Origin of the sequence: Mesorhizobium sp. Root102 (genome assembly GCF_001425625.1) — a bacterium.
In the GTDB taxonomy this organism is placed as follows: domain Bacteria; phylum Pseudomonadota; class Alphaproteobacteria; order Rhizobiales; family Rhizobiaceae; genus Mesorhizobium.
The window spans coordinates 1-98,629 of record NZ_LMCP01000013.1; the positions used below are offsets into that span (position 1 = coordinate 1).

The 98,629-nt window shown below is 62.0% G+C and carries 99 protein-coding genes, 2 tRNA genes and 5 pseudogenes; 61 read left to right on the plus strand and 45 right to left on the minus strand.

Going from position 1 to position 98,629, the window contains the following annotated elements; all coding sequences use genetic code 11:
* Window positions 1-172 precede the first annotated feature (172 nt).
* The 13 genes from ASD12_RS14355 to rpsF form a co-directional block, all read right to left on the minus strand.
* Entirely contained in the window at window positions 173-394 is a 222-nt protein-coding gene (locus tag ASD12_RS14355) for a hypothetical protein (RefSeq protein WP_056586916.1), read from the minus strand.
* 164 nt (window positions 395-558) lie between these two features.
* Window positions 559-1,188, minus strand: coding sequence for a hypothetical protein (locus ASD12_RS14360; RefSeq protein ID WP_056586919.1), 630 nt, complete (start codon window positions 1,186-1,188; stop codon window positions 559-561).
* 83 nt (window positions 1,189-1,271) lie between these two features.
* A complete protein-coding gene (locus ASD12_RS14365; protein ID WP_056586921.1) occupies window positions 1,272-2,012 on the minus strand; it encodes an SDR family NAD(P)-dependent oxidoreductase in 741 nt (246 codons plus the stop codon).
* Between the two features lie 47 nt (window positions 2,013-2,059).
* A complete protein-coding gene (purF, locus tag ASD12_RS14370; protein ID WP_056586923.1) occupies window positions 2,060-3,529 on the minus strand; it encodes an amidophosphoribosyltransferase in 1,470 nt (489 codons plus the stop codon).
* 104 nt (window positions 3,530-3,633) lie between these two features.
* On the minus strand, window positions 3,634-4,302 hold the full coding sequence (locus ASD12_RS14375; RefSeq protein WP_056586926.1) for a CvpA family protein: 669 nt from the start codon (window positions 4,300-4,302) through the stop codon (window positions 3,634-3,636).
* An 85-nt stretch (window positions 4,303-4,387) separates the two neighbouring features.
* Window positions 4,388-5,791 (minus strand): DNA repair protein RadA, encoded by a 1,404-nt coding sequence (gene radA / locus ASD12_RS14380; protein WP_056586929.1) that lies wholly within the window; start codon window positions 5,789-5,791, stop codon window positions 4,388-4,390.
* A gap of 56 nt (window positions 5,792-5,847) precedes the next feature.
* Window positions 5,848-7,338: a replicative DNA helicase gene (locus tag ASD12_RS14385; RefSeq protein ID WP_027037983.1), complete on the minus strand. Its 1,491-nt coding sequence runs from the start codon at window positions 7,336-7,338 to the stop codon at window positions 5,848-5,850.
* Window positions 7,339-7,556: 218 nt separating this feature from the next.
* Window positions 7,557-8,534, minus strand: coding sequence for a small ribosomal subunit Rsm22 family protein (locus ASD12_RS14390; protein ID WP_056586932.1), 978 nt, complete (start codon window positions 8,532-8,534; stop codon window positions 7,557-7,559).
* 2 nt (window positions 8,535-8,536) lie between these two features.
* A complete protein-coding gene (locus ASD12_RS14395) occupies window positions 8,537-8,860 on the minus strand; it encodes a YnfA family protein (RefSeq protein ID WP_056586936.1) in 324 nt (107 codons plus the stop codon).
* Window positions 8,861-8,928: 68 nt separating this feature from the next.
* Entirely contained in the window at window positions 8,929-10,233 is a 1,305-nt protein-coding gene (locus tag ASD12_RS14400; protein WP_056586939.1) for a cyclopropane-fatty-acyl-phospholipid synthase family protein, read from the minus strand.
* A 296-nt stretch (window positions 10,234-10,529) separates the two neighbouring features.
* Window positions 10,530-11,114: a 50S ribosomal protein L9 gene (rplI, locus tag ASD12_RS14405; protein ID WP_056586941.1), complete on the minus strand. Its 585-nt coding sequence runs from the start codon at window positions 11,112-11,114 to the stop codon at window positions 10,530-10,532.
* Between the two features lie 218 nt (window positions 11,115-11,332).
* A complete protein-coding gene (rpsR, locus tag ASD12_RS14410) occupies window positions 11,333-11,581 on the minus strand; it encodes a 30S ribosomal protein S18 (RefSeq protein ID WP_006203718.1) in 249 nt (82 codons plus the stop codon).
* Complete coding sequence (gene rpsF / locus ASD12_RS14415; RefSeq protein ID WP_013532520.1) at window positions 11,581-12,081, minus strand: 30S ribosomal protein S6; 501 nt, start codon at window positions 12,079-12,081, stop codon at window positions 11,581-11,583. Before rpsF ends, rpsR begins: the two co-directional genes overlap by 1 nt.
* 350 nt (window positions 12,082-12,431) lie before the next feature.
* Between rpsF and ASD12_RS14420 the strand changes: the two genes are divergently transcribed.
* The gene (locus tag ASD12_RS14420; RefSeq protein WP_156398594.1) at window positions 12,432-12,866 is read left to right on the plus strand and encodes a hypothetical protein; all 435 of its coding nucleotides are present in this window, start codon (window positions 12,432-12,434) and stop codon (window positions 12,864-12,866) included.
* Between the two features lie 245 nt (window positions 12,867-13,111).
* Here the strand turns inward: ASD12_RS14420 and ASD12_RS14425 are convergent, their stop codons facing one another.
* Window positions 13,112-15,040 (minus strand): LTA synthase family protein, encoded by a 1,929-nt coding sequence (locus tag ASD12_RS14425; RefSeq protein WP_056586947.1) that lies wholly within the window; start codon window positions 15,038-15,040, stop codon window positions 13,112-13,114.
* Between the two features lie 277 nt (window positions 15,041-15,317).
* Here ASD12_RS14425 and fabD point away from each other — a divergent pair, with 277 nt between their 5' ends.
* The 7 genes from fabD to gmk all read left to right on the plus strand — a co-directional run bounded on the left by fabD (window position 15,318) and on the right by gmk (window position 21,986).
* Window positions 15,318-16,259, plus strand: coding sequence for an ACP S-malonyltransferase (gene fabD / locus ASD12_RS14430; protein WP_056586950.1), 942 nt, complete (start codon window positions 15,318-15,320; stop codon window positions 16,257-16,259).
* Window positions 16,260-16,317: 58 nt separating this feature from the next.
* Window positions 16,318-17,055: a 3-oxoacyl-[acyl-carrier-protein] reductase gene (gene fabG / locus ASD12_RS14435; RefSeq protein ID WP_056586952.1), complete on the plus strand. Its 738-nt coding sequence runs from the start codon at window positions 16,318-16,320 to the stop codon at window positions 17,053-17,055.
* A 334-nt stretch (window positions 17,056-17,389) separates the two neighbouring features.
* Window positions 17,390-17,626: an acyl carrier protein gene (locus ASD12_RS14440; protein ID WP_006203723.1), complete on the plus strand. Its 237-nt coding sequence runs from the start codon at window positions 17,390-17,392 to the stop codon at window positions 17,624-17,626.
* Window positions 17,627-17,660: 34 nt separating this feature from the next.
* A complete protein-coding gene (fabF, locus tag ASD12_RS14445; protein WP_013532515.1) occupies window positions 17,661-18,923 on the plus strand; it encodes a beta-ketoacyl-ACP synthase II in 1,263 nt (420 codons plus the stop codon).
* 102 nt (window positions 18,924-19,025) lie between these two features.
* Complete coding sequence (gene mltG, locus ASD12_RS14450) at window positions 19,026-20,276, plus strand: endolytic transglycosylase MltG (RefSeq protein ID WP_056586955.1); 1,251 nt, start codon at window positions 19,026-19,028, stop codon at window positions 20,274-20,276.
* Window positions 20,277-20,435: 159 nt separating this feature from the next.
* A complete protein-coding gene (locus ASD12_RS14455; protein WP_056587161.1) occupies window positions 20,436-21,326 on the plus strand; it encodes a YicC/YloC family endoribonuclease in 891 nt (296 codons plus the stop codon).
* Between the two features lie 3 nt (window positions 21,327-21,329).
* Window positions 21,330-21,986: a guanylate kinase gene (gene gmk, locus ASD12_RS14460; RefSeq protein WP_013532512.1), complete on the plus strand. Its 657-nt coding sequence runs from the start codon at window positions 21,330-21,332 to the stop codon at window positions 21,984-21,986.
* A gap of 51 nt (window positions 21,987-22,037) precedes the next feature.
* On the opposite strand, the gene rsmA is transcribed toward gmk, so the two are convergent.
* The 6 genes from rsmA to lptF form a co-directional block, all read right to left on the minus strand.
* On the minus strand, window positions 22,038-22,877 hold the full coding sequence (rsmA, locus tag ASD12_RS14465) for a 16S rRNA (adenine(1518)-N(6)/adenine(1519)-N(6))-dimethyltransferase RsmA (protein ID WP_056586958.1): 840 nt from the start codon (window positions 22,875-22,877) through the stop codon (window positions 22,038-22,040).
* Between the two features lie 10 nt (window positions 22,878-22,887).
* Complete coding sequence (gene pdxA, locus ASD12_RS14470) at window positions 22,888-23,916, minus strand: 4-hydroxythreonine-4-phosphate dehydrogenase PdxA (protein ID WP_056586961.1); 1,029 nt, start codon at window positions 23,914-23,916, stop codon at window positions 22,888-22,890.
* A 1-nt stretch (window position 23,917) separates the two neighbouring features.
* Window positions 23,918-24,853, minus strand: a complete 936-nt coding sequence (locus ASD12_RS14475; RefSeq protein ID WP_056586964.1) for a peptidylprolyl isomerase — start codon at window positions 24,851-24,853, stop codon at window positions 23,918-23,920.
* A gap of 91 nt (window positions 24,854-24,944) precedes the next feature.
* Complete coding sequence (locus tag ASD12_RS14480; protein ID WP_056586968.1) at window positions 24,945-27,347, minus strand: LPS-assembly protein LptD; 2,403 nt, start codon at window positions 27,345-27,347, stop codon at window positions 24,945-24,947.
* Window positions 27,347-28,432 (minus strand): LPS export ABC transporter permease LptG, encoded by a 1,086-nt coding sequence (gene lptG / locus ASD12_RS14485; protein WP_200950980.1) that lies wholly within the window; start codon window positions 28,430-28,432, stop codon window positions 27,347-27,349. Before lptG ends, ASD12_RS14480 begins: the two co-directional genes overlap by 1 nt.
* On the minus strand, window positions 28,429-29,631 hold the full coding sequence (gene lptF / locus ASD12_RS14490; protein ID WP_056586974.1) for an LPS export ABC transporter permease LptF: 1,203 nt from the start codon (window positions 29,629-29,631) through the stop codon (window positions 28,429-28,431). The genes lptG and lptF overlap by 4 nt, the downstream gene beginning before the upstream one ends.
* A gap of 353 nt (window positions 29,632-29,984) precedes the next feature.
* Here lptF and ASD12_RS14495 point away from each other — a divergent pair, with 353 nt between their 5' ends.
* A complete protein-coding gene (locus tag ASD12_RS14495) occupies window positions 29,985-31,496 on the plus strand; it encodes a leucyl aminopeptidase (protein WP_056587163.1) in 1,512 nt (503 codons plus the stop codon).
* A 28-nt stretch (window positions 31,497-31,524) separates the two neighbouring features.
* Window positions 31,525-31,974, plus strand: coding sequence for a DNA polymerase III subunit chi (locus ASD12_RS14500; protein ID WP_056586978.1), 450 nt, complete (start codon window positions 31,525-31,527; stop codon window positions 31,972-31,974).
* Between the two features lie 147 nt (window positions 31,975-32,121).
* Here ASD12_RS14500 and ASD12_RS14505 read toward each other — a convergent pair.
* Together ASD12_RS14505 and ASD12_RS14510 are read right to left on the minus strand one after the other, a co-directional pair.
* Window positions 32,122-32,712, minus strand: a pseudogene (locus ASD12_RS14505) (DUF995 domain-containing protein).
* A gap of 62 nt (window positions 32,713-32,774) precedes the next feature.
* On the minus strand, window positions 32,775-33,695 hold the full coding sequence (locus tag ASD12_RS14510; RefSeq protein ID WP_056586981.1) for a glycoside hydrolase family 26 protein: 921 nt from the start codon (window positions 33,693-33,695) through the stop codon (window positions 32,775-32,777).
* A 608-nt stretch (window positions 33,696-34,303) separates the two neighbouring features.
* On the opposite strand from ASD12_RS14510, the gene ASD12_RS14515 reads away from it, so the two are divergent.
* Entirely contained in the window at window positions 34,304-36,184 is a 1,881-nt protein-coding gene (locus ASD12_RS14515; RefSeq protein WP_056586984.1) for a cellulose synthase catalytic subunit, read from the plus strand.
* Window positions 36,185-36,592: 408 nt separating this feature from the next.
* Complete coding sequence (locus ASD12_RS14520; protein WP_244482847.1) at window positions 36,593-36,901, plus strand: hypothetical protein; 309 nt, start codon at window positions 36,593-36,595, stop codon at window positions 36,899-36,901.
* A gap of 279 nt (window positions 36,902-37,180) precedes the next feature.
* Here the strand turns inward: ASD12_RS14520 and ASD12_RS14525 are convergent, their stop codons facing one another.
* The 3 genes from ASD12_RS14525 to ASD12_RS14535 all read right to left on the minus strand — a co-directional run bounded on the left by ASD12_RS14525 (window position 37,181) and on the right by ASD12_RS14535 (window position 40,973).
* A complete protein-coding gene (locus ASD12_RS14525; RefSeq protein ID WP_244482850.1) occupies window positions 37,181-38,182 on the minus strand; it encodes a glycosyltransferase family 2 protein in 1,002 nt (333 codons plus the stop codon).
* Window positions 38,183-38,226: 44 nt separating this feature from the next.
* On the minus strand, window positions 38,227-39,153 hold the full coding sequence (locus ASD12_RS14530) for a lysylphosphatidylglycerol synthase transmembrane domain-containing protein (RefSeq protein WP_056586991.1): 927 nt from the start codon (window positions 39,151-39,153) through the stop codon (window positions 38,227-38,229).
* Between the two features lie 191 nt (window positions 39,154-39,344).
* A complete protein-coding gene (locus ASD12_RS14535) occupies window positions 39,345-40,973 on the minus strand; it encodes a glycosyltransferase family 39 protein (protein WP_056586993.1) in 1,629 nt (542 codons plus the stop codon).
* Between the two features lie 321 nt (window positions 40,974-41,294).
* Between ASD12_RS14535 and ASD12_RS14540 the strand changes: the two genes are divergently transcribed.
* Together ASD12_RS14540 and ASD12_RS14545 are read left to right on the plus strand one after the other, a co-directional pair.
* Window positions 41,295-41,798: a DUF995 domain-containing protein gene (locus tag ASD12_RS14540; RefSeq protein ID WP_082525437.1), complete on the plus strand. Its 504-nt coding sequence runs from the start codon at window positions 41,295-41,297 to the stop codon at window positions 41,796-41,798.
* Between the two features lie 387 nt (window positions 41,799-42,185).
* Window positions 42,186-42,599, plus strand: coding sequence for a hypothetical protein (locus ASD12_RS14545; RefSeq protein ID WP_348271718.1), 414 nt, complete (start codon window positions 42,186-42,188; stop codon window positions 42,597-42,599).
* On the opposite strand, the gene galE is transcribed toward ASD12_RS14545, so the two are convergent.
* Together galE and ASD12_RS14555 are read right to left on the minus strand one after the other, a co-directional pair.
* Entirely contained in the window at window positions 42,553-43,632 is a 1,080-nt protein-coding gene (gene galE / locus ASD12_RS14550) for a UDP-glucose 4-epimerase GalE (protein WP_056587005.1), read from the minus strand. The two genes, ASD12_RS14545 and galE, sit on opposite strands and share 47 nt — an antisense overlap.
* On the minus strand, window positions 43,629-44,666 hold the full coding sequence (locus tag ASD12_RS14555) for a UDP-glucuronic acid decarboxylase family protein (RefSeq protein ID WP_056587008.1): 1,038 nt from the start codon (window positions 44,664-44,666) through the stop codon (window positions 43,629-43,631). Before ASD12_RS14555 ends, galE begins: the two co-directional genes overlap by 4 nt.
* A gap of 735 nt (window positions 44,667-45,401) precedes the next feature.
* On the opposite strand from ASD12_RS14555, the gene ASD12_RS14565 reads away from it, so the two are divergent.
* From ASD12_RS14565 to ASD12_RS14590, 6 genes and pseudogenes are all read left to right on the plus strand, one after another.
* The gene (locus ASD12_RS14565) at window positions 45,402-46,013 is read left to right on the plus strand and encodes a hypothetical protein (protein ID WP_056587013.1); all 612 of its coding nucleotides are present in this window, start codon (window positions 45,402-45,404) and stop codon (window positions 46,011-46,013) included.
* Window positions 46,010-46,864 (plus strand): 23S rRNA (adenine(2030)-N(6))-methyltransferase RlmJ, encoded by an 855-nt coding sequence (locus ASD12_RS14570; protein ID WP_056587016.1) that lies wholly within the window; start codon window positions 46,010-46,012, stop codon window positions 46,862-46,864. The genes ASD12_RS14565 and ASD12_RS14570 overlap by 4 nt, the downstream gene beginning before the upstream one ends.
* Before the next feature lie 261 nt (window positions 46,865-47,125).
* Entirely contained in the window at window positions 47,126-47,578 is a 453-nt protein-coding gene (locus ASD12_RS14575; protein WP_056587020.1) for a hypothetical protein, read from the plus strand.
* Between the two features lie 95 nt (window positions 47,579-47,673).
* Window positions 47,674-48,253 (plus strand): annotated as a pseudogene (locus ASD12_RS14580) (TetR/AcrR family transcriptional regulator).
* Window positions 48,250-49,064: pseudogene (locus ASD12_RS14585) on the plus strand (DMT family transporter). Before ASD12_RS14580 ends, ASD12_RS14585 begins: the two co-directional pseudogenes overlap by 4 nt.
* Window positions 49,065-49,167: 103 nt before the next feature.
* Window positions 49,168-49,782: a LysE family translocator gene (locus tag ASD12_RS14590; RefSeq protein WP_056587022.1), complete on the plus strand. Its 615-nt coding sequence runs from the start codon at window positions 49,168-49,170 to the stop codon at window positions 49,780-49,782.
* A 95-nt stretch (window positions 49,783-49,877) separates the two neighbouring features.
* Here ASD12_RS14590 and ASD12_RS14595 read toward each other — a convergent pair whose 3' ends face one another.
* Complete coding sequence (locus tag ASD12_RS14595; RefSeq protein WP_056587025.1) at window positions 49,878-50,189, minus strand: transcriptional regulator; 312 nt, start codon at window positions 50,187-50,189, stop codon at window positions 49,878-49,880.
* A gap of 440 nt (window positions 50,190-50,629) precedes the next feature.
* Window positions 50,630-51,196, minus strand: coding sequence for a hypothetical protein (locus ASD12_RS34860; protein WP_200950977.1), 567 nt, complete (start codon window positions 51,194-51,196; stop codon window positions 50,630-50,632).
* A 169-nt stretch (window positions 51,197-51,365) separates the two neighbouring features.
* Here ASD12_RS34860 and ASD12_RS35305 point away from each other — a divergent pair, with 169 nt between their 5' ends.
* Together ASD12_RS35305 and ASD12_RS14610 are read left to right on the plus strand one after the other, a co-directional pair.
* Window positions 51,366-51,785: a GNAT family N-acetyltransferase gene (locus ASD12_RS35305; protein ID WP_244482848.1), complete on the plus strand. Its 420-nt coding sequence runs from the start codon at window positions 51,366-51,368 to the stop codon at window positions 51,783-51,785.
* A gap of 287 nt (window positions 51,786-52,072) precedes the next feature.
* Window positions 52,073-52,669: a glutathione S-transferase family protein gene (locus ASD12_RS14610; RefSeq protein WP_056587027.1), complete on the plus strand. Its 597-nt coding sequence runs from the start codon at window positions 52,073-52,075 to the stop codon at window positions 52,667-52,669.
* Between the two features lie 105 nt (window positions 52,670-52,774).
* Here the strand turns inward: ASD12_RS14610 and ASD12_RS14615 are convergent, their stop codons facing one another.
* A complete protein-coding gene (locus tag ASD12_RS14615; protein WP_056587030.1) occupies window positions 52,775-53,437 on the minus strand; it encodes an outer membrane protein in 663 nt (220 codons plus the stop codon).
* Between the two features lie 412 nt (window positions 53,438-53,849).
* Between ASD12_RS14615 and ASD12_RS14620 the strand changes: the two genes are divergently transcribed.
* The 6 genes from ASD12_RS14620 to ASD12_RS14645 all read left to right on the plus strand — a co-directional run bounded on the left by ASD12_RS14620 (window position 53,850) and on the right by ASD12_RS14645 (window position 59,084).
* Window positions 53,850-54,614, plus strand: coding sequence for an SDR family oxidoreductase (locus ASD12_RS14620; RefSeq protein WP_056587032.1), 765 nt, complete (start codon window positions 53,850-53,852; stop codon window positions 54,612-54,614).
* The gene (gene uvrC / locus ASD12_RS14625) at window positions 54,611-56,680 is read left to right on the plus strand and encodes an excinuclease ABC subunit UvrC (protein WP_056587035.1); all 2,070 of its coding nucleotides are present in this window, start codon (window positions 54,611-54,613) and stop codon (window positions 56,678-56,680) included. Before ASD12_RS14620 ends, uvrC begins: the two co-directional genes overlap by 4 nt.
* Before the next feature lie 160 nt (window positions 56,681-56,840).
* Window positions 56,841-57,437 carry a CDP-diacylglycerol--glycerol-3-phosphate 3-phosphatidyltransferase gene (gene pgsA, locus ASD12_RS14630; protein WP_023673449.1) on the plus strand — a complete coding sequence of 199 codons (597 nt, stop codon included), beginning with the start codon at window positions 56,841-56,843 and terminating at the stop codon, window positions 57,435-57,437.
* Between the two features lies 1 nt (window position 57,438).
* Window positions 57,439-57,696 (plus strand): molybdopterin converting factor subunit 1, encoded by a 258-nt coding sequence (gene moaD / locus ASD12_RS14635; protein ID WP_056587038.1) that lies wholly within the window; start codon window positions 57,439-57,441, stop codon window positions 57,694-57,696.
* 1 nt (window position 57,697) lies between these two features.
* The gene (locus tag ASD12_RS14640; protein WP_056587040.1) at window positions 57,698-58,174 is read left to right on the plus strand and encodes a molybdenum cofactor biosynthesis protein MoaE; all 477 of its coding nucleotides are present in this window, start codon (window positions 57,698-57,700) and stop codon (window positions 58,172-58,174) included.
* Window positions 58,175-58,319: 145 nt separating this feature from the next.
* A complete protein-coding gene (locus ASD12_RS14645) occupies window positions 58,320-59,084 on the plus strand; it encodes a YbaY family lipoprotein (protein ID WP_056587169.1) in 765 nt (254 codons plus the stop codon).
* Between the two features lie 66 nt (window positions 59,085-59,150).
* Here ASD12_RS14645 and ndk read toward each other — a convergent pair whose 3' ends face one another.
* Window positions 59,151-59,573, minus strand: coding sequence for a nucleoside-diphosphate kinase (gene ndk, locus ASD12_RS14650; RefSeq protein WP_013532476.1), 423 nt, complete (start codon window positions 59,571-59,573; stop codon window positions 59,151-59,153).
* A 292-nt stretch (window positions 59,574-59,865) separates the two neighbouring features.
* Between ndk and ASD12_RS14655 the strand changes: the two genes are divergently transcribed.
* Entirely contained in the window at window positions 59,866-60,114 is a 249-nt protein-coding gene (locus ASD12_RS14655; RefSeq protein WP_056587043.1) for a DUF2934 domain-containing protein, read from the plus strand.
* Between the two features lie 87 nt (window positions 60,115-60,201).
* Here ASD12_RS14655 and ASD12_RS14660 read toward each other — a convergent pair whose 3' ends face one another.
* Complete coding sequence (locus tag ASD12_RS14660; RefSeq protein ID WP_056587046.1) at window positions 60,202-60,894, minus strand: glutathione S-transferase family protein; 693 nt, start codon at window positions 60,892-60,894, stop codon at window positions 60,202-60,204.
* Between the two features lie 60 nt (window positions 60,895-60,954).
* On the opposite strand from ASD12_RS14660, the gene ASD12_RS14665 reads away from it, so the two are divergent.
* Entirely contained in the window at window positions 60,955-61,467 is a 513-nt protein-coding gene (locus tag ASD12_RS14665) for a DinB family protein (protein ID WP_056587049.1), read from the plus strand.
* 52 nt (window positions 61,468-61,519) lie between these two features.
* Here ASD12_RS14665 and ASD12_RS14670 read toward each other — a convergent pair whose 3' ends face one another.
* Both ASD12_RS14670 and ASD12_RS14675 read right to left on the minus strand, forming a co-directional pair.
* Entirely contained in the window at window positions 61,520-62,083 is a 564-nt protein-coding gene (locus ASD12_RS14670; RefSeq protein ID WP_244482849.1) for a GNAT family protein, read from the minus strand.
* A 98-nt stretch (window positions 62,084-62,181) separates the two neighbouring features.
* Window positions 62,182-63,141, minus strand: a complete 960-nt coding sequence (locus ASD12_RS14675; RefSeq protein WP_056587053.1) for a LysR substrate-binding domain-containing protein — start codon at window positions 63,139-63,141, stop codon at window positions 62,182-62,184.
* Between the two features lie 109 nt (window positions 63,142-63,250).
* On the opposite strand from ASD12_RS14675, the gene ASD12_RS34605 reads away from it, so the two are divergent.
* The 6 genes from ASD12_RS34605 to ASD12_RS14705 all read left to right on the plus strand — a co-directional run bounded on the left by ASD12_RS34605 (window position 63,251) and on the right by ASD12_RS14705 (window position 70,091).
* Window positions 63,251-64,084 (plus strand): hypothetical protein, encoded by an 834-nt coding sequence (locus ASD12_RS34605; RefSeq protein ID WP_056587056.1) that lies wholly within the window; start codon window positions 63,251-63,253, stop codon window positions 64,082-64,084.
* Between the two features lie 45 nt (window positions 64,085-64,129).
* Window positions 64,130-65,056, plus strand: a complete 927-nt coding sequence (locus tag ASD12_RS14685; RefSeq protein ID WP_056587061.1) for a DMT family transporter — start codon at window positions 64,130-64,132, stop codon at window positions 65,054-65,056.
* Entirely contained in the window at window positions 65,049-65,252 is a 204-nt protein-coding gene (locus ASD12_RS14690; protein ID WP_056587064.1) for a hypothetical protein, read from the plus strand. The genes ASD12_RS14685 and ASD12_RS14690 overlap by 8 nt, the downstream gene beginning before the upstream one ends.
* A gap of 162 nt (window positions 65,253-65,414) precedes the next feature.
* The gene (locus tag ASD12_RS14695) at window positions 65,415-65,864 is read left to right on the plus strand and encodes a MucR family transcriptional regulator (RefSeq protein WP_082525441.1); all 450 of its coding nucleotides are present in this window, start codon (window positions 65,415-65,417) and stop codon (window positions 65,862-65,864) included.
* A gap of 138 nt (window positions 65,865-66,002) precedes the next feature.
* A complete protein-coding gene (locus tag ASD12_RS14700) occupies window positions 66,003-67,880 on the plus strand; it encodes an ABC-F family ATP-binding cassette domain-containing protein (RefSeq protein ID WP_056587069.1) in 1,878 nt (625 codons plus the stop codon).
* A gap of 90 nt (window positions 67,881-67,970) precedes the next feature.
* Entirely contained in the window at window positions 67,971-70,091 is a 2,121-nt protein-coding gene (locus tag ASD12_RS14705; RefSeq protein ID WP_056587072.1) for a molybdopterin oxidoreductase family protein, read from the plus strand.
* 102 nt (window positions 70,092-70,193) lie between these two features.
* Here the strand turns inward: ASD12_RS14705 and ASD12_RS34125 are convergent, their stop codons facing one another.
* The 3 genes from ASD12_RS34125 to ASD12_RS14715 form a co-directional block, all read right to left on the minus strand.
* The gene (locus ASD12_RS34125; protein WP_156388956.1) at window positions 70,194-70,697 is read right to left on the minus strand and encodes a hypothetical protein; all 504 of its coding nucleotides are present in this window, start codon (window positions 70,695-70,697) and stop codon (window positions 70,194-70,196) included.
* 187 nt (window positions 70,698-70,884) lie between these two features.
* Window positions 70,885-72,027, minus strand: coding sequence for an NAD(P)/FAD-dependent oxidoreductase (locus ASD12_RS14710; protein WP_056587175.1), 1,143 nt, complete (start codon window positions 72,025-72,027; stop codon window positions 70,885-70,887).
* Window positions 72,028-72,103: 76 nt separating this feature from the next.
* Window positions 72,104-72,583: an Lrp/AsnC family transcriptional regulator gene (locus tag ASD12_RS14715; RefSeq protein ID WP_056587075.1), complete on the minus strand. Its 480-nt coding sequence runs from the start codon at window positions 72,581-72,583 to the stop codon at window positions 72,104-72,106.
* Window positions 72,584-72,804: 221 nt separating this feature from the next.
* Here ASD12_RS14715 and ASD12_RS14720 point away from each other — a divergent pair, with 221 nt between their 5' ends.
* From ASD12_RS14720 to ASD12_RS14765, 10 genes and pseudogenes are all read left to right on the plus strand, one after another.
* On the plus strand, window positions 72,805-74,013 hold the full coding sequence (locus ASD12_RS14720) for a diaminopropionate ammonia-lyase (protein ID WP_056587078.1): 1,209 nt from the start codon (window positions 72,805-72,807) through the stop codon (window positions 74,011-74,013).
* Window positions 74,010-75,236, plus strand: a complete 1,227-nt coding sequence (locus ASD12_RS14725) for a Zn-dependent hydrolase (protein ID WP_056587081.1) — start codon at window positions 74,010-74,012, stop codon at window positions 75,234-75,236. Before ASD12_RS14720 ends, ASD12_RS14725 begins: the two co-directional genes overlap by 4 nt.
* Before the next feature lie 17 nt (window positions 75,237-75,253).
* Window positions 75,254-75,726, plus strand: a pseudogene (locus ASD12_RS35310) (M20/M25/M40 family metallo-hydrolase).
* Window positions 75,699-76,088, plus strand: a complete 390-nt coding sequence (locus ASD12_RS33160) for an arginase family protein (RefSeq protein ID WP_056587087.1) — start codon at window positions 75,699-75,701, stop codon at window positions 76,086-76,088. The pseudogene ASD12_RS35310 and the gene ASD12_RS33160 overlap by 28 nt, the downstream one beginning before the upstream one ends.
* Window positions 76,089-76,669: 581 nt before the next feature.
* Window positions 76,670-76,843, plus strand: coding sequence for a hypothetical protein (locus tag ASD12_RS34865; protein ID WP_082525442.1), 174 nt, complete (start codon window positions 76,670-76,672; stop codon window positions 76,841-76,843).
* 82 nt (window positions 76,844-76,925) lie between these two features.
* Entirely contained in the window at window positions 76,926-79,019 is a 2,094-nt protein-coding gene (locus tag ASD12_RS14745; RefSeq protein ID WP_056587090.1) for an ATP-dependent helicase, read from the plus strand.
* A 21-nt stretch (window positions 79,020-79,040) separates the two neighbouring features.
* Window positions 79,041-79,448: pseudogene (gene dapB / locus ASD12_RS14750) on the plus strand (4-hydroxy-tetrahydrodipicolinate reductase); the annotation flags it as partial.
* Window positions 79,449-79,651: 203 nt separating this feature from the next.
* The gene (locus ASD12_RS14755) at window positions 79,652-80,665 is read left to right on the plus strand and encodes an ABC transporter substrate-binding protein (RefSeq protein WP_056587091.1); all 1,014 of its coding nucleotides are present in this window, start codon (window positions 79,652-79,654) and stop codon (window positions 80,663-80,665) included.
* Between the two features lie 106 nt (window positions 80,666-80,771).
* Window positions 80,772-81,581 (plus strand): ABC transporter ATP-binding protein, encoded by an 810-nt coding sequence (locus ASD12_RS14760; protein ID WP_056587094.1) that lies wholly within the window; start codon window positions 80,772-80,774, stop codon window positions 81,579-81,581.
* A gap of 11 nt (window positions 81,582-81,592) precedes the next feature.
* Window positions 81,593-82,471 carry an ABC transporter permease gene (locus ASD12_RS14765; RefSeq protein WP_056587097.1) on the plus strand — a complete coding sequence of 293 codons (879 nt, stop codon included), beginning with the start codon at window positions 81,593-81,595 and terminating at the stop codon, window positions 82,469-82,471.
* A gap of 14 nt (window positions 82,472-82,485) precedes the next feature.
* Here ASD12_RS14765 and ASD12_RS14770 read toward each other — a convergent pair whose 3' ends face one another.
* Together ASD12_RS14770 and ASD12_RS14775 are read right to left on the minus strand one after the other, a co-directional pair.
* Window positions 82,486-83,844 carry a sensor histidine kinase gene (locus ASD12_RS14770; protein ID WP_056587100.1) on the minus strand — a complete coding sequence of 453 codons (1,359 nt, stop codon included), beginning with the start codon at window positions 83,842-83,844 and terminating at the stop codon, window positions 82,486-82,488.
* On the minus strand, window positions 83,834-84,502 hold the full coding sequence (locus tag ASD12_RS14775; protein ID WP_056587103.1) for a response regulator: 669 nt from the start codon (window positions 84,500-84,502) through the stop codon (window positions 83,834-83,836). The genes ASD12_RS14770 and ASD12_RS14775 overlap by 11 nt, the downstream gene beginning before the upstream one ends.
* Before the next feature lie 468 nt (window positions 84,503-84,970).
* Between ASD12_RS14775 and ASD12_RS14780 the strand changes: the two genes are divergently transcribed.
* The 3 genes from ASD12_RS14780 (at window position 84,971) to ASD12_RS14790 (ending at window position 85,946) form a co-directional block, all read left to right on the plus strand.
* Window positions 84,971-85,177 (plus strand): DUF680 domain-containing protein, encoded by a 207-nt coding sequence (locus ASD12_RS14780; protein WP_056587105.1) that lies wholly within the window; start codon window positions 84,971-84,973, stop codon window positions 85,175-85,177.
* Between the two features lie 56 nt (window positions 85,178-85,233).
* Window positions 85,234-85,476 carry a DUF680 domain-containing protein gene (locus ASD12_RS14785; RefSeq protein ID WP_056587109.1) on the plus strand — a complete coding sequence of 81 codons (243 nt, stop codon included), beginning with the start codon at window positions 85,234-85,236 and terminating at the stop codon, window positions 85,474-85,476.
* Window positions 85,477-85,706: 230 nt separating this feature from the next.
* Entirely contained in the window at window positions 85,707-85,946 is a 240-nt protein-coding gene (locus ASD12_RS14790; protein WP_056587112.1) for a DUF680 domain-containing protein, read from the plus strand.
* A 45-nt stretch (window positions 85,947-85,991) separates the two neighbouring features.
* Here ASD12_RS14790 and ASD12_RS14795 read toward each other — a convergent pair whose 3' ends face one another.
* The 3 genes from ASD12_RS14795 to purM are packed head-to-tail and all read right to left on the minus strand — an operon-like array spanning window position 85,992 to window position 88,289.
* The gene (locus ASD12_RS14795) at window positions 85,992-86,501 is read right to left on the minus strand and encodes a histidine phosphatase family protein (RefSeq protein WP_056587116.1); all 510 of its coding nucleotides are present in this window, start codon (window positions 86,499-86,501) and stop codon (window positions 85,992-85,994) included.
* 13 nt (window positions 86,502-86,514) lie between these two features.
* The gene (gene purN, locus ASD12_RS14800) at window positions 86,515-87,228 is read right to left on the minus strand and encodes a phosphoribosylglycinamide formyltransferase (protein ID WP_056587118.1); all 714 of its coding nucleotides are present in this window, start codon (window positions 87,226-87,228) and stop codon (window positions 86,515-86,517) included.
* A complete protein-coding gene (gene purM / locus ASD12_RS14805) occupies window positions 87,225-88,289 on the minus strand; it encodes a phosphoribosylformylglycinamidine cyclo-ligase (protein WP_056587121.1) in 1,065 nt (354 codons plus the stop codon). Before purM ends, purN begins: the two co-directional genes overlap by 4 nt.
* Before the next feature lie 285 nt (window positions 88,290-88,574).
* Between purM and ASD12_RS14810 the strand changes: the two genes are divergently transcribed.
* The 5 genes from ASD12_RS14810 to ASD12_RS34130 all read left to right on the plus strand — a co-directional run bounded on the left by ASD12_RS14810 (window position 88,575) and on the right by ASD12_RS34130 (window position 92,759).
* Window positions 88,575-89,564 carry a methyltransferase gene (locus tag ASD12_RS14810; RefSeq protein ID WP_056587124.1) on the plus strand — a complete coding sequence of 330 codons (990 nt, stop codon included), beginning with the start codon at window positions 88,575-88,577 and terminating at the stop codon, window positions 89,562-89,564.
* 86 nt (window positions 89,565-89,650) lie between these two features.
* Window positions 89,651-90,208, plus strand: a complete 558-nt coding sequence (locus tag ASD12_RS14815; RefSeq protein WP_056587126.1) for a CDP-alcohol phosphatidyltransferase family protein — start codon at window positions 89,651-89,653, stop codon at window positions 90,206-90,208.
* Window positions 90,180-91,364, plus strand: coding sequence for an AI-2E family transporter (locus tag ASD12_RS14820; RefSeq protein WP_056587129.1), 1,185 nt, complete (start codon window positions 90,180-90,182; stop codon window positions 91,362-91,364). The genes ASD12_RS14815 and ASD12_RS14820 overlap by 29 nt, the downstream gene beginning before the upstream one ends.
* A gap of 46 nt (window positions 91,365-91,410) precedes the next feature.
* Window positions 91,411-92,115, plus strand: coding sequence for a DnaA regulatory inactivator HdaA (gene hdaA / locus ASD12_RS14825; protein WP_056587130.1), 705 nt, complete (start codon window positions 91,411-91,413; stop codon window positions 92,113-92,115).
* A 317-nt stretch (window positions 92,116-92,432) separates the two neighbouring features.
* Window positions 92,433-92,759 (plus strand): hypothetical protein, encoded by a 327-nt coding sequence (locus tag ASD12_RS34130; protein ID WP_056587133.1) that lies wholly within the window; start codon window positions 92,433-92,435, stop codon window positions 92,757-92,759.
* A gap of 155 nt (window positions 92,760-92,914) precedes the next feature.
* On the opposite strand, the gene ASD12_RS14835 is transcribed toward ASD12_RS34130, so the two are convergent.
* A tRNA-Pro gene (locus ASD12_RS14835) sits at window positions 92,915-92,991 on the minus strand.
* A gap of 124 nt (window positions 92,992-93,115) precedes the next feature.
* Between ASD12_RS14835 and ASD12_RS14840 the strand changes: the two genes are divergently transcribed.
* From ASD12_RS14840 to ASD12_RS14850, 3 genes are all read left to right on the plus strand, one after another.
* A complete protein-coding gene (locus ASD12_RS14840) occupies window positions 93,116-93,421 on the plus strand; it encodes an ETC complex I subunit (protein ID WP_056587179.1) in 306 nt (101 codons plus the stop codon).
* 46 nt (window positions 93,422-93,467) lie between these two features.
* A tRNA-Arg gene (locus ASD12_RS14845) sits at window positions 93,468-93,544 on the plus strand.
* 99 nt (window positions 93,545-93,643) lie between these two features.
* Window positions 93,644-94,114, plus strand: a complete 471-nt coding sequence (locus tag ASD12_RS14850) for a hypothetical protein (protein ID WP_156388955.1) — start codon at window positions 93,644-93,646, stop codon at window positions 94,112-94,114.
* A 52-nt stretch (window positions 94,115-94,166) separates the two neighbouring features.
* Here ASD12_RS14850 and ASD12_RS14855 read toward each other — a convergent pair whose 3' ends face one another.
* Window positions 94,167-94,418 (minus strand): hypothetical protein, encoded by a 252-nt coding sequence (locus ASD12_RS14855; protein WP_056587139.1) that lies wholly within the window; start codon window positions 94,416-94,418, stop codon window positions 94,167-94,169.
* On the minus strand, window positions 94,415-94,993 hold the full coding sequence (locus tag ASD12_RS14860; protein ID WP_056587141.1) for a hypothetical protein: 579 nt from the start codon (window positions 94,991-94,993) through the stop codon (window positions 94,415-94,417). Before ASD12_RS14860 ends, ASD12_RS14855 begins: the two co-directional genes overlap by 4 nt.
* A 104-nt stretch (window positions 94,994-95,097) precedes the next feature.
* On the opposite strand from ASD12_RS14860, the gene ASD12_RS14865 reads away from it, so the two are divergent.
* The 4 genes from ASD12_RS14865 (at window position 95,098) to ASD12_RS14880 (ending at window position 98,201) form a co-directional block, all read left to right on the plus strand.
* On the plus strand, window positions 95,098-95,331 hold the full coding sequence (locus tag ASD12_RS14865) for a helix-turn-helix transcriptional regulator (RefSeq protein WP_056587145.1): 234 nt from the start codon (window positions 95,098-95,100) through the stop codon (window positions 95,329-95,331).
* Complete coding sequence (locus ASD12_RS14870) at window positions 95,328-96,083, plus strand: DUF4145 domain-containing protein (protein ID WP_056587149.1); 756 nt, start codon at window positions 95,328-95,330, stop codon at window positions 96,081-96,083. Before ASD12_RS14865 ends, ASD12_RS14870 begins: the two co-directional genes overlap by 4 nt.
* 234 nt (window positions 96,084-96,317) lie before the next feature.
* Window positions 96,318-97,028 carry a pentapeptide repeat-containing protein gene (locus tag ASD12_RS14875; RefSeq protein ID WP_056587152.1) on the plus strand — a complete coding sequence of 237 codons (711 nt, stop codon included), beginning with the start codon at window positions 96,318-96,320 and terminating at the stop codon, window positions 97,026-97,028.
* 93 nt (window positions 97,029-97,121) lie between these two features.
* Complete coding sequence (locus tag ASD12_RS14880; RefSeq protein WP_082525443.1) at window positions 97,122-98,201, plus strand: acyltransferase; 1,080 nt, start codon at window positions 97,122-97,124, stop codon at window positions 98,199-98,201.
* The last annotated feature ends 428 nt before the right edge of the window (window positions 98,202-98,629 follow it).

The following is a 98,629-nucleotide window of genomic DNA, read 5'->3' on the forward strand; positions in this document are numbered from 1 at the left end:
CGTCTCGCGGGCACTCCCCGCAATCAACTCTTCACCGCCGAGGAGCTCAATCGTCTCGGCCCAGCCGTCATCTACAAGCGATTCGTGAGTCATCGCAGTGTAGAATCACAACCGATTCCCCACTGCAACACCTATCTTAGCGCATATGCCCTCGAGGGGGAGATTACGCTCATTACTGTGCTGCCGGCTCTTCGGCGTCGCCTTCGTCGGTGAAGGGCGAGGCGCTGGGCACGCATTGTACCGACCAGCCGGCCGGTGTCGGCTGCTTCTGATATTCGGTGATGGCGGCGGTGCACTGTTCGCGTTTGTCGAAGGTGCTGGGCAGCACGACCATGCCGCCCTGCGGGCCGGCGATTACCAGATACCAGACCAACGCTGCTGCGGTCGTAGCCATGGGGATTTCCTCTGCCAGTTGGGCGCCTGTTGTGGGAGTCGCTGCAATCCTACCAACTCCACGGAAATGACGAAAGCATGACCGCGACGCAGCCTTCCACCGCCGCATCACAGGCGCGTGATGTGGCGGTGGGTTTCAGCCCCAATTTTTGAAGGCCGATTGGCTCAGTTGGTTGCGAAACAATAGAAAAGGCCGTCGCCGCCGGTGCCCTTCAGCGCCTCTTGGCTGCAGCCGCCGCGCGAGGCATGCGAGGAATTCCAGGATTTGGCGGCAGCCGATTCGTCGAGGCCGGTGCGGTCATGATGGCCCATCATCGCGGCTCCCTCAGCCCCGCTCATCGTCCAGTCGCCGCAGGTCTGGTCGGCGATCTTGGTGCCATCGGGCTTGGAGCCGGTCAGCATGTCGTGGCGGTTCGGTTTGTCGCCGCGTCCGTTGACCATTTCGCCCTTCTCGTTCAGCGCAGTTTGTTTGGTGATGCCGTTGGCGTCACTGTGCAGAGAGGCGACGTCGTCTGCGATCTTGACGCCCTTGGCGTTCACCCACGGCCCCTTGCCGATACGGTCGCGCGCATCGGTGTCGCTGGTCGAAAGATAGGCAGCCCAGGTCTTGCCGGTGACGCCGGCGGCTTCCGCCAGCGAGGCGCAATGCGCGTCGGCACCCTTGAGGCCGCCGAGATCGGCGCCCTTGCCCGAACCGGCACTGGTGACGAAGAAACTCATCGTTGCGTCTTGCGAATAGGCGGCGCCCGCAGCTGCGATCAGGGTGGCGGCGGTGGCGAGAAGCAGTTTGCGCATTATGGTCCTCCGGTTGGTCTTCGAATGAGTACATTCGAAGAAACGTTGCCGGAGGCCTATTTAATCCGCCTCGCAGTCAAGTTTTATTCCGGCTGCCGGTAGGCGACGAAGCGATTGTGCTTGGCCTGGAAGATCAATCCGGTCTCTTTCAGCTCCGGACTGGCCAGCGGCACGATGCGCTTGGCGATCTCGGAGGGGTGCGGCAGCGTCTCGGGATCTTCGCCCGGCACAGCCTGCGCCCGCATGGCGGTGCGGGTGGCGCCGGGGTCGGCGGCATTGACGCGCAGCGGCAGGCTTTGTGTCTCATGCGCCCAGGAGCGCATCATCGTCTCGACCGCCGCCTTGGATGCCGCGTAGGGCGCCCAGAAGGCGCGTGCCGAGTGCGCTGCGTTGGAAGTCAGGATGATCGCGCGGCCAGCGTCCGAGAGCCGCAGCAGCGGGTCGACCGAGCGGATCAGCCGCCAGGTCGAGGTGACGTTGATGGTCATCACCTTCTCGAAGGTCTTTGCTTCGACATGGCCGATCGGAGAGATCACGCCGAGCACGCCGGCATTGGCGACGAGAATGTCGAGCTTGCCCCAGCGTTCGTGGATGGCGCCGCCCAGCCGGTCGATGCCGGCCATGTCGGCGAGGTCGAGCGGCACCAGTGTCGCCTGGCCGCCGGCCGCCTTGATCTGATCGTCGAGCTCTTCCAGGCCGCCGACAGTGCGCGCGACCGCGATGACATGCGCGCCGGCGGCAGCCAATTCCTTGGCGATGAAATAGCCGATGCCGCGCGAAGCGCCGGTGACGACCGCAACGCGGCCGGTAAGGTCGAGGGTCATGCGATGGATTCCGGAAATCTGGCTAAAAAAGTAACGATCCGGCAACCCTACGTCCCGCTCGTCGCCAGCAGCGACAGCGTGCGCACATTGTCGTGGCCTTCGAAGTCGAGCAGGCGGGTCGGATACTGGCCGGTGAAGCAGGCGTCGCAGAATTGCGGCTGGTCGTTGTCGCGGCTGGTCTCACCGACGGCGCGGTAGAGCCCGTCGATGGAGAGGAAGCCGAGCGAATCGACGCGGATGAACTCGGCCATCTCCTCCACCGACATGCGCGATGCCAAAAGCTTCGACTTCTCCGGCGTGTCGACGCCGTAGAAGCAGGAGGCGCGTGTCGGCGGCGAGGCGATGCGCATATGGACTTCCTTGGCACCGGCGTCGCGCACCATCTGCACGATCTTCTGGCTGGTGGTGCCGCGCACGATGCTGTCGTCGACCAGCACCACGCGCTTGCCCTCGATCATGCGGCGGTTGGCGTTGTGCTTCAGCTTGACGCCCATGTGGCGGATCGAATCGCCGGGCTGGATGAAGGTGCGGCCGACATAGTGGTTGCGGATGATGCCGAGTTCGAAGGGGATGCCGGCGGCCTGGCTGAAGCCGATCGCCGCCGGCGTGCCCGAATCCGGCACCGGCACGACGATGTCGGCCTCGACCGGGCTTTCAACCGCAAGCTCGGCGCCAATCCGCTTGCGCACCTCATAGACGTTGCGGCCTTCGACCGAGGAATCCGGCCGCGCGAAATAGACATATTCGAAGATGCAGAAGCGGGTCTTCTGCGGCTCGAAGGGGAACAGGCTTTCAATGCCCTTGGACGTGACGACGACCATTTCGCCGGGCTTCAGGTCGCGCACGAAACGCGCTCCGATGATGTCGAGCGCGCAGGTTTCGGAGGCCAGGATCCAGGCGCCGTCGAGATCGCCCAGCACCAGCGGCCGGATGCCGAGCGGGTCGCGGCAGCCGATCATCTTCTTGGCCGTCATCGCCACCAGCGAGAAGGCGCCCTCGACTTGCCGCACCGCATCGATGAAACGCGAGTTCAAATCGCGCTCCTTGCTGGTGGCGACGAGGTGCAAAAGCGTCTCGGTATCGGAGGTGGAGGAGAAGATCGCGCCTTGTTTCTGCAGCGCGCGCTGCACGGTCATGGCATTGGTCAGATTGCCGTTGTGGGCGACGGCAAAGCCGCCATCGGCCAACTCGGCGAAGAAGGGCTGGATGTTGCGCATACCGGCGCCGCCCGTGGTAGCATAGCGTGTGTGGCCGATGGCGCGGTTGCCTTGCAAGCTGTCGATGACGCGCTGCTTGGTGAAGGTGTCGCCGATCAGGCCGACATGGTGTTCGACATGGAACTGGCTGCCGTCATAGGAAACGATGCCGGCCGCTTCCTGGCCGCGATGCTGGAGCGCATGCAGGCCCAACGTGACGATGGCCGCGGCATCCTGCCGGCCGAAAATGCCGAACACGCCGCATTCGTCGTGGAAATGGTCGTCGGCCTCGGCGGAAAGCACGTCGTCTGCGTCTGCCATCTTAAGCTCCGCTAAAATCGCCATATAGTGCGGGTTCGCGTCGAAAGCAACGCGCGCCGTGCAGCCGTTCACACCATCGTCAGGTCCTGACGCCGTTTTTGGCGTCAGTTTGCCGGTGCAGCCGGGGCCGGATTGGCCGGTGCGTTGTCCGTCGGCGGTGTTGCGGGTTCATCGTCAGGCGCCGGCGTGTTGACATCGTCGCCACCCGCGGGAGCATCCGCCGCCGGGGCGTCCGGAGCCGCGGGCGTCTCCGCGGCCGGCTGATTCGGGTTGAGCTTCTTGAGGATGGCGTTTTCCGGATCCTCGGGCAGCAGGCTTTCGAGCTTGGCGCCTATCTGCTCGAGCAGCGGCCGCGACTTGGCATCCGTGACCCAGGCGGGAGCCTTGGCGCCGGCCAGCCAGTTGAAGAACAGCAGGGCCACGGCAACGACCAGTATGCCGCGCGCGGCGCCGTAGAGGAAGCCCAACGTGCGGTCGAGCGCGCCGATTCGGGAATCGATGATCCAGTCGGCGAGCTTCATGGTGATGACCGAGACGACGATCAGCGCGACGATGAAGACGACGCCGGCGGAGGCCGCCATGGCGATCTTTTCATTCTCGATGTAGGGCTTCAGGTAAGGCAGGACCGGCTTGTAGAAGAAGAAAGCCGCCGCCGCCGCTGCTGCCCAGGAGACAACGGACAGGACTTCGCGCGAGAAGCCGCGAACCATGGCGAGCATCGCCGAGACCAGAGTGAAGCCGACGAGAATTCCGTCAAGCAGCGTAATCGGCATGTCTTTCGCCCCACTCCATGAGCCGCATTATAGCGCGGAGCATCGGGTTTTCCCAAAACCGGTTTCCGCTTTCGGGTCCGATGCTCTAATCTTGTTCGTCCACGCGGCTTCGGCGTGAGCCGGCTATGCGTGCCACGAGGTCGGCAAGCTCGGTCGGCTGGAAAGAACCAGCCCCGATCCCCCCGGCCAATTCCCCGCTGCCCGAGGGCAGAACCGCGCTTCCAAAACCCAGCTTTTCGGCTTCCTTGAGGCGCTGTTGCGCATGCGCAACCGGCCTCACGGCGCCCGAAAGGCTGATTTCGCCGAAATAGACGCAATCGGCGGGAAGGGCAAGACCGGTGAGCGAGGAAACCAGGGCCGCCGCCACCGCGAGATCGGCCGCGGGCTCCGAGATGCGGTAGCCGCCGGCGACGTTGAGATAGACATCGTGGCTGCCGAAGCGCACGCCACAATGGGCTTCGAGAACCGCCAGGATCATCGACAGCCGGGCGCCATCCCAGCCGACGACGGCGCGGCGCGGCGTGCCGAGAGAGGAGGGCGCGACCAGCGCCTGGATCTCGACCAGCACCGGCCTCGTCCCCTCCATGCCGGCGAAAACCGCCGCACCCGGCGATTTGGCATGGCGTTCGCCAAGGAAAAGCTCGGACGGGTTGGCGACCTCGCGCAGGCCCTTGTCCGACATTTCGAAGACACCGATCTCGTCGGTCGGTCCAAAACGGTTCTTCACCGTGCGCAGGATGCGGTAATGATGGCCGCCTTCGCCTTCGAAGTAGAGCACGGCGTCGACCATGTGCTCGACGACACGCGGCCCGGCGATCTGGCCTTCCTTGGTGACATGGCCGACCAACACGATCGCCGCCCCTGTGGATTTCGCATAACGGATCATCGCCTGGGCGGCGGCGCGCACCTGGGTGACGGTCCCCGGCGCCGAATCGGCAAGGTCGGTCCACAGCGTCTGGATCGAATCCAGGATGACCAGGTCAGGCCGCTTGCCGTCGGCTATTGTCGCCAGGATGTCCTCGACATTGGTCTCGGCGGCAAGTTCCACCGGAGAGAAGGCGACGCCAAGCCGCTGCGCCCGCAGCCTGATCTGCGCGACCGCCTCTTCGCCCGAGACATAGACGATGCGGTGGCCCTTTGACGCCAGTGCGGCGGCCGCCTGGGTGAGCAGCGTCGATTTGCCGATGCCGGGATCGCCGCCGACCAGCAGCGCCGAGCCACGCACGAAACCACCACCGGTGGCGCGATCGAGTTCGCCGATGCCCGAGATGATGCGCGGCGCGTCCTCGATGTCGCCGGACAGCGTGGTCAGCACCACCGCGCGGCCTTTGCGGGCGTTGCGCGTGTTGGCTGGCCCTGAGCCGATGCCGCCGGACGTGCCTTCCTCGACCAGCGTGTTCCACTCGCCGCAGGCATCGCATTTGCCGGCCCAGCGCTGATGCACCGATCCGCAATTTTGGCAGATGAATTGCACGCGCGATTTAGCCATCAGATGGCTGCTGCTTGAAAATGGCTTGGGCGTGGTGGCGACGGTAGGTCAAAAAGCTACTCGAACCTTTCCGGCAGGTGGTGCTCCTCGGCAAGGTCGGAGAAGCGGGTGAACTCGCCCTGGAAGGCAAGGCTGACCGTGCCGGTCGGTCCGTGGCGCTGCTTGGCGATGATCACTTCGGCCTTGCCCTGGACCTCGATCATCTTCGTTTCCCAGGCGAGGTGCTCCGGCGTGCCTTTCTCCGGCTCCTTGTTCTTGATGTAATATTCCTCGCGATACACGAAGAGCACGACGTCGGCGTCCTGCTCGATCGAGCCCGACTCGCGCAGGTCGGACAGCTGCGGATGCTTGTCGTCGCGGCTTTCGACCTGACGCGAGAGCTGTGAGAGGGCGATGATCGGCACGCCAAGCTCCTTGCCGAGTGCCTTCAGTCCGGTGGTGATCTCGGTGATTTCCTGGACGCGGTTCTGCGACGCCTTGGCCGACGAACCCTGCATCAGCTGGATATAGTCGATGACCATCAGATCCAGCCCGCGCTGGCGCTTGAGGCGGCGGGCGCGCGCCGCAAGCTGGGCGATCGAAATACCGCCCGTCTGGTCGATGTAGAGCGGCCGCTTGTGGTTCTCCTGCGTATACGCGACCAGCTTGCCGAAATCGGCTTCGGTCAGGTCGCCGCGCCTGATTTTCGATGACGGGATCTCGGTCTGCTCGGAGATGATGCGGGTGGCCAGCTGCTCCGACGACATTTCGAGCGAGAAGAAGCCGACGACGCCGCCATTGGCCGCCTTTACGGAGCCGTCGGCCTGCTGGGCGGGCTCATAAGCGGCCGCGATGTTGTAGGCGATGTTGGTGGCCAGCGACGTCTTGCCCATGCCCGGGCGGCCGGCGATGATGATCAAATCCGATGGCTGCAGGCCGCCCATGCGGTGGTCGAGATCGCGCAGGCCGGTGGCAATGCCGGACAGGTGACCATCGCGCATATAGGCCGCGCTTGCCATGTCGACGGCGTTCTTCAACGCATCGGAAAAACTCTCGAAACCACCGTCGTAGCGGCCGTTTTCAGCCAGTTCGAACAGCCGCCGCTCGGCATCCTCGATCTGCTCGGTGGGCGCCATGTCGACCGGCGCGTCATAGGCGATGTTGACCATGTCCTCGCCGACGGTGATCAGCGCGCGGCGTGTCGCAAGATCGTAGATGGCGCGGCCATAGTCGGTGGCGTTGACGACTGTCACGGCCTCCACCGCCAGCCGCACGACATATTGCGCCATCGTCATGTCGCCAACCTTCTCGTCGGCCGGCAGGAAAGTCTTCAGCGTGATCGGCGTCGCCACCTTGCCCATGCGGATGAACTCGGACGCCACCTCAAAGATCTTGCGGTGCAGCGGCTCGTAGAAATGGCTGGCCTTGAGGAAGTCCGAGACGCGGTAGAAGGCGTCGTTGTTGACGAGGATGGCGCCGAGCAGCGCCTGCTCGGCCTCGATGTTGTTTGGTGCTTCACGATAAAGCGGTGTTTCCGCCACGCCGAATTTTCGCGCTGCCTCTGCCATGATATCCCCGATTTCGATCCCGACCTTCGATATCAGAACGTGACGAGTCGATGCTGACCTTTCTGCATCACTACGCGACCAACGAACCTTGATGCCCGTTGTTCACAGGAACGACCAATCGTCCACAGGAGAGTATTCCCGTGCCCCGATTCCGGTTGACTCGACAGGGCATTGATTCCTACCTGACTCGTCGGAACGAAGCAAGAACATTGCGCTGTTCATTTTGCGGTGTTGTCCAGCCTGTCGCCCCAGTCCACCCGCCGGGCCAGCTTGAAGTCGGCGCCGTCGCGCTTGGTGAACAGGCGCTCGGTGGCAGTGCCGTCGTCCTGGCAAAGCTTGAGCAGAACCTTGCCGGAGCCGGATTTCGGCGGTGCAAGAACCCGTGCCTGGTGTGAAGTTGGTCCGTCGCGGGACGCTGCGACATAGATGAACTTCTCGTCCTCCCACGGCACGTCGGCGTCCTTTGCCAGCCGGTGCAGGCGTGAGCGGGCGACGCGGCGGGAAAAATGGCACCAGTCGGGCGGGGCGAGCGGGCAGGGCGCCTGATGCGGGCAAGGCGCAAGCACATGCGCGCCCGCCTCGATCAGCTGCCGGCGCCCGGCAAGGATGCGCTGCCAGCCGGCCGGGGTGCCGGGCTCGACGATCAACAGCGTGTCGGCGGTGAGCTGCCAGAGCCGGCCGATGAGCTTTGGCAGCGATGCTGGGGCGATTTCGTCCAGCACATAGGCGCATGTGACCAGATCGGCCGGCTCGAGGTCGGCAAGGTCGATGGTGGCATCACCCGCCAACCATCTGGTCTGGGCGGCAATTGCGTCGCCGGCAAGCGCCTCGCCCACCTTGCGTACCGCCGCGCTCGCTTCCAGCAGCACAGCCTGTTCGAGATCGGGCCACCGATCGGTCGTGGCCCAGAGCACCGTACCAGGGCCGGCGCCGACATCGAGCAGGCTCTTGGGTTGAAGGCCGGGCTTGGCGTCGCTCAGCGCGTCGAGGCTGGCGCGGATCGCGGCATAGGTCGCCGGCAGCCGCGTCGCCAGATAGGCCTTCACCGCCAGATCCTCGGCCATGTGCAGACGGCCGTCGCGCAACTCGGCACGGTAACGGTCGGACAGCGTTTTTGCCGCTTGTTTGAGTGCCGTCAGAGGAACGTTTTCGAGCAGGCGCTCCACGCCTTGGCGAAGGGATGCCGGCAACTCCATCTTCATGCGCCCCGCGGGACGAGAAGGATCACCGAAGCGCCGGCAATACAAAGTGCGGCACCGGCAAAATCCCAGCGGTCGGGGCGCACGCCCTCCACCAGCCACAGCCAGCCAAGCGACGCCGCAATGTAGATGCCGCCGTAGGCGGCGTAGGCTCGACCGGCGGCTGACGTGTCGACCAGTGCCAGCAGGAAGCCGAACAGGGCGAGCGAGGCGAGACCGGGGAGCAGCCACAGCGGCGACTTCCCCAGCCGCCACCAGGCCCAGAACGAGAAGCAGCCGGCGATCTCGGCCAGGGCGGCAGCGGCATAGAGCACGTAGGTCATGAAAAAGGTCCCGTGACGATCACGGGACCTTTTTCAGTGCAGGGGCCGGCAATGGCAAGCGGCAATGCTTATTCCTGGTCCGCAACCTTGCGGCGGCGAGCCGGCTTGGCGACAGGGCTTTTTTTGACCGGTGCCGTTTCACGATGCCCCATGTCGCGCATCTCAAGCGCCTTCTCGCACTTGGCCATGTAGTCGCGCGACACCGGCAGCGTGTCGTTCTTCTTGGTGATCTGGATCTGGAAGATCACCAAGTCCTGCCAGCGGAAGGCGGCTTCCGAGGCAGCCAGGTAGAACTCCCACATGCGGCAGAAGCGCTCGTCATAGATCGCCTTGGCCTTGTCGCGGTTGGCGGCGAAGCGCTGGCCCCAATGCTTCAGCGTATCGGCATAGTGGAGCCTGAGAATTTCGACATCGGTGACGACCAGGCCCGATTTCTCGATCGCCGGCATGACTTCCGAGAGCGCGGGGATATAGCCGCCCGGGAAGATGTATTTGCGGATGAAGGCGCTGGTTGCCCACGGCACGCCGGAACGGCCGATCGTGTGCAGCAGCATGACGCCGTCCGGCTTGAGCAGCGTCGCGCTCTTGTCGAAGAATGTGCGGTAATGGTTGACGCCGACATGCTCGAACATGCCGACCGAGACAATACGGTCGAAACGCTCGTTGAGCTCGCGGTAGTCCTTGAGCTCGAAATGCACGCGGCTTTCCAAACCTTGCGCATGCGCCCGGTCGGTGGCGACGCCATGCTGCTCTGTCGACAGCGTTACGCCCTGCACGTCGACGTCGAACGCCTTGGCGAGATAGAGGCCGAGCCCGCCCCAGCCGGAGCCGATGTCGAGTACGGTCTGGCCGGCCTTCAGCCGGAGCTTGGCGGCGATGTGGCGCTTCTTGGCGGCCTGCGCTTCGTCGAGCGTCATATCCGGCTGCTCGAAATAGGCGCAGGAATACTGCATGTCCTCGTCGAGGAAGAGCCGGTAGAGATCACCCGACAAATCGTAGTGACGCTGCACGTTGCGGCGCGAGCGCGAGGCGGTGTTGATCTGCTGCAGGCGGCGGAAGGCGTGGCGCAGGCCTTCGATGGCCTTCGACCATGTGGCGTCGATGCCGCCGCTCCCCATGTTCTGGAAGGCGATGCGCATCACGCCCAGCACGCCACCTTCGAGAATGTCGAGTTCGCCGTCCATGTAGGCTTCAGGCACGGCCAGCATCGGGTCGAAGGTGATGGCGCGTTCGGCATGCGCAGTCTTGATATGCATGTGCACCGGTTCGCCGCTGCCGTCGCCGAAAACCACTGTCGTGCCCTTGGGGCCGGTGACCTTGAGATTGCCGGTGCGCACCAGGCGGTCGAGAACGCGCTTCAACAGAATATTCATGACCAAATGTCCCCTCTCGGCCAGACAGGCTGTCTTGGCGCGCGACCCGAAAATCGGACTAGATTTTCATCGGGGATCTTGCGCCCAAAGCTCCACGGCGTCATTTGCGCGGCCAAAGGACGCGCGACGCTGTAGTCTGCAACAATATATAGGGGTTCGAAAAGTTCCATTTGGCATAAAAAAGCCCGGGCGCGAGGCCCGGGCGTTGGTCCAGTGTGGCTGGATGCCGGCAAAGTGATCAGAGCACAGCTCTAATCCTGATCGAAGCGTAGCTCCGATCGCCTTGCGACGTATGATCAGGCGTTGTCTTCGCCGCCCTCGAACTCGGTGTTCGGGTCGAAGAAGTTTTCCGGCCGGGCGTTGTCGTTGATGTCGTCGCCATAGATGGCTTCGGCGGTGGTCAGCGTCTCGCCCTTGGCCTGGCGTTCGGCCTCGTCGGCCGTGCGGGCGATGTTGAGCGTGATTGTGACTTCGACTTCCGGATGCAGCGCGATCGCCACATTGGTGAGGCCGATGGTCTTGATCGGCTGGTTGAGCAGGATCTGGTTGCGGTTGACCGAGAAACCTTCCACCGTCAGCAGATCGGCGATGTCGCGGGTCGAAACGGAACCGTAAAGCTGTCCGGTTTCACCGGCTGAGCGCACGGCGATGAAGCTCTTGCCGTCGAGCTTTTCGGCGACCTGACTGGCTTCCGACTTGCGCTCGAGGTTGCGGGCTTCGAGCTGGGCGCGCTGGCCTTCGAACTTCTTCTTGTTGGCTTCGTTGGCGCGCAGCGCCTTGCCCTGCGGCAGCAGGAAGTTACGGGCAAAGCCGTCCTTGACCTTGACGGTATCGCCCATCTGGCCGAGGCGGGAAACGCGTTCGAGAAGAATGACTTCCATGGTTTTGTTCCTTCGGTTGGCGCCAATCGATCGAGGAGATCGACGCCGAATGTCTCTGGAACAGGTCAGGAAGCTTGGGCGCCTGGGGCGCTGGTGTCGCTGTCCTGCCTGTCGCGGCAGTTAGAGGTTTTGACCTCAACCCGGGATTTGATGTTCAACCCTGCGGCGCCCGTCGCCGTGGGAGAAGAGCGGGCGGCGAACCGCCCGCGTCAGAGAAATTAGCGAACCACGTAGGGCAGCAGGCCGAGGAAGCGGGCGCGCTTGATCGCCTTGGCGAGTTCGCGCTGCTTCTTCTGGCTGACGGCGGTGATGCGCGACGGCACGATCTTGCCGCGCTCTGAAATATAGCGCTGCAGCAGACGCACGTCCTTGTAGTCGATCTTGGGCGCGTTGGCGCCGGAGAATGGGCAGGTCTTGCGGCGGCGATGGAACGGGCGCCGGGTCGGGATCTGATTGATGTCGACCATTATTCTGCACCCCCTTCAAAGCCTTCGCGCGGACGGCGCGGACCACGATCGGCACCGGCGTCGCCGAACGAGCGCGGCGGACGATCGCCACGGTCGCCGCGATCACGATCGCCGAACGAGCGCGGACCACGATCGCCACGGTCGCGGTCGCCGAAGCCGCCGCGTTCCGAGCGCTCTTCGCGCTTCTGCATCATGGCCGACGGGCCTTCCTCATGCGCCTCGACCTTGATGGTCAGGAAACGCAGCACGTCTTCGGACAGGCCCATCTGGCGCTCCATCTCGTTGAGCGCGGCCGCGGGGCAATTCAGGTCCATCAGCGTGTAATAAGCCTTCCGGTTCTTGTTGACCCGGTAGGTGAGGGACTTCAGTCCCCAGTTCTCGACCCGGCCGACGGACCCGCCATTTGCGGAGATGACGCCCTTGTACTGTTCGACAAGCGCATCGACCTGCTGCTGCGAGAGGTCCTGCCGGGCAAGAAACACATGTTCGTATAGAGCCATTATGTCTTATGCCTTTCTTCGTTTCTCTCCCGGTTCCCGGCGGCAAAAGCCTCTGCAACTTCTCTGACCCACAAACCCTCGAAGGGCGCGGGGAAGAAAGGAGCATGACGAGACGGTCGAGAGCGGAGACACGGGAGGCGGGAGCACTTCTGGCTTCACACGAAGGCTTTCGAAAAAACCTCCGGCCCTCCGTTCAGCCCCCAGCAAGGACCGGCAGATTGCGGGCGTCTATACAGCAATCCGGCTGGAAGGCAAGGGCGGGCGGCGTCCTGTGTCGTAAGAAGATGAGTTGTCCGGATTAGGTAGCACGTGAGTTGTCCGGTTTGATTTCCAGCGAACGGAGGCTGGGGATGAAACTGACGGCATGGCTACAGGACCGGAGAACGCAGAAGTTTCGGGACGTTTTGAGCCGCTGGAATGGCGGCGATCTATCGATGATGGAGGCAGGCGAACTGCTGGGCATGTCGGAGCGGCATTCCGGCGCCACCGCGACCGTTACGAAGAGGCCGGGGAAGGTGGTGGACCATCGCTTGGGCAAGATTTCGACGCGTCGGGTGCCGGCGGAGGCGATTGAGGAGATGCTGGAGCTTTATCGTCATCGCTATCTTGGCTGGAACGTGAAGCATTTCCACGAGCACCTGCTGCGCGATCACGATTTCAGCTGGGGCTACACCTTCATCTCGACACAGCTTCATGCGGCTGGGCTGGTGGAACGGGCCAAGCGGCGCGGTGCTCACCGGCGCAAACGGGAAAGGAAGCCTTGTGAGGGGATGATGCTGCATTAGGATGGCAGCCGTCACCAATGGCTGGCGGTTGGGCCGATGCTGGATCTGATCGTGACGACGATGCGACGAGCACGATCTATTCGGCCTTCCTGATCGAGGAGGAAGGCACGGCGTCTATTATGCCGTCAGCGACCCGACTAAACTGCCGAACGTGTTCCTGCAGATCGCCAACAAGTTCACGAAGCTGCAATTGACGAACTGAAAGCTCGACCCCGAGAGACGGGCCGGCTCCTGACGGGGTCTGCTCAACTCGTATGGGCGACAACCTTGTCGACCGTTTCGGGGAAGAAGTCGGGCGCCGCGTGGCGTTTGCCGAACATCATATCGTACTGCAACAGGCGGAAATCGCGGATCGCCGGGTCGATCTCCTTCTGCCGCGCCCAATCGGGCGTGGCGTCGCCAGCCGGCGTCAGCAACAGGTTGCGGTCGACGACGCGGTAGCGTTCGCTCATCTGGCCCAGGAAGCCGGTGTAGTAGGGATGGCTGATGCCGGCCTTCTTCAGGATATGATAGGGCAGGAAGGCAGGACTGACGGCGCCCATGTCTTCAGCCGGCCCGGTGCGGTTCGACCAGATGACCAGCGGCGTCTCGTGGTGTTCAAGGGCGGCCTCGGGCGACGCTTCCTTGCGCGGCGCGACATTGTCCTTCAGGAAACCGGTTTCGACGTAGACCGGCCCCAGCGGTGGCAGATGGTCGCCAAAGAAGGCGATCACCGTGGGGCGGGAGCGCTTCTTTGCCCATTCGACTAGGCGTTCAAGGCCGCGATCGGCATCGGCTGAGCCCTCCGCATAGCTGAGCAACGATTCGCGCGCCCACTGGCTGATCGGCGACTGCACCGTATGAGTGGGATTGTAATAGCGGTTCGGCTCGTAGGGACCGTGGTTTTGCAGGCTGACCGCAAAGAAGAACGCCGGTTCGTCGCTGGCGTCGGCCTCGCTGATGATCTCGTCGGTCATCGCCGCATCCGATGCCAGCGGCCCGCGCTTTTGCATCGGCGGCAGCGTTTCTTCCGACTTGAAATCGTTGAAGCCGAAATCAGCATAGACCGCGCCACGGTTCCAGAACCAGTTGGTGCCGGGATGGATAGCGCGTGCCCGGTAACCCTGGCTCTTGAGGAAGGTCGCCAGTGAAGGCGTCGGCGTGCGCACATATTGCTGGTAGGGGATGCTGCCGGCAGGCAGGAATGCGTTGGAAAAGCCGGTCAGCGCCTCGAACTCGATGTTGGCTGTCATGCCGCCGAATTCCGGCGAGAACATCGAGCCCGAGCGCAGAGCCCGCACATTGGGGATCGGATCGGGCGTGATGGTGACGCCGGGCAGCTTGGTCGGATCCCAGAAGGATTCGCTCATGACGATGATGATGTCAGGTTTCTCGGCTGGCACTGAGGCGGTCACATCGGACCTGCCGATCGCCGCGATTGCCTTGTCGGAATAGCCTGGCGGCGCCGAGACATGCGCCATCGGCACGTTGAGGGCAAAGGCCAGTGCAAAGCCGTTGGAGGCATAGTTTTCCTTCTGGTCCCACATGATCGGGATGATCTGCAGCCGGTCCCTGGTCCAGGAGAAGGTGGCGTAGTCCATGATCGAAACGAAGAAGGCAAGCAGCGGCACCGCCAGCGTCAGCCGGGCAAGGCGGCCCTTGCGGCTGAGTGCGGGAACCTTGCGGCGCCACAGCCGCCAGCCATAGACGAGCAGCGACAGGCCGGCGACGATGCCGACGACCATGGCAAGCGCGGTCATCGGCCGGTCGCGCACCAAAAGCGGCAGCAGCGCGAAGATCTGGCGGGCATAGAGGAAATCGGTCGGATAGAGCGGATCGCCGAGATAGTGCGACTTCTGGTGACCGACGAAGGCAAGCGACAAGGTCAGCGGCGCGACGATCATCAGGCTCTGGTGGCTGCGGCCAAGCACCGCATCGAGCCCGATCAGGATCAGCGCAAACACGACAATGGTGGTCCAGCCAGGCTTGAGCGGCTGGAGGAAGAAGGAGACGGTGCCGGCAAAGTCGCCGCGCACGATCAACTCGATGGCAAACACCAGGACGGCAGCGATTGCCAGGCTGATCAGCCCATAGCGCACCACCGGCCATCTCCTCCCCGGCAGATAGCCGGTGGAGGGGTCGTCTTCCAGAAACTGTGGCGCGGCCTTGCCGGCGCGTTTGTAACTCTTTGCCACCTTAACTTCCCCACCCAGCGACAAACACGTCACTCGATTGTCATAGAATTGTCACGCAAAGCTAGCGCCTGTAGCGAAAATAAGAAGAGCCAGCAAACGAATCGTGAGCGGTTTTCATCAGGAGTGATCGCCAAAAAGCCTTTCGGAACAGGCACTCGGCGGACGAAGCTGCCGCCGGGCAGGGTCGAACCGGGCTTGACTTGGCGGCCTGCCTTGCGTCACAGGCAAGAAAAACCCGTCTATCAGGCAAGCAAAACCAGCCCTTGGGAGTCCTCGCATGGCCGTTGCATTAACCTTTCCCGGACAAGGCAGCCAGGCAGTCGGCATGGGCAAGGATCTAGCCGACGCCTTTCCCGAGGCGCGCAGGATATTCCAGGAAGTCGACGAGGCGCTCGGCGAAAGCCTGTCGAAGCTGATCTGGGAAGGGCCGGAAGAGACGTTGACGCTGACCGCCAACGCTCAGCCGGCGCTGATGGCAGTGTCGCTGGCCGCGATCCGGGCGCTGGAATCGCGCGGCTTATCGCTGAAAGGCAAGGTCGCGTATGTAGCCGGCCATTCGCTGGGCGAATATTCGGCACTCGCGGCCGCAGGCTTCGTTTCGGTTGCCGATGCCGCCAGGCTGCTGCGCATCCGCGGCAATGCCATGCAGGCGGCGGTGCCGGCCGGCGAGGGGGCAATGGCGGCGATCATCGGACTGGAGCAGGCCGATGTCGAAGCTGCTTGCGCCGAGGCAGGCAAAGGCTCTGTTTGCCAGATCGCCAACGACAATGGCGGCGGCCAACTGGTCATTTCCGGCGCTAAGGCCGCGGTCGAACTGGCCGCAAAACTGTGCACGGAAAAGGGCGCCAAGCGCGCGCTGTTGCTGCAGGTGTCCGCGCCCTTCCATTCGGCGCTGATGGCGCCGGCCGCGAACGTCATGCGCGACGCGCTCGACGGCGTGACAAGGAACGCGCCGGTCGTTCCGGTCGTCTCCAACGTGTCGGTGACGCCGTCGAGCGATCCGGACGAGATCGCCCGCCGCCTGGTCGAACAGATAACCGGCCGCGTGCGCTGGCGCGAGACGGTGGAATGGTTCGGCGCGAACGGCGTCACCACGCTTTACGAAATTGGCGCCGGCAAGGTGCTTTCGGGATTGGCACGCCGTATCAACCGCGACATCGCGACCGCGTCGGTCGGCTCCGCCGCTGAGGTCGAAGCTGCATTGGCAGCGCTTGCATAAAGCATCATTTGATCCCATCCCTGTAAAGGGGTGTTCTCTTCTCAATCAGGAGACAAAAATGTTCGAATTGACTGGCCGCAAGGCGCTCGTCACCGGCGCATCGGGGGGCATCGGCGAAGCGATCGCCAGGGTGCTGCATGCGCAAGGCGCGATCGTCGGCCTGCACGGCACCCGCGTCGAGAAATTGGAGACCCTGGCCGCTGAGCTTGGCGACAGGGTCAAGCTGTTTCCGGCCAATCTCTCGAACCGCGACGAGGTCAAGGCGCTCGGCCAGAAGGCGGAGGCAGATCTCGAAGGCGTCGACATCCTGGTCAACAATGCCGGCATCACCAAGGACGGGCTGTTCGTGCGCATGTCGGATGCCGACTGGGACACCGTGCTCGAGGTCAACCTGACCGCCGTGTTCAGGCTGACACGCGAACTCACCCACCCGATGATGCGCCGCCGCCATGGCCGCATCATCAACATCACCTCGGTCGTCGGTGTCACCGGCAATCCCGGCCAGACCAACTACTGCGCCTCCAAGGCCGGCATGATCGGCTTTTCCAAGTCGCTGGCGCAGGAGATCGCCACCCGCAACATCACCGTCAACTGCGTTGCCCCGGGCTTCATCGAATCGGCGATGACCGAAAAGCTCAACGACAAGCAGAAAGAGGCGATCATGGCGGCGATACCGACGCGCCGCATGGGCACCAGCGCTGAAGTCGCGTCCGCCGTCGCCTATCTCGCCTCCAATGAAGCCGCCTACGTCACCGGCCAGACCATCCATGTGAATGGCGGCATGGCGATGATCTGACGGACCTTGTTGATAATTCTACCCTGCCAGCCATCTGCCGCGGTTGTTCGCGCTTCCGGTGCTCGCGTACTCCAAGTACGCACCGCTCCGGTTCTCGAAAACCGCACCATATCACTCGGCAGGGCGAATTCGGAACAAGGTCCGGCGGGGCTGTGAAAAGAGACCATTTCGGCTTGGACCTCAGCTATTTTTCGTGTAATGCGGCCCGCAACCCGGCGGTTCGGGCAAAAACCGGTCTGTAGCCGTTGCGTTTCCGGCAGGACCATCTTTCAGCTTGATTAGCGGCATTCTGCCCGCTAACGAAGACAGACAAACAAAAGACGAGGATGCCCAAATGAGTGACACCGCAGAGCGCGTCAAGAAGATCGTCATCGAGCACCTTGGCGTCGATGCCGACAAAGTGACGGAGCAGGCGAGCTTCATCGATGATCTGGGCGCCGACAGCCTCGATACGGTCGAACTCGTCATGGCGTTCGAAGAAGAATTCGGCGTCGAGATTCCCGACGATGCAGCCGAGACCATCCTGACCGTCGGCGATGCCGTGAAGTACATCGACAAGGCTTCGGCCTGACGCTTTCTGCAGTCATCACCGGGGAGGACCTGCGATGAGGCGTGTCGTCGTCACGGGCCTTGGGTTGCTGTCGCCGTTCGGCATGGGCTTTGAGCACAGCTGGAAGGAACTTCTGACTGGCCGCAGCGCTGCCAAGCGCATCACCGAGTTCGAGGTGGAGGATCTTGCTTGCAAGATCGCCCACGTCATTCCGCGTGGCGACGGCAGCAATGCCACCTTCAATCCCGAGGCCGTGCTCGAGCCGAAGGAATTGCGCAAGATCGGCGACTTCATCCTGTACGGGATTGCCGCCGCCGACGAGGCGCTGAAGGATTCCGGCTGGGAACCCAAGACTCATGAAGAGCAATGCGCTACCGGCGTCCTGATCGGCTCCGGTATTGGCGGCATCGAGGGGATCGCCGAGAACGCGATGATCCTCAAGGAACGCGGCCCGCGCCGCATCAGCCCTTTCTTCATCCCGGGCCAGATCATCAATCTCGTCTCCGGGCAGGTTTCGATCCGGCACGGGCTGAAAGGCCCGAACCATGCCGTGGTCACGGCCTGTTCGACTGGCGCGCACGCCATTGGCGATGCGGCCCGGTTGATCATGTGGGGCGATGCCGACGTGATGGTCGCCGGTGGCGCCGAAGCGCCCGTGACGCGGCTGTCGATCGCCGGCTTCGCAGCGTGCCGGGCGCTGTCGACAGAGCGCAATGATTCACCGCAAACGGCGTCGCGTCCCTATGATCGCGACCGTGACGGCTTCGTCATGGGCGAGGGCGCCGGCGTTGTCGTGCTCGAGGAGCTCGAGCATGCCAAGGCGCGCGGCGCCAAGATCTATGCCGAGGTGACGGGTTATGGTCTCACTGGCGACGCGCATCACATCACGGCGCCCGCCGAGGATGGCGATGGTGCCTTCCGCTGCATGACGGCGGCGCTGAACCGGGCCAAGCTGACACCCGCCGATGTTGACTACATCAACGCCCACGGCACCTCGACCATGGCCGACACGATTGAGCTCGGCGCTGTCGAGCGGCTTGTCGGCAATGCCGCGTCGAAGATTTCGATGTCGTCGACCAAGTCGTCGATCGGGCACCTGCTTGGGGCGGCCGGTGCCGCCGAAGCGATCTTTTCGATCCTTGCCATCAGAGACAATGTCGCGCCGCCGACCATCAACCTCGACAACCCGGAGCGCGAAACCGCGATCGACCTGGTGCCGAACAAGCCGCGTGCCCGACAGATCGACGTGGCGCTGTCCAATTCCTTCGGCTTTGGTGGTACCAACGCGTCGCTGGTCTTCCAGCGCTACAATGGCTGATCGCCCGGCTATCGGGCGACGCTTTGGCGTGCCGTCAATTTTGCCATATTCGCCCCTACTCTGCCGCTGGGGATTCGTTGGGCGATCAAACGGTAGGGCGAAATGAACACAAATCCGGCAGGCAACGGAGAATTCGGGCAACGGCCGGCGACATCCGGACCGATCGTGCCGAAAACGGCCAGCGAGGCGTTGCGGCCGGAGGCCGGAACGCCGCCGCCGAAGCGCTCGCGTGCTTCACGCAGCCAGGTCGTCGTGTTCATGAACTTCGTCATCTCTTCGGTGATGCTGATGGTTCTGGCCGCCGGCGTCGCGGTCTATTTCGGCAAGCAGGAATTCACCGAGCCCGGCCCCTCGGCCAATGGCGACACCTTCCTGGTCAAGCCGAACACCGGCGTCCAGGATATCGCCGACCAGCTCGAACGCCGAGGACTGATCAGCGATGCCCGGATATTCCGCCTTGGCGTGCGGGCCTTCGGCAATGATTCCGCGCTGAAGGCCGGCGAGTACGAGATCAAGCCCAGGGCTTCCATGCGCGACATCATGGAGCTTTTGAAGAGCGGCAAGTCGGTGATGTATTCGCTGACCATTCCAGAGGGGCTGACGGTCGAGCAGGCGCTGCAGCGCATCGCCGACGAGACTGCCTTGAGCGGCGATATGCCGGCGACCACGCCGCCGGAGGGCAGCCTCGCCACAGACACACTGCGTTTCACGCGCGGCGCGACGCGCCAGCAGATGGTCGACAAGCTGCTGGCGGATCAAAAGAAGCTGGTTGACGATGTCTGGCAGCGGCGCGCGCCGGACCTGCCGCTGGCAAACATCGAAGAGTTCGTTACGCTGGCTTCGATCGTCGAGAAGGAAACGGGCAAGGGTGACGAGCGCTCACGGGTGGCCGCCGTCTTCCTGAACCGGCTTGCCAAGGGCATGCGCCTGCAATCCGATCCAACGATCATCTACGGGCTGTTCGGCGGCAAGGGCAAGCCGGCGGACCGGCCGATCTATCAGTCGGACATCCAGAAGCAGACGCCCTACAACACCTATGTGATCAACGGTTTGCCACCGACGCCGATCGCCAATCCGGGCCGTGCAGCGCTGGAGGCGGTGGCCAATCCGTCGAAGACCGACGACCTCTATTTCGTTGCCGATGGCACCGGCGGGCACGTCTTTGCCGCGACGTTGGACGAGCACAACGAGAATGTCGCCCGCTATCGCGCCTTGCAGAAGAAGCAGGCGGATGAGGCCGCCAAGGCCGCCAACACCACTGGCGCCGACGACAGCAATGCCGACAAGCCGGCTGACAGCGCGCCGGCTGAGGGTGGCGACGACAGCGGCGGTGATGCGGGCGCTGCCCAGTAGAATAAAGAAGGGGCATTGCTCACCAGGCGATGCCCTGACATTTGGAAGAGCGCCGCGCGTCCGATTTCGACGCGCCTGCGGCGCAGTCATTTTCAAGCCGCACTTGCTCCTCTCCGGAAAGCCGGTTTCGGGGTGGTGCACCAGGGATGTGTGGGCGATATGAATTTGCAGAGCATGACCGGTTTTGCACGTGCCGTCGCCGAGCATGAGGGCACCTCGATCGCCTGGGAGGTCAAGTCCGTCAACGGCAAGAGCGTCGAGGTACGGTTGCGACTGCCGCAAGGCTTCGAGCGGCTGGAACCAGCCGTCCGGCAGTTGCTTCAGAAGCGTTTTGCGCGCGGCAATTTCCAGGCGACGCTGACCATCGGCCGCGCCGCCGGCGCGCAGGCGCAGCCGGTCGTCAACGAAGCCTTCCTGAAGGACCTGGCCGGGCTCGCCAAGCGGCTGCAGGAGCAATTCGGCGCTGCCCCCGCGACATCAGACGGATTGCTGTCGCTGCGCGGCGTGCTCGACATTCCCGAAACTGTCGAAACCGAAGAGGCGAGGGCCGCGCTCGATGCCGCGATCATGGCCGCGCTCGAGGTGGCCTTGAAAGGGCTCGAACAGGCACGACAAAGCGAAGGCAACGCGCTGGCTTTGCTGTTGTCGGGGCATATCGACACAATCGAGGTGCTGACGCTGCGGGCAGAAGTGGATCCGTCACGCGAGACGGTGGCGATCCGCGAGCGCATCGCCGAGCAGGTCAGGCTGCTGATGGACGCTTCCGCCAATCTGGACGCGACCCGGCTGCACATGGAGGCGGCGTTCCTGGCCACCAAAGCCGATATTCGCGAAGAGATCGACCGGCTGAAAACGCATGTCGCATCCGGTCGGGCACTGCTGGAGGGCGGCGGCGCCGTTGGCCGCAAGCTCGATTTTCTGGCACAGGAATTTAACCGCGAATCGAATACGCTGTGTTCGAAGTCGAATGCCGCCGCCGTCACCGCGATCGGGCTGGAACTGAAGGCGGTGGTCGACCAGTTTCGTGAACAGATCCAGAATCTGGAGTAGCCGATGGTTGCCAAGGATTTGGGTTCCCGCATTCGCCGCCGGGGCCTGATGCTCGTCCTGTCGTCGCCATCCGGCGCCGGCAAGTCGACGATCGCGCGCAATCTTCTGGAAAGCGATTCCAGCCTCGAACTGTCGGTCTCGGTCACCACCAGACCGCGCCGAGGCAGCGAGATCGAGGGCGTCCACTACCATTTTCGGACGATGCGCGAGTTTGAGCGGCTGCGCGATTCCGACGCGCTGCTGGAATGGGCCGAGGTGCACGGCAATTGCTATGCGACTCCGCGCGAACCGGCCGAATTGGCGCTGTCTGAAGGGCGCGACATGCTGTTCGACATCGACTGGCAAGGTGCCCAGCAGCTCAAGGAGAAGATGCGCGCCGACATTGTCTCGATCTTCATCCTGCCGCCATCGATGAAGGAATTGAAGGCGCGGCTGAAGCGCCGCGCCGAGGACCAGGAAGCTGTGATCGAGACCCGGTTGAAAAACGCCCGCAATGAGATCGAGCACTGGAAGGAATATGATTTCGTCATCGTCAATGACGACCTCGACCGAGCCTTCGCCGAAGTGCGCGGCATTGTCGTCGCCGAGCGGCTAAGACGCGACCGCCGGCCCGGCCTGTTCGATTTCGTCTCGGGATTGTTGGACGAGAAGACGGGCTGAGGCCTTTTCCCTTCTCCCACAAACAAGGGGAGAACGCAGAGACAGCGCTTCCTACACCGCATTGGTCAGTCGCACGAATTCCTCGACGCTGAGCGTCTCGGCGCGGCGTGTCGGATCGATGCCGGCGCGCTCGAGCAGGGCCTCGCCGCCGAGACTCTTCACGCTCTGTCGCAGCATCTTGCGACGTTGGCCGAAGGCGGCTTCGGTGACGCGACCGAGTTTTTTCACCTCGGCGCGCAGAGGAATCAGGCGCGGCACCAGATGCACCACCGAGGAGGTGACCTTTGGCGGCGGCGTGAATGCCTGTGGCGGCACGTCGAAGGCGATCCTCGCCTCCGTCCGCCAGCCGGCAAGAACTCCCAGCCGGCCGTAGCTGTCGCTGCCGGCGGGCGCGACGATGCGCTCGGCCACCTCGCGCTGGAACATCAAAGTCATCGAGCTGTAGAAGGGCGGCCAGTCGCTGACCGTCAACCAGCGCACCAGCAGCTCCGTGCCGATGTTGTAGGGCAGGTTGGCCACGATCTTTACCGGGCCACCGTTCCCGGTCGCCCGACTGGCAAGTGCCGCGAAATCCGTCTTCAGCGCATCGCCGGAAACAACCTCCAGCCGGCCGGGATAATGATCGGACAGTTCGGCAAGGGCAGCCAGGCAGCGTTCGTCACGCTCGATGGCAATGACGTGGCGCGCTCCGTTGGAAAGCAAGGCGCGGGTCAGCCCGCCGGGACCGGGACCGACCTCGATCACGGTTGCATCGGACAAGTCGCCGGCGGTTCGGGCGATCTTGCCGGTGAGGTTGAGGTCGAGCAGGAAATTCTGGCCGAGCGCCTTCTTCGCCTGCAGGCCATGACGCTCGATCACCTCGCGCAGCGGCGGCAGACCGTCGATGCTCATGCCTGCGGTCTCATTCGGCAACTGCCTTCGTGTTTGTGTCGGCCAGCCGCCGGGCAAGCTTCAGCGCCGCCATCAGGCTGTCGGGCCGCGCCACGCCCTTGCCGGCGATGTCGAACGCCGTGCCGTGGTCGGGTGAGGTGCGGATGAAGGGCAGGCCGAGCGTGACATTGACCGCCTCGTCGAAGGCCAGCGCCTTGGCCGGGATCAGCGCTTGGTCGTGATACATGCAGAGGGCCGCGTCGTAGCCGGCCCGTGCCCGGGCGTGGAACAGCGTGTCGGCTGGCAGCGGGCCGAAAGCGTCGATCCCTTCGGCACGCAGGATATCGACCGCCGGGCGCACGATCAGCTCGTCCTCGAGTCCCATGGCGCCGCCTTCGCCCGCATGCGGATTGAGCCCGGCAATGGCGAGCCTCGGCCGGGCGATGCCGAAGCGGCCGGTGAGGTCGGCGGCGGTGATGCGCGCGGTGGCGACGATCAGTTCGGTGGTCAGTGCCTTCGGCACCTCAGCCAGCGCGATGTGGATGGTGACGGGAACGGTGCGCAGGTCGGGGCCTGCCAGCATCATCACCGGCATCGCTTCAACGCCGCTGTGCCGGGCCGCCAGATGCGCCAGATATTCGGTGTGGCCTGGGAAGCGAAAGCCGGCATCGTAGAGCGGCTTCTTGGCGATGGGGCAGGTGACGACGGCCGAGGCTTCGCCGGCAAGGCAGTCGGCGACGGCGCGGTCGATGGCTTCGATGGTGGCGGCCGCATTGGCCAGGTCGGGCCGGCCGGGGCTGTCGATGCAGCGGGCAGTCACTGGAACGATCGGCAAGGCGCGGGCAAAGACTTGCGCCGCTTGCGCTGGTGTCGTTTCGACGATCGGCAGCGAAATGCCGAGGAGGCGCGCCCGCGAGGCGATCAGCGCCGGATCGGCGAGCAGATAGAAGGCGGGCACGGCGGCAGCCTCGCGCGCCATGAAGGCTGCGATGGCGATCTCCGGCCCGATGCCGGACGGATCGCCGGCGCTCAACGCAAGCGCAGCCACGGTGGTGCCCACGTCAGCGCTTGACGATGCGGGCTTTCGCCTTCAGCTCGTCGACATATTTCTTGCTGAGCTCGTCGGCGTTCTTGTCGCCGGAGCCTTCGTTCTGGAACACCATCTGCGCGACCTTGTCGTCGGACACTTCGCGCGATGAGCAGATGCCGATGAATTCGACGCCGCGTTCGGTTTCGCGCGTGACGGTGGCGCCGCCGACCTTGGTAGCCTTGATCTGCTCGGCCCAGTCCGGTGGCAGTTGCGGCGCCAGCACCCGGCCCAGATCGCGAACGGTGACGTCGACCAGGCCCTTGGCGAATTCGCGCGTCGTGTTGCAGCCGTTGAAGCGGGCGCGCATGGCATCGGCCTCGCGCTTGCGCTTGCCCAGCGTCGCGCTGCGTTCGGCCGCCGGAACCACGAAGATGACCTGCTGCAGCATGTACTCGGTGGCGCTCGGCTTGGATCCGCCTTTTTCGAGCATCTTCCTGACAAGATCCTGTTCGCTGACGGCACCGGTGCCGTCGCCGGAACGGTAGCGCGCGCTCAACGCCTGGTTCCAGGCCATCTGGGCGCGGATGAATTCCTTGAAGTGGCTCTTGGTGACGCCCGACTTCTCCATGACGCCGTCGAGCTGGCTGAGCTGCATCTTGTTGCTTGACGCAAAGCGCTGATACGCCGCCTCGACCTGAGCGTCGCTGATGCGGATGCCAAGCCGCTTGGCCTCGGCCATGCGCAGCGTCTGGTCGATCATTTCCTGGCCGGCATCACCCTTCTTGCGCTGCAGCTTCAGAAAGGCGGCGCGATGGGCAATGTCGCCGGTGGTGACCGGAATGTCGTTGACGACGTATTTGATCTCGCTGGCGAAAGCCGGTGGCGTCATCGCGGTGATCGACACGCACGTCGCTGCCACAAGCAACGCGAAACCTGCTGAAAAGAGGTATTTCCTCATCCTTGGCATCCCAATTCTATCCCGGTTCCGCCCAATTTCATCTTGTCCAGATGCGCGAAATCCGTGCCAGCCCTATGCGGCGAAACGATGTCGCCGATTGTTACTGGATCGAGTCGATGGCGCTGGTCGACGAGCCGAAATCGCCGAGAGTGCGGAACGACAGATTGAAGCCGATGGTCTGCGACACCTCCCTGGTGTTTATGTCGCGCGACTGCGAGTAGGTCATCAAATAGGTGAAGCAGGAATCGTTGTAGGCGAAGCCGACGCCATCCTTGACCAGCAGGCTCTCCTGCAGGTCGTAGGTTCCGGTGCCGAAGACGCGCCAGTTTTCGGCGAGATGCGTCGATGCACCGAGCGTGACTTCATGGCGGTCTTCTGTGAAGCCGTATAGTGGCTGGGCCTGGATGAAGGCGTATTTGGCGCTCAGCGACACCGGCAGGCCGGAATAGGCGGCCTTCACCTCGGCGCGGCGGATCTCAAAGCTCTGTTCGTCGAAACGGCCGCCGACCGAGGCGGCGAAGCCGTTGGGGCTGTTGATGCCAAACAGGCCGACATAGTCGGACTTGGTCGTGTCGAGGCCGGAATTGGCGCCGACATTGACCAGATCCGGCACGGCGAAGGAGTTCTCGCCGCCGATCTGATAGGATTGGCCGAAAATGGCATTGGTGCCCCAGCCATTGTTGTAGGACCCGGAATAGCGGAAGCCGACATTGGCGCGCGAACCGCCTTCGACGCGGTCATAACCGGAGAATTTGTCGCGTTCGAACAAGGTGGTTGCGTCGAACACCATGCTTTGCGCATCTTCGTTGGGAACGGCCAGACCGCCGACATATTGTTCGTTCGGGCGCATGAAGACCTGCGCCATTGGTTCGATAACGTGGCTGGACCCGCTGGCCATGGAAAACAGCACCGGCCAACGCATCTCAAGGCCTGCGGTTGCCATGTAACGAGCAAACGACGAGCGCATATCGGCCTGCTCGCCCAAATTCGTTGCCATATCGTTGATGGCGTTGAGTGAAGCCGATGATGCGTTCAGGTAGTCAACGTCACCCTGCAGCGCAAGCAACGGCGTCAGCACCAGCCCGCCATCGGTGACGAAGCTCCGCTTCCACTCGGCCTCGGCAGTGAGACGGCCCGAGTCGCCTTCGATGCCAGGGACACGCTGCGTGGGGACGAAGCGTGTCTTATCGAGATCATCACGACGGATGACTCGCGCATTCACATTGAGGGACAACTGGCCGCCGGCCACCGATACGTCGGGGATATAGGCGTAGTCGAGCGACGGCAGCACCCAGGGCTGTTGTCCGCTTCGCGCGGAGATGTTGTCGTCGGGCGTATCTTCCTGCACTTCGAAGTGCATGGCGCGCACGTCGAAATAGTTGCGGCCGTTGAGGCCCGTCAGGTAGACCGACGACTGGTGGACGGAAGCATTGTACTTGTCGATGTTGTAGGTGTTCGAGAAGTTCTTGTCGGTCTGCAGCAGCACATCCCAGCCGAAATCCCAGCGCGGATTGATGGCGAACTGGCCTTGGGTTCCCATCATGCCGCGGAATTTGTTGGGATCGCCCGCCGCACCCGAATCGACATTGCGACCGGCGGCGTCGATGAAGGCGTCGGGATCGTTCTGCCGAATCCCGGCGATCTTCAAACTGTACTGGCCATTGTTGAAGCGCTGGCGCCACTCGGCCTCACCGAGGAAGCCCTGCTTGGTGTAGCCGGTGCCGGTGACGGTCAGGTCATAGGTCGGCGACAAGGCGAAATAATAGGGAATTTTCACGCCGACGCCTAGATCGTCGTTGTAGACGATGCCGGGAATCAGGAAGCCGCTCTTACGCTTCACCGTCGGGTCCGCAATCTCGAATGCAGGCAGATAGGCGAGCGGGAAACCGAAGAACTCGAAATTCGCATTCTCGAAGCGAACCGTCTTCTTCTCGCCGTTCCAGATGATCTTCTTGGCCTTGACGCGCCAAGTCGGCGCTTTGTCGGGCTTGTCCTCGCACGGTTCGCAGGCGGTGTAGACGCCATTGTGGAACGTGGTCAGGACGCCGCCCATGCGCTCGGCGCTTTCGGCGGCGAAATAGGCCTTGTCGATGGTTTCGACGCGCAACGCGTTGACGAAGCCGTCTGCGAAATCATCGGTGATGTCGATATGTTCCGAATTGATCTTGGTGCCGTCGCTGTTGATGACTTCGACGTTGCCGCTCGCGACCATCCGCTTGGTGTTGCGGTTGTATTCGACCCGCTGGGCAACAAGGCGATTGCCACCATAATCGATCTGCACGCCACCGACGGCGGTCACCGTCTGGTTGTCGTTGTTGTAGACCAGCGTATCGGCCGCCAGCAGCATCTGCGAGCCGGACGGAACCGATGTCGCCATGTCGCCGACATCCTGCGCGAACGCCGGCATCGGGACGACGCAGGCAAGCACGCACGCCAAGGCGGTCGCCGCATAGAGGCGCGCCAAACGGGCCTGCCTGTTGCTGGGCAAAAACGCCTCCCTCACTAGCCGTCTTCCTTGTATAGCAGGAAAGTCACCCCGAAGAACATAGCCACTACGACTGGCACCCATGCGGCTACGACAGTCGGCACAAATCCCGCCACGCCGAATGCCTTCACCAGCACCGAAACGACATAAAGCAGAAAGCCGGCGACGATGCCACCCAGAATCATCGTTGCCGATTGCCCCATCCTAGCAAATTGCATTGAAACCGTTGCCGCAATCAGCGTCATGGCGACGAGAAGGAACGGCAACGCCACCAGCGAATCAAACTGCATGGCAAAGGCATTTGCCTTGAGGCCGAAGGAGCGGGCAACCTCGATCTTTCCAGGCAGGTCATAGAAAGGGATGGTTTCGGGGCGCGCCAGTCGCTCTTGCACGAATTCGGGCTTCAGATTGGTCGGCACGCGATCGCTTGCCGATGCCTGGATCGTGCCGTTCTGGAGCGTCTTGACGTTCTGCAATTCCCAATAGCCGTCGCGCAGGAGGGCGCGCGCAGCGTCCTTGCGCTCGACGATGTTGCCTTGCGGGTCGAGAATGAAAAAGACGACATCGGCCATCTCCAGGCCCTGGTTCAGGATGGCTCGCGCACCGATGATGGTGTCCCCCGAACTGGTTTTCTGCCGAATCCAGGGTGCGGCATCGGCCGAAACCGTATTCGATTTGCCGGAACGCAACTGGGTTTCGATCTGCTCGGACCAGGAGAATGCGTGCGCGGCGAGCGGATTGATGACGCCAACCGACAAGACGCCGAACAGCAAGGCTCCGATGCAGCATGGCAACAGGAACTGCCAGGCGGAAACGCCGGCGGAACGCGCGATGACCAGTTCGTAGCGCCGGTTAAGCGACACCAGCGTCGCCATCGCCGAGAACAGACCGACAAACGGCACCGTCTGCAGCATGATCATCGGCATTCGGAGCCCCGAAATGGCCACTGCCGTTCCGTAGGTGAAGCCGGGCAGGCCGGTGGTGCGGCCGGAGAGTTCGGTGAAATCGATCAGGAACACCAGTGCCAGGAGGCCGATGAAGAACCAGATGGTGATCGTCACATAGCGGAAGAAGAAATAGCGGCCCAGCGTCCAGCCCATCAGCTGACCCCTTGCCCTGAAGTGCCGCGTCTGGACAAACGCAGTTTGAGAGCGTTCCAGCTGTCACCGGTGCGCGTGGCGAAGTTTGTCATCCAGTCAGCCCAGGCCACCGGCAGTTCCATGGTCCGGTTGGAGACGATGAACCAGATCGCCACCGCGGAAGCCGCGATCGGTACGCCATACACCATATAGGCATATTGCGGGATCTCATCGGCCTTGCTGGCGGCAAAAAAGCCCAGCCAACGCACGAACAGCGATATCCCGATGGCCGTGATCAGCGGATTGACGCGCGCCTCACGATGCGAGCGCGCGTCTCCGGCGACCGCCAGCGCGATGAGCGCGAAGACCATGGAATACGTCCATTCCGAAAACCGCTGGTTGACCTCGGCCTGGTATTCGTAGGGGTTCTGCTGATAATTTTTGTCGTTGGCACTCGGGTTGAGCAGGTACTGGGTCGTCTGGTCCTTCGGCAGGAGCGTCACCGCCGAAGCCGCCGCCATGAAGGCCGACATGTCGAAGGCATAGGAGGTGAAGCGGATGACGGAGAGATCGCCGGTCAGCGTTTTGCGATGGATGACGCCGTCATTCATCATCAGCACCTTTTCGCCGCCGCGTTCGACGATGCTGCCGGTCTTGGCGTAGTAGACGAGGTTGACGCCTTCTTCGCGCGAATCGGCGACGAAAATGCCGCCCAGCCGATTGTCTGGAAGCCGCTCGCCGATCTGCAGGAACAGCCCGTCCTCGATCTTGCGGAAGGTGCCTTCCTGGATGATCAGCGACAACAGATCCGCGCGTGACGACGCCACCAGGGCCCGGTTCTTCTGCCGAGCATAGGGGTCGATGCCGTTGTCGACGGCAAAGGAAAAGACGGCGGCTACCAGCGCCAAAAGCATGATCGGCCGCACGATCGTCCAGCGCGAGGCGCCCGCGGCGTTGACGACGGCGAGTTCCGAATCCGAATTCATGGCACTGAGTGTCTGTGCGACCGCCACCACCAGCGCAAACGGCACCACGATCGGGATGATGGACGGAAGAATGAGGGCAGCGACTTCGAAGAAGGTCAGCGCCGACTGGCCGCTGTCGGTGACCAGGTCGATCTTTGCCAGCACCTGCGTCGTCCACACGATGGCCAGCGTCCAGACAAGCGCGGCCAAGAAAACCACGAAAGCGCGGCGCATGATGTAGCGTTCAACGACCTTCATGAAGGCTTTTCTCGATTTTCTCGAACGGCATCATGCCACCGCACAAGGGTAGCTGTCCGGCAGCGCCTGCACAACTGGCTCCAACAGATGGTCGATCCGGTTCCCGTTCCAAGTCACCCGCCCCGGCGGGCCGGAGTGTCGGCGGGAATGGATAAGAAAGGGAGAACATCGATGGTTAACAATAGGTTGCGGCAAAAAGCGGGGCCGTGCCGCGAAGAATCACCATCGATTCCATTGGTGATATGGGGTGTGAATTTGGCAAAGTCTTGCCAAATGCCGGAAAACGACCAAATGTCGCGCATCGTTTCGAACCGCTTCCCCAAAAGCTGCGCATTCTCTGAAAGCAGGACATGATGAATCCAAGACCGTCGATCGCCTTCGCCAAATTTTCCGCACCCCAGACCGCGGCGAACAAGAAGGGCACAGTCTTCGTGCTGTTGGCGGATGAGGGTGGCCTGAGCGACGCCGCCAAGGCTTGCGATCCCGGCAAGACGCTGGAGCGGGCCTTTCCGGTGGCCGAGTTTACGGGCAAGTTCGCCGGCACGGTGGAAGTTCTGGCGCCGCAGGGCGCGTCGCTCGACAGGCTGGTGGCGATAGGCGCAGGCAAGGTGTCGGGGCTCGACGACTATGCGTGGCTGAAGCTTGGCGGCACCATTGCCGCGTCGCTGCGCAAGGCGACCGAGGTGGTGGTGGTGCTCGATCTCGTCGGCGCGTCGCCAAGCGGCAAGGATGCGGCGAGCCTTGCAGCGGGCATTCTTTTGCGCAGCTATTCCTTCGACAAGTACAAGACCAGGAAGGACAAGGACGACGGCAAGGCAGAGCCGAAAAAGCCGGTCAAGGTGACCATCCACACGGCAGATCCGGCCGCGGCGAAAAAAGCCTTCACCGACGCCGAGGCGGTGATCGACGGCGTCCTTCTGGCGCGCGACCTGGTCAACGAACCGGCAAACGTGCTCGGGCCGGTCGAGTTCGCCGCCCGCGCCAAGGAACTCGAGGCGCTCGGCGTCAAGGTCGAGATCTTGGCCGAGAAGGAGATGAAGAAGCTCGGCATGGGCTCGCTGCTCGGTGTCGCGCAAGGCTCGCCGCGCGGCGCCCGCATGGCGATCATGCAGTGGAACGGCGGCAAGCCAAAGGACAGCCCGGTTGCCTTCGTCGGCAAGGGCGTCACCTTTGACACCGGCGGCAATTCGATGAAGCCGGCGTCCGGCATGGAGGACATGAAGGGCGACATGGGGGGTGCCGCTGCAGTGACTGGCCTGATGCATGCGCTGGCCGCGCGCAAGGCGAAGGCCAACGTCGTCGGCGTCATCGGCCTGGTCGAAAACGCCGTCGACGGCCACGCCCAGCGCCCCGGTGACATCGTCACCTCGATGTCGGGCCAGACCATCGAGGTGCTCAACACCGACGCGGAAGGCCGCCTCGTGCTGGCCGATGCGCTATGGTACTGCAACGACCGCTTCCAGCCGAAATTCATGGTCAATCTGGCGACGCTGACCGGCGCCGTCATGGTCGCGCTCGGCCAGCACTATGCCGGCCTGTTTTCCAACAATGACGAACTGTCCGAAAGGCTGACGGCGGCGGGGCAGGCAACGCAGGAGCGGCTGTGGCGCATGCCGCTCGGCGCCGAATACGACAAGCTGATCGATTCCAAGAACGCCGACATGAAGAACATCGGCGGCCGCTATGGCGGCGCCATTATCGCCGCGCAATTCCTGCAGCGCTTCGTCAAGGACACGCCTTGGGCGCATCTCGACATTGCCGGCACCGCGATGGGCTCGCCGTCGAACGAGATCAACCAATCCTGGGGTTCGGGTTTCGGCGTCAGGCTGCTCGACCGGCTGGTGCGCGACAATTATGAGCAGTGAGCGGATTCAATCACTATAGACTGAAGCGATGGCCGACGTCCTGTTCTACCACCTGACCGAATCGACGCTGGAGGATGCACTGCCAGGCCTCCTGGAGCGCAGCGTCGACCGTGGCTGGCGCGCCGTGGTGCAGACCGGCACCGAGGAACGCCGCGATTCGCTCGACCAGCATCTTTGGACCTTCCGCGACGATTCGTTCCTCGCGCACGCAACCGATCGTGAGGCTCATCCCGGCGAACAGCCGATCCTGTTGACCACCGGCGACGGCAATCCCAACCAGGCCAAGATAAGGTTCCTCGTTGACGGCGCTGTGCCGCCTGACCTTGGCGGCTACGAGCGTGCCGTGTTCCTGTTCGACGGCCACGACGCCGCCCAGGTCGAGGCGGCGCGGGGACACTGGAAAGTGATGAAGGACGCCGGCCATGCCGTAACTTACTGGCAGCAGACGCCAGACCGCCGTTGGGAGCGCAAGGCCTAAATTAAGGCATGTCCGCCCAAAAGTGATCTCGGTTTTGGGCGAACGGAATTATAAAAGCAAAAAGTCTGAAGCAGGTCGCCTGAACCGTTCAGTCGACCCGCTTTAGGCCAGTGGCTTGTCGCAGAAGACAAGTATCTACTGCTTTATCTACTGCTTTGCCTTGATCCGGTTCATTTTCCTTGTGACGTAGTCGCCATATTTCAATTTCATCGACTCGTCCGACCGGTTGCGATGCGAGCTCTTGAAAACGTACCATTCGCCATCAGGTGATTTACGCTTTTAGATAACCTTGCCCACCTGACGATGCTCGAAGCAGGTCATCGAGCCCTTCACACCCCAGGAGCCGTGCCATTGCGCGCGGTAGCAGAGCTTGCCGCCGCCGGGAATGAACCACATGCCGTTGCCATAGCCCGACCTGCCTTTGTCGTGGGTCCAGGCGTCGAACTGTCTCTGCTTGACCGCAAAGAACCCGGCGCCCTTCTTGCCCCACAGCCACGAATGGTTCTGATAGATCCGGTAGACGCCTTCGTCAGGAACCACCGTGGCCTCTTGCGCCTGCTCGGCGATTTTCGTCGCCGTCTTGGCTGTCGCAGGGACTTGGAAGGCAAGAACAAGAACGGAGCAGGCGAATGCCGCTCCGAGACAATTCCCCACTACTCGTTTCACGAAACTACTCCACAGACTGATTTGCGCCACACCTCGACCATCATCCCGCACCGCTGGTTTGGGATGGGTCACGAACAAACAAGGAGATTGGAAATCCAACCCGATCGCGTCGGGATGGATCAGCTACGATGCGTCTACGGCAGGACGTGCTGGGTCACCCTCCAGTCGGGCAGACCATAGCCACCCAGCCACGGCCATACTTCCTTCTGGTTGAAGTAGACGACCGAGGTCAGCGCCGGGAACTCCGCATAGGACTTGCGGCTATCGTCTTGCCACTTCGACACATAGTCCTGCTTTCCGACATAGCCGAGCTCCGCCACCACGATCGGCTTGTTGAAACCCGCAACGCGGTCATACCCAGGCTTCAGCATCTCGGCGAAGGTACGGTCTCGACCGGCCTCGTCATTATCCTTTTTCTGCAGACCGAATACAGACAGGCCGATGACATCGACGTAGTCGTCGCCAGGGTAGTATTTTTCCAGACCCTCTTCGCCTTTGGGTGACCACATGTACTTGGCGGCGGGGGCAGCCTTGCGGCAAATATCGACTTCGCGCTTGTAGGCGGAGATCCAGTCCTTGGGAGCCCAGTTGGCCCAGGTGAAGCGACCATTCTTGTCTTCCATTTCCTGCGCCCAGCGAATGGTCACCGGGCTCTTCATCTGGCCCACCAGACCACAGATTGCCTGCATGTTGGCGTCATATTTGCCGCTCAATATGCCGTCGCGCAATTCGGGTGGGGTGATGCGCCAGTCCTTCGACCAGGTCCACGGCTCAACCGTGATCAGCAGCGAACGGCCGCGTTGCAGCGCGTAGGCGTCGGCCAGTGGCAGCGTTGCCAGGTCGACGTCTTCCCAAGGCAGGAACAGCTCTTCGATGCTGGCACTCTTGTCGGCGCTGAAGTCCCCGTAGGGATCATAGGATCCGAACGCCGAGGCGGCACTGCTCGTCTGGACGGGGTCCGTCGGAGCCACGGAGCCAGCGCCTCCTGCAGTGGGGAAAGCGGCGCTTCCGCCCAATGCCAACGCGATTGCAACTGCTTTTGCGGAGTGTTTCATATTGATCTCCCATGGCCCCAACCTCTTGCGGAAGTTAAGGCTTCGCCCGTGCGCATCGATGATTGATCGACACGACTACCCAAAAACCGATCGGCTCTATTGGCAGAATCTGCGGGATTTCGGAGCGACCATTGGCAGATGTGCAAACCTCGGCACAGAGCCACCCAAAAGTTATCTCTCAAGGCCCTACACAGAAGGCGATCGAAAGAAATTCGCCGCGATACTCACAAATTCGCGTCAATAACCCGATATATCATCCCTAGCTAATTTAAGAGCCGGTCTCAGCCAAGAGTCAAGCACAATTAACGCTTGCTTAACCTTGTTGCTCGCAAACATGGTTAACGCTGCACTCGGGCCGGATCCCCCGAACAGCTTCAGCCCCCGTCAGCGAATTTCCAACGCCGAAGAATTTCCGCCTCACCGCCACGGGCTAGCCGGTGGAAGTTATTCGGCCCGATTCAAGGCGTTAGGTTAACCAGATCTCAACAATCATAGTTAAGCAACCATTAATTTAGTTGACTCTAAGAAAGAGCAAGCTGATTCTATCGCCGGGATTGAGAGCTTTCAGCCATCTGTCGGCGAAAGCCCAAGGTGGCGCGAGTGAGTGTATGAGTATTTCCGTGCATGCAGGCGTCGCCGGTCGTACGAACAGACGGGCGCATCGATCTGAGGCGGCTCTGGCCGTCACTGCACAGAAGGGGCCTTTTTTGGTGCCCGTGCTGTCGGCCGCTCAGCAATGGATCCTGAGACTGGCGTTGGCTTTCTGGTTCTGCACACTCGGGTTTTTCTGGATCTGGTGGCTGAAGCCGGAGCATGTCGAACATCTCGGGCCGTACACATTCGCCACACTCATTCTGGTGTGGCTCACGCTCATGCCGTTGTACTTTCTCTTGAACGTGCATGCGTCGAAAAAACCGTCCAAGCTTCACACGATCCCGAAGCGTTCGCGGGTCGCGATGGTGGTCACCAAGGCCCCGTCCGAACCGTTTGCCGTCGTTGCGCGCACGCTGGAAGCGATGCTGGCGCAGGATTATCCGCACGATACCTGGCTGGCCGACGAGGACCCATCAAACGAGACGATCGCCTGGTGCGATGCTCACAACATCATGATTTCGACGCGACGCGGCAGGGAAGATTATCATCGCAAGGTGTGGCCACGCCGGACGCGCTGCAAAGAGGGGAACCTGGCGTTTTTCTACGATCACTATGGCTATGAACGCTATGATTTCGTTGCTCAGATGGATGCCGACCATGTGCCGACGCCAACCTATCTGAGGGAGATCCTGTTACCCTTCGCCGACCCCTCGGTTGGCTATGTCTCGGCGCCGAGCATTTGCGACAACAATGCTGCCGAGAGCTGGGCGGCGCGCGGCAGGCTGTTTCCGGAAGGGATGTTTCACGGGCCCCTGCAGTCCGGCCATACGGGGGGTGGAGCTCCGCTCTGCATCGGCTCGCACTATGCCGTGCGGACCAAGGCGCTGAAGCAGGCAGGCGGTCTCGGTCCGGAACTGGCGGAGGATCATTCTACCTCTATGCTGATCAACGCGGCCGGATGGCGCGGCGTGCATGCGCTCGACGCCATCGCCCATGGCGATGGCCCGCAGACCTTCGCCGATCTCATCACCCAGGAATTCCAGTGGTCGCGCAGCCTGATGACGATCCTGCTCGAATATTCGCCGAGCTACCTTCCCAAGCTGTCGCCGCGGCTGAGATTCCAGTTCCTCTTTTGCCAGCTCTGGTATCCGCTGTTCGCCGTCTTTGCGTTGCTGATGTACATCATGCCGATCTATGCGCTGTCGACCGGGCGCAACTTCGCCAATGTCATGTATCTCGACTTTCTGTTCTATTATCTGCCGAACGCGGTCGCGCTGGTTGGCCTGGTGATGATGCTGAAGGCGTTCGGCCTTTCGCGCCCGATGACGGCCAAGACAATCAGCTGGGAAGGCACGCTGTTCCTTTTCTTCGCGCGTTGGCCCTGGGTGCTCGCCGGTACGCTGTCGTCGATCCGCGACTATCTGACCAAATCGTTCGTCGATTTCCGCGTCACGCCCAAGGGCAGTGGCCCCAAGCACCTTCTGCCGGCCCGCGCCCTCGCTCCCTATGTGGCTCTGGCGATCGGTGCTGCACTGCCAGTCCTGCTCGTTGAGCACCCCTTCGATGCCACCGGCTTCTACTGGTTCGCCGCCTTCAATGCCTTCCTCTACGGGCTTCTGGTGCTCGTCATTGTGGTAAGGCACGTCATCGAAAACAGGATTCCGTTGCGCGCCAATGCCGCGAAAGTCGCCTTTCAGGCGTCGCTTGCCGTGCTGGCGCTGATCGTGCCGGCCGCAGGCTTCTACGATCGTGGCATGGAAGGCGTCTACGGGCTGCAGCAGGGCGCCGGCGGCTTGCGCATCGTCCGCATCGCCTATGTGGTTTCCGGTGCCGGCCAGGGCAACATCGGTGCCCGCAATTTCTACTTCGATCCAGGTTGGGAAACGCGGCGCTGAGCGCCGGGAAGCGTCCGCGCACAACGAGTTCTCCTGAACCGCATCGGTCTCGATAGCGGACCTTCATAACCGGCCGGCACCCTGGGAACGGCTGCGGGCACGAGCCCAAAAAGCATCAAATTTTAGTTATATTCGATCGAGTGCCGAAAGGCCTAGTTCATCATGTCGTTTGCATGATCTTTAATAAGTCTCCCCTAATATTCAATCCATGATGTGAGTGGCGACAGGCTGCTCACGTGGCGCGGACAGCCAACAACAGCAAATAGATCTCCGCGCTCCAGCGACTTATATTCGTGGCAGGGGATGGCGATGAACAATTTTATGAAAAGAGGGGCAAGGATGGGTAAGAAATATGCCTGTGCATTTGCCGCCGTTGCATTGATCTCGATACTGTCAGGTTGCCAGAGCATGGACGCGACCAAGACCAGCTCGATCGGCAACAAGCCCGCGGTTCATACGCTCGGCAAGAGGGTGCATTACGTCAAGAGGAAGCGGCTGCATCTGATCAACCGCAAACCGCTCACACAGATGACCAGCGTGACGCGCACGAGGGAGGAGGCCTATGCGGCCTTCGTGCGACCGCAACGTATCGGCAAGCCGGCGCCGGTGAAGGTCTCCTACCGGCTGGGCAATGGCGGCCCGTTGCTGGGTCATTCACCCTGGATATGTGGCCCGAGCGGCTTCGGGCAACGCGCCAGTTGCCGTTCGCGTTACTAAATTAGAACATCAGACCAAAAGTGGCGGCGGGATTGTACTGAAGAGTCCGCCGCCTCGGTCTTCGCCGGGGGGCGAGAGCGGAGGGTGAGAGCTTGGCGCAGGCATTGCGCCTTACCTCTTGCCCTCCGAACGCCATTCCTGGCGATACGAGTCGACGAGCTTCTTCCTCAATCGGCGCCGTCGGCCTGAAACCGAAATTTCTCTCTAGCGCGCTGCCGATGAAGCCCTCTGCTCCGGTCAACCCTACGGGTGCAAAACTCCCATGACGTCCCGGTCAGGTCACGATGGCCGCCCGGGACGACGCCAACTGTCATTGTCACCGGATGCCGGCCGCGGCCGCGCGACATAGGCCGATGCTCCGTTCGCCTCGTGATAGACACGTGCCAGCATTTCCGCCAGCACGCCCGACGTCACCATCTGCACCCCGGCGATGAGCAGGAAGAAGCCGGTGAACAGCATCGGGCGTGTTCCGATGTCTTCGGCGAAAAGCAGCTTCAGGCAAAGCAGATAGGCAAGGATCAGCGAGCCCAGCGCGCCAAGCACGATGCCGATGCCGCCGAAGAAATGCCCGGGCCGTGTGCGATAGCGCATGAAGAAATACATGAACACCAGATCGAGCACGACCCTGAAGGTGCGTGAAATGCCGTATTTGGACTGGCCGTGGATGCGGGCATGATGTGTCACCACCTCCTGCGCGATGCGTCTCGGGGTCGTCACCGTGGCCAGCCATGCCGGGATGAAGCGGTGCATCTCACCATAGAGCTTGACGCTGCGGATGACGTTGCCGCGATAGACCTTGAGGCTGCAGCCATAGTCCTTGAGGCGCACGCCGGTGACGCGCGCGATCAGTGCGTTGGCGATGCGCGAGGGCAGCCTGCGCATGAAAAACCCTTCTTGGCGGTCCTTGCGCCAGCCGACCACCAGGTCGAGATCCTCGCTCAGCAGGCGGTAGACCATGCGTGGGATGTCGTAGGGATCGTTTTGCAGGTCGCCGTCGATCGTGGCGATGACGTCGCCGCGTGCCGCGTCGATGCCGGCTTGCATCGCGGCGGTCTGCTTGTAGTTGCGCACCAGCTCGACCGCTTGCACATGCGGGCCGTAATGCGCCGCCAGGCGCCTGATCTCGCTCACCGTCGCGTCGGTGCTGCCGTCATCGACCAGCACGACTTCCCACGGCTGGTCGTAGCGTTCCATCGCCTGGTGAATCCGTGCCAGCAGCGGCTCGACGTTTTCGGCCTCGTTGTACATGGGCACGACGATGGACAGCGTATGGTTCGGCATCACCGCGCCGTCAGGCAGTCCCGAAGCAGGGATGGGCAATACGTTCATTGGGATGGCTTCCTTGCAGGTCCGACAGCCGGGTTCCCCGGCAGCGTCGATTTCGAGGGAAACAACCAGGCGATCGCTCCAGTGACGACAGCCGAGCAGAAGATGAACAGGTGCAGCGCCAGCGCCGCCTGCAGGCCATTCTTCATCGTGATTCCGGACGTGAGCAGCGCCGCCGCCGCTCCCGCTTCATAGGTGCCGAAACCGGCGACGCCTTGCACTGGCAGTATGGCGGCGCCTTCGGCCCCGACGACGCCCGGAAAAGCGGTTGAAAAGGATGTTCCCAGCAGCATTGCCAACAGCCATCCCTGTACTGCGAGCTTCAGCGACCAGTTGGCGATCGTCCACCACCACCCGTAGCGCGAGCGCCCGGTCGCCTCGGTGAAGGTATCGCGCAGCAGGCCGAGCTTCGCGACGACCCTGCTGCGCTCGGCCCAGTCATGCGGCGCGCGCGCCCAGCGCGGCAGGTACCAGGCGGCGGCGATCAAGACGACCACGCCAGCGACCCTTATCGCCGGATGCAGGCCCGGCCACACCGCCAGAGCCAGCACGCCGACGACGAAGGCGTCCTGCAGCCTGAACCACAGCAGCGAGGCGCTCGCGCGCATGATCGGTATGCCGAAGACCTGGCGCAGGAGCAGGGGAAAGGCCGTCTCGCCGCCGCGGAAGGGTACGACGTTGATCATCGCGTTGTGGATCAGAATGACGCGCAGACAGGCGCCGAAGCGGCCATGCACCTCGTCGCGGAACTCATCGCAGACACGCAGTGCACGCAAGACATAGGTGACGAAAAACGCGACCGTCGCCACCGCGAATACGCCGGGCGTGATACGGGCGAAGGCGTCGCCGACCATCCGCCAGCGCGAGTCGCTGGCGAGCCAGGCTAGGAGAGCCAGCGTCACGATTATCGAGATTGCTCTTTTCAACCAATTCTCCGCCGGTTTCCACCGTCGAGTTCAAGTGGCAGCATCCGTGGTGTCCGAATATCCCTAGCGCCATCCGGGATACGGTTCGCCTGGGCCACCGCCTTGCCGGCCTTCGGCAGGCGAATGCGGGGCCGCTGAACCGTTGGGGCTGTATCCTGTCCAAAGCCCACAGCCCCAGCCCGTCGCGGTTCTCACGGACGGCTGATCCTATAGACCAGCAAATCGTCCGAATCCACAAGCTTGGTTCCGGTCTTGTCCAGATAGTCGATGACCCCGTCATGATGCTCAACGAACAGTCGGTCCTTCTTGTCGGCCGCGTTCTTGGCGACGCCAAACAGGTCCGCGCCTTGCGCGCGCAACGTCTCGAGCTGCGCGATCGCGGTGGCGTCGTCCGCGACGAAGTTCGACCATTCGACATCGCCGCCGCCAGGCGGGAACACCCAACCGCGCGCCCTGCTGTAATACACGGCGACGGGATCGCCGACCTCGGGCGCGATGGCGACAACGAGGTCGCCCGGTTGCGCCAACCGCGCCAGTTCGTCGCCAAGCAGCTTGCCGTTCATGGCGATCGGCGTCTTCATTGTCCTGACAAGGGGAAAAGTCGACCAGACGAGCGTGACGGCAGCGATGCAGATCGCGCGCAACACGACCGCCGGCGACAGAACGGCTCCCGATGCAAGCGTTGCCAGGAGAAACGCACCGCGGCCGCAGAACATCGCGAACGGTACATGGAAGATGTGATAATTCCAGGGATTGCTGGTGATCTCGCGCGCCGCCGCCAGATAGACGACCATGGCCGCAGCCAGCCAGACATAGGGGATGGCAGAAAGAGTGCGTTGCTTTGGGTCCCCGACGGGTCTGGGTGGCAGCCAGAAGCCGACCGCGATCAGCACCATGAACGGATAGCCGTAGAACCACCAGACAGAGGTGTTCCATACGGATTTGAAGTAGAAGCTGTTCCTGAAGAATGCCCAGAAACCGGAATCCCAGATATAGCCGCTGCCCGCGACATGAAACGGCGGATAGCTGCGACCGAGATAGATGGCCCAGCTGAAATAGGCACCAATGATGGCCAGGCTCAAAAGCCCAGACAGCAAGACCTTGGCCGCCTGCTTTCGCTTCTTCTCCAGCATCCAGCAGACCATCAGGTAGAAGATGACGGCGCCGGCTGCGAGGCCCGGCGGCTTCGACAGTGCGCCGAGCGAGAAGCTGGCCGTGGCGAGCGGCAAGAGCCAGCCGCCGCCGCCGGCCCAGTATTTCGCGAACAGCCAGACGCCGAGCGTCACCAGGGCCAGCATCGAGGGATCGGGAAGAAACGAGCTGTCGATCATGATCGCCGCCGGCATCAGCGCGTAGGCAAGCGCCGCGGCGTGGGCGTGGGTCTCGTCCCAGCATAGCGCCGTTAGTCTGTGCAGCGAAAACACCGTCACCAGGCCAAAGAAGGCTGCAACCATGCGGCCGAACCAGTCGTGCCAGCCGAAGATCTGGTAGAGCAGGGCGGTCAGATAGCTGACGATCTGGAACTCGCGGCCCTGATAACTCGGCCCGGGCCCGGTCCAGCTGACCTCCGGAAAGAAGATGTTCCAGCTACGCTGCTGGAAATTGTCGGCCATCATGGCCGTGCTTGTTTCGCGCCAGCTGAAGGCATCGACGAGAGGCAAGGTGATGTTGTGGAACCTGAACACGACCGCAATGAACAGGATCCCCAGCAAGATCGCCGCGTTGGGGCTCAGGTGGTCGCTAGCAGCCATATGCCGGTCGGTCGACTGCGGCTGGCTTTGCTGACCTTCGGTCTGGTTCAACTCCGGGTCGTCCGTCATTTGAAGCCGCGTCCTCCTGACGTCTGCGGATGTTGCTTTTGGGCGCGATTGTCAGAGGTGGAGGAATATACGACGCAATTCTTAATTTTGACGATTGCAGCCTGTGCCCGCATCTCGAATAGTTGTTGTTCATCCGCTTCGGAAGGTTGACATCACCGTTCTCGCGACTGTTATAGTTCGCACGGCTGTCAGAGCGCTGATAGTGCTACCTTGGGCCAAACAGGCATGCGAACGCCGATTACACCGACAAGTCGGACCAGATTGCCGCCGCTTGATGACAGCTGTCGGCAACGCCGTCGGTCAGCAAGTTGCACGCGACTTGTGTTCCTCCTGGCTCTCTGCGGCCAGACGGCGCTTGCGGGAACGGCGCACGCGGCTGCCGCCAAAGACAGTGGGCCTGCGGAAGCGGTTGCCGCCACTGTTCCAACTGCCTACGAGCTGTCGCTTCTTTACGCCGACCGCACATGGGTGTGGAAAAATGGAGCGGCCTATTTCGCACAGGGCAATCGACGCCTCGATGCCTGGACGTCCGGGCCGGACACGGCGTCTTTCGCGGCGGGCAGATGGCTGGTCACCAAGGACGGCAAGATGTGCATGGAGCTCGCCTGGCGGTCGAAGGGCTACACCGGCAAGCAAAATCGCACCTGCTACAGCCACCGGATTCAGAACGGGAACATCGAGAAACGCAAGGATCCGGATGGGGAATGGTACGGTTTCAAGGGATCTCCCAAGGATGTTTCCGACGAATACCGGAAATTCGAAGTGGGCAACACAAAAGGCGCTCAGTTCGAAGCGACCCGAAAGCTGGTCGATCCCAAGAGTTAGGCCGTATTTCAGCCGCGCGCTGGGACACGACCTGTCGAATCCCGTGGGACCCGTCTTGAACAACCACCGAAATCCGTCGTGTTTTGAGAGCAGGCGGCTCTTGCCGGGCGACTGTCAAGGAGCTGACGAATCGATTATGCTGAAGCATCAAGCGGTTCGGTTGGAACCGCCGGCGCCGATCTCCGATTGATCGCATTTAATCGCATTTTTATCTGACAGAACGACGAGACGATGAGCCTACCATACGGTTTTGATTAAAATTAATAATTAGTGATGTCTAATGTTTCTGCGTGATGTGCGAGTGGTTGCTCATGCGGCGTGCAAGCGGCGAAGACATAGTATGTCGCGCCACGCTCTTGGCTTATACTTGATAGCAAGGGACACATGATGAACAATTCCGCAATGGGCGGATTTCGCTCAAGCAAAAAAATACGATCTATTGTTGCAGCTGTAGCGATGAGCTCTGTGGTTGCAGGTTGTCAGGGTATGGATGCGACCGAAACCAATTCGGTCCTCATCAAGCCCGTGGTCCACGCGGTCGGCAGCCAGCCCGCGGTCCAGCCTGGATTCTTCGTGCGTTCGCTCAGAGCCGAGCCGACGATCCAGATGATCAGCACAGTGCGCACGACTGAAAGAGATTACGCCTTTGCATCGCCGCAGCGGATCACAGTCCGCACGCCGGCGCCGGTGAAAGTCTCTTTCAATCCGGGCGATGGCGGCCCGGTCCTGGGCGGTTCGCCCTTTATCTGCAGCCCTAGCGGATTTGGCCAGCGCGCGAGCTGCCGGCCCCGTTATCTCTGATCTGTCGGGCGGCGATGGATGCTGCCGCCTCGGTTGGCGGCAGTTTCATCGGTTTCGTCTTCAGCCCAAAAAACGGGGCAGCCGTCCTGACGATCGTGTCGATGTCGGAAAGCTCCGGCACGAAGCCAAGCTGTTCGCGTGCGCTTCCCGGATCGGCGTAGAGCTCTGCCGGATCTCCCGGGCGCCTGCTCCTGAAGACGGCTGGAACCGATCTTGACGTCATTCGGCTGACCGCCTGGACAATCTCCTTGATGGACACGCCCCGCCCGGTGCCGAGGTTGACCGCCAGGTTTTGTCCGCCGCGCTCGAGATGCATGAGGGCTTTCAGATGGGCGCGGGCCAGATCGCTGACATGGATATAGTCGCGTACGCAGGTGCCGTCCGACGTGTCGTAATCCGTGCCGAAAACCTCGATCTCGTCGATGATACCTGATGCGGCCATGAGCACTCTGGGAACCAGATGCGTCTCTGGCGAATGCCATTCCCCAAGTTCGCCGTCGGGATCGGCGCCGCAAGCGTTGAAATAGCGCAGGACCGCGAATTTCATTCCGTATGCTGACGCATAGTCGCCGATGATCTGTTCGCCCATCAGCTTGGTGCGCCCGTAAGGGCTGATCGGATTTTGCGAGGAGGTCTCGCGAACGGGCAACGCTTCCGGCACGCCGTAGGTTGCGCAACTGCTGGAGAAGATGATGTTCTCGATGGAACACGCGCGCGCCGCATCGAGCACCGCGATGGTGCCTGTTACATTGGTCGAGTAGTATTCGGCCGGCTCGTGAACGGACTCGCCGACATAGGCCAGCGCCGCAAAGTGGATCACTGCTGTCGGCCGGTACGTTTCCATCGCCCCCCGCAGTGCATCCCGATCCCGGATATCGCCGACAACAAGCGGACCCCAGGCAACGGACTTCGCGTTGCCGCGGCTCAGATTGTCGAAGACCACCGGCACATAACCGGCCGCGGCCAGCAGCTTGCAGGTGTGGCTGCCGATGAAGCCGGCCCCACCCGTCACCAGGATTGCCGCACGGGTCATGAAGCCGCTGCTCCTTTGGCCATGTGACTTCCGTAGAGCAGGGCGTCAAAATACTCGACGGTACGCGCGAGCCCCTGGCTCAAGCTGATCTTGGGCTCCCAACCGAGATTGGCCCTGGCAAAGGAGATGTCCGGCCTGCGCTGTCTGGGATCGTCGACCGGCAGCGGCCGATGCACGATCTTCGATCGGGCGTTGGTGTAATCGACGACCAGCGTCGCCAGTTCCATGATGGTGAACTCGGCAGGGTTGCCAAGGTTGACCGGGTGCGCGGGCGCGCTCGGCGCGTTCATCAGCCGGATAAAGCCCTCGATCAGGTCGTCGGCATAGCAGAAGGAGCGCGTCTGCAGGCCACTGCCATAGACGGTCAGGTCCTTGCCGCGCAACGCCTGGACGATGAAGTTCGAAACCACGCGCCCGTCATCGGGCTGCATGTGGCGGCCGTAGGTGTTGAAAATACGGGCAACGCGGATATCGAGGCCATAGGTTCTCGAATAGTCGAAGAACAGCGTTTCGGCCGAGCGCTTGCCCTCATCATAGCAGGACCGCGGTCCGTGCGTATTGACGTTGCCGAAGTAGCTCTCGGGCTGTGGGTGCACGAAGGGGTCGCCATAGACTTCGGACGTGGAGGCCTGGAATATCTTGGCCTTGTTCTGTCGCGCGAGTTCCAGGAGGTTCAGCGAACCAAGCACGCTTGTCTTGAAGGTATGGATCGGGTCTGCCTGGTAGTGCGGCGGAGAGGCTGGGCAAGCGAGATTGTAGATCTCATCGCACTGAAGGCCTGAAGGCAGTGCATCGACGATATCGTGCTCGATGCACGTGAATCTCGGATTACGCAGAAGGGCATTGAGATTGTATCTCTTGCCGGTGTGGAAATTGTCGAGTGCGACAACCTCGTATCCGTCCCGCAAGAGACGTTCGCACAGATGCGATCCCAAGAACCCCGCACCTCCGGCGACCAGGGCGCGGCTTCGGCTTTGTGTGGCGCCCCTTTGACTGCCGGATTCCAGGTTCAGAACCTTGACAAGCTTACCCATACTTACCTCGCACGCACCGCACACGCTACCGCCGGGCCGGGACAAAGCATTGCCCGGCCACGTCCTTGAGAACGTGGCAAACCTCCGCAGCCGCGGAATCGCCATCACTGATGTGCGTCAATTGTTCTTTGGGTTCACGGAACTGATGCTACGACACGACTTAAGCGTTGCCGTTCAGCATTTTCTGCGCCCCGAAACCGCGATAACACGCCTCGTGCCATCATCGTCGATTGCTCGCCCAAATTGCACATCCCAACACATCGAAAATATACCTGTGGAAATCATAGTCAACTAAATTAGCAATTCCTTAATCATATCTGTTTGCGAATGGTTAACCATGAGGTCGGCCGAGGCCGCGCGAGGCCGAGCCATGGGAGTCCAAGGGGGGATCCTCATTGTGAATCAGCGTATTGAGGCGGCCACTGAAAAATATGCAATCGGACGCGGCAAGCTGTTCGCAAGGCAGAATCAAAACTTGGCAGCGAGGAGCGCCAAGAATGAGCCGCGTGGCGCAATTCAGGGGCGCACGTTCATTTCATAGGGGAGTGCCGATCATCTTAGCAATGGCTTTTGAGCGCATAGGTAGAACCTTGTCTGCATCGTTGCGGGGCCACGCCGCCAACCGAGTTGCTCCCCTATCCCTGATCCACCTCCTGAATGGCTGCGGCAACTGGCCATCGCCTTTTGACCGTCGGGGCGCTATTGGCAAGGTCACGATATTCTGTGGTGATGTGAATGCGCTTTCTGTTTGTCCTGATCCTGCTCGCCGGCACTAGTATCGGTGTCATCTATCCTTGGGCGATGAGCAATTTCTCCGGCCACGAGATCGGCACCTGGCGGGTCTATGAGCAGGGCCGCTTCAAGCCGCTGACGGTGTCGCTCGCCGCCCGCGACGCACCGGTGCGGGTGCTGGTCGACTTGACGGCAAGAGCCGAGCGCATCGTTTCGCAGCAGCGCACCGTGCTGACGCTGACCGCCGCCAGCAACGGCCGCACGGTGCTGGCCTCGACGCTGCAGTTCAACCATTCCGACAACCCGCGCCAAGCCAGCCCGCAGCTGCCCGACAAGATCTTTCGCGACGAGGCCGGCGTGATCGCGGCCGTCAGCCCGGGCCCCTATATCTTCACCGTCGGACCGGGTGATGCCGACGACATACCGATGCGAGCGGTCGATCTCATCCTGCGCTCCGGTGTCGGCGAGATCGACAGCCGTGCGCGGCCGATCGGCTTCTCGTTGATGGCGATCGGGTTGATCGGGTTTTTGCTGACCCTGCGTTCTGGCGGCGGCCGGCCGGAAAATCCGAACTCGCAACCGCCACCGCCGCGCTGGGGCAGGGGCTCCACGTGAACTACCGCCACGCCTATCATGCGGGAAATTTCGCCGACGTCGTCAAACACGTCGTGCTGACGCGACTGCTCGAATATCTGAAGCAAAAGGACAAGGCGTTTCGCGTCATCGATACCCATGCTGGCATCGGCCGCTATGATCTGTCGTCGGTCGAAGCGCAGAAGACCGGTGAGTGGCAAGGCGGCATCGGCAGGCTGATCGATGCCCCGTTTGCCGCACCGGTGGCGGCACTGCTTGCGCCTTATCTGGAGACGGTGCGGGCGCTCAACCCCGAGGGTGGCATCCAGAAATATCCTGGCTCGCCGCTGATCGCGCGTCATCTCATCCGCAAGCAGGACCGGCTGACAGCAATCGAGCTGCACCCCAAGGATGTTGCGAAGCTGAGGACGCTCTTTGCCGGTGATTTCCAGGCCCGGATCATCGAACTCGATGGCTGGCTGGCGCTCGGCGCGCATCTGCCGCCGAAGGAAAAGCGCGGCCTGGTTCTCATCGATCCGCCGTTCGAGGAGGCGGGCGAGTTCGAGCGCCTCGTTGACGGGCTCACAAGGGCGCACAAGCGGTGGCCCGGCGGCATCTATGCGCTGTGGTATCCGATCAAGGACCGCAAGGCGATCATCGCCTTCCGCAAGGCGCTGAAGCAATCCGGCATCCCGAAGCTGCTCGACATCGAATTCGAGATCAGGCCCGCTTCATCGGAGCCCAGCCTCGACGGCAGTGGCCTGCTGGTGGTCAACCCGCCATTCACGCTGGAGGGTGAACTGCGTGCATTGCTGCCGGCTTTGCACAGACTGCTTGCGGTGGGGAGGCCGGCGCACTGGTCGTTGGAATGGCTGGCCGGCGAGCAGGCTTGACGCAAGGTGTTCGGGAGTCGCCATTTCGGTACCAGGCGCGAAAAAGCCCGCGTTCCTGAGGGGTCGGGAAGGCGGGCTCTTTAACGACCCAAGGCTCGCGCTCTCTGGATCCAGGTATCAACGTGCCGGAGCCATTCCGGTTCCACGCAAGTCCGGCTTTGGCCAAGGCAGTTTCAAACTGGGAAACCATTGTTTCCGCAACCGCTTGACCGCCGCCAAGCGAATCCGCACAGTGCGCGCAATCGACCTTGAGAGGCTGCCATGACTCGCTTCGCCAAATCCGCCCTTGCCGCCCTGATTTCGCTCTGCACTCCACTCGCCGCGCCTCTCGGCGTCACCCAGGCCGTGCAGGCCGCCGATCTTACGGTCTATTCCGATGAGGACAGCGGCGTCTGTGGTGAAGCCTGGGTGCTGAACAAGATCACCAGCCGCTTCTCTTACCAGGTGCATCACGTGCCGCATCTGCCGAACGTCCAGATCACCGATTTCCAGCGCATCCACCAGCACCGCTACCTGCCGGCCAACGACAGCTGGCCGATCGGCCGCCGCTACTGCGGCGCCACCGTCAGTCTCTCCGACGGCCGCGATCGCGCCATCTGGTACCTGATCGAGGAAGGCCAGGGTTTTGCCTCGATCGGCGACAACGTCGAATTCTGCGTCTCGGGTTTCGACCGCTGGATGGTCTACAACGGCCGTTGCCGCGTCCTGCGCTAAAACGCAGCTTTCCCGTTCCGATCCTTTTTCGCGCCTGCGGCCTGATCGGCCGCAGGCGCCTTTCCGTGTTGTGTTGACAGAAGATGCCATCCGTCGTGACATCATCGCCTGCTTCCGACAAGCGTCAGCACGTCGTCGAAACGGCCTACGCGTTGTTCAAGCGCGCAGGCTTCCATGCCACCGGAATCGACCGGATCATCGCAGAGGCCGAGGTGGCCAAGATGACAATGTTCGCCACTTTCCCAGCAAGGACGAGCTGATCGTCGAGGTGCTCGACTATCGCGCCAGGCGTTTTGAAAGCCAGCTTGACCGCCTCGCCCAACAGGGCACCACGCCAGAGCAGAAAATTGGAGAGATTTTCGACTGGCATGAACGTTGGTTCCGCAGCCCGGATTTCCGTGGCTGCCTGTTCGCGGATGCGCTGGCCGAGTTCGGTGTTCCCGGCATCCGGTTTTCAAGGCTGTGGCGAGGCAGAAGAACGGCCTCAAGCGGCATATGCGGTCGATCCTCGAAGAGGTGATGCCGCGCGGCCGCGCCGAGAGTGTGGCGGCGACACTGCTGATGCTCATCGAAGGTGCGACCTTGCTGGCACAGATGGGGCAGGCGGACATCGCCATTCGCGACGCCCGCAAGGCGGCCCTGGGCATCATCGCCGCCTCGCGCAGGCCGCAATGAGCCCGTTGGTCATCGGGCTCGCGCTGTTTGCGGCGATCCTGCACGCAACCTGGAACGCCTTCCTGCGAACGGGAGTCGACAGGCTGTGGACCGTCACAGTCATGAGCTTTTCCAGTACGGCGCTTGCCATTCCCTTCGCCATGTTTCACGCCCTTCCGGCCGCACAGGCGGCCTGCCTGCAGGTCGGCTACAGCGTGTTTCTGGTGGTCGCCTACGGATATGGCGAGCTGGGACAGGTCTATCCGATCGTTCGCGGCAGCGTGCCGGTGCTTGTCACGCTTGGCGGATTTTTCCTCGCCAACCAGCAGCTCACCATCCGCAGACCGTCGGCGTCGCGCTGGTCGCCCGCGGCATCATGGGTCTCTCGCTGGGAAGGGGAAGAGCCTCCACCACACCGATCCTCTATGCGCTGGCAACGGGAGCGATCATCGCCGCCTATGCGACCGTCGATGCGATCGGCGTTCGCGCGGCGGGAAATGCCGGCGCCTATACTGCCGGGGTTCTGCTGATCTACGGCGCCTTGCTGCCGGCGACCTTCGTCGCCTGCCGCGGCCGGCTAACTGTCGAGCCGCGGGCGCCGGAAACTTGGAAGGCGCTGGGCGGCGGCCTGTTCGCGATCTTGGCCTACGGCGTCGTGGTCGCGGCCTTCGCGCTTGGACCGGCCGGCCCGATCACCGCGATCCGCGAAACCAGCGTCGCCTTCGCGGCCTTCGTCGGGCGCCTGTTCCTGGGCGAGATGCTGACGCCGCGGCGGGTCGGCGCCTGCGCCATCGTCGCGCTCGGCGCCGTCTGCCTCGGCTATCAGCCGTGACGAAAATGCGCATCACGAAGATCCTGAATTTTCCTGATACCGCCGACAGGCAAACTGGCTAATCTGAACGCCCGAGAGTAACAAATCACTTTCGGGAGTCTTTATGGACCTTGCCACCATCCTTGCCTTCGCGGCTGCCTTCTTCGTGTTCGCTGCCAGCCCCGGACCGGACAACATGACGATTGTCGCGCGCACGATCTCCAGCGGCGCCGCCTCGGGTATCGCCCATGGCGCAGGCACGGTGGTTGGCATACTCATCTTCCTGATCCTCGCCGCCTTCGGCCTGTCGATCATCGCCGCCAAGATGGCGATCGTCATGACGGTACTTCGTTATGGCGGAGCGGCCTATCTGATCTGGATGGGCATCAGGCTGTGGACCGCCGTGCCCGTCGTGCCGGAACTGCAACCCGTCTCCGGACGGCGCGGGCTGCTGACGATTTTTGCCACCGGCATCGCGCCCAATCTCGGCAATCCGAAAATGCCGTTGTTCTACGTTGCGCTGCTGCCGAACCTGGTCGGCGCATCGCTCAACGCTGGTCATCTCGGTGTGCCGATGACGGTGATCCTGGCCGTCGAGGTTGTGGTGATTGGCGGCCATGTCATCCTCGCCGGTCGCGCCCGCGGCCTGTTGCGCACGCCGAAGATCGTGCGCCGGGTGAACCGCGCGGCGGGCGGTGTGATGATCGGTGCCGGCGTTGCCGTGGTCGCCACACGCTAGCAGTTCCAGGAAAGGTGTGAGCCGGTTTTCCCGGGAAAAGCGCATAGCGCTTTCCCCTGGAATTGCGTCAGACCAAAGAGATGGAGCCGGTTCTGCTATTTTCTGCGCGGCGCCGCGTCAGCCTGATCGAGAACTTTGCGCAGGAACGCGGCGTGGCCGCGGAACGCGCGCCGGCCGCTCGTCGTCGCCCTGACGCGCGTCTGCGGTCGGCGCCCAACGAACAGCTTCTCGATATCGACATAGCCGGCCCTAGCCAGCGTATCGAGATGCGCGCCGAGATTGCCGTCGGTGACGTCCATGATGGCCTTCAACTGGCTGAAGTCCAGCGTTTGCCGCCTTTCCAGCATGTTCAGGGCGGCCATGATCCTGAGCCGTGTGCTCTGATGGATGATTTCATCGGCACTCATCAGTCAACTCCGATGCGGCCGAGGTCGCTGCCGTGGGGGCTCGGCAATCTCGAACGGCGACAGCGCTGCTTGATCCTGTGCGATCGACATCGAAGCACTCCAGTATCCCGTGCAGAATACTCTGCGATGTAGAGTTGTCTGTCAATTCGCGCGCAAACGGGTGGTGCGATCGTGCTTGACAAGGTGATGCAGCGATCGGCCATCGGATGGCAGTATAGATCGTCTGCTTGCACGAGATGATCGCGCCGATGAAGCAGCGGGTCACGATGTCATCGGCCGAAGATCGATGCGCAAGCTGCTGACTGATCTTCAGAGCTTCACCGGAGGAACGGTCTCGCAGGGTGTAGAGAATGTCTGTGGCACACTCTAGGCAATGGTCGAAGATCAGCAGCGGATCTTTGCGACGATCAGCACGATCGTGTGCGATCCGTAACCAAAATTTAAGCTGCAGAAATCAGTCTGTTGCTTCGCTGGCTAGCAAGCCGCGAGTCAGATATGCATGAGCGCGCCGGGTCATTACGGCCATCGGCACAACGGAAGGGGCATCGCATGGCTAAGCAGTCATCCAAAGCGCCGGCGTCCAAGGCACCGGCAAAGAAAGCACCCGTAAAAGCAGCAACGGCGAAGGTCGCAGCTGCAGTGAAGAAAGCAGCACCTGCTGCCAAGCCGAAGGCGGCCGCGCCGAAGGCAAAAGCAGCACCGGCAAAGAAGCCGGCAGCAAAGGCCGCTGCAAAACCGGCAGTGAAGAAGGCGGCACCTGCCAAGGCAGCGGCAAAGCCGGCTGCGAAGGCGGCACCGGCCAAGAAGCCAGCTGCGAAGGCTGCGGCAAAACCCGCAGTGAAGAAGGCAGCACCCGCCAAGAAGCCGGCTGCGAAAGCTGCACCTGCCAAGAAACCGGCAGCGAAGGCTGCACCGGCAAAGAAGGCGGCGGCAGCGAAGTCTTCAGCACCGGTGAAGAAAGCGGCACCTGCGGCCAAGCCGAAGGCAGCACCCGCGAAGGCCGGCAAGAAGTAGTCGCGTCTTCCCTCGCTGGGGGCGTGCCGAGACAGTCAAGGGCGGGTGCCTGACAGGCGCCGCACTCGCTGTTTGGTCACTTGGAAGGCGAGAACAGAGGCGGATGGAGGATATCTTTTCGCAGCTCCCAGGACTTCGCCATAGGGCGAAGTCCGGTGGGGCTTGGTCCGCGTCAACGATGGCGGATCAAATCTCGGCGCGAAGCTTTTTCAGTCTTTGTTGTCGACCAGCGATCCGCGTGCCGCCACTGTCTGCGCGGCAAGGACTCCGGGTCGGCTGCCTGATGGTGAAGTGACTTTGGAGCTCACGATTCGCGGAGCAAACGAGGATGATGCGGAAGCCGTGAGCCGCGTGATCCTGGCAGCTCTGCGACAGACCAATGCGAAAGACTACTCGCAAGACATCATCGCTCGTGTGGAGCAGAGCTTCAGCCCATCCGCTGTCTCTGTGCTTTTGAGGAAGCGGAGGGTTTCTGTCGCGGTTGTGCGTGGCAGGATCGTTGGAACAGCCAGCCTCGATGGAAGCATTGTTCGATCCGTCTTTGTGGATACTGAACTGCGAGGCCATGGTATCGGCAAATGACTTATGGCGGAGGTTGAGGAAGCGGCGCACGCGGGGTGGTGTCACCGTGCTGACCGTGCCGTCCTCGGTGACGGCAGAGCCATTTTACGCCGGGCTTGGATACAAGCCGGTTCGCGACAGCTACCATGGTGATGAACGCGCCATCATCATGGAGCGTTCGCTAAACGGCCCCTGGTCAACGACGCTGATACATGTCGCTCGCTGGCGGCCGGGTTTTCCGCTTCTGGCCATTGCTCGATCGCGCCTGATCGGTCAACACTGCCCGCCTGCAAAACAGGAACCCTATCATGCCCAGACTGCTCTATGCGTCGTCTTCTCCCTACAGTTCCAAGGTACGAATGGCAGCAGCCTATGCCGGCATCGCCGTCGATCTGGTGCCGATCAAGACCGAGGAGAAGCCGGCCGACTTGATGATCGCCAACCCGCTCGGCAAGATCCCGGTTCTGGTGCTCGACGACGGCCGCTCGATCCACGACAGCCGCGCCATCACCCAGCACCTCAACCGGGTTTCGAAGAGCGCGCTTTTCCCGCGCAATCCCGACAAGCGGCTCGAGGCGGAAGTGCTGGAGGCGTTGGCGGACGGCATTTGCGACTGCGCGCTGTCGATGGTCTATGAACGGCGCACGCGGCCTGAGGAGATGGTCTACCAGCCCTGGCTCGATCGCCAGTGGTCAAAGATCACGGCGGCACTCGATCTGCTCAACGCCAACCCGCCAAAACTGCCGAAGAAGATCACTGCCGGCCAAATGGCGCTGCGCGCCTGCCTTGGCTATCTCTCGCTGCGCTTTGCCGGGAAATGGGAGAAGGGTCGCGCCCGACTGACACGGTGGGCAGCGCGCTTCGACGAGAAGTTTCCAGAGTTGAGGCCGTGCATTCCCGGGTGATCGATTGATCACCTGGGGTGACCGATCGGATTCCCCGCGTGATCACTCGGGCACAAAAAAAGCCGGGCGCGAGGCCCGGCTTTTTCGTGTCGTGGCTTGAACGACTTAGAACTTCATACCAACGCCGAAGGTGACGCGATTGTCGGTGGCCTTGACCTTGCCGATACCATCGAAGCTCTTGCTGCCGAAGTCGGTGTAGCGGTACTCGACACGGCCGAAGACATTGTCGGTCAGCTTGATGTCGGTGCCGAGACCAGCCGTCCAGCCGATCATCGTGGCGCGGTCTGTGCCGTATGTGGAATCTTCCACCTTCAGGCTCCTGCCGGCGAGACCGCCGGTGCCATAGAGCAGGATTTCCGGGGTCACGGCATAGCCAAGACGGGCCCGCAGCGAGCCTTCGAAGCCGGCCTTGGAATTGACGCCGGAATCGTCGCCCTTGACGCCGTTGTAGCCGAGTTCGGCTTCAGCACCGTAAACGAAGTTCTCCTGCTGCCACTGATAGCCGCCGAAGACGCTGCCAACGAAGCCCTTGGTGCCGACGTCAACGTTGTCGACACCCAGATCCTTTTCTTTGGTATGGCCGCTGAAGCCATAGCCGACGTTGAGACCGGCATAGGGGCCGGCCCACGACGCGACAGGAAGTTCAGCAATCGGCGCGGGTGCCGGGGGCTCTTCGGAAACGACGTCCGCGGCATAAGCGGTTCCGCTGAGGGCGAAGAGCCCGAGCGCGACGGCCAACGGCCGTGCGAATTTGAGATTGGCTTGCATTGTTCTTTACTCCTTAAGCCACAGGACACAGGCTTGTTTCTCACGATCGCCATCTACCCGTCCGGGGGGTGAAACGGATCTGGCGTTCGTCGGTTCCAAATGTCGTGTCAAAATGCGGCTGAAGCGAACCTGAACTTGGGTCATTACCCGGCGCGAATGAGGCGGAACCTTGACGTTGCATCTTCGCAACAGCGAAATGGCAGGAGCCGTTCCATGCTGCGCCGCACACCGCTTGGTGCAAGGAGTCCAGCGTCCTATATTCCGCTCGGTGGCTTTGAGTCAAAGACGAGTCGGGACGCCCAACCGGCCATTTCGCCACAATGCTGCCCAAGGTGCGAACGCCATTTAACGCATGCCGGGCCATATTTCGCCGGCACCGTGTTTTCGGGCCGAAATTGAGGATTGACACCATATGAGCAGAGCCACTGCCACCGCGCTGGTGACGGGCGGGGCCAAACGGGTCGGCAGGGCGATCGTCGAGGATCTCGCCGCACACGGTTTTGCCGTCGCCATCCATTGCAACCGCTCGCGTGTCGAGGCCGATGTGTTGGCTGCCGCAATCATCGCCAGCGGCGGCCGCGCTGTGGTGATCGCGGCCGACCTGACTGATATGGATGCCGTCGGCGATCTCGTCGGCCAGGCGCAAGCAGCGCTCGGACCGCTCTCGCTGCTGGTCAACAATGCGTCGCTGTTCGAGGACGATTCGGTTCTGGACTTAGACTGGCGGGCCTGGGATCGGCACTTTGCCGTTCATGTGAAGGCGCCGGCGCTCCTGGCGCAGAACTTCGCCCGGGCGTTGCCGGAAGGGCAGGAGGGCCTGATCGTCAATATGATCGATCAGCGCGTCTGGCGGCCGACACCGCGATATTTCTCCTACGCGCTTTCCAAGTCGACACTGTGGACAGCCACCCAGATGATGGCGCAGGCGCTCGGCCCTCGCATCCGCGTCAATGCCATCGGTCCGGGGCCGACCTTGAAGAACGCGCGCCAGGACGACAGCGATTTCGCCGCGCAGGTTGACGGCTTGATCCTCAAGCGCGGCCCGGAATTGCCGGAATTCGGCGCCACAATCCGCTATCTCTGGGAAGCGCGCTCGGTCACCGGCCAGATGATTGCGCTGGATGGTGGCCAGCATCTTGCGTGGCAGACGCCCGATGTGACAGGCATGGCGGAATGAGTCCTGTAGACCACAAAAACAAGCTGCGCGGTGGCACCGACGATCTGCCCCCCGATATCGACCTCGAGGACGAGGCGGTCGAGGAGATCGTCGAACCAGCCGGTCCTGGTGTCGCCTTCACCGCTATTGACTGGACGCCGCATGCTGGCGACGCCGAAGGCATGGTCGGCGCCGAGGTGATCCAGACACTCGTCAAGCGGCTGCCCAACGCGCCCGGCGTCTATCGCATGATGAACGCCGCCGGCGATGTGCTCTATGTCGGCAAGGCGCGCAGCCTGAAGAAGCGCGTCACCAACTATGCGCAAGGCCGCTTCCACACTACCCGCATCGGCCGCATGGTGCGCGAGACGTCGACGATGGAGTTCGTCGTCACCCGCACCGAGATCGAAGCGCTGCTGCTCGAAGCCAATCTTATCAAGCGCTTGCGGCCGCGATTCAATGTGCTGATGCGGGACGACAAGTCTTTTCCCTATATTCTTTTGACCGGCGACCATGTCTCGCCGGGCATCTACAAGCATCGCGGCGCGCGCTCGCGCAAAGGCGACTATTTCGGCCCTTTCGCTTCGGCTGGCGCCGTCGGCCGCACCATCAACTCGCTGCAGCGCGCCTTCCTGCTGCGCAGTTGCACCAATTCTTTTTACGAGAACCGCACGCGGCCGTGCCTATTGTACCAGATCAAGCGCTGCGCCGGCCCCTGTACCGGCGAGGTCTCGCACCAGGACTATGCCGAGCTGGTCGGCGAGGCGAAGGACTTTTTGTCCGGCCGCAGCCAGAAGGTGAAGACGGAAATCTCGGCCGCCATGCAGCAAGCGTCGGAAGCTCTCGATTTCGAGCGCGCCGCCATCTATCGCGATCGACTTGCCGCCCTGTCGCATGTGCAGAGCCATCAGGGCATCAATCCGGCGACCGTCGACGAGGCCGATGTCTTCGCCATCCATCAGGAAGGCGGCCAGGTCTGTATCCAGGTGTTCTTCTTTCGCACCGGCCAGAACTGGGGCAACCGCGCCTATTTCCCCAAGGCCGATCCGGCGTTGGAAGCGGCGGAGGTGTTGGGCTCGTTCCTGGCGCAGTTCTATGACGACAAGCCGACGCCGCGGACCGTTCTTTTGTCGCATGGCGTCGAGGATCAGGAGTTGCTGGCCGAGGCGCTCTCCACCCGCGCCGGCCGCAAGGTCGCGATCTCCGTGCCGCAGCGTGGCGAGAAGAAGGACCTGATCGACAACGCGCTGCAAAATGCCCGCGAGGCGCTCGGACGCCGGCTGGCTGAAACCTCCACACAGGGACGCCTGCTTGCCGGCTTTGCTGAGACCTTCGGCCTGCCTAAGCCGCCGGTGCGCATAGAGGTCTATGATAACTCACACATTATGGGCACCAATGCGGTCGGCGCCATGGTCGTCGCGGGACCGGAAGGTTTCGTGAAGAACCAGTACCGGAAATTCAACATCCGCTCGACCGAGATCACGCCTGGCGACGATTTCGGCATGATGCGCGAGGTGATGGAGCGGCGGTTTTCGCGGCTGCTCAAGGAGCATGGCGATGTTGCCGTGGCCCACGATGCGGCGGCAGCCGAAGCTGGCGAGGATATCGAAGACGATATCTCCGGCAGCTTCCCGGCCTGGCCCGACGTCATCCTGATCGACGGTGGCCAGGGCCAGATGACGGCGGTGCGCAAGATTCTCGCCGATCTCGGCATCGAGGATCGCGTCGTTGCGATCGGCATCGCCAAGGGGCAGGACCGCGATGCCGGCCGCGAGCGCTTTTTCGTCAGGGACAGGGACTCTTTTTCGCTGCCGGTGCGCGATCCCGTGCTCTATTTCGTCCAGCGCCTGCGCGACGAGGTTCACCGTTTCGCCATCGGCTCGCACCGTGCGCGGCGCAAGAAGGAAATGGTCAAGAGCCCACTCGATGAGATCGCCGGCATCGGCCCAGGCCGCAAGCGGGCTTTGCTGCTGGCATTCGGCACCGCCAAGGCGGTCAGCCGCGCGGCTATCGAGGATTTGAGGAAAGTCGACGGTATTTCCGAACAGGTCGCCAAACTGGTCTACAATCATTTCCACGAGAGCTGATGCACGTCGCCCAAAAGTGCGCAGCGGTTTTGGGGTAACGACATGCATCACGCTTTTGAGAAGGATTCGGGGTATTTTCGACTGGCCAATCGATTCTGGCCTGTTGACCCCCCACATTCGCATCTGATTTGAGTACGCAGGCAGAAAGAGTCCCCCGGATATGGCCAAGCGCGCGTTCAACCTTCCCAACATGCTCACCTATGCCCGCATCGTCGCGGTGCCGCTGGTGGTGCTGTGCTTTTTTCTCGAAGGACATCTGAAGTCGAGCGACTTCGCCCGCTGGTCGGCACTGATCATCTTCCTGCTAGCCTCGATCACCGATTATCTGGATGGCTACCTGGCGCGCGCCTGGCAGCAGACCTCCAACATCGGCAAGATGCTTGACCCGATCGCCGACAAGCTGCTGGTCGCCACCTGCCTGCTGCTGCTGGCCGCCGACACCGACCGTCATGCCGGCATCGCCGGATGGTCGCTGTGGGCGGCGATCATCATCCTTTGCCGCGAAATCCTCGTCTCGGGCCTGCGCGAATATCTGGCGGCGCTGAAGGTCTCGGTGCCGGTGACGCAGCTGGCAAAATGGAAGACCGCGATCCAGATGGTCGCCATCGCCTTCCTGCTTGCGGGGCCTGCCGGCGACAAGATCTTCCCGCTGACCACCCAGACCGGGCTGGTGCTGCTGTGGATCGCGGCCCTGGTCACGCTCTACACCGGCTACGATTATTTCCGTGCCGGCCTCAAGCACATCATGGACGAGTGAGATGACGACCCGGCTCATCTATTTTGCCTGGGTGCGCGAACGCATCGGCGTGGCTGAGGAAGACATCGACTTGCCTGCTGGCATCGAGACGGTCGCCGATCTCCTGCGCTGGCTGAAATCGCGCGGCGAAGAATACGAGCATGCGCTGCAATATCCCGACGTGATCCGCGTCGCCATCAACCGGGAACATGTCGAGCACGGCGAGAAGATCGCAGGCGCGCGCGAGATTGCGCTGTTCCCGCCGATGACCGGAGGCTGACATGACCGGTGCGGTCGTACCCGTCGTGCGCATTCAGGCGCAGGATTTTGACGTCGCCGCCGAGATCGCCAGACTGACGCAAGGCCGCGCCGATATCGGCGCGGTGGTTTCTTTCTCCGGCCTTTGCCGGGACGAGCAGGGCACCTTGTCGGCGCTCGAGCTCGAGCACTATCCCGGTATGGCCGAAGCAGAAATCGCCCGCATCGCTGCCGAGGCGGTCGAGCGCTGGCCGTTGCAGGGCCTCACCGCCGTCCACCGCCACGGCAAGGTCGCGCCCGGCGAGAACATCGTGCTGGTGGTGACCGCCTCGGCGCATCGCCAGGCGGCGTTCGAGGCGGCGAGCTTCCTCATGGACTATTTGAAATCGCGCGCGCCCTTCTGGAAGAAGGAGCATCGCGCTGACGGCTCGGAGGGCGGCTGGGTCGAGGCCAAGGAGGCCGACGACGAGGCGGCCGGCCGCTGGAAATCGTCAGACTAAAATACCGCCGCAGCCATGCATTGACCGCAATCCTTTGGCTAATTGAGCGCGGCTGGTCAGCCTGGGCGTTGACAGCCGGGACATTGGCAGCCCCGGGGCACTGTCCAGCCTGGGCACTTGGCGGCCCGGGGCAATGGAGATGGTCATGCTGGACAGGATCGCTGAGTTCTTCGTCTTCGGTTTCGTGCCTCTGGTCGTCGGCATATTGGCCGTGCCGGAACTGTCTGTTGCCGCCGAAGATTCCGTGAGAGGCGAGGTGATCTATCGCGAGCGCATCGCCTTGCCGCCCAGTGCCGTGCTCTCCGTCCAGCTTGCGGATGTGTCACTGGCCGATGCGCCGGCCACTATTATCGGCGAGCAGAAAGTGAATCCGACCGGCCAGGTGCCGATCAGCTTCGAGATCAAATTCGACCCTTCCCTCATCCGGTCGCAGATGACTTATGCGCTGCAAGCCAGGATTACCGTCGATGACAAGCTCCTGTTCATCTCCGACATGCGCCATCAGGTCGATCCGCTGACCGACGTGCCGCAGACCATCATGCTGAAGATGGTGACGCCGAGCGCCGAGCCGGCGGTTTCGGTCTTTGACCAGCTCTGGCTGGTCGACTATGTCGACGGCATCGGTGCCATTGCCGCCCCGCAAGCGACGTTCAGGGTCAGCGGGGCCGGCAAGGCAGGCGGCAGCGGCCCCTGCAACACCTATTTCGCCACCGCCAAGGTCGATGGCCAAACAATAGCGGTCAGCGACATCGGCTCGACCTACAAGGCCTGCGCGCCGGAGGTGATGGCTGAGGAAAAGGCGATGTTCGATGCATTGGCCAAGGCCGCGTCATACAGTGTCGATGCCGGCAAGCTCGTTATATCAGACAAGGACGGCCGCGAGATCCTGCGCCTTAGCGCCGCGAGCTGACCGTCAATGAGAAAGGCCGGCGAAAACACCGGCCTTTTTACGGGATCCAAGGTCTGGACTATCGGCTCAGCCGACGATCTCGGTGTCCGAGAACCAGTACTTGATCTCTTCTGCCGCGGTCTCCGGCGCATCGGAGCCGTGCACCGAGTTTTCGCCGATCGATAGCGCATGCACCTTGCGGATGGTGCCTTCGGCGGCGTTGGCCGGGTTGGTGGCGCCCATCACTTCGCGGTTCCTGGCAATGGCATTCTCGCCTTCCAGCACCTGCACGACGGTCGGTGCGGACGACATGAATTCAACCAGCTCGCCGAAGAACGGGCGATCCTTGTGGACGGCATAGAAGCCTTCAGCTTCGCGGCGGCTCATCCAGACCCGGCGCGAGGCGATGACGCGCAGGCCGGCCTCTTCCAGCATCCTGGTGATGGCGCCGGTGAGGTTGCGCCGGGTTGCGTCCGGCTTGATCATGGAAAATGTGCGTTCGAGCGCCATGGGTCGTCCTTGTCTGTGAATGGAATTGAGAGTGGCGGGCTCTATACAAGCCGCCCGGCTCATTGCCAAGGGGTGAGGAACGGTCCGCGAGGCGGACGGAAAGCCAATTGCTTGGCTTTCCGAGTGGCTAATGCCCGGAGCGATAGCGAAGGGCCAGATCAAGCGTGCGTTCTGTATAGGGCCAGCGCCGATGAGGTAGACCACCGCCGAGACCAGACAGCTGCACAGCAACGCGTTGCTTGCTATACTCTCGCGTCGGCGCCGCGCTGAAGTCGGCCCGCATGGAGACAACATGACCATGGCAGATGATCGTCAGGAACGCATTCGCAACCGCGCGCATCAGATCTGGCTGCAAGAGGGACAGCCGGCTGGACACCATGAGCGCCATTGGCATCAGGCGGCAGCCGATGTCGACCAGGAGGATGCCGTGGGGAAGTCGGCAGCCAAGAAGGCATCTGGCGCCGGCAAGGCAAAAGCCGCCCCCAAGGAAGCAAAAGCTGCCACGAAGGCCAGCAAGCCAAGGAAGGTAGCGGCCAAGTAAGGCCGGGCTATCGCCTCGCGGCTGACCTTTTTTGCGGGACATTGACGGCCCACGTGCTGCCTTGCGGCAAGGTCAGGCGTTGCGGCGTCACGCTGCCGCGGCCACTTTTCGTCCCAGCCCGCCATGCAGGTCGAGGCAGCGGGCGAACCACTGCGCCACCACATCCCCGTCGTCGAGCAGTTGGTAAGGCGAGGCTATGCGCGCCCATTGCAGCGCGCCGAAGACGATATAGTCGGCAAACAGCGGCGAACCGCCACCGATGAATGGCTGATAGCCGAGCATTGAACGCAAGGGTTCCAGCGAGGCCCTGAAGGCGCCGCGCCCGGCGTCTCGGGCTGCCATCACGTCTTCCAGCCGCTTGCCGAGACGCTGCTCCCGGTTCTGGCGGAAATAGACGGCGTTTTCCGCGTCCTGCATGGCATGAAGGTCCATGATTGCCGCGGTGGTCACATAGGGATGGATGGTCAGTTGCGACCAGCGTTCGATGAAGCGCGCCATCGCCTTGCCGCCTTCGCCGCCAAACAGCGTCGGCCGGTCCGGATAGGCTTCATCGAGATAGAGCGCGATGGCGAAGGAATCCGCGACGACCGTCTCGCCATCCCGGATCACCGGAACGGTTCTCGAAACGCCGCCCTCAACATTGGGCACCTCGAGAAAGCGCGTCGGCGCGGTTGATATGTCGAGCCCCTTGTGGGCAAGCGCCATCGCCACCTTCCAGCAGTGCGGGCTGAACGGACGTGTGGTGTCGCGTCCGACGAGGTCATAGAGCAGAATGGTCATTGGCGGCGGCGTTCCTGCGGGTTAGGTAGGCCCCGCATCGACGCGAGCCGAGGGGAAGCCATGAGACAGCATTTCATGATGTTTGCGGCCTATAATCAATGGGCCAATGGCCGCATCTATGATGCCGCCGCCGAACTCGACGAAGAGGAATTCAATCGCGATGTCGGCGCCTTCTTCGGCTCGATGATGGGCACGCTCAACCACCTGCTGACAGCCGACCGCATCTGGATGAAGCGATTCACCGGTGAGGGCGACGCGCCGACGACGCTGGACGCCGTCCTGCATCGGGGGTTGGCCGGTCTGCGGATGGCGCGTGAAGCCGAGGACAGGAGGATCATCGATTGGGTCGGTGGCCTCAGCGACAAGGCGTTGACGGGCCGCTTCACCTACATGACCGTCTCGGACATGCGCACGGTCTCGCAAAGGCTGGCGCCGGCGCTGGACCATGTCTTCAACCACCAGACCCACCACCGCGGCCAGGCGCATACGATTCTGACCATCCTGGGACGACCAAGCCTGGGGTTGGATCTGATGCTCTTCCAGCGCACCGAAGAGGGCAGGGCTTTCGCCTGATCCCTGCGACGTTTTGCGGTTGTGGTTCCGAAGGTTTGAGGTCCCGCGCTCACTATCGCTGCATTTTGTGCCGCAGCATCGTCTTTACGTCAGGCCATTCGGAATCGATGATACTGAACCGGACTGAATTGCGCTTCCGTCCGTCCGGCATGATCCGCTCGTTGCGAACGATCCCTTCCTGCTTGGCCCCAATTCGCAGAATGGCTGCCCTTGACGTGTCGTTCTGTTCGTCTGTCGTGAATTGCACCCGGACACATCCCATGACCTCGAAGGCATGGGTCAGGAGAAGATACTTCGCCTCGGTATTGACCCCGGACCGCTGAACCGAGCTGCTTAGCCAGCTATGCCCGATCTCCAGCTTTCTATTCGCGTGATCGATCTTCCAAAAGCGCGTACTTCCGCAAATCAGCCCCGTGCTGCGCAGGACGACTGCATAAGGCATGACAGTGCCGACCTGTCGTCCGGCCAGGGCGCCTTCAATATATGCATCGATCGTGTCTGGCCCGGGGACCACCGTGGACTTCAGGTTCCACAGCACACCATCCGCCGCCGCGCTCAGAAGCCCCAAGGAATGGTCCTGCTGAAGCGGCGTGAGTTCAACGGTCTTGCCGACCAAGGCAGGCTGTATGGATTGGACGTCCATTAACCGGTGGCCCTCAACTTGCTCTTGCCGGTCTAATCTCATCGGCAGACAACCAAATGCCTGCCTGAAATTCAGATAGCGGCCGAAGCCTCGCCGCTGATTTCGCTGTCCATCTGGCACTGCGTCAGAGCCGCTTCCGCCATCACCCACTGTTTGAACAGCTGGACCTTGCGAGCGGCAAGGCTCTTTGGGGGGGAGACAAAATACCAACCAGCCGTGTTCGGATGGTGGACGGCGAATGGAGCCACCAGCCTTTCGGCTCGGATATCGCTGGCCATATAGGCACGGTTGGCCACCGCAAAACCCATCCCGGAATTGGCTGCCTCGTAGGACATCATGCACGAGTCGAAATAGATGCTTTTGGTCTCGCTGAGCACGAAGCTGGCGCCGGCGAAACCAAGCCAGGATTGCCAGTTCTGGGTGCAGGTATCGGAATGCAGCAGGGTGAAGTGCTTGAGGTCGTCCGGTGTCACCTTCGACAGCTGCCTATCGCCGAGGACTTCATGGAACAGCTTGCGGCTGCACACCGGCGTCAGGTCTTCCCGAAACAGCAGATCGGATTGCAGCCCGTGAAAGTGACCGTCGCCGTAGCGGATTTCAAGATCGAATTCGGAAGTCGTGAACTCATGCGTCGCGTAGGAGGTCGAAACGCGCATCTCGATGTCCGGGTATTGCCGCTGGAACAGCGGCAGACGCGGAAACAGCCAGCGTGCGGCAAAAGTCGGCAACACGGAAATCTTCAACACATGCTCCTGTGATTGCCCGGTCGCTTCCATGCTGGCGGCGACGATTCGCTCCAGCGCCTCGCGAACGCGCGAGACATAGGTCTCGCCCTCCGGCGTCAGCGACACCGCATTGCCGCCGCGCTGGAAGATCTTGAAGCGCAGCTGATCCTCAAGGCTTTTCACGCGCTGGCTGACCGCTGAAGCGGTGATAAACTGTTCTTCGCCGGCGCGCGTGAAATTCCCGTGCCTCGCAGCACTCTCCACGATTTTAAGCGAATTGAGGTTGACCTGACTGAGCAGACGCACGGTTTCGACCTTAAGCTTGGCTTACACTAGCACCAGCATTCCTAATTTTACAGGGGTGGGTGAATTAATCGACTGTTCACCAAGTGTTGCCCCCTCCTGGAGAAGTAGAATGAACGCCCATACAATTCCCGAACTGCGCTACGCGATGAGCCGTGAAGCCATCATCGGCCATGAGACGGCCTGGAAAGTGTCCAGTTTCGGCGTCGCGCAATATCTGCACGGCTATGACCCGGCACTGCTTGCCGCGATCGAGGTGGCTGCTCTGAAGCTCAAGGCCAGCCATGCCGTGCACAAGCACCTCGATCTGACCTTCATCACCGGGGCCGACCGTTTCATCCCCGAGATCAAGGAATTGCTGCATGACAAGCTGCGCCTGGAACGGCTGTCCGACATGATGGGCACCAAGCTGGAGCCCTATCCGCTGTCGATCGTCGGCTCGACGGTCACCTTCATGAACCCCAAGGACGGCGCCGTGGAATGGCATTGCGATGGCGTTCCGGTCACCGAACTCATCCCGCTGTCGATCAGCAATCCGCTGGTCGGCGGCCACCTCGAAATCTATTGTGACGACTCCGAAACCGGCCGCGCCATCCTCGAATCCGGCCGCGAAATCCCGCGCAACCGTGTCATGCGCATCGATCACAAGATGAATTACGCGACGCTCGGGCAGTTCCTGGGGGTCTTGCATCGCACCGCCCCGATCCGGTTCGGCGAGCGCGTCACGCTGGTGCTCAACCAGCGCTCGGTGGCCAAACCCTATGTCGACGATAACAGAATGTTCTATCTCGCCGCCGACAACGACCACGACCGTGAGTGGGTCAATGAGCTGGCCGAAGATGTCTGGACCAACCAGCTGCCGGCCTATCGCCGGTTCGAGGCAGAGCATCCGGTGCCGGCCCCCGTCGATGCGCCGGTTCCGGGCGGAGCCAGGGAATCATGGTAAGGAACCATGATCCCGAAAAGTGGGAACCGGTTTTCGGACAGGATCATGGTCGAACAGCAAGATAGAGTCCCAGGCCGGTTGCTTCGGCATGGATCAGGCTCGATATCCGCGCTGGTCTTCGCTGCCGGCGCGGTAGCGCTGTGGTCAACCAATGCGCTAGTCGGCAAATCCTTGCTGGCCAGCCACCCGGTGTCGCAGGTGCAGTTTCTGCAATTTGCGGGCGCCGCACTCGTCTTCGCCGCGATCCGGCTGATGAGCCGGGAAAGAGCCGCGCCGGTCACGGCCGGGGCGGCGCTCATCTCTCTCGCGGTCGGCTTCATCGGTCTGGTCGGCACCATGGTGCTGCAATACATAGCCTTCGCTTCGATGCCGGTGATCGAGGCCAATCTGATGGCCTACACCTGGCCGTTGATGGTCGCGGCGGCGGTCATCGCCTTGCAGAATCCGCGGCGCCCGGCGCTGCTGGGCCTTGCCGCGGTGGTGGGCTTCATTGGCGTTGCATTGGTGATTTCGGGAGGCCGCAACCAATCCTGGCTCCAGGGCGATCTCGTCGGCTATCTCAGCGCATTCGGGTCAGCACTTTGCATGGCTTTCTATTCGATCATGGTGGGACGGGTTGCCACCTCGCCGGATCGTCTGTTGCTGCCATCGGCGCTGATCGGCGTCGCCTTGACGTTTCTGTGGTGCGTTCGCGACGGTTTCACCTGGCCCGTCGGCACGGACCTGGCGCTTGGCCTCTATCTGGGCGCCGGCCCGATGGGGTTGGGCTACTATTTCTGGTCACGCGCCTTGAAGCTCGAAGGCAGCGGCAAGGTCGCGGTCGTCGCCTATCTCACGCCGATCGCTTCGACCCTGCTTTTGACCCTGTCCGGTGAACGGCTGACGATGACGGCCATTGTCGGCGCCGTCCTCGTCATCGGCAGTTGCGTCGCGGTCGGTGTGGAACGTTCGGAGGCCGAAAACCATGTTTGACGAAAATGAAACTCTGGCCATTCAGGAAGCGCATTGGCTGATCAAGGAATTTGGCGCCGAGGCGCCGCTTTATGCCGCGATGAAGGCCGAAAAGGCGATAGAGCAAAAGGATTTCGGGCGCTGTGCCCGCTGGAAGCGTATTCTGGAGATATTGGCCGACAGTCCTGCTGCGAAGTCTGCTAGTTCCAAGTATTAGATTTTCTAATTTGCATAGCGCCGATTTCGCATGAAAGCTACTTTTGCCGATTCTTGATTCCTTTTTGAGACTTGGCGGTCCGTTGGGGGACGCGGTTAAAGAGATACATCGACACAAGTCTTCGCTGGGGTGGATGATTTTGTCGCAAATAAGGTGAAAGAATTGTCAAATATCGATGATAAGACCGTTATCGAGCTGACGGCCGATATTGTCTCGGCCTATGTAGGCAACAATCCTCTTCCGGCTTCCGGTCTGCCCGAGTTGATTGCCAGCGTCAGTGCTTCGGTCCGCAAGCTCGCTGGTGCAGCTGTCGCTGAAACCCCAAACCTGGTTCCGGCAGTCAATCCGAAGAAGTCGGTGTTTCCCGACTACATCGTCTGCCTTGAGGACGGAAAGAAGTTCAAGTCGCTCAAGCGGCATCTGCGGACCGACTACGGCCTTAGCCCGGACGACTATCGGGCCAAATGGGGCTTGCCGCCGGACTATCCGATGGTTGCGCCAAACTACTCGGCGACACGATCGGCGCTGGCAAAGTCGACAGGACTTGGCCGCAAGCCGGTAGCAGCGCCGGCCACTGTAGCCAAGGCGACGAAGCGCAAGGCGACTGCCTGAGCGCTGCCTGGCCGATAGGCGAGAGCCACTGACCGACTGCTTTGACGGCGCCCTCGCGGGCGTCGTTTCGAGGCCTTGTGCGGCCAACTGGCCCACAAGGTCTTGCGAAGCGTCGATGTCCGGTGCAAAAGCGCGGCCATGCTGATCATCAACGACCTATCGCTCCGCATGGCCGGACGTTTGCTTCTCGACCATGCCTCGCTGACCTTGCCGGCCGGCACCAAGGCCGGCCTTGTCGGCCGCAACGGCACCGGCAAGACGACGCTGTTCAAGGCCATCACCGGTGATTTTCCATCCGAGACAGGCTCGATCAGCCTGCCGAAGAGCACCCGCATCGGCCAGGTGGCGCAGGAAGCGCCAGGCACCGAGGACCCACTGATCGAGATCGTGCTCAAGGCCGATCTCGAACGCACGGCGCTGCTCGAAGAAGAAAAGACGGCGACCGATCCGCACCGCATCGCCGATATCCACATGCGGCTGGCCGACATTGACGCGCACTCAGCCGAGTCCCGCGCCGCCACCATTCTCGCCGGCCTCGGCTTCGATGACGCTGCGCAGAGGCGTCCGGCCTCGTCCTTCTCCGGCGGCTGGCGCATGCGCGTGGCACTCGCCGCGGTGCTGTTTGCCGAGCCCGACCTTCTGCTGCTCGACGAGCCGACCAACTATCTCGACCTCGAAGGCACGCTGTGGCTGGAAAACTATGTGTCGAAATACCCGCACACAGTGCTTTTGATCTCGCACGATCGCGACCTGCTCAACCGCGCCGTCAACTCGATCGTGCATCTCGACCAGAAGAAGCTGACCTTCTGGCGCGGCGGCTACGACCAGTTCGAGCGCCAGTACACCGAGCAGAAGGAATTGCAGGAGAAGGGCCGGGTCAAGCAGGAAGCCGCCCGCAAGCACATGGAATCCTTCGTCGAACGCTTCCGCGCCAAGGCCTCCAAGGCGAGACAGGCACAGTCGCGCATCAAGGCGCTGGAAAAGATGAAGCCGATCGCGGCCATCGTGAACGATTCGGTGCGGCCGTTTTCGTTCCCTGAACCGGTGAAGACGGTGGCATCGCCGATCGTGGCTCTGAACAACGTGAATGTCGGCTACACAGAGGGGCAGCCGATCCTCAAGAAGATGACGTTGCGCATCGACGCCGACGACCGCATCGCGCTGCTCGGCGCCAACGGCAACGGCAAGTCGACCTTCGCCAAATTGCTGTCCGGCCGGCTCAAGCAGGAGAGTGGCACCATGACGGTGGCGCCCGGGCTGAAAGTGGCGATCTTCGCCCAGCATCAGCTCGATGATCTCCGGCCTGAGGAGAACGCCTACGAGCATGTCCGCCGGCTGATGCCGGAGGCGCCGGAATCGAAGGTGCGCGGCCGCGTCGCCCAGTTCGGCCTCACGACCGAGAAGATGAACACCGCCGCCAAGGATCTGTCGGGCGGCGAGAAGGCGCGGCTGTTGATGGGCCTGTCGGCCTTCGAGGGTCCGAACCTGTTCATCCTCGACGAACCGACCAACCATCTCGACATCGACAGCCGCGAATCGCTGATCCACGCGCTGAACGAATTTCCCGGCGCGGTGATCCTGATCTCGCATGATCGTCATCTGCTCGAGGCGACCGCCGACCGGCTGTGGCTGGTCAAGGACGGCGCGGTCAACCCGTATGATGGCGACCTTGAAGACTACAAGACGCTGGTCACCGGCGTGTCCGGCGACCGCCGTGGCAAGCGCGAGGCCGACAAGGCGTCAAAGGCCGATCGACGCCGTGATGCGGCGGCGCGCCGCGCCGCCTTCGAGCCGCTGGCCAAGGAGATCCGCGCCACCGAAGCGCTGATGGACCGCATCCGCAAGCGTATCGACGGCATCGAGGACGAACTGTCCAATCCGGCGGTCTACGAAAAGGATCCCTCGACGGCGACACGGCTGGCCAAGGAGCGCTCGCAACTGGCCCAGACGCTGGCCGGCCACGAGGAGAAGTGGCTGACCATGTCGGCGGAGTATGAGGAAGGCACGGCGGAGTAGGGGAGCGTTCTTCCCTTCTCCCACAGGGGGAGAAGGGAAGGCGCTATCTGGCCCTACACGCCGCCATCCCAAATGACTAGTCTGCTCCCCATGAACCAGCACGCCAAGCTCCGCATCGGCCATTCGGCCTGTCCGCATGATTGTCCGTCGACCTGCGCGCTTGAGGTCGAGCTGCTTGACGGCAACCGCATCGGCCGCGTCCATGGCGCCAAGTCCAACAGCTATACGGCCGGCGTCGTGTGCGCCAAGGTCGCGCGCTATGCCGACCGCGTCCACCATCCCGACCGCTTGCTGAAGCCGTTGATCCGCGCTGGTGCCAAGGGCGAGGGCGTCTGGAAGGAAGCGAGCTGGGAGGCAGCACTCGACCTCGTCGCCGAAAAGTTCATCGCGGCCGAGGCGAAATACGGCTCGGAGACGGTCTGGCCCTACTACTATGCCGGCACGATGGGGCTGGTGCAGCGCGACGGCATCGACCGGCTGCGCCACGCCAAGAAATATTCCGGCTTCTTCGGCTCGATCTGCACCAATCTCGCCTGGACCGGCTGGATGATGGGGGCAGGCGCGCTACGCGGGCCGGATCCACGTGAGATGGCTAAATCCGACTGCGTGGTGATCTGGGGCACCAATGCCGTGGTCACCCAGGTCAACGTCATGACCCACGCCATCAAGGCGCGCAAGGAGCGCGGCGCGAAGATCGTCGTCATCGACGTCTATGAAAACGCGACGATGAAGCAGGCCGATCTCGGCCTGGTGCTGAGACCAGGCACCGACGGCGCACTGGCCTGCGCGGTCATGCATGTGCTGTTCAGGGAAGGCATGGCCGACCGGGCCTATCTCGAAAAATACACCGACGACCCGAAGGGGCTGGAAGAGCATCTGAGGACGCGCACGCCGGAGTGGGCGGCTGATATCACTGGCTTGATGGTCGCCGAGATCGAGGCCTTCGCCAGGCTCGCCGGCACGACCAAGAAAACCTATTTTCGGCTCGGCTATGGCTTCGCGCGCCAGCGCAATGGCGCCGTCAACATGCATGCTGCGTCGTGCATCGCGGCTGTCACCGGCAGCTGGCAATATGAGGGCGGCGGCGCCTTCCATTCCAATTCCGGTATCTTCAAGCTCAACCAGGATGTGCTGGAAGGCACCAAGATGCGCGATCCCTCGATCCGCTATCTCGACCATTCGCGCATCGGGCCGGTGCTGACAGGTGCCAGCGACGCGCTTTATGGCGGCCCGCCGGTGACGGCGATGCTGATCCAGAACACCAACCCGGTGAATGTCGCGCCGGAGCAGCGACTGGTGACGCAGGGCTTCCTGCGCGACGACCTGTTTACCTGCGTGCATGAGCAGTTCATGACCGACACGGCCAAGCTCGCCGATGTCGTGCTGCCGGCGACGATGTTCCTGGAGCATGACGACGTCTACAAGGGCGGCGGCAACCAGCACATCACGCTCGGTCCCAAGCTGATCGAGCCGCCGGAAGGGCCGCGCACCAACCATTTCGTCATCGAGCAATTGGCTGAGCGCCTCGGCGTCGCCGATCGCCCTGGCTTCGGCCTGACCGAACAGCAGCATATCGACATCATCCTGGGCAAGCGCGGGCTGGGCAGCTTTGACAGCTTGAAGGAAGACAAGTGGGTCGACCTGCAGCCGGATTTCGAAACCGCGCATTTCATCAGGGGATTTGGCCATGCGGATGGAAAATTCCGTTTCCGCGCCGACTGGACCGGGCAGGCGGCGCCCAATCGGCCGCCGAAAAGCATGGGTCTGTTCGGCCCGGTGGATCAGCTCCCGGAATTTCCCGACCATGTCGATCTGATCGAGGTCGCCGATGAGGCGCACCCGTTCCGGCTGACGACGTCGCCGGCGCGCAATTTTCTCAATTCAACCTTTGCCGAGACACCGGTGTCGAAGGCCAGGGAAGGTCGCCCGGAACTGCTTTTGCATCCCGACGATGCCGCAGCACTTGGGCTGGCCGACGGCGATCGTGTCGAGGTCGGCAATGCGCGCGGCGAAGTCGTGCTGCATGCAAAGCTGTTCGACGGCATCAAGCGCGGCGTCGTCATCGCCGAAGGCATCTGGCCAAACAGCGCGCACGAGCGCGGTGAAGGTATCAACGTTTTGACTGGCGCCGACGCGCCGGCGCCCTATGGCGGTGCTGCCTTCCACGACAACAAGGTGTGGTTGCGCAAGACGAGGTTGCTGGCGGCATAGCCGGCCGGGGATCTCCTAATCGTGCATCTGGTGATGCAGCAACAACAGCAAAAATATTGCGCGCCACGCATAGATTTCAGTGGCGAATATGTATCGCGAAAGTCAGGAGTTGTTCGAAATGATTTCGGTTTTGGACGGATGCACGTCAAGTTCGTTTGCAAGAAATTTCAAAATATTTTTTATATGGCTGTTGAATGAAATCGAAATGATTAGGTGAAAAACCGCAAAAAACATGAGGTAGAAAACCATATCGGGCGAATTTTTATTGGACGCCAATAAATATATCCATCCAAAAAAAGCTAAAATTAAAACCGGATACGATATCCACGTCCCGCTATTAACAAATGATCCCCGGATAAATTTAACTCCTTCACTTTCTATAAAATGTGCTTTAAAGGTCGTTATGTTCCTGTATACCCCAGCTTCAATCCAGAATTTCTTATTAATTTTGTCTACAGCCACTAGATTTATTATATTGCTACGTTTCTCCTTCGTATCAGAAAATCTAAAAAATATATCTTTTTCTGATGTCTCGTATTTAAAATTCCCAACCATTCTTGGGAAGGCCAAAATTCTTAGGAAATTGCTATATTTGAGAGGTTCCATGAAGCGCTGCTTGGTCCCATTTGCGAAATACGAGGTCTCGCATAAATTCCTAAGTTAAAGCTACGATTTTGCACCTGAGCTTTGCAACACCCTTTAGGGGGCTTTGACGGCGCTTGTCGCCGCCAGCTGACGAAGGAGATCGCCGGCATGATGCTGAGGACTGTACTAGGATAAGGCAGACCGCCGATCACACCGGCAGGATTTCAGCCGCCTTTTTCCGGTTTCGCCCAAGGCGGATGTCGTCGGCGATCTGCTGTGCCTCGATCGAGATTTCGCGCAGCAATCCGGTGACTGGATTGTGAAAGCCGATGAGATAAAGGCCGAGGTCCGAAGCGCGCGCGTTGACGCCGCTGCCCCCTGGCTGGACGCCGGGCTCCAGCAATTTGGCGTAGCCGGGCCTGAAGCCGGTGGCGAAGATGATCGCATCGAACGCGCCATGCCTGCCGTCGGCAAAACGGGCGCCTTGTTCGGTGATCTCGGCAATATCGGGTGCGACCTTGATTGCGCCCTCGCGGATCTTGCGGACCGTGCCGACGTCGATCGTTGGAATGCGCGACGAGAGCGCGATCTGCTGCAGCATTCCCTGCCGCGGCCGCTTGAGCCCGTATTTTCCCAGCCTGCCCAGCGCCAGATCGAGGATGATGGGGAACAAGGCATCATTGATGCGTTGCGGCATCAGGCGCGCCGCCATGCCGATCATCTGGATGGGCACGCCAAGCAGCTCGCGCGGCACGATATGAACGCCGCCGCGCACCGAAATCGTCGGTCGCGCACCGCCTTCCACCAGATCGAGCGCAATCTCGGCGCCGGTATTGCCCATGCCGACGATCAGCACCGACTGGCCGGCAAAGGGCGTGGCGTTGCGATAGTCGGCGCTATGCAGCTTTTTGCCCACGAAGGTATCTGCGCCGGCAAATCCCGGCATCAGCGGCTCTGCGTTGTTGCCTGACGCGATCACCACGTGTGAAGCGTGCAGGGGGCCTGTCGTCGTGTCCACGAGCCAGCGTCTGCCTTGCCGGGTGACCGCCCGTACGGTTTCTCCAAATCGGGGCCGCAGGTCGAAGCGTTGCACATAGGCATCGAGATATGCGGCGAAGAGATCGCGCGGCACATAGCGCGGATAATCCCTTGGAAAGGGCACGAAGGGCAGCGAGGAATAGCGTTTGGTCGTGTGCAAATGGACGCGCTCATAGTGGCGTCGCCAGGCGGGTGCGGCCTGCTGCTCTTTTTCAAGGAGGACGAAATCCTGCCCGGCCTGCCTCAGGCACGCGGCAATGGCCAGGCCCGCCGGCCCGGCACCGATGATTGCAACTGGGGTGGTGTCGTCCAAGCGGGCCTCCGCCGACAAATTCGCTTCCGGAGAATGGCGGAAGCATGGCAGCCGGAGCCTGCCATGCCAGCAACGCTCAGCCGGGCAATGGCACCGTCAGTCCGACCTTGACCCGGTCCATGGCAACGAAAGTACGGAACTTCCGGACATTGTTGCTGTCGAAGAACAGTTTTCGCGTGAGCGCCTCATAGGCGCCCATGTCGGCCACGGTGATGACCAGGATGAAATCGGCTTCGCCGGTGACGTAGTAGCATTGCTGGACTTCAGGGGTCGCCGAGAATTGCCGCTTGGCCGCGTCGATCAGTTCGGCGCGTTCGCTCTCGAGCTCCACTTCGACGAAGATGGTGATGGGCTGGCCGACCGCCGCCGGCTCGATGACCGCGACATTGCCGGCAATGACGCCGGTCTGCTCCATCCGCTTGATGCGGCGCTGCACCGCCGGCGCCGACAGGTTCACCGCCTCGCCGATCAGGCGCTGGGGCGTCGTGTTGTCCCGCTGCAGGATGGCAAGGATGGCGAGATCGAAACTGTCGAGCGAGGGTGGCAATACAGGCAATGGAGATATCCCTGGCGAAACAAACTTGCATTTGGGAGGTCATATTACAGCGCTCATTGCGCCCGTCCTGCAATATGTTCTCGCTGAACGCCAGAGCATGATGCCGAAAAGTGTGAAGCGGTTTTCGGAAGACATCATGCTCTCTATCTCTTTGATTTAGAGACGGATTCAGATTTCGGGTCGATTCGACCCGAAATCATCCGGCTCTAAGGAGGCCGCCAATGTTCCTGCTCAACCGCAACGCATCGCACCGCCAGCCGCTCGAGCCGGCTGATACTGAAACCCTTGGCGTTGCCGGAGCCGACACGGTCGAGCGCTTTCTTTCCCACCGCGACAATCACCTGATGACGCCGCTGCATGCGCTGCCGGCGCTCGCCGCCGAACTCGGACTTGGCGCCATTCATATCAAGGATGAGGGCTTTCGCCTCGGCCTCGGCAGCTTCAAGGCGCTGGGCGGCGCCTATGCTGTCTTCCGCCTGGTGCTGGAGGAGGCAAGCAGCCGGCTTGGTCGGCCGGTCGACGTGTCCGATCTCGATCGGCCTGATGTGCGCGCCATCGCCGCGGCGATGACGGTCGCCTGTGCGACCGACGGCAATCATGGCCGCTCCGTCGCGCAAGGCGCGCAGCTCGTCGGTGCCAGGGCGGCGATCTTCGTCCACGCCGGCGTCAGCGAGGCGCGCATAGCGGCGATCGTCCGCTATGGTGCCGAAATGATCCGCGTCGACGGCAATTATGACGATTCGGTCAGGCAAGCCGCCCAGGTTTCGGCCGAGAAAGGCTGGACCGTTGTGTCCGACACCTCGTGGCCGGGTTATGAACGGATTCCTGGCCTGGTCATGCAAGGCTATACGGCGATCGTGCGCGAGGCCTTGCGTCAGCTCCCTCGGACGCCAACCCATGTCTTCGTGCAGGCCGGCGTCGGTGGCATTGCCGCAGCGCTGGCCGGCCATCTCGCCATCGTGCTCGCTGATGCCAGGCCGACCTTCATCGTGGTCGAGCCGGCGCGTGCCGCTTGTGTTTTTGCAGCCGCCCAGGTCGGGCGCCCGGTCAAGGTCGCGCACGGCCAGCCGACGGTGATGGCCATGCTTGAATGCTACGAGGCCTCTCCGCTCGCCTGGCGGGTGCTGGCACGCGCCGCGGATGCCTTCATGACGGTGGATGAGGCCGACGCCGTCGCGGTGATGCGGCGGCTGGCGCGGCCGGCCGCCGGCGATCCGGTGATCGTCGCCGGCGAAAGCGGCGGCGTCGGTCTTGCCGGGCTCATCCGGGCGGCGGCCGAGAACAAGGCCGAGCTTGGACTCGACGGCAAATCCCGGGTGCTGGTGATCAACACCGAAGGCGCCACTGACCTGCGTTGCTATGCCGAACTGGTTGGCATGAGCCCGGCCGAGGTGCTGGCCGGCAAGTTGACTGCAGAGGCAACGGCATGACCGCGATCGATGCAAAGCGCCTGCTCGGCCGTATCCGCGAACTCGGTGCTGTTGGCCGTGATGGCGAGGGCAGGCTGACCCGGCTGGCCGCCTCCGACACCGACAAGCAGGGCCGCGACCTCTTCGTCGGCTGGCTGCGGCAGGCCGGGCTCGATGTCGCCATTGACCGGGTCGGCAACATTTTCGGCATCTGGCAAAGCCCGGAAAATACCGGGCAGGCGCCGCTGCTCATCGGCTCGCACATCGACACCGTCATCGATGCCGGCATTTATGACGGCTGCTACGGCGTGCTTGCCGGGCTGGAGGTGATCGAGACGCTCAGGGCATCCGGCTTTTCGCCGTCGCGCCCGATCGCGGTCGCCGCTTTCACCAATGAAGAGGGCGTGCACTACACTCCCGACATGATGGGCTCGCTGGTCCATGCCGGCGGGGTCGGTGCCGAAACGGTGCTGGCGGCTGTCGGCACCGACGGCAGCGTGCTGGGGCAGGAACTCGCACGCATCGGCTATGCCGGCGACCGGGAACCCGGCCTCCTCAAACCGCATGCCTATCTCGAACTGCATATCGAACAGGGGCCGGTGCTGGAGCGTGAGGGTGTCCCGATCGGCGCAGTGGAGAATCTGCAAGGCATCTCCTGGCAACGCGTCACCATTGACGGCGTCGCCAACCATGCCGGCACCACGCCGATGTCGATGCGCAGCGATGCCGGCCACGCCGCCGCCCGGGTCATCACCTTCCTGCTCGACCGGACCAAGGCCTCGAACGCGCCGACCGTCGCCACCGTCGGCACGATCCGCTTCGAGCCGAATGCCATCAACGTCATTCCTTCGCGCGCCGTCTTCACCGTCGATCTGCGCGATCCCGACGAACAGCGTCTGCAGGCTGAGGAGACGGCACTTGCCGCCTATATCGAGCAGCTTGCCGCCGCCGAGAACGTGACGATCTCGGTCGAGCAACTGGCCCGCTTCGAGCCGGTGATCTTCGACCTCCGCATCGTCGAACGGATCGAGGCCGCCGCGAGGGCCTGTGGTCTTGGCGTCAAACGGATGACGTCCGGCGCCGGTCATGATGCGCAGATGATGGCGCGGATCGCCCCGGCCGCGATGATCTTCGTGCCGAGCGCTGGCGGCATCAGTCACAATCCGCGCGAGCACACCGAAGATACCGAGCTTGTTGCCGGCGCTAACATCCTGCTTGATGTGGCCGCGCAACTGGCAAACTAGGTCAGGAGGGGCGGAAAATGTCTGAACTCGATCGCGATGCGCTGAAGCAGGAGATGATTTTCTGGCGGCGCGATCTGCACGCGCATCCGGAATCGGCTTCGAGGAGAAGCGTACAGCCGCCTTCGTCGCCGCCAAGCTGCGTGAGTTCGGCCTCGATGATGTCACCGAGGGCGTTGGCGGCACCGGCGTCGTCGGCACGTTGAAGCGCGGCAGCGGCAACCGAGCAATTGCGCTCAGGGCCGACATGGATGCATTGCGCATCACCGAGCAGTCCAACGCACCTTACCGTTCCGGCAATCCCGGCATCATGCATGCCTGCGGCCATGCCATCTCCTGGCCGGTGCTGCGCGCGGTGCGCCGCCGGCACTCCAGCCTGACCATTCTGCACATCGACGCGCACCCTGACATGTACGATGCTTATAGGGCAATCCGCGCTCCCACACCTCGCCCTTTGCCCGCATCATGGAAGAGAGGCTTGCCGACCGCCTGATCCAGGTTGGATTACGCACCGTCAACGACCATCATCGCGACCAGTTCAAGCGGTTCGGTGTCGAGGTCATCGAGGCCGCGCACTTCAACGATGATCTGCGGCTCGACCTCACGACGCCGGTCTATATCTCGATGGATCTCGACGGGCTCGACCCGGCTTTTGCGCCGGGTGTCTCGCATCGCGAACCCGGCGGCTTGACCACCCGTCAGGTCATCAATTTGATTCAGTCGGTCGACCAGCCGATCGTGGTGGCTGATATTGTTGAGTTAAATCCCGCTCGTGACGTTGCCAACCTGACCGCCGGCGTTGCGGCAAAGCTGCTCAAGGAGATTGCCGGGATGATGGTCAAGACACGCGGGTGACGGGCGGCGAGGGTACGCTTTCAACGAAGACAATCGCCCGATGACGCCAGGGAAAGACTCAGCTACCTTCTGCTGTGCGGCGGACCTAATTATCCGCTTGGCCGGCGCTTCATTTCTCCTCCCAAGCGGCGCCGGCCTTCTTCGCCAAAAACCTCCCTGTCGGCGCTAATTAGCGAAAGTTAAATTTAGCGCGTTCCGGCTTGCCTGGAATTGGGGTCTCTCCGGCATAGGTCTGGCATGCCTTTCGGGGGTTCTGGCGGGAAGACCGATGCGCGGGCGTGGATGGATCAAGGCGTTACGTGAGGGGCGAGGCCCGGCAGGTGCGTGCGCACATTGCCGAACTGGAGCGCGACCTGATGGCGACCTCTCCGCAGGGCCGCAATAGGCGGCATGAGGCAGGACACGAACTTCGCAATGCCAAGTTCCGCCTGGAGCGTCTCGAGGAGTGCATCGCCGAAATACCGGAACGGGCTGGGCGTTAGCGGAAGTGATCGCTGCTCTTGATGACCTGGCCTGGATAATCGGCGAGGGAACCAAATGCCGTCTCCTCGGGTTGGTTCTGTTCCAATGGAGTATGAACCATGTTCCGTCTGCTTATCGCCGGCGCTTTGGCCTATGTCACCTACCGCATCACCCGGCAGATGATCGACGACGTGCCTGACACGGTCGACCCGCTGCTGCTGCCGCCGTCGCAATATGATCGTGAAGCCTTGCGCCGGCAGTCGGCCGCGATGGGTATCGATCGGCAACGCTAGGGGCGATCTGTCAGCCCTCGGTCCGCGCGAGTCATCATCGCATCGCCGTTGCGAACAAAGCAGAAACGATGCTTGATGGGCGATGAACCTCGCCACCGCTGATTCGACCTTTCGGGACCCGACCGCCCAGCCTGCCTATCTCGCCCGGCTGAATGACGCCCAGCGCCAGGCCGTCGAGCATGGCGACGGCAAGATTGCCGGCCCGCTGCTGGTCATTGCCGGCGCCGGTTCGGGCAAGACCAACACGCTGGCGCATCGTGTCGCCCATCTGATCGTGAAGGGGGCCGACCCGCGCCGCATCCTGCTGATGACCTTTTCGCGCCGCGCCGCGTCCGAAATGGCCAGGCGTGTCGAGCGCATCGCCGGCGAGGTGCTCGGCCGCGATGCAGCTGTCATCACCGACGCGCTGACCTGGGCCGGCACCTTCCATGGCATCGGTGCACGATTATTGCGCGACTACGCGCTGGAGATCGGCCTCGATCCGGCCTTCACCATCCATGACCGCGAGGATTCCGCCGACCTGATGAATCTGGTGCGCCACGAACTCGGCTTCTCGAAGACGGAAGCGCGTTTCCCCACCAAGGGCACCTGCCTTGCCATCTATTCGCGCGCCGTCAACGCGCAGGCGCCGCTCAACGAGGTGTTGGGGTCTGCCTTTCCCTGGTGTGCCGGCTGGGCGGAGCAACTGAAGCAATTGTTCGCCGGTTATGTCGAAGCCAAGCAGGCACAGAACGTGCTCGATTACGATGATTTGCTGCTCTACTGGGCGCAAATGGCGGCCGAGCCCGAAATAGCGGCGCATCTGGGTGGACGTTTCGACCATGTGCTGGTCGACGAATACCAGGACACCAACCGTTTGCAGGCGTCGATCCTCATGGCGCTGAAACCCGACGGCGCCGGGCTGACGGTGGTGGGCGACGATGCACAGTCGATCTATTCGTTCCGTGCAGCCGAAGTGCGCAACATCCTCGATTTTCCAAACCAGTTTGCGCAAGCCGCCGACGTGGTGATGCTGGAGCGCAATTACCGCTCGACCGAAACCATTCTTGCCGCCGCCAATGCGGTGATCGGCGAAGCGTCGGAGCGTTTCACCAAGAACCTGTGGTCGGAGCGCAAGTCCACCGACAGACCGAGACTGGTGACCGTGCGCGACGAGGTCGAGCAGGCCAATTTCGTCTGCGACACCATCCTGGCCGAACGCGAAGCCGGCACGGCGTTGAAATCCCAGGCGGTGCTGTTTCGCGCCTCGCATCACAGCGGGCCGCTGGAGATCGAGCTGACGCGGCGCAATATTCCCTTCGTCAAGTTCGGCGGCCTGAAATTCCTCGATGCCGCGCACGTCAAGGATGTGCTGGCGGTGCTGCGCTTTGCCGAAAACCCGCGCGACCGGGTCGCCGGTTTCCGCGTGCTGCAACTGATGCCGGGCATCGGCCCTTCGGCTGCCGCGCAGATCGTCGAGACGATGACGACGGCGCTCGACGAAGCAATGGGGCTGGCCGGTTGGCGCCCGCCGCAACGCGCAGCGGATGACTGGCCGAGCTTCGTCTCTCTCTATTCCGGCCTGCGGGCCGGCGCCAAATGGCCGGCCGATCTCGAACAGATCAGGCTGTGGTACGAGCCGCATCTGGAGCGCATCCACGAGGATGCGACGACGCGTCGGGCCGACCTGTTGCAGCTCGAGCAGATCGGCTCGGGCTATGCCTCGCGCGAACGGTTCCTCACCGAACTGACGCTCGACCCGCCGGACGCCACCAGCGACCAGGCCGGGCCGCCGCATCGGGACGAGGACTATCTGATCCTGTCGACCATCCATTCGGCCAAGGGCCAGGAATGGAAGAATGTCTTCGTGCTCAACACGGTCGATGGCTGCATCCCGGCCGATCTCGGCGTAGGCACCAAGGAAGACATCGAGGAGGAGCGACGGCTGCTCTACGTGGCGATGACGCGGGCCAAGGACAATCTCAACCTGGTCATGCCGCAGCGCTTCTTTCCGCACGGCCAGGCGGCGCGCGGCGACCGCCATCTCTATGCCTCGCGCACCCGCTTCATCCCGGCTTCGATCCTCGCCGCGTTCCAGCAGGTATCATGGCCGAGCGCGCAGGCGGCACATGGCAGGGCGGCCCGGCCGGAGGTGCGCGTTGACATCGGCGCGCGCATGCGCGGCATGTGGAAATAGTCGCGGGGGATGGCGGTCGGATTGGTCGAGCGGGCGGCGAGAGCGCTCGACCCCGACGACTGGGATCTCGAGATTGTCGAGGCGCATCATCGCCACAAGATCGACGCGCCATCAGGGACTGCGTTGATACTGGGGCAAACCGCGGCCGGCGGGCGCGGCATCGATCTGGAGACGGTCGCAAGGCGTGCACGCGACGGCGTCATCGGCGCCCGGCCGGCCGGCGAGATCGGCTTTGCGGTGATGCGTGGCGGCAGCATCATCGGCGAGCACAGCGTCAGCTTCTGCGCCGAGGGCGAGACCGTGAGATTGTCGCATGCGGCCGGCGATCGCGTCATGTTCGCGCGTGGCGCCATCGCCGCCGCACTCTGGGTCGCGGGACGCCCGCCCGGCGAATATGACATGCGCGACGTGCTGGGTCTGAACACCTGACAAGGCACGCGGCAAGCATCGTCATGGCATCGTGGCGGCCACCAGCCGCGCCTTACCGCTCCGTAAGGTCTGCGGTTATTTTCGGCTTCTCCTTGAAAGCTGGATGAAAGGTTGGTGCCATAACTGTTGGAAGGCGCCCCCATATTGTCGCGGAACGCGATGGGAGAGAGAGGGGCGCGGGAAACGAACAAAGGGAAGAGGCCATGTCGTTCGCGCGAATACTGCTTGATTCAGCTGCCACAACCGCACTTGTCGCCACCATGGCCTTGTCGGCGCCGTCCGCACGCGCCGACGATAAAGTTTCCATCATGGTCGGCGGCTATGAAAAACAGATCTATCTGCCCGCCAAGCTGACCGAAGCGCTCGGCTACTTCAAGGACGAGGGTCTCGACGTCGAGTTGCTGAATGAACCGGCCGGCGTCGATGCCGAAAACGAGATGCTGGCCGGTGCCGTGCAGGGCGTTGTCGGTTTCTACGACCACTGCATCGATCTGCAGGCGAAGGGCAAATTCGTCGAATCCATTGTCCAGTTCAGCCAGGCGCCGGGCGAGGTTGAGCTTGTTTCAACGAAACACCCCGAGATCAAATCACCTTCGGACTTCAAGGGCATGAGCCTGGGCGTGACCGGTCTGGGCTCATCGACGAATTTTCTTACGGAGTATCTCGCCGTCAAGAACGGTTTGAAGCTCGGTGACTTCACCTCGGTTCCGGTCGGCGCCGGCACCACCTTCATCGCCGCCATGCAGCAGGACAAGATCCAGGCAGGCATGACGACCGAGCCGACGATCAGCCGACTGTTGAAGACCGGCGAAGCGTCGGTTCTCATCGACATGCGAACGATGGAAGGCACCAAGGCTGCTCTCGGCGGCACTTATCCGGCCGCATCCCTCTATATGCAGACCGATTGGGTCGAAGCGCACAAGGACATCGTGCAGAAGCTGGCCAACGCCTTCGTCAAGACGCAGAAATTCATCAACACGCATAGCGGCGCCGAGATCGCCGACAAGATGCCGCAAGACTATTATGTCGGCGACAAGGAAGGCTACGTGAAGGCCCTTGACGCGGGCAAGGCAATGTTCACCCCCGACGGGATCATGCCCGAAGGCGGCCCAGAGACCGTGCTGACGGTCCTTTCAGCCTTCAAGAAGGAACTGCAGGGCAAGCAGATCGACCTCTCCAAGACTTACACCTCGGAATTCGTCAAGAACGCCAAGTAGCAGACCATGCCGGCGCGATGCGCGTCGCCGCGCCGGCAACCGTCGGTTTTTCACGTCCGGCGGCTCTAGCCGACGGCGGGCTTCCGCTCGAACCCGGAGTTCCATCATGACCCATGAAAAGACCACACCAGCAATTGAACTGATCAATGTCAGCCGGCGGTTCCTCACACCCACCGGCAAATCACTGACGGCGCTGCGCGATTTCACCATGACCGTCGAGCGCGGCGAATTCGTCGCCGTTGTCGGTCCAACCGGTTGCGGAAAGTCCACCACCCTCAACCTCGTCACCGGGTTGGCCAGTCCAAGCGCCGGCGAGGTTCGTGTCATGGGCGCGCCCGTCAAGGGAATAGACCCGCGCATCGGGTTTGTTTTCCAAAGCGATGCCTTGTTTCCCTGGCGAAATGTGATCGAGAATGTGATGGCTGGCCCGCTCTTTCGCGGCAGGGCGAACTCGGATGCCACCGCCGCGGCGCGCGACTGGCTGGCGCGCGTCGGCCTGTCGCGTTTCGAGCAGCACTATCCTCATCAGCTTTCCGGCGGCATGCGCAAACGTGTGGCGCTGGCCCAGACCTTCATCAACGGCCCCGAGATCCTTTTGATGGACGAGCCGTTTTCGGCACTTGACGTACAGACGCGCGTGCTGATGCACGAGGAATTGCTGCGCCTGTGGTCTGAGGCAAAAGCTTCCGTGGTCTTCGTAACGCATGATCTCGAAGAGGCGATCGCGCTCGCCGACAAGGTCTATGTCCTGACCGCCGGACCGGCCACGGTAAAGTCGGTCTACACGATCGATCTGCCGCGGCCGCGCGTGGTCGCCGATATCCGCTACGAGCAGAGCTTCATCGATTACTCGCGCACGATCTGGGCTGATCTCAAGGAAGAGGTCGAGACCAGCTATGCACGTGCCGCGGCCTGAGGAGGAACGCCATGACCGATGCTGCCATCGACATCAGCGCAGGAGCTTTCAGGCCAGGAACCTCCGACGCGGAAATAGAAGCGGCCGCCGCGAAAGCGGCGCGGCATCGGCGCCGCACCGTGATATTCTGGCGGGTCGCCATTCTCGTCGCCTTTCTGGGCATGTGGGAAATTGCCGCCCGCCAAGCCTGGATCGACCCGTTCTTCTATGCAATGCCGAGTACGATCGCGCAGCGGCTCTATGAATGGACGACGGAAGGAACATCCGAGGGCCCCCTCTGGTATCATCTCTATGTCACCATGGAGGAGGCGGTCATCGGCTTCGTCACCGGCTCGGTTATCGGTATCATCATCGGCGTCGCGCTCGGCCGCAACCGCATGGCCGCCGACATTTTCTCGATCTACATCAAGGTGATCAATTCCATTCCGCGCGTGGTCCTGGCGCCGATCTTCATCATGATCCTCGGCCTTGGCCTCGCTTCGAAAGTGGCGCTTGCCTTCGTGATGGTTTTCTTCGTTGTCTTCCACAATGCCTTTCAGGGCGTGCGGGAAGCCGACAGGGCAATGATTGCGAACGCCCGCATCCTCGGCGCGTCCAACTGGCAGCTGACCCGTTCGGTGATTGTCCCTTCGGCGATGAGTTGGATCTTCGCCAGCCTGCATGTCAGCTTCGGCTTTGCCATCATCGGCGCGATCGTTGGCGAGTTTGTCGGCTCGCGCTACGGTATCGGCCTGCTGATCAACATCGCCAAGGGATCCTTCGACGCCGCCGGCATGTACGCCGCCATCGTCATCGTGATGGTGGTGGCGCTGGGTGCTGAATATTTGATGACCATGGTCGAGGATCGCCTGGCGAAATGGCGTCCCCAGCCCCTGCATGAGACGCAGTGAGCGGCGACAGACCCTTAGCTGCTTGCCAGCGGCAGCCTTACCTCGACCACCAGACCGCCGGCCGCGCCATCCCCAAGGGTGACGCGGCCGCCGGCATTGTCGACGACCTCGCGCACAATGGCCAGGCCAAGCCCGCTGCCTTCCTCGGTCGACCGGGCAATGCGGTAGAAGCGTTCAAACACATGGTCTCGCTCATCCAACGGGATGCCGGGCCCATCGTCGGCGACCGTCAGCACGGCTTCGTCGTCGATGGCCGCCAATTTCACCGTGACGCTGGCGCCGGCCCGGGAGTAGCGCAGCGCGTTGTCGACGAGGTTGACGATCATCTCGCGCAACATGGTGCCATCGCCGATGACCGGCACCGGACCGGTCTCCTCGAGGCCGAGATCGATATTGCGGCCGATCGCTGTCGGCGCCTGCGTTTCCAGCACGTGGCGGGCGGCTTCGGTAAGGTCGATGCGGTCGGCGCGCGGCCGCCGGCTGCCCGGCTCCGCCCGTGACAGGGTCAGGAGCTGTTCGGCCAACCGCGCCAGCCGGCCGGAGCTGGCCTGCAGCGCCATCAGCGCTTCCTGGCGTGCGTCGGAGGCACTTTCGCGCAGCGCGTAGCTTGCCTGTGTCGACAGCAGCGCCAGAGGCGTCCGCAACTGGTGCGCCGCATTGGCGATGAAGCGGCGTTGCGCCGCCATCTGCGCCCGCACGCGCTCCATATAGGCGTTCAGCGCATCGATCAGTGGACGGATTTCGCTTTGCGCCCCTGGCACTTCGACCGGATCCAACTCGCTGCGGCTTGGCGAGCGCACTGCGTCGCGCAACCGGATCAAGGGCGCTAGGCCGCGATGCAAGCCCAGCAGGACGAACAGACCGGCAATCGCCACCAGCGCCAGTTGTTGGGCAAAGGCGCCAAACCAGAGACGCCGCACCATGGCGTCGTGTCCGGCAAGCGTGACGCCGATCGTAACGGTGATCGGCGAATCGCCTCCGGCGCCGACCACCGTGTGGCTGAAGGTGAGCAACCGCAGCCGGTGGTCGCGATAGTTTGCTTCTGTGTCCTGGGACTTCGGTGCCTCCGGCAGATCCGGATAGCCGGTCAGCAGCCGCCCTCCGGCAGTCTTGACATGGTAGTAGACGCTGTCGTGATCGCCCGTGTCGAACATCTCGATCGCCGCCGGCGGTATCGTGGCGTCGAGCACGCCGTCGGTCATGGCGACACGTTCCGCGATAGCGCGTGCCGAGCCCATCAGCATGCGATCGGTGACGAGGTCCGCGGTTGCCAGCGCGTTGCCGTGGCTGGTCCACAGATTGATGGTGGCGAGCCCGACGAGCGGCAGCACCACCCACGCGAGAAGCTGCAAGCGCAGACTGTTAATCTTCATGGCGCAGGAGATAGCCGAGGCCGCGTAGCGTGACGATACGGACCCGCGCCCCTTCCAGCTTCTTGCGCACACGGTGCACATAGATCTCGATGGCGCTGGGGTCGGCGTCGGTCTCGAAATCATAGATCGCGGCCGATAATGCCGCCTTGCTCACCGTGCGCCCGGCCTTGACCATCAGTTGTTCCAGCACCGCATGCTCGCGCGGTGTCAGCGCCAGAGTCTCACCGGCGAGCAAAAACAGCCGCGTGTTTGTGTCGAAGGCGAGATCACCGCAGGCAACGACCGGCGCGGTGCGGTCATTGGCACGGCGCAATTGCGCGCGAATGCGCGCTTCGAGTTCCTCGATCTGGAAGGGCTTCGCCAGATAGTCGTCGGCGCCTTCGTTGAGGCCCTTGACCCGGCCGTCGAGGCTGGCATTGGCGGTCAGCACGATGACCGGCACCCGGTTGCCGCGCGACCGCAACATGCGCAGCACCTCCATTCCGCTCATGCGCGGCAAGGCCAGGTCAAGGATGACAAGTGCGTGGTCACCGGCGGCCAGCGCGTGCTCGACATCCTCGCCGTCATGGACGACGTCGACGACATAGTTCGCCTGCCGCAAGGTCTTGCCCAGCCAGTCGGCCAATTCGCGATTGTCTTCGACGAGCAGCAGCCGCATCTCTATCGCTGTCCTGGGAGGCTGCCATCTCGCATCTCGGAGTATGCGGCTAGCAGCGTACAAATGCATACTCAGGGAACAACCGATAATATCGATCCAGCCGCAAGGCAAATAGCAGACTAGCCTGCTGCCGCCGCCTTTGATCAGCCTGAATTCACTCACCTTCGATAAAACCGAACCGTTCGGTTCGATTATGATGACGGACCGTCCATGTTTGGTGAACGTCGGCTCAATGAATGGCGGCGTCATGCACGGGGTAATTTCCCATAACCATCTGATTTTGATGTATAAAATTCTGACCGCGAGGCCCTGTGTCAATTTTCAAGGCCTGGATTCCAGCTGCGGAGGAACATCTTCGTGATTGGAATCAACGGAAGGGCAAACCCACCTCGGGGTGGTCAGAGCGACGCGAAATTCCTCCCAAGGGCACGCCACTACACGGACAGAATAAACACTGGAGTAAATAAAATGACCAAGATCGCACTTACCGCCGCCGCCATCCTCGTTGCCACGGGCACTGCTTTTGCTGGCAGCGACCACTATGGCTCGGCCAACGCCAATCAGCCTGCCGTCGCCATTGACCACTCGTTCACGGGCTCGGTCCAGAAGTCGAACTCGACCGTCGAGAAGCCGGTCACGCAGGGTTCCGACCGCAACCTGTTCGGCAACCGCTAATCGCCTTCTCCGACCCAGTCTCAGTCATTCCAATCCCAAAATCAGGAGTACTTAAAATGACCAAGATCGCACTCACCGCTGCCGCCCTGCTTGTTGCCACGGCCAGCGCCTTTGCCCATGGCAGCGACAATTACGGCTCTTACAATGCCAACCAGCCGGTCGCTAACCAGTCTTCGAGCCAGTCGATTTTCAGCATCGACAACTCGCACACCGGCTCGATCGCGAAGTCCTTGAAGGCACAGGGTGACGCCAATGCCAACGTACCGGCTCCGTCGGGCCAGGGCATCTGGGGCCACTGAACAACGCAGGCCTTGATTCCTTGACTACAAAGAGCGGTGGGCTTGGCCCGCCGCTCTTGTTTTTTGCGCATGACGATGCCGATGCCCAGTCGGCGACCGACCGCCGAATTCCACCGATGATCCACAAAGTATCGCGCTTCCGGGAATAAAACCGGACGGCATCTGGTCTTGTCGTGAGCGGAACCGTCCTCCCAAGACGCCGCCTAACGAAAGAACCAGGAGACTTGAAAATGCACAAGATCGCTCTCACCGTCACCGCCATCATCGTTGCCGCGAGCAGCGCCTTTGCCGGCAGCGACCACTACGGCTCCAACAATGCCGGCCAGCCGGTTGTTCCGGTTGCCGGCGTCGATCATGCCGTCACCGGGGCGGTCAAGAACACGGATATGGCTGAGCACAAGGCTGCCGGTACCAGGACGAAGGTCACCACCGATTGGCCGGAACCCGGCCAGGGCATCTGGGGCAACTGATATCTTAGGCGCGGCGGGTTTGACCTGCCGCGCCCGCTCGACACTCTAGCCCAGATCCTTCGGCCGCAGACAATGTGTCAGCTGGGCAGAGGACAGGCCGGACCAGTCGCCTTCGAAGACAACGCGCGCAAGGGCGGCAGTCGGGAATTTTTCATCGAGCCGCTTGCGCGCTTTGGCCTCCGACCCTGGTCCGGCAAGCTGCTTGGCCAAATCCTCCAGGCCCGGATTGTGGCCGATCACGACCAGGCATCGGCGCGACCCGTCTGTTTTACGAATCTGGCTCAGAATATCCGCGGCTGAAGCATCATAGAGCGCCTCAACGAACGTGATCTCGGGAAGTACGGGCAGCTCAGCCGCCACCAGCCGCCAGGTGTCGCGGGTGCGCAGCGTCGGCGACACCAGCGCCAGTTCCGGCAGCCAGTCACGCGCCGTAAGTTCGCGACCCATCAAGCGCGCTGCCTTCACTCCGCGTTCGGCCAGGGGTCGGTCGAAATCATCGAGACCAGGGTCGTCCCAGCTCGATTTGGCGTGGCGAAGGAGGAGTAGCTGCTTCATCGCCGCTCCCGGCTTACGGCGTAATGCGCGCCAGATGCTCGAGGTCGGCTTCCTCACGCCGCGGGTCGGGGGCCATCACCACCGATGTGCCGTTATCGGCATCGTCGGCAAAGTGGGCGAGCACTGTGCGGCCGGCCTCCATGCGCGCCTTGCCTTCGGCGACCAGCCCCAGCGCCAGCGGATAGAGCCGGTGTTCGGTCTTCAGCACGCGGGCAGCCAATGTATCCACAGTGTCGCCGACCATCACCGGCACGGCCGCCTGGGCGATGATCGGACCGTCATCCATCTCGGAAGTGACGAAATGCACCGTACAGCCATGGATGCGCATGCCGGCGGCCAGTGCGCGCGCATGGGTGTCGAGCCCCTTGAAAGCCGGCAGCAGGGCAGGGTGAATGTTGATCATGCGGCCCTGCCATTTCTGGACGAAGCCGGGGGTAAGGATGCGCATGTAGCCGGCCAGCGCCACGATTTCGGCATTGAATGCCGCGAGCGCTGCGTCGATGGCGGCGTCATGTGCCTGCTTGCTGCCATGGTCGGCACGGGAGATGACCTGTGTGGCGATGCCGCGCGCCCTGGCGATGCCGAGGCCGGCGGCGTCGGCCTTGTCGGAAATGACGCCGACGATCTCGGCCGGGAAGGCCGGGTCACTGGCCGCGGCGATCAGCGCGGTCATGTTGGAGCCGCGCCCGGAGATCAGGACAACGGTGCGTTTCCTCTGCGCGCTCATAGGCCGATCGAGCCCCGATAGATGACGCCGGCATCGCGGCGCGGCACGATGCGGCCGATCGGCGTCACCGTCTCGCCGGCCTCCTGCAGCACGGCCGCGACCTGCGCTGCCTGGCCGGATGCGACCGCCAGGATCATGCCGATGCCGCAATTGAAGGTGCGCATCATTTCTTCCGGCGCCACGCCACCGGTCTTGGCCAGCCACGAGAACACGCGAGGGACGTCGATCGCCTCGAGGTCAAGCTCGGCCGAAAAATCCTTGGGCAGCACGCGCGGAATGTTTTCCGGGAAGCCGCCGCCGGTGATGTGGGCGAGCGCCTTGATGCCATGCGTGTTGCGGATCGCCTTGAGGATCGACTTGACGTAGATGCGGGTCGGCTCGAGCAGCGCCTCGGCGAGCGTCGCCTCGTCGTTGAACGGCGCCGAATCGCCCCAAGCCAGGCCGCTGACGGCGACGATGCGGCGCACCAGCGAAAATCCGTTCGAATGCAGACCCGAGGAGGCGAGCCCAAGCAGCACGTCGCCCTCGACGATGTCGTCGGTGGGCAACAGTTGCCCGCGTTCGGCCGCGCCCACCGCAAAGCCGGCGAGGTCGTAGTCGTTGCCATGATACATGCCGGGCATTTCCGCCGTCTCGCCACCGATCAGCGCGCAGCCGGCCAGGCGGCAGCCCTCGGCAATGCCGCCGACGATCGCGGCGCCCTGGTCGGGATCGAGCTTGCCGGTGGCGAAATAGTCGAGGAAGAACAGCGGTTCCGCACCTTGCACGACGATGTCGTTGACGCACATAGCGACGAGATCGATGCCGATCGTATCGTGCTTGCCGGCATCGATCGCGATCTTGAGCTTGGTGCCGACGCCGTCATTGGCGGCCACCAGCACCGGATCGGTGAAGCCGGCGGCCTTGAGGTCGAACAGGCCGCCAAACCCGCCGATTTCGCCATCGGCGCCCGGCCGGCGCGTCGCGCGCACCAGCGGCTTGATCTTCTCAACCATGAGATTGCCGGCATCGATATCGACGCCAGCTTCGGCATAGGTGAGCCCGTTCTTGCGCTTGCTCATTTCTGGCGCTTGCTCATCGCTGTTTCCACTCGTTTGCGGGCTCTTCGCATGAACCGCCTCGGCTCGCAAGGATAACGGCGGAATGGAGGGCTTTCGCCCCCCGATAAAAGCGTGGCGGTGGTTTTTCGGCGGCGGTAGCGGTCCCTTGTGTAAAATCCCCCCTGTTCTCGCTTCTTATCGGAGGCAAAACCCGCGTGTCCATCTTCGCCTTCACCCCTTTGCATCCTTGTGTCTAGCTGTTGTTGGTGCTCTGTTTGCCACGCATCAGGCATCCGGGGACAAGCCATGCTCAACCCATCGCAACAGATCATGAGGCTGGGATTCGGATTCGCCGTGTCACAGGCACTGCGCGTCATTATCGAACTCGGCATCCCCGATCTCCTGGCTGCCGGCGAGCGGTCGGTAGATGAACTAGCAGCTGCCACTCAATCAGATGCTGACCCGCTTTATCGTGTAATGCGACTTCTGGCGCCTGAAGGGGTCTTTAGGGAAGTACTACCCCGTCATTTCGAGTTAACGGAGGTTGGCGCCGTGCTGCGCTCCGATCGGCCGGGTCCCCGTGACTTCGTCCGTATGATCAACAGCGAGGCCTATCTTGCCTTCGAGCAGCTGCTGCATTCTGTGCGCACTGGAAAGCCGGCCTTCGACAAGGTGTTCGGGAGCCCAAGGTTTGAGTGGCTGTCGGAACACCCGGTGCAGGCTGCCTTGTTTCAGCGTGCCATGGTCGCCTTGAGCCAAGGCAGCAACGAGGCTGTTGCCGAAGCTTATGATTTCAAGCCGTTCACGCGCATCGTCGACGTCGGCGGCGGGCATGGTCAGCTTCTCTCGGCGATTCTGGCCTGCAACCCTCATTTGAGCGGCGTGCTTTTCGATCTGCCTTCGGGCCTTGCGGCGGCACGCCAGGGTGCCGGAGGCGACCTGCCGCGCACCGAATTTGTCGCCGGCGATTTTTTTGAAAGTGTTCCCACCGGCGATGCCTACGTCATCAAGAAGGTCGTTCACGATTGGGATGATGAGCGTGCCGCGGTGATCCTGCGAAATTGCCGCAAGGCAATGCTGCCGAACGGGAGGGTGCTCGTGGCCGAGACGCTCGTGCCTCCAGGTGACGAACCGAACCAGATCAAGGGTATCGACGTGGTCATGCTCGCCGTCACCGGCGGCCTGGAGAGAACGCAGGGCCAGTATGCAAGCTTGTTCGAAGCCGCCGGGCTACACCTTGAACGAGTGATTCAGACCCGGGGACCCATTTCCATCCTTGAGGCGTCTGCGGCCTGAGATGGCCGGCTGTGTGGCGCTTCTCTGTTGCGCCCAGCCCCAGTCTCCATCATGTATCAGCAGAAGAAAAGCGACGGGATACGTGTTTGACCTTCCCCAACATGATCACGATCATGCGCTTCGTGCTGGTGCCCGCCGTAGTGCTGGCGATGCTGCAGGCGCGCTGGGACTGGGCCTTTGCCGGTTTCCTCATCGCCGGCATTTCCGACGGCGTCGACGGCTTCATCGCCCGCCGCTTCAACCAGCAGTCAAGGCTTGGCGCCTATCTCGATCCGATGGCCGACAAGCTGCTGCTGGTTTCGGTGTTCGTTGTCATGGGTTTCATCGGGCAATTGCCGCTCTGGCTGGTCGTCACCATGGTGTCGCGCGACGCGTTGATCGTCTGCGCCGTTGTGTTGTCCACCGTCATGGCCCATCCGGTCGAGATGAAACCGCTGTTCGTGTCGAAGGCCAACACCGCCATCCAGATCGTGCTGGCCGCGGTTGTGCTGGGCGAACTGGCCATTGTCGTTCACCTCGACCCGCTGAGGCCAGCCCTCATATTGCTGTCCGGGGTCTTGACCGTGGCTTCGGCCGCGGCCTATCTCGTGGCTTGGCTGAGGCACATGAGCGGCTATGGCGAAGGCTCCACTCCGGACATCTGAGACAGAAGCGGTGGCGATAGAGGCTGCGGCCGCCGACATTGCCGCGTCCGCCGCCTTCCGCCGCCAGATCTTCTTCTGGCTGGCCGGCGCGGCCATCCTGGCGTTTTTTCTCTATGTCTTCAGCGCCATCCTGTTGCCCTTCGTCGCCGGCATGGTGCTCGCCTACTTTCTCGATCCCGTCGCCGACCGGCTGCAGCGGCTCGGCCTGTCCCGTTTCATGGCGACGGTGGTCATCCTCATCACCTTCCTCATCGTGCTGGTGCTGGCCTTCGTCATCCTCATTCCGGTTCTGGCCACGCAAATGGCCGATTTCGCCGGAAAGCTGCCGGAGTATTTGACCCGGCTGCAGAGCCTGATCACGTCGTTTGACCCGAAATGGCTGGAGCAGAAATTCGGCGTCAACGCCAATGGCCTGCGCGACGGCCTGAATTCGCTGCTGACCTCCGGCTTCGGTCTCATCACCACCGTCTTTACCTCGCTGTGGAGTTCCGGCATGGCGCTGGTATCGGTGGTCAGCCTGTTCGTGGTGACGCCGGTGGTCGCCTTCTACATGCTGCTCGACTGGGACCGCATGGTGGCGGTCATCGACAGCTGGGTGCCGCGCGACAACGTCGCGACCGTGCGCGCCATCGCCCGCGACATCAACACCGCGACAGCCGGCTTCGTTCGCGGCCAGGGCACGCTGTGCCTGGTGCTGGGTGCCATGTACGCCACCGGGCTGACGCTGACCGGCTTGAATTTCGCCATCCTCATCGGCCTGTTCGCCGGGCTCATCTCCTTCATTCCCTATGTCGGATCGCTGACCGGGCTGGTGCTGGCCGTCGGCGTTGCCTTCGTCCAGTTCTGGCCGGACTGGACCATGATCGTCGCCGTCGCCGTCGTGTTCTTCATCGGCCAGTTCATCGAGGGCAACATCCTGCAGCCGCGGCTGGTCGGCAAAAGCGTCGGCCTGCACCCGGTATGGCTGATGTTTTCATTGTTTGCCTTCGGTGCGCTGTTCGGCTTCGTCGGCTTGTTGATCGCGGTGCCGGCTTCAGCTGCCGTTGCCGTGCTGGTGCGGTTTGCCATAGCCCGCTATCTCGAATCGCCGCTCTACAAGGGCCACGGCGTTGAGCCGCAAACCCCTGCCGCTCGTCGCAGGGCCATCAAGCCATGATCTGGCCGATGACCAAGTGCCTTGCCGGCCCGCACAGCTGAGCCGCATGAGCGACCAGAAAGCCGACCCGCCGCGCCAGTTGCCGCTCGATCTCGGCCATGGCACCGGCTATTCGCGCGACGACCTCGTCGTCTCGGGCACCAACAATCAGGCTGTGGCCTTGGTCGACCGCTGGCCGGACTGGCCTTCACCGGTGGTCGTGCTGGCAGGTCCCGCCGGCTCCGGCAAGACACATCTGGCCTCGATCTGGCGCGCGCGCGCCAGCGCGGTGGCGGTCGACGCCAGGCGCATTGGTGACAGCATCGCCAGTCTCGGCGCCCGGCCGGCGCTGATCGACGATGTCGATACCGGGGCGGTTGATGAACAAGGCCTGTTCCATTTGATCAATGCGGTGCGGGGTGCCGGATCCACGCTGCTCCTGACGGCGCGCCGCTTCCCATCGGCATGGGGCGTCAGGCTGCCTGATCTCGCTTCGCGGCTGAAGGCGGCGGCGACAGTCGAGATCCATGAGCCCGACGATCTCCTGCTCGCCGGCGTTATCACCAAGCTGTTCGCCGACCGACAGGTCGAGGTCGAGCCGCATGTCGTGCAGTATCTCGTGCGCCGCATCGAGCGCTCGCTGGCGACGGCCATGCGCGTGGTGGAAAGGCTGGATCGCACTGCGCTCGAGCGCAAGACGCCGATCACGCGCACGCTCGCCGCTGAAACCGTCAACGCCATGGATGAAGGGCAAGGTGAGTTCGAGATCTAGACGGAGGCCTCTTGCGCTTAGCGAGAGACGAAACCTTGCTCGGCCATACAGCCAGCCCAAGCTTCCGATCCGTGGCCCCGAGGGTCGACTACTCCCGTCACTGTGCCATTTCGGGAAATAGCAGCTGGCATCCATCTTGCTGCGGGAGATTGCCGGCTGACCCCGGTCCTGATTGCGTTCCAAATCAGGTGTAGGCTCGCCGGGAGATGGCGTTGGGGTTGTCACCCGGCGAGCTTGCCGTCAATTGTGTTCCCGGCGCTCAGGCGCGGCGATAGCCGGCGAGTTGGGCGTCGTCGACGTCGGGCAAATTGACTACGATGTTTTCCCGGGCGCGGCAGGCCAACCACCACAGTTGCTCCGTTGCTCATATTGGCTTCGAGATGCGGCAGGAACGGCGGCACGAACATGAAGTCGCCGGCCGACAATTCGACGAACTCCTCTTAGTCCTCACCAAAATAGATGCGGGCGTTGCCGGACAGCAGATAGGCGCCGGTTTCCGCCTCGCCATTGTGGTGTGGCAGCGATCTGAAGTCGGCGCGTTACTGGCCTTGCCGAACCACAGCTTGGTCGCCGACGTGTGTTGCGGCCCCAGCACCATGCAGCCCGACTGGCTGGTCTTGTTGCTCTGCCAGCCTTCCGGGTGATCACCGGCCTGTCGTTTGCTGCCATTTTTTGAAGCGCCCCGTGCGCCCCCGGACTGGCACCGGAAGACTGTCACGGCAAGGCCCACGCCGGGAAGCCCAGCAAGGTGACCGTACGGCCGCGCCGATCACCATCCATATTGCATTTCGGGAGAGGATGGTCGGAGTGGAGAGATTCGAACTCCCGACCCTCTGGTCCCAAACCAGATGCGCTACCAGGCTGCGCTACACTCCGAACGGTCTGTTGCCTATTCATTTCGGCGTTGCATGGCAAGTGCAAAAACCTTGCCGCCGTGCGCATTGCGCAGTAATGACGGGCGAAGGGTAGCGATGCTGCCTTGCACAATAACGAGGTGGCCATGTCCGCGCGCATTTTCAGCCCAGCCAAAACAGCGATGCAATCCGGCAAGGCCAAGACCGGCTACTGGGTGCTGGAATTCGACCCCGAGATGCGCAAGAAGATCGACCCGCTGATGGGCTACACCACGTCGGGCGACATGAGAAGCCAGATCCGGCTCACCTTCGACACCAGGGAAGAGGCGGTGGCCTACGCCGAAAAGGAAGCGCTCGCCTATCGCGTCGAGGAGCCGAAAGAGACCAAGCGCCGCCAGATTTCCTATGCGGAGAATTTCCGCTATGACCGCAGGACGCCCTGGACGCATTGAACGGCGGCCAGCGTCAAATATTCAGCCGGCCCAGCGGCCGGTCAGCGGTCCCGTAGCTCAGCTGGATAGAGCACCGGCCTTCTAAGCCGATGGTCACAGGTTCGAATCCTGTCGGGATCGCCAATAAATTCAATAATTTAGCTGAATTCTGAGAGCACAGAATTAGACCAAACTCAGGCGCTGGGTAACAGATAGGGTAACAAAGCCAAGGAACGCCGCCCGTTGATTTCCAACGGTTTCCTGCCACTATCGGCGAGTCCACGCGACATGGATGCGACATGGAAAGGCCCGATTTTGACCGCGCTAGATGAGTCTTACGAGCTGATCGGCCGTATCTTAGCAAAACTGGTGCTCGGCGGGCTCCGAAGTCAGGAAATTGAGGCCCGCGATGTGATGCCGCAGGAAGCCGCCATAGAGGGCGGCTCGCAGCATTTCCTGGCAGCGACGCATTGGTTAAGATTGGAGGGGTTGATTACCGCAGGCGGCATCTACTCGGATGGTAGAGCCTGGGGTGTTCAATTGACTTCGAAAGGCGTCGCCGCGATCGAAAAGGGCACGTTTAACGGCCCAAAGGCCTCGATTCGAGAGACGGTGGAATCGAAGCCCGATGGGAGCCTCGGGCCAGATACCTATGGCAAAATCGGTTCTTTTGTGGGCGGCTTGCTTGGCGGGTTCACGCAGTCGGCCTCGTAAAATGCCCGCCACCGTGAGGCAGCGGGCTCAATCGTTTCGGGGGGCGGAATGATCAGGCTTTGGGGTCTGCCTGTCTCGTTTTTGCCAGCTCCAGGGCATTAAGCGATGCCCCGGTCATCTGTCCCACCATCCGCAACAACCTCACGATGTCGCCAACGGCTTCGTTGACAAGAGCGTCTTGGCCTAGCCCGGGAATTGTCTCCATCGCCAGTTCGCAAACGCGGACTATCGCGCATGCGTCATAGCCGCGATCGATATCAGCCTCGGTGATTAGGCCCCGATCCGAAGCGACAGCGGCGTTCATACGACACCCCCATTCCCGGCGACACGCGCTATGTCGTTCATGATGAAGTTGAAGTCTTCCCCGTCGTATTCCCAGACGCGATGCACCCGCACCTTGGCGGCGAGGTCGTCAAGCGTCGCGGCAGGGTAGCGAAGGAGCGCGTTGGCCGCGTCCCCCGTGCGGTGTGTGGCCTCCGCGTATGCTCTATCGAGCTTACCAAAGCCCGACTTGCGGCGAGCGGCCGCATCCGCCTTTGTATAGGCGCGCATGGCCTCGACATGTTCGACGCTGGCGCGACTTGGCGGCAGCTTTGAGAGATCTGCCCCAGCCGTTTTGCGGAGCCTTTCGTTTTCCTCCGGTGTCATTTCACCCAAGACGGGACGCCTGCCTTTGATCTGCATATAGCGCAGCTCGGCCGCATTCAGGTCTGGTTCCATGGCACGGAGCGCTGCCCATTCGGCATGGAATGCGGCTTCGAGTTCGGCAACCCGGCTGGTAGGTGCGGCCACAGATGGCTTCGTAGCCATTGCGGTTGCGGCGAGAGCAAGCCCCGCCCCGGTCAGATTGAGCAGCCGGCGGCGGTTGACATTGGGCAAGCCTTCTGCGGCTGCCCGACTAGAGGTGTTTGGCATTTGGTATTCTCCCAATATTGTGCTATGTGCACCTTTATGGTGACAGATGCACTATACAGGAACATTACATGGTGACAAGTGCACAAGTTAGAGCGGCTCGCGGCCTACTGAACTGGACGGTTCGGGACCTGGCCGAGAAGTCGGGTGTGCATCGAAACACGATCACGAGGATTGAGACCGAAAGCACAGGCCCGGGTTATTCCGTCGAAGCTATCTGCAAAGCAATTGAAGCCGCTGGAGTCATCTTCGTGGACGAAAACGGCGAGGGTCCCGGGGTCCGGCTGAGAAAGGGACAACAATGAACGAATGGACATGTCCATTTTGCCAGCGCCATCAAATACGAGGCAATAACACGCGATTTGGGCTGTTCGATTTGCCGATTGGAGACACAGCACTCGGCCGGATCGGGATTGTCATTGAAGCAACCAGGTGTCTCAATGCTCTATGTAATCAGCCTAGCATCAAAGCTGATCTGAGGCTCACGGTTCTCAATGCTGCAGGCAATCGGGTGGCTCTAAAGGATGCAATCGAGTCTTGGAAATTGCGCCCTTCGTCGTTCGCTAAACCACAACCGGATTACGTTCCAGCACCGTTGACCGCCGACTATCGCGAGGCCTGCGCCATCAGAGACCTCAGTCCAAAGGCAGCCGCCACACTTGCAAGGCGATGCCTACAGGGCATGATTCGAGACTTCTGTGGGATAACGAAGAAGCGCCTTATCGACGAGATTAAAGCCCTTCGCTTGGCCCTTGATGAGGGGACTGCGCCCCCTGGCGTTGCCGCTGAAACGGTTGATGCAATTGACGCAATCCGCGAGGTTGGCAACATAGGGGCACATATGGAGAGCGACATCGACATGATCGTCGAAGTCGAACCAGGAGAGGCTCAGGCGCTGATTGAATTGATCGAGATGCTGTTTGAAGAGTGGTATGTAGCCCGCGAGACACGTAGCCAACGTCTTGCCAAGGTGAAGGCCATTGCCGCACAGAAATCAGCCGATCTTGCCGAGATGAAGGCCCAAGCCGCACTAACAAACGCTGCCGATCTCGATTAAGGGGGATAGGCATCTGCCGGCGTCGAGTTCATCCCCGAGAACGGCGGTGGCGCTGGCGTCAGGCTGCGGAAGGGTGGCCAGGACGGTGCCTGTTAAAAGCCCGCTGCCTTCCTGTGGCGGGCTTTTCATTTGGCGGTGGGGACTAGCGGGATTAGCGGGCAAAATGCCGTCGCTTTCGAGTGTCAGCAGATGTGGTAAGGTTGATTGTCGGCGAGTAGCAGAGGTCCAGCAACAATGACTTTGAGACGAACCAGAGCTTACGGCACATCCGGCTTGGTTCTAGCGGTTTGCATTGTATTTGCGTGGCAGAACGCCACTGCCGCTCAAAATTGCGACGCAGCCGCGACGCCTGGCGTCAATTGGCAGGACTGTGACAAAAAGCTTCTCATCCTAAAAGGACAGGACCTGAGCGGGGCGAACCTGATCGGTGTTGATTTCACTTCGACCGACCTCAGGAACAGCAATCTCCTTGCGGCAAATTTTGAGAAGGCAACGCTTGTGCGTGCTTCCCTGGCCGACTCGACCGCCAAAGGCGCCCGGTTCGACAAAATCGAGGCCTACAGGACCGACTTCAGCCATATGGACGCGCAGGGCGCTGTGTTTACGAGCGCGGAAGTGCAGCGCTCGAATTTCCAGGACGCCAATCTGACCAATGTTGATTTCACAAAGGCGGAATTGGGGCGAGCGCAGTTCCATGACGCCGATATCAGCGGCAGCCGCTTTTCGTTTGCCAATCTCGCGCGGGCGGACTTCCGAGGAGCGACGTTCACCGCGCCGATAGACTTTGACCGCGCTTTTTTCTTTCTGACCCGTATCGAGGGCCTCGATCTTTCCAATTCGGCGGGTCTATCCCAGTGGCAGCTCAACATGGCTTGCGGAGACGCCCGGACCGAGTTGCCTTCTGGCTTGACGAGGCCTGAAGATTGGCCCTGTAGCGAGCCATAGGCTCGGCGCCGTGTCGCTGCCGGGGCTGAAATCGTCAAGCCCGCCCTTGCGGGGGCGAGCTTGCGCGCGGTGACAGATTGCGTGAGATATGGAATGACGATAAAAGTCCGAATTCGACCTGGTCATAAGCCGCGCGGCAAACCGCAGCAATGGGGCGCAATGTCTGCCAATCAAAACCAGCGGCAGACGATGGCGGGGTTGCAGGCTCTTCGATTTCTAGCGGCCTTCGGCGTTTTCGCCCATCATGCCGTCGCTTACGCCCAAATGCACCATGTCATCCCCGAAGGGAGCCTTGCCGTTGCTAGATACGGAGCGAGCGGCGTGGCGGTGTTCTTCGCGTTATCAGGCTACCTTATGGCCATGCTCTCGGCGAAAGCTACGCCCGGAGAATTTATCCTGAGACGCGCACTTCGAATCTACCCGGGCTTCTGGCTGGCGGTGGCAATCACCATCCCCATGCGCTTGATCCTGATTGGGAGCCTTCAGCGCTCCTACGATTGGCCCGGCGCGCTGTTGCTCTACCCGGCAGGCAAAATCCCTTACTTGCTGGCTGTCGAATGGACGCTCGTTTTCGAGATATTCTTCTATGTCGTCGTCGCGCTGCTTTGCTTCGTGCCGAGCATCGCCGCCCGCCAGCTACTGGTGGCGGCCTGGGGGCTGATCATCCTTTGTTTCGGTCACTGGAGCCAGCAGGGCGGCGTAATTGAGATTGCGCTCTCGCAGATCAACCTTGCCTTCATTTTCGGCATGTTCGCCTACTGGTATCGAGATTACATCGAATATCGCGGCGTGCCGGCCTTTCTGGCAGCGGTCGCCTTGCTTGCGCTCTGCCGCAGTCATCTCGGGCTCGCGTGGCTTCCATTTCAGATCGGCATCGGGATATCCGCTACGCTGATGGTGTTGGCCGCGACGCGCGCGACCATGTTTGCCGAGCATGGGCTATTAAAACGGGCGGGTGATGCTTCCTACGGGTTCTATCTGATCCATGCTCAATTCGTGAGCACGTTCTTCATGCTGGTCAACCGCCCGAGTTGGACAATGTTCATTCTCATCTCGGGCGTGTCTCTGGGTCTTTCGATCGCCTATGGGGTCTGGGAAGCCTCCATCCACCGGAAGATAATAAACCTTTGGCGGACGCGGCCGGCGGTGCGCTTTGCCGATCAGGCAGCATAGAGCACTTCGACCAGCGCGTTCTCCAAGGTGAGGGTATCCGTCGTTGTGCCAAGCTGTCCCGTGATGGTGATTGTCACGTCAGCTTGCGTGTCGTCAGTGGCTGTGAGGATTGCGCCTGTCGTTGAACCAAGGCCGCCCGTTGTACCTTGAAACGCTTTCTGGCTGTTGGTGGCGCCAGCATTGCGTATTTCCCGCTGGTCCCTGATCGCGGCTACAGACGGAAGCGAGATGCCCGCAACCGTCGTTGGCGCGCCGCCCCACTTCACCCGCGCCGTCTTGGTGTTGGCATTATTGGGTCCGTTCCGGACACATAGGTTACGGTTTATACCGGAGACATGGGTAACACTTTTGGCCCGAAGGGGTTTTGGAGTGGTTCGAGCCTGCATGTCTCATCATCGAAATATCCCAAATCATAGTCCATGAAGGAA

Bases quoted from the DNA above. Each gene is read 5' to 3' on its own strand.
- ASD12_RS14355 (WP_056586916.1), bottom strand. From the start codon at position 394: ATGGCTACGACCGCAGCAGCGTTGGTCTGGTATCTGGTAATCGCCGGC.
- ASD12_RS14360 (WP_056586919.1), bottom strand. From the start codon at position 1,188: ATGCGCAAACTGCTTCTCGCCACCGCCGCCACCCTGATCGCAGCTGCG.
- ASD12_RS14365 (WP_056586921.1), bottom strand. From the start codon at position 2,012: ATGACCCTCGACCTTACCGGCCGCGTTGCGGTCGTCACCGGCGCTTCG.
- purF (WP_056586923.1), bottom strand. From the start codon at position 3,529: ATGGCAGACGCAGACGACGTGCTTTCCGCCGAGGCCGACGACCATTTC.
- ASD12_RS14375 (WP_056586926.1), bottom strand. From the start codon at position 4,302: ATGCCGATTACGCTGCTTGACGGAATTCTCGTCGGCTTCACTCTGGTC.
- radA (WP_056586929.1), bottom strand. From the start codon at position 5,791: ATGGCTAAATCGCGCGTGCAATTCATCTGCCAAAATTGCGGATCGGTG.
- ASD12_RS14385 (WP_027037983.1), bottom strand. From the start codon at position 7,338: ATGGCAGAGGCAGCGCGAAAATTCGGCGTGGCGGAAACACCGCTTTAT.
- ASD12_RS14390 (WP_056586932.1), bottom strand. From the start codon at position 8,534: ATGGAGTTGCCGGCATCCCTTCGCCAAGGCGTGGAGCGCCTGCTCGAA.
- ASD12_RS14395 (WP_056586936.1), bottom strand. From the start codon at position 8,860: ATGACCTACGTGCTCTATGCCGCTGCCGCCCTGGCCGAGATCGCCGGC.
- ASD12_RS14400 (WP_056586939.1), bottom strand. From the start codon at position 10,233: ATGAATATTCTGTTGAAGCGCGTTCTCGACCGCCTGGTGCGCACCGGC.
- rplI (WP_056586941.1), bottom strand. From the start codon at position 11,114: ATGGAAGTCATTCTTCTCGAACGCGTTTCCCGCCTCGGCCAGATGGGC.
- rpsR (WP_006203718.1), bottom strand. From the start codon at position 11,581: ATGGTCGACATCAATCAGATCCCGACCCGGCGCCCGTTCCATCGCCGC.
- rpsF (WP_013532520.1), bottom strand. From the start codon at position 12,081: ATGGCTCTATACGAACATGTGTTTCTTGCCCGGCAGGACCTCTCGCAG.
- ASD12_RS14420 (WP_156398594.1), top strand. From the start codon at position 12,432: ATGAAACTGACGGCATGGCTACAGGACCGGAGAACGCAGAAGTTTCGG.
- fabD (WP_056586950.1), top strand. From the start codon at position 15,318: ATGGCCGTTGCATTAACCTTTCCCGGACAAGGCAGCCAGGCAGTCGGC.
- fabG (WP_056586952.1), top strand. From the start codon at position 16,318: ATGTTCGAATTGACTGGCCGCAAGGCGCTCGTCACCGGCGCATCGGGG.
- ASD12_RS14440 (WP_006203723.1), top strand. From the start codon at position 17,390: ATGAGTGACACCGCAGAGCGCGTCAAGAAGATCGTCATCGAGCACCTT.
- fabF (WP_013532515.1), top strand. From the start codon at position 17,661: ATGAGGCGTGTCGTCGTCACGGGCCTTGGGTTGCTGTCGCCGTTCGGC.
- mltG (WP_056586955.1), top strand. From the start codon at position 19,026: ATGAACACAAATCCGGCAGGCAACGGAGAATTCGGGCAACGGCCGGCG.
- ASD12_RS14455 (WP_056587161.1), top strand. From the start codon at position 20,436: ATGAATTTGCAGAGCATGACCGGTTTTGCACGTGCCGTCGCCGAGCAT.
- gmk (WP_013532512.1), top strand. From the start codon at position 21,330: ATGGTTGCCAAGGATTTGGGTTCCCGCATTCGCCGCCGGGGCCTGATG.
- rsmA (WP_056586958.1), bottom strand. From the start codon at position 22,877: ATGAGCATCGACGGTCTGCCGCCGCTGCGCGAGGTGATCGAGCGTCAT.
- ASD12_RS14475 (WP_056586964.1), bottom strand. From the start codon at position 24,853: ATGCCAAGGATGAGGAAATACCTCTTTTCAGCAGGTTTCGCGTTGCTT.
- lptF (WP_056586974.1), bottom strand. From the start codon at position 29,631: ATGAAGGTCGTTGAACGCTACATCATGCGCCGCGCTTTCGTGGTTTTC.
- ASD12_RS14495 (WP_056587163.1), top strand. From the start codon at position 29,985: ATGAATCCAAGACCGTCGATCGCCTTCGCCAAATTTTCCGCACCCCAG.
- ASD12_RS14500 (WP_056586978.1), top strand. From the start codon at position 31,525: ATGGCCGACGTCCTGTTCTACCACCTGACCGAATCGACGCTGGAGGAT.
- ASD12_RS14510 (WP_056586981.1), bottom strand. From the start codon at position 33,695: ATGAAACACTCCGCAAAAGCAGTTGCAATCGCGTTGGCATTGGGCGGA.
- ASD12_RS14515 (WP_056586984.1), top strand. From the start codon at position 34,304: ATGAGTATTTCCGTGCATGCAGGCGTCGCCGGTCGTACGAACAGACGG.
- ASD12_RS14520 (WP_244482847.1), top strand. From the start codon at position 36,593: ATGGACGCGACCAAGACCAGCTCGATCGGCAACAAGCCCGCGGTTCAT.
- ASD12_RS14525 (WP_244482850.1), bottom strand. From the start codon at position 38,182: ATGCCGAACCATACGCTGTCCATCGTCGTGCCCATGTACAACGAGGCC.
- ASD12_RS14535 (WP_056586993.1), bottom strand. From the start codon at position 40,973: ATGACGGACGACCCGGAGTTGAACCAGACCGAAGGTCAGCAAAGCCAG.
- ASD12_RS14545 (WP_348271718.1), top strand. From the start codon at position 42,186: ATGAACAATTCCGCAATGGGCGGATTTCGCTCAAGCAAAAAAATACGA.
- galE (WP_056587005.1), bottom strand. From the start codon at position 43,632: ATGACCCGTGCGGCAATCCTGGTGACGGGTGGGGCCGGCTTCATCGGC.
- ASD12_RS14555 (WP_056587008.1), bottom strand. From the start codon at position 44,666: ATGGGTAAGCTTGTCAAGGTTCTGAACCTGGAATCCGGCAGTCAAAGG.
- ASD12_RS14565 (WP_056587013.1), top strand. From the start codon at position 45,402: ATGCGCTTTCTGTTTGTCCTGATCCTGCTCGCCGGCACTAGTATCGGT.
- ASD12_RS14575 (WP_056587020.1), top strand. From the start codon at position 47,126: ATGACTCGCTTCGCCAAATCCGCCCTTGCCGCCCTGATTTCGCTCTGC.
- ASD12_RS14590 (WP_056587022.1), top strand. From the start codon at position 49,168: ATGGACCTTGCCACCATCCTTGCCTTCGCGGCTGCCTTCTTCGTGTTC.
- ASD12_RS14595 (WP_056587025.1), bottom strand. From the start codon at position 50,189: ATGAGTGCCGATGAAATCATCCATCAGAGCACACGGCTCAGGATCATG.
- ASD12_RS14610 (WP_056587027.1), top strand. From the start codon at position 52,073: ATGCCCAGACTGCTCTATGCGTCGTCTTCTCCCTACAGTTCCAAGGTA.
- ASD12_RS14615 (WP_056587030.1), bottom strand. From the start codon at position 53,437: ATGCAAGCCAATCTCAAATTCGCACGGCCGTTGGCCGTCGCGCTCGGG.
- ASD12_RS14620 (WP_056587032.1), top strand. From the start codon at position 53,850: ATGAGCAGAGCCACTGCCACCGCGCTGGTGACGGGCGGGGCCAAACGG.
- uvrC (WP_056587035.1), top strand. From the start codon at position 54,611: ATGAGTCCTGTAGACCACAAAAACAAGCTGCGCGGTGGCACCGACGAT.
- pgsA (WP_023673449.1), top strand. From the start codon at position 56,841: ATGGCCAAGCGCGCGTTCAACCTTCCCAACATGCTCACCTATGCCCGC.
- moaD (WP_056587038.1), top strand. From the start codon at position 57,439: ATGACGACCCGGCTCATCTATTTTGCCTGGGTGCGCGAACGCATCGGC.
- ASD12_RS14640 (WP_056587040.1), top strand. From the start codon at position 57,698: ATGACCGGTGCGGTCGTACCCGTCGTGCGCATTCAGGCGCAGGATTTT.
- ASD12_RS14645 (WP_056587169.1), top strand. From the start codon at position 58,320: ATGCTGGACAGGATCGCTGAGTTCTTCGTCTTCGGTTTCGTGCCTCTG.
- ndk (WP_013532476.1), bottom strand. From the start codon at position 59,573: ATGGCGCTCGAACGCACATTTTCCATGATCAAGCCGGACGCAACCCGG.
- ASD12_RS14655 (WP_056587043.1), top strand. From the start codon at position 59,866: ATGACCATGGCAGATGATCGTCAGGAACGCATTCGCAACCGCGCGCAT.
- ASD12_RS14660 (WP_056587046.1), bottom strand. From the start codon at position 60,894: ATGACCATTCTGCTCTATGACCTCGTCGGACGCGACACCACACGTCCG.
- ASD12_RS14665 (WP_056587049.1), top strand. From the start codon at position 60,955: ATGAGACAGCATTTCATGATGTTTGCGGCCTATAATCAATGGGCCAAT.
- ASD12_RS34605 (WP_056587056.1), top strand. From the start codon at position 63,251: ATGAACGCCCATACAATTCCCGAACTGCGCTACGCGATGAGCCGTGAA.
- ASD12_RS14685 (WP_056587061.1), top strand. From the start codon at position 64,130: ATGGTCGAACAGCAAGATAGAGTCCCAGGCCGGTTGCTTCGGCATGGA.
- ASD12_RS14690 (WP_056587064.1), top strand. From the start codon at position 65,049: ATGTTTGACGAAAATGAAACTCTGGCCATTCAGGAAGCGCATTGGCTG.
- ASD12_RS14700 (WP_056587069.1), top strand. From the start codon at position 66,003: ATGCTGATCATCAACGACCTATCGCTCCGCATGGCCGGACGTTTGCTT.
- ASD12_RS14705 (WP_056587072.1), top strand. From the start codon at position 67,971: ATGAACCAGCACGCCAAGCTCCGCATCGGCCATTCGGCCTGTCCGCAT.
- ASD12_RS34125 (WP_156388956.1), bottom strand. From the start codon at position 70,697: ATGGAACCTCTCAAATATAGCAATTTCCTAAGAATTTTGGCCTTCCCA.
- ASD12_RS14720 (WP_056587078.1), top strand. From the start codon at position 72,805: ATGTTCCTGCTCAACCGCAACGCATCGCACCGCCAGCCGCTCGAGCCG.
- ASD12_RS14725 (WP_056587081.1), top strand. From the start codon at position 74,010: ATGACCGCGATCGATGCAAAGCGCCTGCTCGGCCGTATCCGCGAACTC.
- ASD12_RS33160 (WP_056587087.1), top strand. From the start codon at position 75,699: ATGGAAGAGAGGCTTGCCGACCGCCTGATCCAGGTTGGATTACGCACC.
- ASD12_RS34865 (WP_082525442.1), top strand. From the start codon at position 76,670: ATGTTCCGTCTGCTTATCGCCGGCGCTTTGGCCTATGTCACCTACCGC.
- ASD12_RS14745 (WP_056587090.1), top strand. From the start codon at position 76,926: ATGAACCTCGCCACCGCTGATTCGACCTTTCGGGACCCGACCGCCCAG.
- ASD12_RS14755 (WP_056587091.1), top strand. From the start codon at position 79,652: ATGTCGTTCGCGCGAATACTGCTTGATTCAGCTGCCACAACCGCACTT.
- ASD12_RS14760 (WP_056587094.1), top strand. From the start codon at position 80,772: ATGACCCATGAAAAGACCACACCAGCAATTGAACTGATCAATGTCAGC.
- ASD12_RS14765 (WP_056587097.1), top strand. From the start codon at position 81,593: ATGACCGATGCTGCCATCGACATCAGCGCAGGAGCTTTCAGGCCAGGA.
- ASD12_RS14770 (WP_056587100.1), bottom strand. From the start codon at position 83,844: ATGAAGATTAACAGTCTGCGCTTGCAGCTTCTCGCGTGGGTGGTGCTG.
- ASD12_RS14775 (WP_056587103.1), bottom strand. From the start codon at position 84,502: ATGCGGCTGCTGCTCGTCGAAGACAATCGCGAATTGGCCGACTGGCTG.
- ASD12_RS14780 (WP_056587105.1), top strand. From the start codon at position 84,971: ATGACCAAGATCGCACTTACCGCCGCCGCCATCCTCGTTGCCACGGGC.
- ASD12_RS14785 (WP_056587109.1), top strand. From the start codon at position 85,234: ATGACCAAGATCGCACTCACCGCTGCCGCCCTGCTTGTTGCCACGGCC.
- ASD12_RS14790 (WP_056587112.1), top strand. From the start codon at position 85,707: ATGCACAAGATCGCTCTCACCGTCACCGCCATCATCGTTGCCGCGAGC.
- ASD12_RS14795 (WP_056587116.1), bottom strand. From the start codon at position 86,501: ATGAAGCAGCTACTCCTCCTTCGCCACGCCAAATCGAGCTGGGACGAC.
- purN (WP_056587118.1), bottom strand. From the start codon at position 87,228: ATGAGCGCGCAGAGGAAACGCACCGTTGTCCTGATCTCCGGGCGCGGC.
- purM (WP_056587121.1), bottom strand. From the start codon at position 88,289: ATGAGCAAGCGCAAGAACGGGCTCACCTATGCCGAAGCTGGCGTCGAT.
- ASD12_RS14810 (WP_056587124.1), top strand. From the start codon at position 88,575: ATGCTCAACCCATCGCAACAGATCATGAGGCTGGGATTCGGATTCGCC.
- ASD12_RS14820 (WP_056587129.1), top strand. From the start codon at position 90,180: ATGGCGAAGGCTCCACTCCGGACATCTGAGACAGAAGCGGTGGCGATA.
- hdaA (WP_056587130.1), top strand. From the start codon at position 91,411: ATGAGCGACCAGAAAGCCGACCCGCCGCGCCAGTTGCCGCTCGATCTC.
- ASD12_RS34130 (WP_056587133.1), top strand. From the start codon at position 92,433: ATGTTTTCCCGGGCGCGGCAGGCCAACCACCACAGTTGCTCCGTTGCT.
- ASD12_RS14840 (WP_056587179.1), top strand. From the start codon at position 93,116: ATGTCCGCGCGCATTTTCAGCCCAGCCAAAACAGCGATGCAATCCGGC.
- ASD12_RS14855 (WP_056587139.1), bottom strand. From the start codon at position 94,418: ATGAACGCCGCTGTCGCTTCGGATCGGGGCCTAATCACCGAGGCTGAT.
- ASD12_RS14865 (WP_056587145.1), top strand. From the start codon at position 95,098: ATGGTGACAAGTGCACAAGTTAGAGCGGCTCGCGGCCTACTGAACTGG.
- ASD12_RS14870 (WP_056587149.1), top strand. From the start codon at position 95,328: ATGAACGAATGGACATGTCCATTTTGCCAGCGCCATCAAATACGAGGC.
- ASD12_RS14875 (WP_056587152.1), top strand. From the start codon at position 96,318: ATGACTTTGAGACGAACCAGAGCTTACGGCACATCCGGCTTGGTTCTA.
- ASD12_RS14880 (WP_082525443.1), top strand. From the start codon at position 97,122: ATGACGATAAAAGTCCGAATTCGACCTGGTCATAAGCCGCGCGGCAAA.